Annotated in this window: 118 protein-coding genes (2 of these 118 only partly in view); 27 read left to right on the forward strand and 91 right to left on the reverse strand. The window is 41.4% G+C overall.

Going from position 1 to position 115,343, the window contains the following annotated elements; translation table 11 throughout:
- A protein-coding gene (locus BMW59_RS04140) for a 4-hydroxy-3-methylbut-2-enyl diphosphate reductase (RefSeq protein ID WP_093047808.1) crosses the window boundary here: on the forward strand, positions 1-29 show its 3' end. 937 nt of this gene lie to the left of the window's left edge; 29 of the gene's 966 nt are visible here — the last part of the coding sequence; its start codon lies off the left edge, out of view; its stop codon occupies positions 27-29.
- A gap of 415 nt (positions 30-444) precedes the next feature.
- On the opposite strand, the gene BMW59_RS04145 is transcribed toward BMW59_RS04140, so the two are convergent.
- The 30 genes from BMW59_RS04145 to rpsU form a co-directional block, all read right to left on the reverse strand.
- The gene (locus BMW59_RS04145) at positions 445-1,563 is read right to left on the reverse strand and encodes a Nif3-like dinuclear metal center hexameric protein (RefSeq protein ID WP_093047810.1); all 1,119 of its coding nucleotides are present in this window, start codon (positions 1,561-1,563) and stop codon (positions 445-447) included.
- Positions 1,563-2,270 (reverse strand): tRNA (adenine(22)-N(1))-methyltransferase, encoded by a 708-nt coding sequence (locus BMW59_RS04150; protein ID WP_093047813.1) that lies wholly within the window; start codon positions 2,268-2,270, stop codon positions 1,563-1,565. The genes BMW59_RS04145 and BMW59_RS04150 overlap by 1 nt, the downstream gene beginning before the upstream one ends.
- A gap of 70 nt (positions 2,271-2,340) precedes the next feature.
- On the reverse strand, positions 2,341-2,709 hold the full coding sequence (locus BMW59_RS04155) for a c-type cytochrome (RefSeq protein WP_093047815.1): 369 nt from the start codon (positions 2,707-2,709) through the stop codon (positions 2,341-2,343).
- A 125-nt stretch (positions 2,710-2,834) separates the two neighbouring features.
- Positions 2,835-3,557, reverse strand: coding sequence for a glycerophosphodiester phosphodiesterase (locus BMW59_RS04160; RefSeq protein WP_093047817.1), 723 nt, complete (start codon positions 3,555-3,557; stop codon positions 2,835-2,837).
- Between the two features lie 159 nt (positions 3,558-3,716).
- Complete coding sequence (locus tag BMW59_RS04165; protein WP_093047819.1) at positions 3,717-4,940, reverse strand: anaerobic glycerol-3-phosphate dehydrogenase subunit C; 1,224 nt, start codon at positions 4,938-4,940, stop codon at positions 3,717-3,719.
- Positions 4,915-6,069: an FAD-binding protein gene (locus tag BMW59_RS04170; protein ID WP_093047821.1), complete on the reverse strand. Its 1,155-nt coding sequence runs from the start codon at positions 6,067-6,069 to the stop codon at positions 4,915-4,917. Before BMW59_RS04170 ends, BMW59_RS04165 begins: the two co-directional genes overlap by 26 nt.
- The gene (gene glpA, locus BMW59_RS04175) at positions 6,062-7,675 is read right to left on the reverse strand and encodes an anaerobic glycerol-3-phosphate dehydrogenase subunit GlpA (RefSeq protein WP_093047823.1); all 1,614 of its coding nucleotides are present in this window, start codon (positions 7,673-7,675) and stop codon (positions 6,062-6,064) included. Before glpA ends, BMW59_RS04170 begins: the two co-directional genes overlap by 8 nt.
- A gap of 221 nt (positions 7,676-7,896) precedes the next feature.
- Positions 7,897-9,012: an RNA polymerase sigma factor RpoD gene (gene rpoD, locus BMW59_RS04180; protein ID WP_093047825.1), complete on the reverse strand. Its 1,116-nt coding sequence runs from the start codon at positions 9,010-9,012 to the stop codon at positions 7,897-7,899.
- A 45-nt stretch (positions 9,013-9,057) separates the two neighbouring features.
- Positions 9,058-10,869 (reverse strand): DNA primase, encoded by a 1,812-nt coding sequence (gene dnaG / locus BMW59_RS04185; protein ID WP_093048495.1) that lies wholly within the window; start codon positions 10,867-10,869, stop codon positions 9,058-9,060.
- Positions 10,870-10,931: 62 nt separating this feature from the next.
- Positions 10,932-11,399 carry a DUF188 domain-containing protein gene (locus BMW59_RS04190; RefSeq protein WP_093047826.1) on the reverse strand — a complete coding sequence of 156 codons (468 nt, stop codon included), beginning with the start codon at positions 11,397-11,399 and terminating at the stop codon, positions 10,932-10,934.
- A gap of 423 nt (positions 11,400-11,822) precedes the next feature.
- Entirely contained in the window at positions 11,823-12,647 is an 825-nt protein-coding gene (locus BMW59_RS04195; RefSeq protein WP_425441252.1) for a pyruvate, water dikinase regulatory protein, read from the reverse strand.
- Between the two features lie 16 nt (positions 12,648-12,663).
- The gene (gene ccpN / locus BMW59_RS04200) at positions 12,664-13,308 is read right to left on the reverse strand and encodes a transcriptional regulator CcpN (RefSeq protein ID WP_281244211.1); all 645 of its coding nucleotides are present in this window, start codon (positions 13,306-13,308) and stop codon (positions 12,664-12,666) included.
- 89 nt (positions 13,309-13,397) lie between these two features.
- Positions 13,398-15,491 carry a glycine--tRNA ligase subunit beta gene (gene glyS, locus BMW59_RS04205; protein WP_093047829.1) on the reverse strand — a complete coding sequence of 698 codons (2,094 nt, stop codon included), beginning with the start codon at positions 15,489-15,491 and terminating at the stop codon, positions 13,398-13,400.
- Positions 15,484-16,374: a glycine--tRNA ligase subunit alpha gene (gene glyQ / locus BMW59_RS04210; protein ID WP_093047830.1), complete on the reverse strand. Its 891-nt coding sequence runs from the start codon at positions 16,372-16,374 to the stop codon at positions 15,484-15,486. Before glyQ ends, glyS begins: the two co-directional genes overlap by 8 nt.
- 319 nt (positions 16,375-16,693) lie before the next feature.
- Complete coding sequence (gene recO / locus BMW59_RS04215; protein WP_093047832.1) at positions 16,694-17,455, reverse strand: DNA repair protein RecO; 762 nt, start codon at positions 17,453-17,455, stop codon at positions 16,694-16,696.
- 36 nt (positions 17,456-17,491) lie between these two features.
- Positions 17,492-17,638 carry a YqzL family protein gene (locus BMW59_RS04220; RefSeq protein WP_093047834.1) on the reverse strand — a complete coding sequence of 49 codons (147 nt, stop codon included), beginning with the start codon at positions 17,636-17,638 and terminating at the stop codon, positions 17,492-17,494.
- A 134-nt stretch (positions 17,639-17,772) separates the two neighbouring features.
- Positions 17,773-18,687, reverse strand: a complete 915-nt coding sequence (gene era, locus BMW59_RS04225) for a GTPase Era (RefSeq protein ID WP_093047836.1) — start codon at positions 18,685-18,687, stop codon at positions 17,773-17,775.
- Entirely contained in the window at positions 18,680-19,078 is a 399-nt protein-coding gene (locus tag BMW59_RS04230; RefSeq protein ID WP_093047840.1) for a cytidine deaminase, read from the reverse strand. The genes era and BMW59_RS04230 overlap by 8 nt, the downstream gene beginning before the upstream one ends.
- A 28-nt stretch (positions 19,079-19,106) precedes the next feature.
- Entirely contained in the window at positions 19,107-19,499 is a 393-nt protein-coding gene (locus BMW59_RS04235) for a diacylglycerol kinase (RefSeq protein ID WP_093047841.1), read from the reverse strand.
- A complete protein-coding gene (ybeY, locus tag BMW59_RS04240; RefSeq protein ID WP_093047842.1) occupies positions 19,483-19,947 on the reverse strand; it encodes an rRNA maturation RNase YbeY in 465 nt (154 codons plus the stop codon). Before ybeY ends, BMW59_RS04235 begins: the two co-directional genes overlap by 17 nt.
- Complete coding sequence (locus BMW59_RS04245; RefSeq protein WP_093048497.1) at positions 19,944-22,139, reverse strand: HD family phosphohydrolase; 2,196 nt, start codon at positions 22,137-22,139, stop codon at positions 19,944-19,946. The genes ybeY and BMW59_RS04245 overlap by 4 nt, the downstream gene beginning before the upstream one ends.
- Positions 22,140-22,447: 308 nt before the next feature.
- Entirely contained in the window at positions 22,448-23,413 is a 966-nt protein-coding gene (locus BMW59_RS04250; RefSeq protein ID WP_093047843.1) for a PhoH family protein, read from the reverse strand.
- A 5-nt stretch (positions 23,414-23,418) separates the two neighbouring features.
- Positions 23,419-24,606 carry a sporulation protein YqfD gene (yqfD, locus tag BMW59_RS04255; RefSeq protein ID WP_093047844.1) on the reverse strand — a complete coding sequence of 396 codons (1,188 nt, stop codon included), beginning with the start codon at positions 24,604-24,606 and terminating at the stop codon, positions 23,419-23,421.
- Between the two features lie 22 nt (positions 24,607-24,628).
- Positions 24,629-24,916 (reverse strand): sporulation protein YqfC, encoded by a 288-nt coding sequence (gene yqfC / locus BMW59_RS04260; RefSeq protein WP_093047846.1) that lies wholly within the window; start codon positions 24,914-24,916, stop codon positions 24,629-24,631.
- Positions 24,917-25,297: 381 nt separating this feature from the next.
- A complete protein-coding gene (locus BMW59_RS04265) occupies positions 25,298-25,840 on the reverse strand; it encodes a hypothetical protein (RefSeq protein ID WP_093047848.1) in 543 nt (180 codons plus the stop codon).
- A 49-nt stretch (positions 25,841-25,889) separates the two neighbouring features.
- Positions 25,890-26,903, reverse strand: coding sequence for a flotillin-like protein FloA (floA, locus tag BMW59_RS04270; protein ID WP_093047850.1), 1,014 nt, complete (start codon positions 26,901-26,903; stop codon positions 25,890-25,892).
- Entirely contained in the window at positions 26,900-28,267 is a 1,368-nt protein-coding gene (locus tag BMW59_RS04275; RefSeq protein ID WP_093047852.1) for an NfeD family protein, read from the reverse strand. The genes floA and BMW59_RS04275 overlap by 4 nt, the downstream gene beginning before the upstream one ends.
- Before the next feature lie 336 nt (positions 28,268-28,603).
- The gene (locus BMW59_RS04280; protein ID WP_093047853.1) at positions 28,604-28,924 is read right to left on the reverse strand and encodes a hypothetical protein; all 321 of its coding nucleotides are present in this window, start codon (positions 28,922-28,924) and stop codon (positions 28,604-28,606) included.
- A gap of 196 nt (positions 28,925-29,120) precedes the next feature.
- Entirely contained in the window at positions 29,121-29,564 is a 444-nt protein-coding gene (locus tag BMW59_RS04285; RefSeq protein WP_093047855.1) for a GatB/YqeY domain-containing protein, read from the reverse strand.
- 18 nt (positions 29,565-29,582) lie between these two features.
- A complete protein-coding gene (rpsU, locus tag BMW59_RS04290) occupies positions 29,583-29,756 on the reverse strand; it encodes a 30S ribosomal protein S21 (protein ID WP_093047857.1) in 174 nt (57 codons plus the stop codon).
- A gap of 195 nt (positions 29,757-29,951) precedes the next feature.
- Between rpsU and BMW59_RS04295 the strand changes: the two genes are divergently transcribed.
- Positions 29,952-30,881: a Na/Pi symporter gene (locus tag BMW59_RS04295; protein ID WP_093047858.1), complete on the forward strand. Its 930-nt coding sequence runs from the start codon at positions 29,952-29,954 to the stop codon at positions 30,879-30,881.
- Between the two features lie 183 nt (positions 30,882-31,064).
- On the opposite strand, the gene mtaB is transcribed toward BMW59_RS04295, so the two are convergent.
- The 12 genes from mtaB to gpr all read right to left on the reverse strand — a co-directional run bounded on the left by mtaB (position 31,065) and on the right by gpr (position 45,042).
- Positions 31,065-32,402, reverse strand: a complete 1,338-nt coding sequence (gene mtaB / locus BMW59_RS04300; RefSeq protein WP_093047860.1) for a tRNA (N(6)-L-threonylcarbamoyladenosine(37)-C(2))-methylthiotransferase MtaB — start codon at positions 32,400-32,402, stop codon at positions 31,065-31,067.
- A gap of 5 nt (positions 32,403-32,407) precedes the next feature.
- Positions 32,408-33,160, reverse strand: a complete 753-nt coding sequence (locus tag BMW59_RS04305) for a 16S rRNA (uracil(1498)-N(3))-methyltransferase (RefSeq protein WP_093047862.1) — start codon at positions 33,158-33,160, stop codon at positions 32,408-32,410.
- A 5-nt stretch (positions 33,161-33,165) separates the two neighbouring features.
- Positions 33,166-34,107, reverse strand: coding sequence for a 50S ribosomal protein L11 methyltransferase (gene prmA / locus BMW59_RS04310; protein WP_093047864.1), 942 nt, complete (start codon positions 34,105-34,107; stop codon positions 33,166-33,168).
- 25 nt (positions 34,108-34,132) lie between these two features.
- On the reverse strand, positions 34,133-35,251 hold the full coding sequence (dnaJ, locus tag BMW59_RS04315; protein ID WP_093047865.1) for a molecular chaperone DnaJ: 1,119 nt from the start codon (positions 35,249-35,251) through the stop codon (positions 34,133-34,135).
- Between the two features lie 156 nt (positions 35,252-35,407).
- Entirely contained in the window at positions 35,408-37,246 is a 1,839-nt protein-coding gene (dnaK, locus tag BMW59_RS04320; RefSeq protein WP_093047868.1) for a molecular chaperone DnaK, read from the reverse strand.
- 31 nt (positions 37,247-37,277) lie between these two features.
- Complete coding sequence (gene grpE / locus BMW59_RS04325; protein WP_093047869.1) at positions 37,278-37,889, reverse strand: nucleotide exchange factor GrpE; 612 nt, start codon at positions 37,887-37,889, stop codon at positions 37,278-37,280.
- 76 nt (positions 37,890-37,965) lie between these two features.
- Entirely contained in the window at positions 37,966-39,000 is a 1,035-nt protein-coding gene (gene hrcA, locus BMW59_RS04330) for a heat-inducible transcriptional repressor HrcA (RefSeq protein WP_093047870.1), read from the reverse strand.
- A 114-nt stretch (positions 39,001-39,114) separates the two neighbouring features.
- Positions 39,115-40,254: a radical SAM family heme chaperone HemW gene (gene hemW / locus BMW59_RS04335; protein ID WP_093047871.1), complete on the reverse strand. Its 1,140-nt coding sequence runs from the start codon at positions 40,252-40,254 to the stop codon at positions 39,115-39,117.
- Between the two features lie 62 nt (positions 40,255-40,316).
- A complete protein-coding gene (lepA, locus tag BMW59_RS04340; protein ID WP_093047872.1) occupies positions 40,317-42,143 on the reverse strand; it encodes a translation elongation factor 4 in 1,827 nt (608 codons plus the stop codon).
- Between the two features lie 114 nt (positions 42,144-42,257).
- Positions 42,258-42,671 (reverse strand): hypothetical protein, encoded by a 414-nt coding sequence (locus BMW59_RS04345; RefSeq protein WP_093047873.1) that lies wholly within the window; start codon positions 42,669-42,671, stop codon positions 42,258-42,260.
- An 18-nt stretch (positions 42,672-42,689) separates the two neighbouring features.
- Positions 42,690-43,865 (reverse strand): stage II sporulation protein P, encoded by a 1,176-nt coding sequence (gene spoIIP, locus BMW59_RS04350; protein ID WP_093047874.1) that lies wholly within the window; start codon positions 43,863-43,865, stop codon positions 42,690-42,692.
- 70 nt (positions 43,866-43,935) lie between these two features.
- The gene (gpr, locus tag BMW59_RS04355; RefSeq protein ID WP_093047875.1) at positions 43,936-45,042 is read right to left on the reverse strand and encodes a GPR endopeptidase; all 1,107 of its coding nucleotides are present in this window, start codon (positions 45,040-45,042) and stop codon (positions 43,936-43,938) included.
- A gap of 145 nt (positions 45,043-45,187) precedes the next feature.
- On the opposite strand from gpr, the gene rpsT reads away from it, so the two are divergent.
- A complete protein-coding gene (rpsT, locus tag BMW59_RS04360) occupies positions 45,188-45,454 on the forward strand; it encodes a 30S ribosomal protein S20 (protein WP_093047877.1) in 267 nt (88 codons plus the stop codon).
- Positions 45,455-45,734: 280 nt separating this feature from the next.
- Here the strand turns inward: rpsT and holA are convergent, their stop codons facing one another.
- Complete coding sequence (holA, locus tag BMW59_RS04365; protein WP_245732945.1) at positions 45,735-46,757, reverse strand: DNA polymerase III subunit delta; 1,023 nt, start codon at positions 46,755-46,757, stop codon at positions 45,735-45,737.
- A gap of 338 nt (positions 46,758-47,095) precedes the next feature.
- On the opposite strand from holA, the gene BMW59_RS04370 reads away from it, so the two are divergent.
- Positions 47,096-47,227: a YqzM family protein gene (locus BMW59_RS04370; RefSeq protein ID WP_093047881.1), complete on the forward strand. Its 132-nt coding sequence runs from the start codon at positions 47,096-47,098 to the stop codon at positions 47,225-47,227.
- Positions 47,228-47,344: 117 nt separating this feature from the next.
- On the opposite strand, the gene BMW59_RS04375 is transcribed toward BMW59_RS04370, so the two are convergent.
- From BMW59_RS04375 to BMW59_RS04385, 3 genes are all read right to left on the reverse strand, one after another.
- Entirely contained in the window at positions 47,345-49,654 is a 2,310-nt protein-coding gene (locus BMW59_RS04375) for a DNA internalization-related competence protein ComEC/Rec2 (RefSeq protein ID WP_093047882.1), read from the reverse strand.
- Between the two features lie 64 nt (positions 49,655-49,718).
- On the reverse strand, positions 49,719-50,288 hold the full coding sequence (locus BMW59_RS04380) for a ComE operon protein 2 (protein ID WP_093047884.1): 570 nt from the start codon (positions 50,286-50,288) through the stop codon (positions 49,719-49,721).
- A 100-nt stretch (positions 50,289-50,388) separates the two neighbouring features.
- Entirely contained in the window at positions 50,389-51,027 is a 639-nt protein-coding gene (locus BMW59_RS04385) for a helix-hairpin-helix domain-containing protein (RefSeq protein ID WP_093047886.1), read from the reverse strand.
- 74 nt (positions 51,028-51,101) lie between these two features.
- Here BMW59_RS04385 and comER point away from each other — a divergent pair, with 74 nt between their 5' ends.
- A complete protein-coding gene (gene comER, locus BMW59_RS04390) occupies positions 51,102-51,932 on the forward strand; it encodes a late competence protein ComER (protein WP_093047888.1) in 831 nt (276 codons plus the stop codon).
- Between the two features lie 57 nt (positions 51,933-51,989).
- On the opposite strand, the gene BMW59_RS04395 is transcribed toward comER, so the two are convergent.
- The 8 genes from BMW59_RS04395 to BMW59_RS04430 are packed head-to-tail and all read right to left on the reverse strand — an operon-like array spanning position 51,990 to position 57,086.
- Positions 51,990-52,721 carry a class I SAM-dependent DNA methyltransferase gene (locus BMW59_RS04395; protein WP_093047890.1) on the reverse strand — a complete coding sequence of 244 codons (732 nt, stop codon included), beginning with the start codon at positions 52,719-52,721 and terminating at the stop codon, positions 51,990-51,992.
- 34 nt (positions 52,722-52,755) lie between these two features.
- Positions 52,756-53,112, reverse strand: coding sequence for a ribosome silencing factor (gene rsfS, locus BMW59_RS04400; RefSeq protein WP_093047892.1), 357 nt, complete (start codon positions 53,110-53,112; stop codon positions 52,756-52,758).
- Between the two features lie 6 nt (positions 53,113-53,118).
- Complete coding sequence (yqeK, locus tag BMW59_RS04405) at positions 53,119-53,697, reverse strand: bis(5'-nucleosyl)-tetraphosphatase (symmetrical) YqeK (protein WP_093047894.1); 579 nt, start codon at positions 53,695-53,697, stop codon at positions 53,119-53,121.
- On the reverse strand, positions 53,690-54,265 hold the full coding sequence (locus BMW59_RS04410; RefSeq protein WP_093047896.1) for a nicotinate-nucleotide adenylyltransferase: 576 nt from the start codon (positions 54,263-54,265) through the stop codon (positions 53,690-53,692). Before BMW59_RS04410 ends, yqeK begins: the two co-directional genes overlap by 8 nt.
- A 13-nt stretch (positions 54,266-54,278) precedes the next feature.
- Positions 54,279-54,572 (reverse strand): ribosome assembly RNA-binding protein YhbY, encoded by a 294-nt coding sequence (gene yhbY / locus BMW59_RS04415; protein ID WP_093047898.1) that lies wholly within the window; start codon positions 54,570-54,572, stop codon positions 54,279-54,281.
- Positions 54,572-55,408, reverse strand: a complete 837-nt coding sequence (aroE, locus tag BMW59_RS04420) for a shikimate dehydrogenase (RefSeq protein WP_093047900.1) — start codon at positions 55,406-55,408, stop codon at positions 54,572-54,574. Before aroE ends, yhbY begins: the two co-directional genes overlap by 1 nt.
- Before the next feature lie 56 nt (positions 55,409-55,464).
- On the reverse strand, positions 55,465-56,583 hold the full coding sequence (gene yqeH / locus BMW59_RS04425; RefSeq protein WP_177174179.1) for a ribosome biogenesis GTPase YqeH: 1,119 nt from the start codon (positions 56,581-56,583) through the stop codon (positions 55,465-55,467).
- Positions 56,556-57,086 (reverse strand): YqeG family HAD IIIA-type phosphatase, encoded by a 531-nt coding sequence (locus tag BMW59_RS04430; protein ID WP_093047902.1) that lies wholly within the window; start codon positions 57,084-57,086, stop codon positions 56,556-56,558. Before BMW59_RS04430 ends, yqeH begins: the two co-directional genes overlap by 28 nt.
- A 427-nt stretch (positions 57,087-57,513) precedes the next feature.
- Between BMW59_RS04430 and sda the strand changes: the two genes are divergently transcribed.
- The gene (sda, locus tag BMW59_RS04435) at positions 57,514-57,669 is read left to right on the forward strand and encodes a sporulation histidine kinase inhibitor Sda (protein ID WP_093047904.1); all 156 of its coding nucleotides are present in this window, start codon (positions 57,514-57,516) and stop codon (positions 57,667-57,669) included.
- Positions 57,670-57,695: 26 nt separating this feature from the next.
- On the opposite strand, the gene BMW59_RS04440 is transcribed toward sda, so the two are convergent.
- Positions 57,696-57,920, reverse strand: coding sequence for a hypothetical protein (locus tag BMW59_RS04440; RefSeq protein ID WP_093047906.1), 225 nt, complete (start codon positions 57,918-57,920; stop codon positions 57,696-57,698).
- Between the two features lie 336 nt (positions 57,921-58,256).
- Here BMW59_RS04440 and BMW59_RS04445 point away from each other — a divergent pair, with 336 nt between their 5' ends.
- The 7 genes from BMW59_RS04445 to mnhG are packed head-to-tail and all read left to right on the forward strand — an operon-like array spanning position 58,257 to position 64,014.
- Positions 58,257-60,680: a Na+/H+ antiporter subunit A gene (locus BMW59_RS04445; RefSeq protein WP_093047908.1), complete on the forward strand. Its 2,424-nt coding sequence runs from the start codon at positions 58,257-58,259 to the stop codon at positions 60,678-60,680.
- Entirely contained in the window at positions 60,677-61,102 is a 426-nt protein-coding gene (locus BMW59_RS04450; protein WP_093047910.1) for a Na(+)/H(+) antiporter subunit B, read from the forward strand. The genes BMW59_RS04445 and BMW59_RS04450 overlap by 4 nt, the downstream gene beginning before the upstream one ends.
- Positions 61,102-61,440, forward strand: a complete 339-nt coding sequence (locus tag BMW59_RS04455) for a Na(+)/H(+) antiporter subunit C (RefSeq protein WP_093047912.1) — start codon at positions 61,102-61,104, stop codon at positions 61,438-61,440. Before BMW59_RS04450 ends, BMW59_RS04455 begins: the two co-directional genes overlap by 1 nt.
- Positions 61,433-62,917, forward strand: a complete 1,485-nt coding sequence (locus BMW59_RS04460; protein WP_093047914.1) for a Na+/H+ antiporter subunit D — start codon at positions 61,433-61,435, stop codon at positions 62,915-62,917. Before BMW59_RS04455 ends, BMW59_RS04460 begins: the two co-directional genes overlap by 8 nt.
- A 5-nt stretch (positions 62,918-62,922) precedes the next feature.
- Positions 62,923-63,399, forward strand: a complete 477-nt coding sequence (locus BMW59_RS04465) for a Na+/H+ antiporter subunit E (RefSeq protein WP_093047916.1) — start codon at positions 62,923-62,925, stop codon at positions 63,397-63,399.
- Positions 63,399-63,680 carry a Na(+)/H(+) antiporter subunit F1 gene (locus tag BMW59_RS04470; protein ID WP_093047919.1) on the forward strand — a complete coding sequence of 94 codons (282 nt, stop codon included), beginning with the start codon at positions 63,399-63,401 and terminating at the stop codon, positions 63,678-63,680. Before BMW59_RS04465 ends, BMW59_RS04470 begins: the two co-directional genes overlap by 1 nt.
- Entirely contained in the window at positions 63,661-64,014 is a 354-nt protein-coding gene (gene mnhG, locus BMW59_RS04475; RefSeq protein WP_093047922.1) for a monovalent cation/H(+) antiporter subunit G, read from the forward strand. The genes BMW59_RS04470 and mnhG overlap by 20 nt, the downstream gene beginning before the upstream one ends.
- A gap of 86 nt (positions 64,015-64,100) precedes the next feature.
- Here mnhG and BMW59_RS04480 read toward each other — a convergent pair whose 3' ends face one another.
- The 4 genes from BMW59_RS04480 to BMW59_RS04495 form a co-directional block, all read right to left on the reverse strand.
- On the reverse strand, positions 64,101-65,447 hold the full coding sequence (locus BMW59_RS04480) for a (Fe-S)-binding protein (RefSeq protein ID WP_093047924.1): 1,347 nt from the start codon (positions 65,445-65,447) through the stop codon (positions 64,101-64,103).
- Entirely contained in the window at positions 65,444-66,856 is a 1,413-nt protein-coding gene (glcD, locus tag BMW59_RS04485) for a glycolate oxidase subunit GlcD (RefSeq protein ID WP_093047926.1), read from the reverse strand. Before glcD ends, BMW59_RS04480 begins: the two co-directional genes overlap by 4 nt.
- Before the next feature lie 109 nt (positions 66,857-66,965).
- On the reverse strand, positions 66,966-68,099 hold the full coding sequence (locus tag BMW59_RS04490; protein WP_093047928.1) for a CdaR family transcriptional regulator: 1,134 nt from the start codon (positions 68,097-68,099) through the stop codon (positions 66,966-66,968).
- 6 nt (positions 68,100-68,105) lie between these two features.
- A complete protein-coding gene (locus BMW59_RS04495; protein ID WP_093047930.1) occupies positions 68,106-68,894 on the reverse strand; it encodes a phosphatidylserine decarboxylase in 789 nt (262 codons plus the stop codon).
- Positions 68,895-69,012: 118 nt separating this feature from the next.
- Between BMW59_RS04495 and pssA the strand changes: the two genes are divergently transcribed.
- From pssA to deoD, 5 genes are all read left to right on the forward strand, one after another.
- A complete protein-coding gene (gene pssA / locus BMW59_RS04500) occupies positions 69,013-69,552 on the forward strand; it encodes a CDP-diacylglycerol--serine O-phosphatidyltransferase (protein WP_093047932.1) in 540 nt (179 codons plus the stop codon).
- Positions 69,553-69,629: 77 nt separating this feature from the next.
- A complete protein-coding gene (locus tag BMW59_RS04505) occupies positions 69,630-72,224 on the forward strand; it encodes a CBS domain-containing protein (RefSeq protein ID WP_177174180.1) in 2,595 nt (864 codons plus the stop codon).
- Between the two features lie 189 nt (positions 72,225-72,413).
- Positions 72,414-72,959 (forward strand): peroxiredoxin, encoded by a 546-nt coding sequence (locus tag BMW59_RS04510; protein ID WP_093047936.1) that lies wholly within the window; start codon positions 72,414-72,416, stop codon positions 72,957-72,959.
- 113 nt (positions 72,960-73,072) lie between these two features.
- Positions 73,073-73,522 carry a TlpA disulfide reductase family protein gene (locus tag BMW59_RS04515; protein ID WP_093047938.1) on the forward strand — a complete coding sequence of 150 codons (450 nt, stop codon included), beginning with the start codon at positions 73,073-73,075 and terminating at the stop codon, positions 73,520-73,522.
- A gap of 356 nt (positions 73,523-73,878) precedes the next feature.
- On the forward strand, positions 73,879-74,589 hold the full coding sequence (gene deoD, locus BMW59_RS04520; RefSeq protein WP_093047940.1) for a purine-nucleoside phosphorylase: 711 nt from the start codon (positions 73,879-73,881) through the stop codon (positions 74,587-74,589).
- A gap of 50 nt (positions 74,590-74,639) precedes the next feature.
- On the opposite strand, the gene lplA is transcribed toward deoD, so the two are convergent.
- A complete protein-coding gene (lplA, locus tag BMW59_RS04525) occupies positions 74,640-75,626 on the reverse strand; it encodes a lipoate--protein ligase (RefSeq protein ID WP_093047942.1) in 987 nt (328 codons plus the stop codon).
- A 150-nt stretch (positions 75,627-75,776) separates the two neighbouring features.
- On the opposite strand from lplA, the gene BMW59_RS04530 reads away from it, so the two are divergent.
- Genes BMW59_RS04530 through BMW59_RS04540 form a run of 3 tightly spaced genes read left to right on the forward strand, consistent with a single transcriptional unit; the run spans position 75,777 to position 79,522 of the window.
- Positions 75,777-77,291, forward strand: a complete 1,515-nt coding sequence (locus BMW59_RS04530; RefSeq protein WP_093047944.1) for a spore germination protein — start codon at positions 75,777-75,779, stop codon at positions 77,289-77,291.
- A gap of 15 nt (positions 77,292-77,306) precedes the next feature.
- The gene (locus BMW59_RS04535) at positions 77,307-78,413 is read left to right on the forward strand and encodes a GerAB/ArcD/ProY family transporter (protein ID WP_093047946.1); all 1,107 of its coding nucleotides are present in this window, start codon (positions 77,307-77,309) and stop codon (positions 78,411-78,413) included.
- Positions 78,410-79,522, forward strand: coding sequence for a Ger(x)C family spore germination protein (locus tag BMW59_RS04540; RefSeq protein ID WP_093047949.1), 1,113 nt, complete (start codon positions 78,410-78,412; stop codon positions 79,520-79,522). Before BMW59_RS04535 ends, BMW59_RS04540 begins: the two co-directional genes overlap by 4 nt.
- A gap of 51 nt (positions 79,523-79,573) precedes the next feature.
- Here the strand turns inward: BMW59_RS04540 and sigK are convergent, their stop codons facing one another.
- The gene (gene sigK, locus BMW59_RS04545; RefSeq protein WP_093047951.1) at positions 79,574-80,296 is read right to left on the reverse strand and encodes an RNA polymerase sporulation sigma factor SigK; all 723 of its coding nucleotides are present in this window, start codon (positions 80,294-80,296) and stop codon (positions 79,574-79,576) included.
- A 149-nt stretch (positions 80,297-80,445) separates the two neighbouring features.
- Between sigK and BMW59_RS04550 the strand changes: the two genes are divergently transcribed.
- On the forward strand, positions 80,446-81,270 hold the full coding sequence (locus BMW59_RS04550; RefSeq protein ID WP_093047954.1) for an aldo/keto reductase: 825 nt from the start codon (positions 80,446-80,448) through the stop codon (positions 81,268-81,270).
- A 491-nt stretch (positions 81,271-81,761) separates the two neighbouring features.
- On the opposite strand, the gene BMW59_RS04555 is transcribed toward BMW59_RS04550, so the two are convergent.
- A complete protein-coding gene (locus BMW59_RS04555) occupies positions 81,762-82,598 on the reverse strand; it encodes an STAS domain-containing protein (protein WP_093047956.1) in 837 nt (278 codons plus the stop codon).
- A 122-nt stretch (positions 82,599-82,720) separates the two neighbouring features.
- Here BMW59_RS04555 and BMW59_RS04560 point away from each other — a divergent pair, with 122 nt between their 5' ends.
- A complete protein-coding gene (locus BMW59_RS04560; protein WP_093047958.1) occupies positions 82,721-83,095 on the forward strand; it encodes a winged helix-turn-helix transcriptional regulator in 375 nt (124 codons plus the stop codon).
- Between the two features lie 131 nt (positions 83,096-83,226).
- On the opposite strand, the gene dapF is transcribed toward BMW59_RS04560, so the two are convergent.
- The 6 genes from dapF to BMW59_RS04585 form a co-directional block, all read right to left on the reverse strand.
- Positions 83,227-84,195 (reverse strand): diaminopimelate epimerase, encoded by a 969-nt coding sequence (gene dapF / locus BMW59_RS04565; protein ID WP_093047960.1) that lies wholly within the window; start codon positions 84,193-84,195, stop codon positions 83,227-83,229.
- 311 nt (positions 84,196-84,506) lie between these two features.
- Positions 84,507-84,677 carry a hypothetical protein gene (locus BMW59_RS21525; protein WP_177174181.1) on the reverse strand — a complete coding sequence of 57 codons (171 nt, stop codon included), beginning with the start codon at positions 84,675-84,677 and terminating at the stop codon, positions 84,507-84,509.
- Positions 84,678-84,862: 185 nt separating this feature from the next.
- Positions 84,863-85,849, reverse strand: a complete 987-nt coding sequence (locus BMW59_RS04570) for a metal ABC transporter substrate-binding protein (RefSeq protein ID WP_093047962.1) — start codon at positions 85,847-85,849, stop codon at positions 84,863-84,865.
- A 270-nt stretch (positions 85,850-86,119) separates the two neighbouring features.
- Entirely contained in the window at positions 86,120-86,887 is a 768-nt protein-coding gene (locus BMW59_RS04575) for a PRC-barrel domain-containing protein (RefSeq protein WP_093047964.1), read from the reverse strand.
- Positions 86,888-86,977: 90 nt separating this feature from the next.
- Positions 86,978-88,666 (reverse strand): glycoside hydrolase family 13 protein, encoded by a 1,689-nt coding sequence (locus BMW59_RS04580; protein ID WP_093047966.1) that lies wholly within the window; start codon positions 88,664-88,666, stop codon positions 86,978-86,980.
- Positions 88,667-88,679: 13 nt separating this feature from the next.
- The gene (locus BMW59_RS04585; protein ID WP_093047968.1) at positions 88,680-89,708 is read right to left on the reverse strand and encodes a substrate-binding domain-containing protein; all 1,029 of its coding nucleotides are present in this window, start codon (positions 89,706-89,708) and stop codon (positions 88,680-88,682) included.
- Positions 89,709-89,848: 140 nt separating this feature from the next.
- Between BMW59_RS04585 and BMW59_RS04590 the strand changes: the two genes are divergently transcribed.
- Positions 89,849-91,840 carry a S9 family peptidase gene (locus tag BMW59_RS04590; RefSeq protein WP_093047971.1) on the forward strand — a complete coding sequence of 664 codons (1,992 nt, stop codon included), beginning with the start codon at positions 89,849-89,851 and terminating at the stop codon, positions 91,838-91,840.
- A gap of 91 nt (positions 91,841-91,931) precedes the next feature.
- Here BMW59_RS04590 and BMW59_RS04595 read toward each other — a convergent pair whose 3' ends face one another.
- Positions 91,932-92,174, reverse strand: coding sequence for an HPr family phosphocarrier protein (locus BMW59_RS04595; RefSeq protein WP_093047973.1), 243 nt, complete (start codon positions 92,172-92,174; stop codon positions 91,932-91,934).
- A gap of 160 nt (positions 92,175-92,334) precedes the next feature.
- Here BMW59_RS04595 and BMW59_RS04600 point away from each other — a divergent pair, with 160 nt between their 5' ends.
- Positions 92,335-92,973 (forward strand): NUDIX hydrolase, encoded by a 639-nt coding sequence (locus BMW59_RS04600; protein WP_093048502.1) that lies wholly within the window; start codon positions 92,335-92,337, stop codon positions 92,971-92,973.
- Positions 92,974-93,031: 58 nt separating this feature from the next.
- Here the strand turns inward: BMW59_RS04600 and BMW59_RS04605 are convergent, their stop codons facing one another.
- Positions 93,032-93,265, reverse strand: coding sequence for a YrhC family protein (locus tag BMW59_RS04605; RefSeq protein ID WP_093047975.1), 234 nt, complete (start codon positions 93,263-93,265; stop codon positions 93,032-93,034).
- A 98-nt stretch (positions 93,266-93,363) separates the two neighbouring features.
- Positions 93,364-94,065, reverse strand: coding sequence for a 5'-methylthioadenosine/S-adenosylhomocysteine nucleosidase (gene mtnN / locus BMW59_RS04610; protein WP_093047977.1), 702 nt, complete (start codon positions 94,063-94,065; stop codon positions 93,364-93,366).
- 162 nt (positions 94,066-94,227) lie between these two features.
- On the opposite strand from mtnN, the gene BMW59_RS04615 reads away from it, so the two are divergent.
- Positions 94,228-94,437: a DUF2536 family protein gene (locus BMW59_RS04615; protein ID WP_093047979.1), complete on the forward strand. Its 210-nt coding sequence runs from the start codon at positions 94,228-94,230 to the stop codon at positions 94,435-94,437.
- Positions 94,438-94,887: 450 nt separating this feature from the next.
- Here BMW59_RS04615 and BMW59_RS04620 read toward each other — a convergent pair whose 3' ends face one another.
- From BMW59_RS04620 to BMW59_RS04715, 20 genes are all read right to left on the reverse strand, one after another.
- Positions 94,888-95,673, reverse strand: coding sequence for a YrrS family protein (locus BMW59_RS04620; RefSeq protein ID WP_177174182.1), 786 nt, complete (start codon positions 95,671-95,673; stop codon positions 94,888-94,890).
- 223 nt (positions 95,674-95,896) lie between these two features.
- Positions 95,897-96,367: a transcription elongation factor GreA gene (greA, locus tag BMW59_RS04625; RefSeq protein ID WP_093047984.1), complete on the reverse strand. Its 471-nt coding sequence runs from the start codon at positions 96,365-96,367 to the stop codon at positions 95,897-95,899.
- Between the two features lie 419 nt (positions 96,368-96,786).
- Complete coding sequence (udk, locus tag BMW59_RS04630; RefSeq protein WP_093047987.1) at positions 96,787-97,422, reverse strand: uridine kinase; 636 nt, start codon at positions 97,420-97,422, stop codon at positions 96,787-96,789.
- Positions 97,419-98,702, reverse strand: a complete 1,284-nt coding sequence (locus BMW59_RS04635; RefSeq protein ID WP_093047990.1) for a peptidase U32 family protein — start codon at positions 98,700-98,702, stop codon at positions 97,419-97,421. The genes udk and BMW59_RS04635 overlap by 4 nt, the downstream gene beginning before the upstream one ends.
- A gap of 115 nt (positions 98,703-98,817) precedes the next feature.
- A complete protein-coding gene (locus BMW59_RS04640; RefSeq protein ID WP_093047993.1) occupies positions 98,818-99,747 on the reverse strand; it encodes a peptidase U32 family protein in 930 nt (309 codons plus the stop codon).
- Positions 99,744-100,424, reverse strand: a complete 681-nt coding sequence (locus BMW59_RS04645) for an O-methyltransferase (RefSeq protein ID WP_093048505.1) — start codon at positions 100,422-100,424, stop codon at positions 99,744-99,746. The genes BMW59_RS04640 and BMW59_RS04645 overlap by 4 nt, the downstream gene beginning before the upstream one ends.
- Before the next feature lie 128 nt (positions 100,425-100,552).
- Positions 100,553-101,692 (reverse strand): endolytic transglycosylase MltG, encoded by a 1,140-nt coding sequence (gene mltG, locus BMW59_RS04650; RefSeq protein WP_245732946.1) that lies wholly within the window; start codon positions 101,690-101,692, stop codon positions 100,553-100,555.
- A 464-nt stretch (positions 101,693-102,156) separates the two neighbouring features.
- Positions 102,157-102,468 (reverse strand): DUF1292 domain-containing protein, encoded by a 312-nt coding sequence (locus tag BMW59_RS04655; protein WP_093047996.1) that lies wholly within the window; start codon positions 102,466-102,468, stop codon positions 102,157-102,159.
- Positions 102,469-102,480: 12 nt separating this feature from the next.
- A complete protein-coding gene (gene ruvX, locus BMW59_RS04660; RefSeq protein ID WP_093047999.1) occupies positions 102,481-102,897 on the reverse strand; it encodes a Holliday junction resolvase RuvX in 417 nt (138 codons plus the stop codon).
- Positions 102,894-103,166, reverse strand: coding sequence for an IreB family regulatory phosphoprotein (locus BMW59_RS04665; RefSeq protein WP_093048002.1), 273 nt, complete (start codon positions 103,164-103,166; stop codon positions 102,894-102,896). The genes ruvX and BMW59_RS04665 overlap by 4 nt, the downstream gene beginning before the upstream one ends.
- Positions 103,167-103,264: 98 nt before the next feature.
- Complete coding sequence (gene alaS / locus BMW59_RS04670) at positions 103,265-105,901, reverse strand: alanine--tRNA ligase (protein WP_093048004.1); 2,637 nt, start codon at positions 105,899-105,901, stop codon at positions 103,265-103,267.
- A gap of 339 nt (positions 105,902-106,240) precedes the next feature.
- Complete coding sequence (locus BMW59_RS04675) at positions 106,241-107,323, reverse strand: AI-2E family transporter (protein WP_093048005.1); 1,083 nt, start codon at positions 107,321-107,323, stop codon at positions 106,241-106,243.
- Positions 107,324-107,626: 303 nt separating this feature from the next.
- On the reverse strand, positions 107,627-107,815 hold the full coding sequence (locus tag BMW59_RS04680; RefSeq protein ID WP_093048006.1) for a hypothetical protein: 189 nt from the start codon (positions 107,813-107,815) through the stop codon (positions 107,627-107,629).
- A gap of 20 nt (positions 107,816-107,835) precedes the next feature.
- Positions 107,836-108,306: a PRC-barrel domain-containing protein gene (locus tag BMW59_RS04685; RefSeq protein ID WP_093048007.1), complete on the reverse strand. Its 471-nt coding sequence runs from the start codon at positions 108,304-108,306 to the stop codon at positions 107,836-107,838.
- Between the two features lie 24 nt (positions 108,307-108,330).
- On the reverse strand, positions 108,331-110,643 hold the full coding sequence (recD2, locus tag BMW59_RS04690; RefSeq protein ID WP_093048008.1) for an SF1B family DNA helicase RecD2: 2,313 nt from the start codon (positions 110,641-110,643) through the stop codon (positions 108,331-108,333).
- A gap of 15 nt (positions 110,644-110,658) precedes the next feature.
- Positions 110,659-111,324 (reverse strand): tetratricopeptide repeat protein, encoded by a 666-nt coding sequence (locus BMW59_RS04695; RefSeq protein WP_093048009.1) that lies wholly within the window; start codon positions 111,322-111,324, stop codon positions 110,659-110,661.
- A gap of 72 nt (positions 111,325-111,396) precedes the next feature.
- On the reverse strand, positions 111,397-112,503 hold the full coding sequence (gene mnmA / locus BMW59_RS04700) for a tRNA 2-thiouridine(34) synthase MnmA (RefSeq protein ID WP_245732947.1): 1,107 nt from the start codon (positions 112,501-112,503) through the stop codon (positions 111,397-111,399).
- Between the two features lie 23 nt (positions 112,504-112,526).
- Positions 112,527-113,669 carry a cysteine desulfurase family protein gene (locus BMW59_RS04705; RefSeq protein ID WP_093048010.1) on the reverse strand — a complete coding sequence of 381 codons (1,143 nt, stop codon included), beginning with the start codon at positions 113,667-113,669 and terminating at the stop codon, positions 112,527-112,529.
- A gap of 24 nt (positions 113,670-113,693) precedes the next feature.
- Positions 113,694-114,113 (reverse strand): cysteine metabolism transcriptional regulator CymR, encoded by a 420-nt coding sequence (cymR, locus tag BMW59_RS04710; protein ID WP_093048011.1) that lies wholly within the window; start codon positions 114,111-114,113, stop codon positions 113,694-113,696.
- Positions 114,097-114,750 (reverse strand): YczE/YyaS/YitT family protein, encoded by a 654-nt coding sequence (locus BMW59_RS04715; RefSeq protein WP_093048018.1) that lies wholly within the window; start codon positions 114,748-114,750, stop codon positions 114,097-114,099. The genes cymR and BMW59_RS04715 overlap by 17 nt, the downstream gene beginning before the upstream one ends.
- A 203-nt stretch (positions 114,751-114,953) precedes the next feature.
- Here BMW59_RS04715 and BMW59_RS04720 point away from each other — a divergent pair, with 203 nt between their 5' ends.
- On the forward strand, positions 114,954-115,343 hold the start of the coding sequence (locus tag BMW59_RS04720) for an AAA family ATPase (RefSeq protein WP_177174183.1). It continues 939 nt past the right edge of the window; the window shows 390 of its 1,329 coding nt (coding positions 1-390); its start codon is at positions 114,954-114,956; its stop codon lies off the right edge, out of view.

Below are 115,343 nucleotides of genomic sequence, written 5' to 3' on the forward strand. Positions count from 1 at the left end.
AAAAAACGGAGAGTAAGAGCTTCAGCTAATCGGGCTGTTCCCAATTAGCTTACAAAAAAGAATGAGGCTGGGACAAAACCCAGTGAATAAGAATGGCCCTCACTTATGTGAGAGCCATTTTTTTATATCTCATATTATTAATGGAGGTTGTATGTCAAAAAATACACTCGCTTGCCGCGGGCAAGGCTTCAGCTAATCGGGGAAGAACACCCCGATGGATCTTCAGCCCTTGCTTTTCCCGCAGGCGTCTCGTAATTTTTGACAACCAACGGGTTTGAAACAAAACTCATTTAAAAGAATGTACACAAAAAGGATACCTTCTGATAAAGTTAGAGTCACCACAACCAAACAGAATCGGAAGTATCCTTATGTTTAAAGATTATAACATGTTATATTTTAATTTACAAAATTAAAAATGTTAATTTCTTTGAAAGGCCAGCTTCTTTACATAAACCGGAACGGGTCAGTATGAACAGTTGAAACAAGAACCTCTGTACTGTAATTGTTTTTATCAACAAACTCTTTAATTTTTCTTCGGACGCCTTCTTTCATTATTTTTTCAACGTTATGGCCTGGGTCAACCATTGCCAATCCTTCCATCATAGCGTCATGAGCCACATGATAATATAAGTCGCCCGTCACATATACATCTGCTCCTTTAAAGAGCGCAGCAGATGTATATTTATTACCGTCTCCTCCAAGAACCGCTACCTTTTTTACCTGGCGGTCTCTTTCTCCAACTACGCGCACACCTTTAACATCAAAGGCTTTTTTTATTCTTTGTACAAAGTCATCAAGTGACAGAGCTTGTTCCAGGTAACCAACTCTTCCTAAACCATGTACTTTACCTGGAGAGGCCATTTCATAAAGATCATACGCGACTTCTTCATAAGGATGAGCTTTTTTCATAGCGTTCAGGACTTTCTTTTCAATACTTTCATGAAAAACACTCTCAATTTTCACTTCATCTACGTATTCCATTTCACCTTGCTCCCCAATAAATGGATCCGCTCCATCTCCAGGCTTAAAAGCGCCCATTCCTTTTGAATTGAAACTGCAATGACTGTAATTTCCAATATGACCCGCCCCTGCTTCTCCTATAGCTTCACGCACATCCGCGGCCTGGGCCTCAGGAACAAAGACAACGAGCTTTTTTAAAGGGTCATTCACCGTCTCCACCAGTACATCAACATCCTGCAAACCGATAGCTTCTGCCATCATGTCATTTACCCCTCCCGGAGCGACATCAAGATTCGTATGGGCTGCATAAACGGTTATGTCATGCTTAATCAGCTTTTCAATCGTACGGCCGTATGTGGAGTCTGTTCTTAGTGCCTTTATAGGCTTAAAAATAATAGGATGGTGAGCGATAATTAAATCAACCTCTTTTTCTATCGCCTCATCAACGACCGGCTCCAGCACATCCAGAGCTACCATCACTTTACTTACTTTTTTATTTAAAGTTCCTATCTGTAAGCCGATTTTATCTCCCTCGACAGCATAAGACTTAGGGGAAAATTGTTCAAAAGACTGTATAATCGTTTGACCGTTTGCTGGTTTCATTAAGCTAATTCCTCCTTCAGCCAGGTTATTTTCATTTTGATATCCTGCTTTTTCTCTCTTAACCCCGGGCGGGTTACTGCTGTTTCCAATTGTTTATCAATTTTCTCTAGTTGAGCTAATTCCCTTTTCCACTTCTTTTCAAAAGCAGAGTTTTTATTCTTTAAAAGGCAAGGACCCATCCACAGTTCCTTTTCCAGCATCGAGCTGTAATTTTTGCGAGCGTTTCCTTTCTCGGCAACTGCAATTTCATAAACATGGTCGTCCTCTTCAAGAATCGCTTCGTCAACCAGGTTCCATCCGTTGTCAAAGAGCCATTTTCGTACATGATCAGAAGCGACATTCGGCTGCAAAACCAGCCTGTTTACTCCTTTGAGCAGCTCTTTGTCTTTATCAAGGATTGAAGCTATTAAAGGTCCGCCCATCCCTGCGATTACTACTGTGTCAACGCTCTCTCCTTCCAGGACAGCTAACCCGCTCCCCAGTTTTGCCTTTATTTTATCATTTAAATTGTGTTTTATGATTTGTTCCCGGGCTGATGAGAGCGGCCCCTCATTGACATCACCTGCTATTACAAAAGGGCTCTTTCCTGTGTCTGTTAAATATACAGGCAAATAACCATGGTCAGATCCTATATCGGCCACCACGGCTCCTTCTTTTATAAATTGACTCACTTTTTCTAATCGTTTTGATAATTTATCTTTTTTCATCGTTTTCACCTGTATTTCTATTTCAATATATTAGAAAGAGAAGGATACACGATCCTTCTCTTCGTAAGTATTATTGATTTTCTGATAAGATATACTCTGCAACTGCTTCGGCATCTTCGCCTGTAACCAGATCTGCTGGCATACTTCCAGGTCCTTCTGAGATAGCCGACAGAATATCCTCTTCTGAATGTCCTCCGCTATCTAAAGCAGGTCCTGATGCACCTTCAAGGTCACCGCCGTGACAAGATGCACAGTTTTGCTGATAGACGCTTTCACCTAATTCAATAGGATCGTCAAACTCCTGCTCTTCCTCATTCTCTTCCCCATTCTCTGTAGCGGTGTCTGGACCAATATTAACACCGACAAAGGATAAAATGATAATTAAGCCAATCCCCAAGATGGCTGTTAGAGCAAAAGGGTAAAGGGGTTTTCCTCTCATCTTTATGTACCTCCCTTATCATTTCTCTAGATGGTATCCCCAACGTATTTTAAAGCTCTATTACATTGTATATGAAAATCAATTAATAGAAAAGGAAAATATATGCGGTTTCAACTGATCTTTTTTTACTTATTTTTTAAAAGCTCAGTCATTAACCTGGGATCATTTGTAATGATTCCATCCGCATTTAAGCGGGCACACCTTTTCGCATCTCTTTCCCTGTGTACGTTATAAGCACGGACAGGCAGTCCTTTTTTAGTCCATTTACGGTAATACCTCGAGGCCTGAAAATTATGCCGGATATGGATTGCATCCGCCTTAACTTTTTTAGCGTAGGACACTGCCCTGAAAACAGGGACTTTTGTAAGAAAAGCTGTTTGAATATCAGGATTCTGCCTTTTGACCTCACTTAAGTAAGAATGGTGAAAAGAAGAAATGATAGTCCTGTGAGCGACTTTGTATTTTTTAATTTCATTTAAACAGCTTTTAACAAAGTGTTCCGGTAATGCAGTCTGCTGTTTCAGCTCAACGTGTAAATCAAAAGTAAAATTAGCGGCCCACTCAAGCACTTCAGTAAAAGAAGGGATTTTCTCTCCGCGGAACTGTTCTTGAAAAAAGCTTCCTGCATCAAATTGTTTTAATTCTTTTAAAGTAAATTCCCTCACCGGTCCGCGTCCATTTGTTGTACGGTCAATTGTTGGATCATGAATAACCACAGGGATCTTGTCTTTTGTCCATTGCAAATCAAATTCAATACCATCTATAGGGTAAGTCGATGCTGAAATAAAAGATGCCATAGTATTTTCCGGGGTATAACGTTTGTTTCCCCGGTGGGCGATAATTTTCATACTTATTCTCCTCGTCTTCCCGCTTTATATACCGGGTTGTATCAGAGCGGTTAATAAAGAGCCCTTGTTCTGCCGACTGTATATAAATAATGGTAACGGAAACGCCAACCGCTGACAATCCATATCACAATATAGATGTACAGTAAAAAAAAGACCAGCTTATAAGCGGTCTTTTTCCAAAACTGATTCATATGATTTTTTTATAATTTCAATTGGGTGTTTTACTTTTTCAACAGCCAGCTGATTAAGCTGGTTCTTACACATTCCGCATTCTGTTACAATATAATCTTTTGTGCTTTCTGCAATAGTCTGCCTCATTCCGTTTCCTATTCTCATAGACAGCGGGTACTTTTCTTTCTTAAAACCAAATGTTCCGCACTGGCCGCAGCACCCGGCATCCATATCTTCAACCTTGTAATCCGGAATAAGCTCAAGTACATCTATAGCAGGGGTCCCTACTCCCTGGCCTTTCATATGGCAAGGAGAAAAATAACCGGCTTTCTCATCAAGAGAAGCTAGTGACATGTTCAGTTCCCCTTCTTCATAAAGCTTTCTCAGATACTCTTCAGAACCGTAAATATTTTTAGAAACTTTGACTGCTTCTTCTGTTTGAAGGAACGCAGGGTAATCTTTTTTTAATGAGCTGGCACAGCTTGAGCATGTTGTGACGATATCATAACCTTCGTTAACGTATAATAGTAAAGAATTTGTATTGCTGGAGGCGTTTTTCAGCCCCTGCTTCATCTGGCCGTTTGCAAACATAGGAACACCGCAGCATTTCTGTTCAGGCAAAGCAACCTCTATACCGTTGTACTCCATCACTTTTATAAAAGCTTCTCCAACGTGGGGAGCATTATATGTGGTGTAACAACCTGAAAAAAAAGCCACTTTTCTCTCCGTGGTTGCTTCTTTCTTTTTATATTTCTTTTTAAAATGATTATATTTGTATTCAGGAAATTGTCTTTCAGCAGGAATGTGCATCGTCCACTCCATCAGCTTTCTCGCAGGTTTTATTTTCATCACTTTATTGGTTACAGGGGCAAAAGCTGAAGCAAGCTTTCCTACAAGCTCGGCCCTGCTCAGGGTTAAATCGCGTAAAGTTGTACCTGACTTTTCAGCGTGTACCGCCTTACCGTATGCCGTTAACAAAGAGACATGGACTCCCTCCGGACACGATCTGTCACACGTTCCGCACAAAGTACACAGTTCAATTGACGGTTCGTTTACGGTTATTTGATTATCTGTTAACCGTTTATATTCTGGTCCGAGGTGCTTCGGTCCCCCAAAGTCCAATGAAACGCCGGAAACCGGACAAATTACCGTACAGGCATTGCATTTGAGACACTTATCAAAAGAATTATCTATTACACTCCACTCCGGCATGCTTTTTCCCTCCTGGCGTCTTTTTTGAAAAAGGAACAGAATAGCTTGTACAAATCGTATAGATTCCTCCAGCTATCCAAGTATCTGTCCAAGGAACCTTTTTCGTTCCTCCTGCATAATAAACATTTCTTAACTTATGTTTATTTGTTCCATCTTTATTTACCGGCTGATTTATAGTTGTGTCTCTGAGCCCGTCAGTTGTCAGTTCCAGCCCCCCGCCAATAATCCCTCCTGTAGCTATAACAAGTTTTTTCAGCTTGATCCCTTCGTTTGTACCTTCTGTAAACAGATCTGTCACTTTGTCATTTTTCACTTCGACTGAATAGGTGGTCTTATTTTCTATAAATCGTATTCCCTGGTTTACTGCATATTTTTTTAAAGCGGAATATAATCGGACAGCCGCTGCATTAGGAGGAAGCCCGGGCGCCTCTGTTACACTGCAGCTAAATGCCTCCTTCAGCTCCTGCATGACCAGCTGGGAATTTTTAATTCCAAGACACGATGGAAGAACCATCATATCGCATGACTTAACATTCTTTTTTTTCATTTCTTTCTTAAGGGCAGATATTAAGGCCGCTCTTCCTGAAGCTTCGTCAAGCTGTCTGGCCACATCTGCCTGGGAAAGTACTCTCCCGGCTTTTAGGCCTAAATCTGCACTAAGAGCTGAAACTGACAAACCAGGATACTCTGTGAGCAGATTCTCTTTAACGTAGCGAGGCTGAAAATCGATGATCTCTTTGATCCCTGCTATAATTATGTCTCCTTCTTCAGGTATTTTGCTGACTGTATGCGGATAGAGGGCAGTTTGTTTTATAAATCCCGCCCCTGTTAATACAGGTGTAAGTTTTTCAATAGAACCTCTATAAGGAAGGCCTAATTTGCCAGTCAGCGCTTTGAACCAGTCAGCCGCTTCTGACAGTAGCGAATCAGAAATCTGTTCATTAACGAAAAATGCGCGGGCATCTGTGAGGTTTTCAGATCTGCCCGGGAGCAAATCCATAAATGCGGTAGACTGAATTATTTTGCCGATCCCTTTGGAGACTACTGCTACATGATTATTGTTTTCTTTAGCGCGTATTGCTGTAAGCAGCCCTGCCAGCCCTTGACCTATGACGACGATATCATACATGAGCTTTCCCGCCTTTCTTAATGCCAAGCGACACAGCAGTTACACCTTCCATCATTTTTAACTGCCTGTCTGTCGCCCCGTGCGCAACCACATTCATTCCCTTTTTTCTTTTATCCATTCCATCTGTTAAAGCTTCTGCAGCTTCCTCTCCCGAGACGCCTTCTTTTTCCACTGCGAGAGCCGCTGTCCTGTGGTAGCAGTAGCTCCCTTGGCATGGCCCCATTCCCAGTCTCGTTCTGCGCCGAAGGTCTTCCAGGTTAAAATGGTTACTTTGATTAATATATAGCTGTATTTCGGCCCAAGTGACTTGCTCGCATTCACAGACTACTCTGTTATCCTCTTCTAAGTTAGAGTGAATCTGACTGTTGTTAATCCCTGCCCATGAACAGAGTTTCTTTTTAGCAAGAGCCGGTAAACTCGGATGCTTCAGAAATTCTTTGGATTGACGTGGGGGGACGGCAATTTCTTGAGTAAGACAGCCCTGGTGCAGTCCAAGTTTTTCACAAATTAAATCTGCCGTTTTTTCAGCCATATAACGAAAAGTGGTTAATTTCCCCCCGGTAATTGTAATAAATCCTTTTAGACCTTCACGCTTCTCATGATCAAGCAAAGCCATTCCCCTGGTCACGTTACGTCCGCTTAAGTCCTTCTCTCCTTCTTCCTCGAACAGCGGCCTGCTCCCGCTGAATGCTCTGATCGACCGTATGTTAGAAAGATTTGGAATCAATGCCTTTCCATCTTCCACCATCTGTTTAAATTCTTCTCTTTCCAATGAGGTGTCATCCGGTTTCTCAACATTGCGGCCTGTTGTTCCAAAAATGGTGACGTCATGGGCAGGCACAAAAATATCAGCATCCCCCGGCATACGGAGCCTGTTTATGACTTGCTTATTAATCCGATGATTTAAAACAGTAAGCATTCCTTTATTGTTAATCACTTTTAAAGGAATCTGGGCAAGCTTTGCTATATACGCCCCCCATGGGCCTGAGGCATTTACAATAACAGGCGCATGGATTTCTTTCTCCACGCCTGTATAACGGTCTCTGGCCACAACATAAGATACCTCTGCATTCTTAGTTTCAATTCGGCTGACGGTATGATAAGTGAGTAAACCTGCTCCCCTATTTAAAGCATCAGCGGCTACATCTGTCAGCATAGTAAAAGGGTCTACAGAAGCGTCAGGCACTCTGTAGACAGCTTCTGCCCTTTTATTTAAATAAGGTTCCTGCATGAAAGCCTCTTCTAAAGAGATCTTTTCAACAGGTATACCTGTTTCATTACACATATTCACCCATTTATGGACATAATCATCGGGATCTTCAGGGATTTTTACAAATAGCCCTCCAGTGTGTTCAATAGACCCCGGCACTGTCTTTTTAAGAATAATATTTTCCCGGTAGCATTCTATTGCTGCCTCTTTGTCTTTAACAGCATATCTTCCCCCTGAATGCAAAAGCCCATGATTTCTTGTAGAAGTCCCATGGCCCAAATCAAATTGCTCAACAAGTATAGTTTTAATTCCCCTTAATGCCAGATCACGCAGGAGCCCGGTACCAGTCATGCCGCCTCCTATAATTACCACTTCTGTTTCAAATTTTTCCCTCACTCTGATCCCCCCTGAAAGCTAATAGAAAAACAGTTTGTGAATAAATGAACATAATAAATAAAATAAAAGCCATAAAAGCTTAAGAGGCAGGTACCCCCACTAAGCTTTTATGGCTTTCTCCTTTTCTCCAAGCCACACTATTATATTATCTGACTTGAGCATAGCACAAATAATAAGTTAACAGCCGCCTGTCCGATGACGATATTGTGGCATTTAAGCGTTTATTCAAGAAAGTCTTTTAAACGTTTGCTTCTGCTCGGGTGGCGCAGCTTTCTTAACGCCTTAGCTTCAATCTGGCGAATCCGTTCCCTCGTTACTCCGAATACTTTTCCTACTTCTTCAAGGGTGCGGGTTCTGCCATCATCTAATCCGAAGCGGAGACGCAAAACGTTTTCTTCCCGGTCTGTAAGTGTGTCAAGTACATCCTCAAGCTGCTCTTTCAGCAATTCGTATGCCGCTGCATCTGAAGGGGCAAGAGCTTCCTGATCTTCGATAAAATCCCCTAAGTGAGAGTCGTCTTCTTCACCAATTGGTGTCTCCAAAGAAACTGGCTCCTGGGCTATTTTCAAGATTTCCCTTACTTTATCAGGGGTCAATTCCATTTCTTTAGATACTTCTTCAGGTGTCGGCTCCCTTCCCAGGTCCTGTAAGAGCTGCCGCTGGACTCTGATTAATTTATTAATCGTTTCCACCATATGAACAGGAATCCGAATCGTTCTCGCCTGGTCGGCAATCGCACGTGTGATCGCCTGACGGATCCACCAGGTTGCATAGGTACTGAATTTGTATCCTTTATTATAATCGAATTTTTCCACCGCTTTAATCAGTCCCATGTTCCCTTCCTGAATTAAATCAAGGAAGAGCATTCCACGGCCAACGTAGCGTTTAGCAATACTAACAACAAGACGTAAGTTTGCCTCTGCTAAGCGTCGTTTAGCTTCTTCGTCCCCATCTTCAATCCTCTTCGCCAGATCAATCTCTTCAGAAGCAGAAAGCAAAGGGACACGCCCTATTTCTTTAAGGTACATACGCACCGGATCATTAATTTTTATGCCTGGAGGCACGCTTAAATCATTTAAATCAAAAGCTTCTTCCTTTTCGACCTGCTGGAGACTTGGCACCGTCTCATTATCATTCAATATTTCTACACCTTGCTCTCCAAGGTATTCGAAGAACTCATCCATTTGATCTGAATCCTGATCAAATGCACCTAACCTCTCGGTGATTTCTGCGTAGGTTAAGGTCCCCCTCTTTTTCCCTGATTCTACTAACTGGTCCTTAACTTGATCGATGGTTAAATCACCTTCCGCCATCGGGCGAATTGGTTTCTCAGCCATACGACCCCTCCTTCCTAAAGTTCACAACAATGTCCGAAATGTCTATTACTGTTCCTTCAACTCTTTATTGATTTTGACTATTTCCATTGCAATTAAAGCTGCTTCCTTATATTCTGCGACTTCTTCAGCTTTTTTTTGCTTTATTTTTAACTGCTCAATTTCTTTTCTTTTCGGAAATTGACGGAGTTGTTTTAAGTAATCGTTCAGCTCTTGCTCAGAAAGGTCAATATTGACCTTCTTCATTGCAAGTTCAGTGGTTATTTTCCGTAAATGTTTATCCTCTATACGTTCTATAAAATGAGAGGGATCAGGTTCATAGCCTTCTCCATAATAACTATAGATAAGTGCAGCAATAGCCTGATAAGCATCGTAATGAAATTCGCCGCCCACTTCCTTCTGTACCTGTTCCGCAATTGAACGGGACTGAAGCATAAGGGCGATAAGTTCCCTTTCAGCATTCTCATGGGCGGAAAGCATTTTTTTGGCAACGTTAAGGCTTTTCGTCTGAACGGCCTGGTAAACCTGACGCTTTTGCTTTTTTTGCTGTGATTTAATAACTTCAGTCTGCTCCTGCTTTAGCGCTTCAAGAGATAGAGAAAACTCATCTGCAAGCTGCCTTAAATAATAATCTCTTTCAACAGCACGCGGGAGCTGACTTACAGCATTAACCATTTGTTCTATATAATTCAGACGGTCCCCTTCATATTGAAGGTTTTTACCCCGCCGGTAATACCTGAATTTGAATGCGGTAAAAGTCATGTAATTTGAAATGACATCCTGTAAAAATCTTTTTGGCCCATGTTTCTGAATGTAGTCATCCGGGTCATATCCTTCAGGAAGACTGGCTATGACCACTTCTGCTCCGGTATTTTGTAAAATCCGTGCATTTTTATAAGTCGCATTCATCCCTGCCTCATCAGAATCGTAACAGAGAATCACTTTGTCAGCATTCCTGCGGATCATTTTGGCCTGGTTCTCTGTCAAAGCAGTCCCCAAACCTCCTATCCCGTTGTCTATACCCGCTCGCCAGGAGGATATAACATCGACGTACCCTTCGAAAAGCACTGCTTCATTTTTCTTTCTGATCGAAGGTCTGGCCTGATGAAAAAAATATAAATTCTCACTCTTATTAAAAACTTCCGATTCGGGACTGTTTAAATACTTAGGGTGGCCTTCGTTTAACACCCTTCCGCCAAAAGCGATCATATTACCACGGCGGTCCCAGATCGGAAACATAATTCTGTCTCTGAACCGGTCGTATGGCTGACCATCCGACTCACGCAAACCGACGAGGCCGCATTCAGCCATTTCATCCATTTTAAAAGACCGTTTTTTTAAGAATTGAGAAAGAAAATCCCATGAATTCGGAGCATAACCAATCTGGAAATGATCAATCATTTCCTTGGTAAACCCTCTCTTCCTTAAATATTCACGTGCTTCTCTCCCTTCATCTGACACCGTAAGGATATGGTGATAGAGTTTAGCGGCAAATTTGTGGCCTTCATACCAGTGCTTCATTTTGTCTGAAAGTTCCGGCTTGCGCCTGGCTTCCGTCTCAAGTTCAGGCAAGGACACATTTGTCTGTGATGCTAACTTTTCTACCGCTTCTATAAAGCTGATCCCCTCTGTTTCCATAATGAAAGAGAATGCATTGCCCCCGGCTCCGCAGCCGAAACAGTGGTATAACTGTTTATCAGGTGATACAGAAAAAGATGGCGTTTTTTCACCATGAAAAGGGCACAGACCTACAAAGTTTCTCCCCTGCTTTTTCAATTGAACATATTCGCTGACGACGTCTACTATATCTAATGCCTGGCGAATTTCTTCGATTTTTTCTTCGGGAATACGTTGAGCCACATTTCTCACCAACTTTCTTCCCTTTTATTTAAAGGATGGCGTATACCCTTTCGCCTCCCCAATCAAATTTCCTGCCGGTCAGATAAGATTTTTTCGAGTTCCACCTGAAAAAATTCCCTATCTTCCTTCAGCATCTTTTTAGGGCCTTTCGTTTTTTTGCCCGCCCTTCTTCTTTTTGCATCGGCATGTCTTCTATCCAGTAAAAAGTCAATCTCAAGGTCAGACACCCTTGTCCCTCTCGGAGTAAGGACAGTTACCTGTTTAGCGAGAAGCAGCCCAGCTAAGCCCAGATCCTGAGTGACCACTATATCGCCCGGAGCCACTTGATTAGATATAACCATATCTACTGCTTCTCTGTCAGGATCCGTCACTACTTCTTTTACATTTGGCGGGAAAGCCTTCTTTCTTGAATGGGCGTAAGAAGAAACAAATACTACGTTAATGTCGTACGCCGTTGCACTGGATAAAATTTCTGACGTTACAGGACATCCGTCTCCATCGACAAAAATCTTGTTATTTTTTATGTGCATCAATTGATAATTCTACACCCTTTTCAATAATCCTTCTTTTCTTCCTACTTTTTATATAACTTCTTGTTTCCTAATACCTGCCCTTACTATCTTTACCAAAAAAATCAAAAAAAGTCTTGACTTTTACAATTTATTCGTTCTCATGGTGTTTATGTTAGTATTTTTATAAAATTATCAAGTCACAATACTTCATTATAAAGGAAAATCACTTTTTACGCTATAAGTTTAATTAAAATTATTTTGCAAGGCGAAATTTTAAAATACTGGAAAAAAAACGGGGCTACTAAAGGGATTTTTCTTGTATATGGCGGTTCACTTAAATAGGATGAAATTAAAACTTATATAAAAGAACATCCGGCCAACATTTAAAATATTGGTCGGATGCCTTTAAGGTTACTTCTTTATCCTGGCTTTTCCCAAGAACTAATTACTATTATTTTTGTGGACCAGCTGATAAATAAGGTTAGCCGTTTCTTCCACCGCTTTCGCAGAAACATCAATCACCTGACAGCCTATATCCTCCATAATTTTCTCAGAGTATCTCAATTCTTCTTCAATTCTGCTTATGGCAGCATAATTAGCCTTCTCTTTTAATCCCAGTGCTTTAAGCCTTTCTGTCCGGATCCCATTTAATTTCTCGGGACTGATTTTCAGGCCGATAACTTTTTCAGCAGGTATTGAAAATAATTCCTCCGGTGGTTCCACTTCCGGTACAAGCGGAACATTCGCCACTTTAAGCCTTTTATGGGCTAAATATTGGGATAAAGGTGTTTTAGATGTTCTGGAAACTCCTATAAGCACCACATCCGCTCTTAAGATACCGCGTGGATCCCTTCCATCATCATATTTAACAGCAAATTCGATCGCTTCCACTTTGCGGAAATAATCCTCATCTAACGTATGCATCAATCCGGATTCATTTTTTGGGGCATCATTCAGCCGCTCCTGCATGATATTAATAAGCGGAGATAAAATATCATAGACAGGTATATTATTTTTGTCTGCTTGTTTAATTAAATGATTCTTCACTTCAGGCAAAACAACTGTAAAGGCGATGACTCCTTTATTGTCTTTCGCCTGGGCAATGACGTCATCCACTGTACTCAGGTCCTCTACATAAGGAATGCGGCGAATGACAGTCTTATCTTCATCAAATTGGCTCAGAGCCGCTTTAACTACCAGTTCAGCAGTTTCCCCAACTGAATCTGAAATAACATACACGATAGAATGGTTTAGTGAATTCATCATCCAGCCTCCTGGTTCTTTAAGTATGGATATCGTCGTTCGCAATATAAACGAAAGCTTTTGTGACATTCGTTTTAGTTAATCTCCCTATGACTTCGTGATTAACTGTGCCGTTATCTTCTACTTCGCGGACCACAGGAAGTCCGTCAATCTGTTTGTTTATCAGTTTATTAGCCACTTCCAGCATAGAATCAGACGGTTTACAAGTCGTCACGTTCGGCATCCTGGTCATAATAATACTGATCGGCACGGATTCCAGATCCTGCTTACCCATACTCGCTCTCAACAAATCTTTTCGGGAGAGAATCCCAACAAGGTGCGCTTGTTTGTTAACAACAAATAAAGTACCCACGTCTTCAAGAAACATCGTACATATTGCATCATAGACAGAAGCTGATTCATTCACTACTACTGGAATAGACTGAAATTCTTTCACCGTCAGTTTTTTCATACGCTCATTAAAAAGCTGACCACCTGTTTTCCCTGTATAATAGTAGCCTACACGCGGCCTCGCATCCAGGAACCCTGACATCGTTAAGATGGCAAGGTCAGGTCTGAGTGTAGCCCGGGTGAGGGAGAGCTTTTCTGCAATCTGCTCTCCTGTAATCGGCCCGCTTTCTTTTACAATTTCTAAAATCTGTTCCTGTCTTTCATTCAATTCCAATGCCTTCACCGTCCTCTACATTAAGGCAAACTTATTAATAACCTGGTATGTTTTATTATACCTTAACCGGTAACATTTCGAAAACGGTTCTAACTTTCCGAGTGAAATACGATCGCATTGAAGTCGGCAAATGATGTAATGATGTCAGAAACCATTGCCATTTGGGCTAAACGATTTTGTTTTAGTTCTTCATTGCTGGTCATTACCATTATATTGTCAAAATAATCATGAATGACCGGGGCAAATTCCTGTAATTCTTCATATGCTTCTTCTACTTTGCCTTCCTCTAACAAACCTCTTATAGATTCTTTTTTACTTTCAGCAAGATCATAAAGCGTTTTTTCCTGACTCTCTGTTAAAAGTGAAGATTCTACAGCTGTTTTTTGGCCAGCTGCTTTTTTGGATATGTTTGTTACTCTGCTGAAAGCTTCCACATCTTTTTTAAACGTCTCCGAAGCCAAGGTTTCCATTAAAAACTGTCCCTTTTGAACGATTGTATCTACTCTTCCTACATTACTTTTTAAGACGGCGTCTACTACGTCATATCGTATGCCTTTATCATGTAAAAGATTTTTGTATCTCAATTTCACGAATTCAAGCAGATCCTTCAGTACGTCATCTTTAGGACGTTTAATGATACCCAGCCCGGAAGCAAGATCTAAAGCTTCTTCCATAAATCCAAGTAAATCAGTTTCCCATTTCTGATCGAGAAACACCTGTAATACGGCTGCAGTCTGGCGTCTCAGACCATGAGGATCCTGTGACCCAGTTGGAATATTCCCTATACCAAAACTTGTTACAAGAGTATCCACTTTATCAGCTGCACTGACGTAAGCCCCTATTGCATGAGAAGGGGTTCTGTCTCCTGATTGTTTCGGCAGATAATGTTCACGAATAGCGGCTGCCACTTCTTCAGGTTCTTCTGATTTAAGAGCATATTCTTCACCCATTCTCCCTTCCAGTTCAGGGAACTCATTGACCATATGAGTCACTAAGTCAGCTTTCGATAAGTGGGCAGCACGCCTTGTATATTCGAGCTCCTCTTTATTTGCACCGGCTTTCTCTGCAATTTTTACTGCAAGAATTTCAATTCTTCTTACTTTATCAGCAACCGATCCTAACTCTTCGTGATAGACGATCGATTCAAGGCGCGGAAAATATGAATCCAACGGCTTTTTTAAATCTTCCTGGTAGAAAAATTCTGAGTCTGCTAGGCGGGCACGCAAAACTTTCTCATTTCCTTTTTGCACATTTTCCAAGTGACGGTGGTCCCCGTTTCTGACAGTTACAAAATAAGGAAGAAGATCTCCTGCATCATTTTTCACCGGGAAATAACGTTGATGCTCCCTCATTGAAGTGATCAGGACATCGTCAGGTACTTTTAAAAACCTTTCATCAAATGTACCGTATAGAGCAGTCGGGTATTCAACTAAATTATTAACTTCTTCAAGTAATTCTTCATCAATTGGAATGGTCCATCCTTCATCATCTGCAAGCCGTTCTATTTGAGTGCGGATCGCCTGTTTTCTTTCTTCGGGCAGAACGATAACATGTTCCTGCAATAATTGCCGCCTGTAGTCGGACGCTTCTTCCAGTTCCACTTTTGAACCCAGAAAACGATGCCCGTACGTCGTATTCCCTGTTTTAACATTCGTGATCTCAAAAGGAATTACTTCGTTTCCGTATAAAGCAACAAGCCATTTGATCGGGCGTACAAACCTAAGCTCATTAGTCCCCCACTTCATATTCTTCGGAAATGGAATGCTTAATATGACATCTTTTAATTCAGGAAGGAGATTTTGTACAGGTTCTCCTGCTGTAAACTTTTTAACGTGCACATACTCTTCACCTTTAACTTCTTTAAAATAAAGGTCCTCTACAGTGACTCCCTGGCCTCTTGCAAACCCATGGGCTGCTTTAGACCATTCTCCTGCTTCATCCAGTGCTATTTTCTTAGAAGGTCCTTTTGCCTCTTCTTCACTATCTTCCTGCTTTTCTACTAAAGCGTGGATAAGAACCGCTAATCTTCTCGGTGTAGCGAAGGTCTCAACTTTATCAAAACTCAAACGGGATTGGTTAAGCCACTGTTCTGTACGCTCCTGAAATTCGTTTAGCGCCTTTGTTACAAATCTGGCAGGCATTTCTTCAAGACCTATTTCCACGAGCATTGATCGGTTATTCATTCAAATCGGCCTCCTTTACTTTTAACATTGGAAATCCAAGATCTTCTCTTATGCTGTAATACTGTCTGGCGCAATTCCTGGCTAAATTTCTGACTCTGCCAATATAGCCCGTTCTTTCAGTTACTGAAATAGCACCTTGAGCATCAAGTAAGTTAAAGACATGGGAACACTTGAGTACATAATCGTAAGACGGAATAACCAGTTTGTCGTCTAATGCTCTTTGAGCTTCTTTTTCATACATGTTAAATAATTGGAACAGCATAGCTGCATCAGCTGTTTCAAAAGAATATTTAGATTGTTCATATTCATTCTGCAAAAAGACATCGCCGTAAGTGAATCCATTAACCCACTCGAGGTCATACACATTCTCTTTATCTTGAATATAAGAAGCGAGCCTTTCAAGCCCGTAAGTTATTTCAACAGAGACCGGATTCGCATCAAGGCCTCCAACCTGCTGGAAGTATGTAAATTGGGTAATCTCCATACCATCAAGCCAGACTTCCCAACCCAGTCCCCAGGCAGCCAGCGTCGGGGCTTCCCAGTTATCTTCTACAAAACGTATATCATGCTCTTCAGGTTTAATGCCCAATTGTTTTAAGCTTTCTAAATATAACTCCTGGATATTATCCGGTGAAGGTTTCATGATGACTTGAAACTGGTGATGCTGATATAACCTGTTTGGGTTTTCCCCGTATCTTCCATCAGTTGGTCTTCTGGACGGTTCCACATAGGCTACATTCCAAGGTTCAGGCCCAATACTCCGCAGGAAGGTCATAGGATTCATTGTCCCTGCTCCCTTTTCAACATCATAAGGCTGTAAAATTAAGCAATTTTGTTCTCCCCAAAACTTTTGTAATGTGAGAATCATTTCTTGTACATTCATTTGCTTCCCTCCATGTTATTAATCAGTTTATAAACTCCGTATTGCTATTTGCACACAGAAATAAAAAACTCCCGTCTCTATATCCTTAAAGGATATAGGGACGAGAGTTACCCGCGGTTCCACCCTAGTTGCACTGACAGATCTGTAAGTGCCGCTTTAAAGTACTATGCTCCGGAACGCCTTCCTTATCATCAATATGCTCAGCTTCCACCGTCCTAAGCTCGCTTAACCAGTTATATTGAGGGGATAAGTACTACTCTCCTTCAGCGCATAAATTATTATCTGATTTGCTTATTAACAAATCTTACTCAAAAACCGCTTAACTGTCAACGTCCGGCTGCGAAAATCGCGTCATTTGATCTAAAAAACGTTTAGATTTAAGTTTAATACCCACGTATTCCTGATAGTATAGCTCCAAAACTTCTTTAAGCTGTTTTTTTGTCTCCTCTTTAACAGAAATTTGCCCGATCCTTGCCGGATTTATTTGCTGAAACAGCCTTAATAGCTTCATAACAGCTGGTGACACTTTCAAATGATAGTCATCATTAGCAAGACATTGTGTGCACAAGGCTCCGCCAAACCTTAAAGAAAACATAAAAGGCAAATCTGTATTTCCGCAATTGGCACACTCATGAAGGGTTGGTGTAGAGCCTGAATAAGTGAGCATTTTTGTTTCTAAAATCCGAAGCAGAATTTCCCCGTCATCGCCTTCGTTCAGGTGATGTAACAGCTGATAAAGCAATTCGAAGAGATAAGGGTTTTTATCCTGATCTTCAGTAAGCCTGTCTATCAGTTCGACCATCACTGCCCCGTACGCTGTTACCATGAGGTCGCTTCGCACATCTCTGAATGAATCTATAATATCAGCCTGATTCAACGTGCCTATACCTTTTGACTTCTGGTATATAAAAGTGCCATAAACAAAAAGCTGCGAGACAGAAGCAAAGCGGCTTTTCGGCCGCTTTGCTCCTCTGGCCATTAATGCTGTCTTTCCGTTTTCCCTTGAATAGACAGTAAGAATTTTATTTGTCTCGCCGTAATCGTTCGTTCTAATTATTATTCCTTCTATTTTTTGTAACAAATCCGCCACCTGCCATTTCTAGGTGAGCAAAGGTCATTAATGAATGAGTGACTCATTCTCTTCAGAATAAATCTCATCTTCCGGTAATGCGCTTTCGTCCCCCTCTTGGGACAATTCTTTATATAACAGATAAGATTCCACGTTGCCTGTTTTGGAGAATACATGCCAGGATAACTGCCGCATAGGAATGCTCCACCTTTCTTTGTACAGACGTAATTGTTTACCTGTTATGATGACCTGCTGCGCTTTTTTAATGTCAAGGAAATATTGACAGTTTAAATTTCTGGTTCGAGGTATATTTTTGAAAGTAGCAGATATTAATATTCTTCTTCATCGTAGCCGAAATTTTTTAAATACTTCGGTTTGTTTCTCCAGTCTTTTTCTACCTTCACCCACAGTTCAAGAAATATTTTGGAACCGAGAATATTTTGAATATCTTCTCTCGCCAGCTTGCCTATTTCTTTCAGCATTTTACCTTGTTTGCCAATAATAATACCTTTCTGTGAAGATCTTTCCACTACAATAACAGCCCCGACATACACAGTTTCACTGTTTTCCCTTCTCTTTATCTGCTCAATTTCAACAGCAATAGAATGCGGGATTTCTTCATGAGTCAGATGAAGCACTTTCTCACGAATCATTTCAGACATAAGAAACCTTTCCGGATGATCTGTAACCTGATCCTCCGGGTAAAACTGCGGACCTTCTTCAAGATAAGCATATACCTGCTCCAGCAATGCTGGAACATTATTTCCTTGTAACGCAGAAACAGGAATTACTTCTTTAAATGGAAATAAGCTCATATATTCCTCAATTAACGGAAGAAGCTGGTCAGGGTGGATTTCATCAATTTTATTGATAATGAGAAAGACCGGGGTGTCAATATTTTTAAGGCGTTCGATAATATATTCGTCTCCGCGGCCTTTCCCTTCCTTGGCATCCACAAGGAATAAAACGACATCCACTTCCCTAAAGGTGTTTTGAGCTACACGTGTCATAAAGTCTCCTAAACGGTGTTTAGGTTTATGGATCCCGGGTGTATCAATGAATACTATTTGTCCTCTTTCCTCCGTATAAACCCCTTGAATTCTGTTTCTTGTTGTTTGGGGCTTATCGCTCATTATAGCAATCTTTTGTCCTAAAACCTGGTTTAACAAAGTTGATTTACCTACATTAGGCCGCCCGACTAACGCAGCAAATCCTGATTTTTGTGTCAGAGACTGATTAGTCATGCAGATCCTCCGGTGAAAAAGCCCCCGGCAGTAAATCCTCGACTGTCCATTCTGCCGTGTTTCCTTTTAAGTTAGTGAGAAAAACTTTTGTATGAGGCTGCAAGAGTTCGGACATCACCTGGCGGCACGCCCCGCACGGAGAGACAGGACCGTCTGTATCAGCTGCAACGGCAATAGCATCAAATTCGCGGACCCCTTCAGAAACAGCTTTAAAAATAGCTGTTCTTTCAGCACAGTTACACATACTGTATGCAGCATTTTCTATATTGCAGCCCCTGTACACCGTCCCGTCTTTTGAAAGCAGTGCTGCTCCTACCTGGAAACGTGAATATGGCACATACGCTTGTTTTCTTGATTCGATTGCTTCTGATAATAATTGTTCTTTATTCATACCTATCACCTCAATTAAATTTCACACGCTATAGAAACAGTTCAATGATGTGAGGGATAAAGATCATAACCCCAGCTGCCACAGCTGTTAAAGCAAAAATAAAAACGGCGCCGGCGGCTGCATCTTTAATAACTTTTGCCCGCTCATCATAAGTTTGTACAATCAGGTCCACTAAATGCTCTATAGCCGTGTTTATAAGCTCCAGGCCAATGACCGCCCCAATAACCACAGCTAAAACCGCCTGCTGCTCTATTGGTATTTGCAGTAATTGCGCTGATATAAAAACTGCGGCAGCCACCAGTACGTGGATACGAAAGTTTTGTTCATGCTTCCATGTATGCTGTATTCCTTTACATGCATAATAAAAGCTTTTTTTCAGCCGCTTCCAGGAGACAAAAGGCCTGTTATTTTTTAAGGCCATGTTTTTGAAGAATATCCTCTTGTTTAGTAAACATTTGTTTTTCCTGTTCTTCTGATTCATGCTCATATCCAATTAAATGCAAAAACCCGTGAACAGCCAAAAAACAAAGTTCTCTTTCGAATTGGTGCCCAAATTCCGCAGCCTGAGCTTTAGCACGTGGCAAAGAAATAATAATATCTCCCAGAAGATGCGGTGCCTCGGGATGGTCTAAAGTTTCATCTCCTTCATCGAGAGCAAACGACAGCACGTCCGTAGGACGGTCTTTATCCCGGTATTCTTTATTAAGCACCTGAATTCTTTCATCAGAGACGAAGGTAACTGAAATTTCTGTATTTCCGCCAACACTTTCATAATCAAGGGCGGTTTCCAATACGCTTTGAACCAAATTTTGTTCTTCCTCAGATAATAGCTCCGTTTCATCAATTATATCTATAACATATTCGTTCATGAGTCGGCCTCCTTTTCCTTCAACTCGTCTACCGGGTATTCAATTCGTGAATGAAAGGTCCCCTGCAATGTTTCACACATAGTAGTAGCAGCCATTTTCAGCTCTTTAAAGGTAATATCACACTCATCAAACTGTCCATCTTCCAGCCGGTCCAGCATAATTTTTTTAACCAGCCCTTCAATTTTTTCTTTTGTCGGATTCGGCATGGAACGGACTGCCGCTTCCACACAATCTGCCAGGCCTACAATAGCTGCTACTTTCGTTTGGGCTTTAGGCCCGGGATATCTGAATTCTTCTTCTTTAATCTTATCCTCAGACTCCTTGGCAGCTTTATGGTAAAAATATTTTAATAACGTCGTTCCGTGATGCTGTTCTGCAATGTCAATAATTTCTTTAGGAAGTTTATATTGTTTTAACATTTCCGAACCATCGTATGGATGAGAAATAATAATCGTCTTGCTGAGCTGCGGTGATATTTTATCATGAGGGTTATCAATTTTCATTTGGTTTTCTATAAAAAAGTGAGGGCGTCTTGTTTTTCCAATATCATGGTAATAGGCTCCCACTCTTGCGAGTAAACCATTCGCACCGACTGACTCACACGCGGCCTCGGCCAAGTTGGCAACTATGACGCTGTGATGATAAGTTCCAGGTGCTTTAAGCAGGATTTTTCTTAAAAGGGGATGGTTAGGGTTTGACAGTTCAATTAATTTAGTCGTAGATAAAATGCCGAAACCTGTTTCAAAAAAAGGCAGAAGACCAAGCGCCAGCACCACCGATAAAAAACCGGCTAAGGCAGCGAAGCCCAAGTTTGAGCTGATTTCCATCCAGCTGTATTGAGCATTTTTAAGCATTAAAATGGAAGTGACTACCAAAATATTAATAACAGCTACAAAGAAACCAGTCTGGAGCATTCTGATTATACGTTGGGACTTGCCTAAAAAGAAAACACCTGCGACCCCACTGAAGAAGATATATATGCCGTGAGTAAAATTTACCACCCCTGCCGCTTCCTGATTAAACATAATGCTGGCAATTATAGCAAAAATAATACTCGAGAATAACGCTACCCTGGACTGAAGGAGAGTAGTAATAAGCATCGTCCCCATCGCTACAGGCGCTATAAACGTCAATCCGTGGACATCCGTTCCATGCATAAGACTAATCACTTTTAAGATTACCAAGGTCAGCGCATAAATAGCTCCATACATCAGTAAATGAGTATTATTAGACTGGAGAGTCGTTTTAGCATCATTTAAATAAAAAGCAAGCATAGATATTAATAATACTATAATAATTCCCAATCCAATATATGGGTAAACCATCGGCACTTCTTCGGTTAATCCAACTAACGAGAGCTTTTGATAAATCTCTGCTGTAATGACCTGCCCTTCTTCCACCAGGAGCTCCCCTTCTCTGATCATCACCGGTTCAACCACTTCTGCCGCTGTATGCCTTGCGTCCTCTGTCGCTTCCTCATCCAGCATATAATTGGCTGTAATACCAAACCGGGCAATTTCTGCCATGGCTCTTAAAAGCTGGGGATCAACTGCAGAGATATCTACTTTTCTTTCTGCTCTGTCTCTAGCTTCATCGACTTCATCCATTTTCACTTCATCAGTCATAACATCATACACAGCACTCGCAGTCGTTTCCTGAGCAATCTGCAGATCTTCAGGTGAAGCATTTAACAGCGATAGCAGGGCAGTATCAGAAAGATTGTCCACTGTTTCTCCAGGGAGCATTTCCTTTAATATATCCAGCTGTTCTTCCAGTGGTATGTCTTCAGTTCCAGAGTCCAGCTCATTCTCATTTATCGTTTGCTCCTGAAGCTCGTCCTCACTGCCGGCGGCTTGAAGCTGAACTTGTTCTACTGAGCTGAAAATATCCTGTATACGCTCTATTTGATTCTGAGCATACCTTGTTTTAGTTGAATAAACAGGGTCTACAGCCTCATACGCTTCCTGTTGCAACCGTTCTGTTTCCTGTTTATTTTCAATCGTAAGAGGAGAACGTATATCCTGCTCTGAAATCGACCCTTGCTCCACCTCCAGAGTCTCCGGAATGACATTAGTCACTAACAATCCATATGTAAGCACACCTAATAAAGCAAACAAAAAAATCCGAATATACCGGTGTTTTTTTAAATTCCTCCACCAGCCTTGATGATCAATGGAAAACCTTTTAGCCATCATTCCCACCCACTTTTCTCCTAGCCCCTGTATAAACGTTTTGAGTATGCCGCCAAGCCTTGCCTGTTTTTCCTTTACAAAGGCTGACCGGCTCCATCCTGTTCCTTAATTATACAATACCTTCCTGCTTTCAGACCAGCCTGCACGGATCGTCAAGACTGAGCTGATATCTTACAGTATTCGGTGCGATCCCCCAGCTTATCAACAGCCTTTTTGACATTCTCCTTTAACAGCCAATTGACTTAAAAAGCGCAAGGTGCCTGCTGAATAGCCAGAGACACCTGTAAAATATTTATTTATTCATATTTTCAGCCTTCATCCTCTTCTTCATAAGCATCTATAATTTTTTGAACGAGTGAATGACGGACCACATCAGACGATTCAAGATGAATAAACGAAAGACCATCCACGTTTTTAAGGATATTTAATGCCGTTTTCAATCCCGACATTTTACCTTTAGGCAGGTCAATTTGAGTCAAATCTCCCGTGATCACCATTTTTGAACCAAAGCCGAGTCGTGTTAAAAACATTTTAATTTGTTCTGAAGTAGTGTTTTGAGCCTCATCCAGTATAACAAATGAATCGTCAAGAGTTCTTCCTCTCATATAAGCTAACGGAGCAATTTCTATTGTTCCTCTTTCAATTAACCTCTCTGTATGCTCCGCTCCCAACAAATCATGCAGGGCGTCATACAAAGGGCGCAAATAAGGGTCTACTTTCTCTTTAAGATCTCCTGGAAGGAACCCTAAGCTTTCCCCTGCCTCTACTGCCGGACGTGTCAGTACGATACGTTTGACCTGCCCTTCTTTTAAAGCGTGGACAGCCAGGACAACAGCTAAATAGGTTTTTCCGGTTCCGGCAGGACCTATTCCGAAAACGACATCATTTTTACGAATAGCAGCGACATAATGCCTTTGCCCAAGCGTTTTTGCTAAAATAGGTTTCCCTTTTGCCGTAAGAGTTATTTTATCTTCATATAAATCAGCCATTTCATCCAGCATGCCCCTGTCTTCCAGCTGGGCAGCATAGGCTACATCGCGTTCTTTAACGGATATTCCGTTTCGGATTAGTTTTAACAACATTTTCAGGATATTTTTTACTTTTTCAATGGAATCATTCTCACCGTAAATGGTCACTTCTTCGCCACGTGTTAAAATAGAGACTGAAAAAGTTTCTTCCAGCCTTTTTAAGTGTTTGTCATTAGGTCCAAATAACGCTTGTACTTCATTCGCTTCTTGTAATGGTAATTCAATAGTTAAATTGTTATCTTTCAATCGTCTCAGTCTCCTTGAATAACCGGCTGTTTAACCGCAATATCATCTATTACCCGAAAGTGTAATAATACTTTTACTTTACCACCCTCAACGGTCTGGTGCAAAACTTTTTCATCTATGATTTCTGCTTCTTCAGAAAAACGCTGAAGTAGGGTTTTCACAGCTTCTTCTTTAGCAATAGCGGCTGCTTTTTCTTTTGCCCTCCGCTCCTCTACTTCCAGCAAATCGTACTGGTTACGGATCTCGTATGCAAGCGGAAGACGGAATCCAAAAGGCTCCCACTTTTTTACAAGAGTGTCCTCATATATATTATCCGATTTGAGTCCTTTAAAACCCCAAAATGGTATTCTCATATCCCACAGTTTTAATGCATGTTTCCTTTGTATTTCACCTGTTACAGTTTCCACTGCTAAGTTAAGCGGCACCTTAACATTTACTTTATACCATGACTCTCCCCTGACCCTTCCTTCTGCAGCCACCCGTTTGTAGTTGTCTTCTTTACCAATTAAGCCTGAGACAAGGATTTCCCCTTTTTTAACAAACTGATTAGGTTCTACCATCGGCTTTCCTTTTTCTACAAATAAATCATGAATAACAGCTTTACGTGCTGCTACAAGGTGCGCTGGTCCCGATCGCTGCTTTTCCTCTACAATTTCCCGCTCCACTACTTGAAAGTGAAGGGCAGACCCTTGTTTAGTGACTCCCACCCACGTCACTTTATCCAGTTCATTCATAATATTTTCCTGAATTTTTTCAGGGGGTGGAAGAAAATAGTGCAGTTTTCCTTTCTTAACACCCATATCACTTATAGCAGACCTTAATTCATATTCAAGATGCGGCTCTGCTCCGTCTATCGTTATACTCCACACCATATTTGAAAGCAGAATAAGAGCGAAAATAAAAGCAGCCAGACCTGCCAGCATCCCTTTTCGCTTTGTAATTCTTTTGAGTATAAAAGGGGCCCCTCTTTTTTCTATAAAATAAATTTTACAAGGGAAGTGCTTGGCCAATTTTTTGAGTTTGGAAAGATCTGCTAACATAACATTAGCAGTAAACATGCTGTCTGTCTCAAACTGAACTCCCCATATTATTACACCGCGTTCTGTACACTCATTAATAAATGATTCAGCTGTTGTCCCGGACACTCTGATTTTCATATAACCTGCAGCTCGGTGCACCCACTCGTTTCTCATAATTACCTCCGCTTCAGAAAATTCAATTAAGGTTATCTGAATAATGAATATGATTAATAATTCCTTCAAGCAAAATTTCTTCAGGTAAAATTGATTTAATAATAAATCCTTCACCTTGAATAATAATTTGCCCTTCAGTCATAGCCAGTCTCAGTTCTTTATCTGTAAACCGAATGACTCCCTGGTGATTTTCAATGTAAACATGAAGATGACCTACCATTGTCAGTCTCGGTAAATCCATTACTACATCGGCAGGCAGGTCCATTTGATCTACCATCCATTTTTTAATCCATGTTTGGAATTTTTTCATGCTGAACCTCCCCTTCACTCATATGTATGACTGTGTCTGGTAAGCTATCACCTAAAATATTGCGTAAAATAAGGGCACAAGCCTGACGGAAATAATACTGTGAAAATAAACGAGGCGCTGAAACAAAACTAAATTAAATCTAGGATAACCGAAGAATGAATTCACAATAGACCATAAAGTGAGATGATGTTCATAAACGCACTCGCTTGCCGCAGGCATCTCTTCAGCTCCTAGGCAAAAATCGCCTGCGGGATCTGCTGGTATATTCTATTGTTGATTTTTGCTCCAGGATGCTCCCTTTTCAGAGAAATCTTTAACAAAACCAAAATAAAAAAGAGACTTGCACTGATTAACCAGTACAAGTCCCTTACAATAAATTGTTTATTTTCTTCGGGCTTTAGGTTTCCCTAAAATTTCTGACCAAATAACACCTTTTACTGCTTCTTCACGTGAAACGTTACTGAAGTCGAGCCGGACTTTCTCTTTCCTCCGCGTTAAGTCACCTTCAAAAATTGGTGAATTGTCAATTTTACCAGCTTGCTCTGATGCACGTTTTTTTCGGCTTTGAATTTTCTCGTACCTTTCGTGCAGTTCGCGGTTAGACTTGCTTAGTTCTTGTTCAGCATCTCTCGGCAATGAGGAGACCCTTCTCTCAGCTTCTCTTTGATTTTCACCTCCGCGGGTGACGGTCGGCTGAGGCTGAGTAGGCCGCTCTTCCTGCCTGAAAATATCTTTCCAGTCTACTTCATTTTCTCTCCGAGCCGGTTCAGGTGGTGACTGGTCTCTTTGCTGCTGAGGCCGTCGAGGCCCCTTGTTTTCTTCTTCCGCACCTCTTCCGCGCCCTTGAATAAAGCTTAAAATAGCGGCGATGATGAAAAAGAGAAGGAGCGGTGATTCCAGCAGCAAATTAAATAATCCTTCCATTTATAACGCTCCTTTCCTAAAAGGACAAAAAGGGAAGTTACAACCTTGATTAACGGCGGCGGTCTACAGGGTTTGTCCCTTCTTCGTCCTCACCATCATCAGTCGCTTTACCGATTGAGTCTCTCATATCTGTATCGGCTTTAATATTATTAAAGTTCATGTAATCCATAACTCCTAGGTTGCCGGATCGCAACGCTTCAGACATCGCCATAGGTACTTCAGCTTCTGCTTCCACAACTTTGGCGCGCATTTCTTCTACTCTGGCTTTCATTTCCTGCTCTTGCGCTACAGCCATTGCCCGTCTCTCTTCAGCTTTAGCCTGGGCAATTTTCTTATCTGCTTCTGCCTGGTCTGTCTGAAGAACAGCTCCGATATTTTTACCAATATCAATATCGGCAATATCAATTGATAAGATTTCAAATGCGGTGCCTGCATCCAGGCCTTTTTTCAAGACAGTCTGTGAAATCATATCCGGGTTTTCAAGAACTTCTTTATGATTAGTAGCCGAACCAATTGTTGAAACAATCCCTTCCCCTACACGGGCAATAATTGTTTCTTCACCGGCACCCCCGACGAGACGGTCTATATTCGCACGGACCGTAATGCGTGCTTTAGCTTTCACTTCAATACCATCCATTGCCACACCAGCAATAAACGGTGTTTCAATTACTTTTGGGTTAACGCTCATTTGAACGGCCTCAAGGACATCCCGGCCTGCCAGGTCAATGGCAGCGCACCGTTCGAATGTTAAATCAATATTGGCTCTTTGGGCTGCAATTAATGCATTTACGACCCTGTCCACGTTTCCTCCGGCCAGGTAATGGCCTTCCAGTTTATTCGTACTAATATCAAGTCCGGCTTTAACCGCCTTGATTAATGGGTTGACAACTCTGTGCGGGATAACACGGCGGAGCCTCATCCCAACCAGCTGGAAAATACCAACTTTTACTCCTGCTGCCCAGGCTGAGATCCATAAAGCCACAGGTACAAAAGTAAATAGTACTGCAAAAGCAACAATGATAAGGGCGAGCCCTATCCAGATCCCTATTTCTTGTGTAATCATGTTTTTTCCTCCTTCTTCTCAATCGACTCATCAATTTTTTCGGAAATTTCCCGGACAACTATACGTGAGCCTGCCATAGAAATAACCTTAACTTTCCTTCCCTGTTCAATATATCCTCCCTCGGATACAACGTCAAGTCGTTCGTCATTTATAATCGCAGTTCCTGAAGGGCGAAGGACAGTTAAAGCTTCTCCTGTCTGCCCTAAAATTTCATCTCTGTTTTCGTTAGAGACATACCCGAGTTCAGTTTTCGTCTGATCACTTAAAATTACTCTTCTGAATGGCCCCTTGTAACTTGCATATTTAAAGAAAATAACTGAGGCTATCACTGTTATAATTAACGCGATCGTGACTGAAATCATTATATTTACAGTGGAATAGGAGCTTAGAACTAAACTTCCCACCACGCCTCCTATTCCAAGAACGCCAAAGATTCCGAAGCTCGGCGAGAATATTTCCACGAGTATCAGGATGACTCCGATCCCAAATAAAATGACGGCTTCCCAGCCGGCAAAACCTGCTACAAGATGACCAAAGAAAAATAGAAATAAAGCAGATGCCCCCATAATACCCGGGATGCCAAAACCGGGAGAATACAGCTCAAGCACAAGACCGAGGCTTCCAATAGAGAGCAGGATAGGTATGACCACAGGATGAGTGACAAATCGGGCAAGCTGCTCAGCAAAACTTACTTCCGTTTCTTTAATTTCTGCATTTTCCATGCCAAGGTATTCAAGAAGCTCTTCGCGGTTCTCTGCCGTTGCTTCTGCATAGCCTGCTTCGAGAGCCTGGCCTGGTGTCAACGTTAACAGTTCTCCTTCGCCCGCGCCGTACTCCGGGAGATCTATTCTGGAATCAGCCATAGCGAGCGCAAATTCAGGGTCTCTGTCATTTAATTCTGCCGCTTCTCTCATACTGGCCAGCCAAGCAGACTGCGCTTTTTCATCAGCCGCACTTCCTGTCCCATCAATAACAGCAGCTGCCCCCATCCGCGTTCCTGGAGCCATAACTATCTCATCGGCATTCAGAGATATATAAGCGCCTGCAGACAAAGCATCCCCCACTATAAAAGCGGTCGTCGGTGTTTCAGCATTCCTTACTAAAGATGCAATATTTCCGGCCGCATCTACAAAACCGCCCGGTGTATGAACTTCAAAAACTATATGATCTGCTCCTTCTTCCTCGGCAGTTTGGATCGAACGGTTTAAGAAAGCTTCCAGTCCCCTTTCCACTTCTTTCTCAACCGGAATAAAATAAACAAGCTCCCCTTCTCCTCCGCTTTCCGCACTTAATGGTCCACTGATAAACAAAGCAAAAGCTGAGATAATCATGGCCGCGTACACGAAGATTCGAACGTTCATCATTTGACTCCCCCCTTCTTAGAGATGTCCTTATTAAAGATATAATGATACATTTACGTACCAGTATTATTTAAAGTTTCATTTTTTAAGAAACAACTGTCTCTTTCTGTTATTTTACCTATTTTGTCTTTAAATTAAAAATATTATGATGTATTTTATAATTATTTCACCCTGTGCCGCCCCGCTCGTTTTCAGTGACAAACTGCCAATCATCAACAGGGCTTTAACATACTCTTAAAGCTTCAACTAACACACAAATAATCCAGTTGAATAATCAGAGGACGGTTCTGCAAGGCCTAAAAAAAGAAACTGACGCAGCGGTCAGTTTCTTTTTTAGAATTAATTGGCATCATCAAGATTTTTTAAATAGTCTCTCGTTTTTTCTGTCCCCAGCTCATAAATCAACTGGAATAACTCTCTTACCTCATCTTGAAATTCACTTTTATCCAAATCATCCTGATACTCATCGAACGGCCTTACAAAAATATGCTCCTGTATCACATCGTTCTTATTTACTTGAGCTATTAACTGTTCAAGTTGCTGTTTTTCCTGTTCATCTGCCTCAACTTCATACTGGACAGTTCTTGTATCCGTTTTTACCGGTTGAAGTCTGATATAGCTACCGCCATGCCATGCTACGTAAAATAACTCTTTAGCCATAGGAATCCTCCTTAATCATAAGTCATAAATGTAGATACCCTAAATTGCCAAAAAATATTCATCTTGCTTCACCGTTATTAACAGATGCTCCTATGCCACCTGAAAAAGTCATTTAAGATCTGGGGATTGCGAGGAACCATCTACTGCCGTTATCCAAAAATAAAAACGCCTTGTATGTTACAAGGCGTTTCGTACATTATGATAAAGACTGTTGGACAAGCTCTTTTACTTTTGAACCATCTGCGCGGCCTTTTACTTTAGGCATAATAGCGCCCATCACTTTTCCCATATCTGCTTTCGATTCAGCTCCAACTTCTTCAATAGTTTCATTAACCACTTGCTGGAGTTCCTCTTCAGTCAGCTGTGACGGCATATATTCAGTTAATATCTGAATTTCAGCATTGGTTTTATCAGCAAGATCCTGACGGTTTGCTTGTTCAAATTCATGGAGGGATTCTTTACGTTGTTTCATCTCACGATTAAGAACCGTTAAGATTTCATCGTCAGTAAGTTCTTTTCCCTTATTAATTGATTCATTCTGTATAGAAGATTTCACCGAACGAATAACCAAGAGGCGTTGCTTCTCTTTATTCCGCATCGCTTCTTTCATATCTTCGTTAAGCTGATCAAGAATAGTCAAAGAACTGACACCCTCTCATTAGAACTTACGTTTACGAGCTGCTTCAGACTTTTTCTTACGCTTAATGCTCGGTTTTTCATAATGCTTTCGCTTCTTAACTTCCGCCATCGTACCTTCCTTAGACATCGTTTTCTTAAAGCGACGAAGAGCAGCATCGATAGACTCATTTTTACGCACACGAGTTTCTGCCATTCTGTATCCCTCCCTCCGAACAACCAATCGAAACATGCGAAATTAGCATGTCTTTGTTGATTATATACGAATGGGAACTTATGGTCAACTTATGAGCACTAAATAGACGTTAAAAATTTTAATCTTATATTTAAATAAGTGATTAGTCATCCTTGTCCACCTTTCCCCATATAGTGGTTTTGAGGGGGAGAGAAAATGAATGAATGGATCACCTTATTTGCAATATATCTTGCTCTTTTTTTATTCGGTATGACAGTGCTCAGACACGGATTAATGGTCCGCTTCAGGTCTTCTCTGCCGGAAATTCTCACAAGGTTTGTAGACCGGCCGTGGAAAGGCTTAATTGCCGGGACGCTTGTTGCTACAGTGGTCCAGAGCAGTTCAGCAGTTATGGTCATAACTGTAGGGCTCGTAGCGGCGGGTATATTGTCTTTTAAGCATTCTGTTGGTATTATGCTTGGGGCTAATATAGGAACTGTAGCGACGCTTGAAATTCTCGCTTACGATCTGTCATCTTTTATAATGCCGTGTTTAGTTATTGGTGTTATTTTGCTATTTTCCAAGACAGAGAATAATTTTGCTCTCGGCTGTCTTTTTTTTGGTTTTGCCACAATGATCGTCGCTATGCAAGGATTTGAAAGTCTTGCTTATCCGCTGTCATCCATTCCTTCTGTTTATAACTGGTTCACTTCAACAAGTGACAATTCACATATCGGTATTTTAGCCGGCATCATTTTAAGCAGTGTTATTCAATCAAGCTCCGTCGTGACTGCTATGGCGATGAGTTTTATGAATGAACACATCTTAGGGCTTCCTGCTGCCATATCTATTATGCTCGGCGCTAATATCGGCACCTGCATCACCGCCTGGTTTGCAAGTTTTGGAGGATCAAAAGAAGCAAAGCTCACAGCATATGCACATATATGGGTAAATATTATTGGCGTCCTTCTCATTTTGCCGTTTATTGACTGGTTTTCGGCGATTGTCTCATTGACAAGCCCTTCTCCTGCTCAGCAGCTCGCACATGCTGCTTTCCTGTTTAATGCCGCCAGCTCCCTGCTTTTTCTTCCGTTTGCCGGACATCTGGCGTATATCGTGCAAAAAATACACGGACATATCCGTTAACCTATCAGTCCGTTTTTCTATTATGAAATGATATCAATCACTTCCTTAAATTGCAGATGTATATCAAAGAGCTGAACCGATACTCGTTCCTGACTCCTCACCAGACAGTCAAAACGGGCTGTTAATATAATTAAAAGAGCCATCCTCAAAAGTGATACTTTTGGGACAGCTCCTGCCTGACTATTAACTAGTCACGGTTTTTCGTAAATCTTTTTCTGCTTTAACAAAAGAACCTATGTTATAAGGGTAGCCTGCCTGATCGATTTTAACCTTTACAATTTCACCAATCATTGAGGTATCCAAAGGAACTTTTACTTTCATATAATTATCTGTATAACCTGTTAGATAAGCCGGGTTTTCTTTGTCCTTTTCTTCTGGAATCATTTCCAGAACCTGCCCCTCGTAATAAGAAGCGTATTCTTTTGCCTGCTGATTAGACAGCTCGATTAAGTAATGGACCCGCTTATTCTTTACCTGGTCATCTACTTGATCTTCCATTCGTGCAGCAGGCGTTCCTGTACGTTTTGAATAAGGAAAGACGTGAAGTTCCGAAAATCCGATTTTTCTGATGAAATCAGCTGTTTCGTTAAATTCCTTATCCGTTTCCCCAGGAAAACCGACGATGACATCAGATGTTACAGCTAGCCCCGGCAAAGCTTTCTTCAGTCTGTCAACTCGCTCTTTATAAAATTCCGCCGTGTATTTACGGCGCATACGTTTTAATACAGTATCCGACCCTGACTGAAGCGGGACGTGGAGATGGCGTACAATTTTGTTTGAGTCATTTATAACTTGTATAACATCATCAGTTATCTGACTGGCTTCAATTGAAGAAATACGGATCCTTTTTAAGCCCTCCACCTTCTCCAGGTCGGCTAATAAATCAGCAAGACTGTAATCTTTCATGTCTTCCCCGTAACCGCCGGTATGAATGCCGGTCAGTACAATTTCTTTGTATCCTGCATGCACAAGCTGCTCAGCCTGCTCAAGGACATCTTGAGGCTGTCTTGAGCGCATCAGGCCTCTCGCCCAAGGAATAATGCAGAAGGTACAAAAGTTATTGCACCCTTCCTGAATTTTCAAAGAAGCCCTGGTTCTGTCTGTAAATGAAGGCACGTCCAGTTCTTCGTACACTCTTGCCTTCATTATGTTGCCTACGCCATTAATCGGCTCCCTGCTGACACGGTACTCCTCAATATAATCAATGAGCTTATGACGGTCCTGCGTGCCGACAACAATATCAACACCGGGAATAGCCATTACTTCAGCCGGGGAGGTTTGTGCATAGCATCCTGTCACACATACTACCGCATCCGGGTTTTTGCGGATTGCCCGTCTAATAACCTGACGGCTTTTTTTATCTCCGGTATTGGTCACCGTACACGTATTAATCACGTATACGTCTGCAATTTGTTCGTATTCAGTTTTTTCATAACCTGCCTTATGAAACAGCTGCCAGATAGCCTCTGTTTCATAATGATTAACTTTACATCCTAATGTATGGAAAGCAACACTTGGCATTAAACTCACCCCGATAATTCTAAATGATAAGATATGGCTGATAAGCCGTAAAATGGAGCTGTCTCACTCCTCAGTATACGCGGGCCAAAAGCACAGCTGATTGCCCCTGCTTCTTTCATCACTTGTACTTCCCGATCAGAAAAACCTCCTTCAGGGCCGGTGACAAGCAATAGACGGTCCCCCGGCTTTACCAGTTCCAGCGTTTGACGGAATTGGCTTTTCTCATCAGTCTTCGCATCTTCTTCATAGGCGATTATGACATAAGAATATGAAGTAAAGCGGTTAAGAAGTTCCTTGAAAGAATGAACAGATTCAACCCGCGGCACAAGACTGCGGTGGGACTGTTCACTCGCTTCCTTAGCAATTTTATTCCATCGTTCCAGTTTCTTCTTCTCTTTTTTCTTATCCCATTTAACTACAGACCGTTCTGCTTCAAACGGAATAATTCCGCCTGCTCCCAGTTCGGTCCCTTTCTGAATAACAAGCTCCAGTTTGTCACCTTTAGGCAGACCATGAGCAAGACTAACGTGGACAGGAAGCTCTGCTGAGTATTCAATCCTTTTAACGAGAGATGCTCTTACCCTTTCGGGAGAGACTTCTTCAAGGCTGCAGACAAAACAGACACCTTCTCCGTTACAGCAAATAACTTGATCGCCTGCCCGCATTCTCATTACCCGGCTAATATGCCTGGCCTCATCGCCATCCATCATAACATAGTCATCATTAAAATGCTGATTACTTAAAAAATACCTCTGCATACTATCTACTCCGGTTTTTTGGCCGTAAAAGAAAGCCAGTCTTCCATTTCAATAATTTCTTCAATATAAAAACCTGAAGATTGCAGTGCCTCTCTCACCATTTCCCTTTTCGTCTGAATAATGCCGGAAGTAATAAGCTTCCCCCCTGGTTTTAACGAAGCGAAAGCTTCCCCGCTCATCCCTGTGATGACTTCTGCCAGGATATTGGCAACAATTAAATCAGGGGAATGGTCAGTGTTTTCAAGTAAATTGTTTTGTCTGACGCTTACTTTATCGTGCACTTTATTAAGTTTAGTATTAATTTTGGCTGATTTAACCGCTACTTCATCAAGGTCAAGGGCATCAACCTGGGAGGCTCCCAGTTTTGCTGCGGCAATACTGAGGACACCTGTACCGGTTCCTACATCCAGGACCATATCTCCTTGATTTAAGTGGCGTTCAAGCGCTTGTATGCAAAGAACTGTCGTCGGGTGAGTTCCTGTTCCAAAAGCCATTCCAGGATCAAGTTCTATAATAATTTCACTGTCCTGGACCGGCGAATAGTCCTCCCAAGTAGGAGTGATCGTAATATGATCAGAAACTTTAACAGGTTTATAATATTTTTTCCATGCTGTCGCCCATTCTTCCTCATTTACCTCACTTAAAGTCACTTTATTGTTGCCTAAATCAATATCGTAGACGAGGAGCTGGTTAATGGCCTCTTTAATTTCTTCCACAGCTTCACCTAAGAAGCTGTTCACAGGAAGATAAGCTTTGAGTAATACACCTTCTTCAGGGTAATCACCTGGCGACAGCTCATAAATTTCTCCATATGTTGTTTCCCAATCGCGGTAAAGGTCGTCCGGATCCTCAATGACCACTCCGCTTGCTCCAGCCTCATGGAGAATATGGCTCACAGGTTCCACCGCTTCCTGGGTTGTATGAATGCATATTTCAGACCATTTCATCAAACCAGCCCTCTCTGTCTATTAATTATCCGAAGCTTTTAAAAGCTCTTTTTACTTTCTCAAAAAAATTATGATTCTGTTCATCTGGTGCTTCATTGCCGCTTATGTCAGAAAACTCGCGAAGAAGCTCTTTCTGCCGTTCAGTAAGATTCTTAGGGGTGATAATTTTCATTTGGATATGCTGATCACCCTGCCCCATTCCTCTGACATTCGGCACGCCTTTGCCGCGCAGACGAAAATGTGTGCCTGTTTGGGTACCTGCAGGTACTTTTAACTTAACTTTCCCTTTCAAGGTAGGCACTTCAATCTCGTCGCCAAGTGCTGCCTGCACGAAAGTAATTGGCATTTCACAGAAAATGTCGTCGCCGTCCCGTTTGAAGAATTCGTGCGACTTAACATTAAAGACAACAAACAGGTCTCCAGGAGGACCTCCGTTTACTCCACCCTCGCCTTGTCCTGCTACACGTATTTGCTGGCCTGTGTCCACACCGGCAGGAATTTTGACATGGATTTTCTTTCGTTTTTTTACTTTCCCCTGACCGCCGCACGTACGGCATTTATGTTTAATAAATTGGCCTGTACCGCTGCAGTGGTGACATACACGGCGGTTAACGACACGGCCGAAAGGAGTGTTCTGTTCCACGTTCATCTGTCCGGATCCCCCGCAATGCTGACAGGTTTCCGGTGAGGTGCCTTCTTTTGCACCGGATCCATCACAGGTTTCGCATGTTTCTTCACGCGGAATCTCAATATCTGTTTCTTTGCCGAAAACTGCCTCTTTAAACTCCAGAGTCATAGTATACTGCATATCCGCTCCCTGGCGAGGCGCATTCGGGTCTCTTCTTCCTCCTCCGCCGAAGAACATATCGAATATATCACTAAATCCGCCGAAATCCCCTGCGCCTGCTCCACCGAATCCTTGGTTTGGATCAGTATGTCCAAATTGGTCGTAGTGGGCACGTTTTTGGGAATCGCTTAATGTATCATAAGCTTCTTTAACTTCCTTGAATTTCTCTTCCGCGTCTGCTTCTTTATTGACGTCCGGGTGGTATTTCCGAGCCAGCTTCCGGTACGCTTTCTTTATTTCTGCTTCGGATGCTCCTTGATCAACCCCAAGAACATCATAAAAATCTCGCTTGCTCATGCTTCTCACTCCCGAGTTTAATCCATAACGAATATCTTATCATTCACCACTCAAACAGGCAAGAGATCAGATAGACTTCTTCCTGCACTCCAGTCGTGAAAAAAGTCAAAGCCAAGGAACTCCTGACTTTGACTTTTCACTCTGCTTCGTTAGAAATTACTGTTTTTTGTCGTCTTCATTAACTTCTTCATAATCTGCATCGACTACGTTATCGTCTGCACTGTCTTCTTGTCCTTCTCCACCTTGCTGTTCCTGAGCCTGCTGCGCAGCCTGCTCGTAAAGTTTTGTGGAAAGCTGTGTAACGACTTCCTGAAGCTCGTCTTTTGCTGAACGGATCGCTTCAATATCTTCACCTTCAAGGGCTTCTTTCACTTTTTCTTTGGCAGCCTCGGCCTTCTCTTTATCTGCAGGATCTACGTTGTCTTCTCCAAGATCCTTTAATGTTTTTTCAGTAGTGAAGACAAGCTGGTCAGCCTCATTGCGAAGATCTACTTCTTCACGGCGTTTCTTATCCGCTTCAGCGTTTTCTTCAGCGTCTTTAACCATTTGTTCTACTTCTTCGTCTGACAGACCGGAAGAAGAGGTAATAGTAATAGACTGTTCTTTGTTAGTTCCAAGGTCTTTCGCCCGGACATTCACAATACCGTTCGCATCGATATCGAATGTCACTTCAATTTGAGGCACGCCTCGTGGTGCGGGCGGGATATCTGTTAATTGGAAACGGCCAAGAGTTTTATTATTTGCAGCCATTTCACGTTCACCCTGAAGCACATGGATATCTACAGATGGCTGGTTATCAGCTGCAGTTGAGAATGTTTGCGATTTACTTGTAGGGATGGTTGTATTTCTTTCAATTAGTTTTGTAAAGACGCCTCCCATAGTTTCAATTCCAAGAGATAGCGGAGTAACATCTAATAATACAACGTCTTTTACATCCCCTGTGAGAACACCTGCCTGAATAGCGGCACCTAGTGCGACAACTTCATCAGGGTTCACCCCTTTATGAGGGTCTTTGCCGGCTACTTTCTTAATTGCTTCCTGAACAGCAGGAATACGTGTAGAACCACCGACTAGAACCACTTTATCTACTTCTCCAGCAGATAGTCCGGCATCTTGTAAAGCACGGCGTGTTGGTCCCATTGTTCTTTCAACAAGTTGGGAAGAGAGTTCTTCAAACTTGGCGCGTGTCAAATTAAGTTCTAAGTGTTTAGGTCCGGATTGGTCCGCAGTAATAAATGGCAGACTGATTTGAGTCTGGGAAACACCGGATAAATCTTTTTTCGCTTTTTCAGCGGCATCTTTAAGACGCTGAAGAGCCATTTTGTCCTGTGAAAGGTCGATACCGTTGTCTTTTTTAAACTCTTCAACGAGGTGGTCAATAATGACCTGGTCAAAGTCGTCTCCGCCTAATTTGTTGTCTCCGGAGGTTGCTTTTACTTCGAAGAAGCCGTCCCCAAGTTCAAGAATTGAAACGTCAAACGTTCCACCGCCAAGGTCATACACAAGGATCGTCTGGTCTTCTTCTTTATCAAGGCCGTAAGCTAATGCTGCTGCTGTCGGCTCATTAACGATTCTCTCTACTTCCAGACCGGCGATTCTACCCGCGTCCTTCGTTGCCTGTCGCTGAGAATCATTGAAGTAAGCAGGAACTGTAATAACAGCTTTTGAAACAGTTTCCCCTAAGTAAGCTTCAGCATCACTTTTTAATTTTTGAAGAATAATTGCCGAAATCTCCTGTGGTGTATATTCTTTTCCTTCAGCCTCCACTTTATAATCGGAGCCCATATGGCGCTTAATAGATGTAATCGTGTTAGGGTTGGTAATCATTTGACGCTTAGCTACTTCCCCAACCTGACGCTCACCGTCTTTAAATGAAACGACAGACGGGGTCGTTCTCGCACCTTCTGCGTTAGCAATAACAGTAGATTCTCCACCTTCCATTACAGCCACACAAGAGTTAGTTGTTCCTAAATCAATTCCAATTACTTTACTCATTAAAAATTCCTCCTATTCATTGCATATGTAGTTATGCATTAACTTTTACCATAGCTGGTCGAATGACACGGTCTTTAAGCTGATAGCCTTTCTGCATTTCTTCTACGACAATATTTGAACCATAATCATCTGTTTCGACTTGCATCACCGCCTGATGGTAGTGAGGGTCAAATGGCTGACCAACAGCGTCAATTTCACTAATACCTTCTTCTTCTAAAGCATTCTTAATTTGACGGTAAACCATGTCCATTCCTTTTAATAAACTCTTCGTTTCTTCTTCCTGAGGAGTGATCGCCATTCCTCTTTCAAAGTTATCCAAAGCAGGAAGGAGTTTCTCCGCCAGACTTTGTGATTTATATTTAGCAGCCGATTCTTTCTCCTGTTTCGTACGGCGCCGGAAATTATCATAGTCTGCCTGAATACGTAACATTCTGTTTGTCGCTTCCTCAAGCTTCAGTTCAAGCTGTTTCACTTCAGAATCCTGAGATTCTTCAGCAGAATCCACTTCTTCCTGATGCTGTTCCTCCTGCTTAAGCTCTTCCTCTGAACCTTCTCCTTCAGAGGTTTTCTGAGACACCTCTTCATGTGTCTGTTTTTCTTCATATGTGACATCATCAAATTCACGGTTAGTTTCGTTACCCAAGGTTCTCACCTCCTTAATTAATCACTGTAAGAGCCCCTTCATCTTTATGAGGAAGGAGCCGCTCATTTCAAAGTAATTAGCTGTTTTTCTGATACCATGCTGTTAACAGCTTAGTCATATCTTTGGACAAATAATCCATAATACTTATTACTCGGGGGTATTCCATTCTGGTAGGCCCTAAAATACCAACGGTACCCATATGCTTACCGTCCAAGGAATAGGTTGCGGTAATAATCGTGCAGTCAGCAAACGGCTCAAAATGGTTTTCTTCTCCAATCTTAATTGTCAGTCCGTGGTCATCAGAACGGAAAAGCTTAGAGACGAGAGCATCTTCTTCAAAAATGTTAAGAATATTCCTTACTCGTTCTACGTCATGAAATTCAGGCTGGCTTAATATATTCGTTTTCCCGCCGTAGAAAACTTTTTCATTCTGGTGTGTCCGGAAGACTTCAAGAAGCATCTCAACCGTAGATTCGTACTGGTTGATGTACTGCTTTAAAATACTTGAAATTTCCTCTGTAAGCTTTTCTTTTAATTGTACCAGCGGGACGCCTCGCAGACGTTTATTTAATATATTAACTACTTTTTCGAGTTCAGCACTTTCAAGAGTACCCGGAAAATGGACAGTCTGGTTTTCCACGTGGCCTGTATCCGTCACAATGATAACGACAGCCTGATTATCGGAAATTGGAATGAGCTGAATCTGCCTTAAAGTAGACTCAAATACTTCAGGCCCCAACACGATAGACGTATAACTCGTTAAGTTGGACAGTACTTTTGCTGCCTGCTGAATAACCTGCTCAAATTCATTAAACCGGTTTGTTAACAACGTTTGAATATCTGACATATCTCTCTTACTCAGCTTGGACGGAGATAAAAGATGGTCAACATAATAACGGTATCCCTTTTGAGAAGGTATTCTCCCTGCAGAGCTGTGCGGTTTCTCCAAAAAACCAAGTTCTTCAAGATCAGACATCTCATTTCTGATGGTGGCGGGACTATAATTAATATCTTCCCGTTTTGAAACACTTCTTGAGCCTACAGGTTCCGCATTCGTAATATAGTCATTTACGATCGCTTTAAGGATCATCAACTGACGCTCTGTCAACATTTAAATCCCCCCTGTTAGCACTCTTAGATGCCGAGTGCTAAATCTATAATATAAGTTACCAAAGAAGGATTCCTGTTGTCAACGGAGAGAGTTCATTCTTAAGAAAAAAACAGCTCAGTCAGTTAGAAGAAACTGTTCAAACACCTCATTCCCAAGGAGAAGACCGTTTTTAGTCAGTTTTATTCTGTCCCCGCTTATTTCCAGCAGGCCGCGGTTAAGCAAATGTTGAACTGCACCTTCAAAAACGTCTGTAACCTGTCTGCCAAACCTGTTGTGAAACTCTTTTAATGAGACGCCTTCCAACTTTCGAAGTCCCATAAACATCTGTTCTTCCATTTGTTCCTTAATCGAGACGGGGTGCTCTTCAAGATAAGGAAGTCTGTTTTCAGATACTGCTTTCATATATTTAGGGAGAGGCCCATGATTGACCCGTCTGACACCGTCCGTGTAACTGTGTGCCCCAGCCCCTGCTCCGTAATATTCCTGATTGTTCCAGTACGTCAGATTATGGCGGCTCTCATAACCTTCCTTTGCAAAGTTACTGATCTCATAATGAACAAACTGGTGTTCTTGCAATTTTTCCTGCATATATTCATACATAGCGGCTTCTGACTCTTCTCCCGGCAACGGAAGTTTACCCTTTCTTAATAACTGATAAAACACCGTTTTTTCTTCCACCTTCAGCGAATAAGCACTTATATGCTGAATAGGAAGACGTGTGATCTCAAGCAGCGAATCTGTCCACTGCTCCATTGTCTGATTCGGAAGACCGAACATCATATCTACAGACAAATTGTGTATCCCTGCTTTATGGCTTAACTCTACCGTTGTTTCGATATCCCCAGGCTGGTGGTCGCGGTTAATTGTTTTCAACAAATCTTTATCAAATGTCTGTGCCCCTATACTCAGCCTGTTAACCCCTGTTTCCTGCAACATTGCCAGTTTTTCTTCCTCTGCACTCCCCGGATTCACTTCAACTGTCCATTCAGGGTCAGCTTCTAAAGGAAAAGTATTTTTTATTGATTCAAGGAGAAACTTCAGCTGCTCAGTGCTTAAAGAGGTAGGAGTTCCCCCGCCCACATAAATAGTAGATACAGGGCCGGAGGGAAATGTGCTGATTGTATGCTCCATCTCCTGTCTGCAAAGCTCAAGGTATTCATCAACAGGCTGATTTTTAAGGTAAAACTTATTAAAATCACAGTAGTGGCAAATCTGTTCACAGAAAGGCACATGAACATATAGAGACTTTGGCACTGTTATTCACCTCACTTTAAACAAAACGGACAGACCGCAGAGATTCTGCGGTCTGGGCGTGTCTACTTATTTTCATCCATACTCAGAACGGACATAAACGCTTCCTGAGGAACTTCCACGTTCCCGACATTCTTCATCCGCTTCTTTCCTTCTTTCTGCTTTTCAAGAAGCTTCCGTTTACGGGAAATGTCTCCCCCGTAACATTTAGCGAGAACATTTTTACGCATCGCTTTTATGGTAGAACGGGCGATGATTTTCTGTCCAATACTGGCCTGAACAGGCACTTCGAACTGCTGGCGAGGGATCAGTTCCTTCAATTTCTCAACGATATTTTTACCTCTATCATACGCCGTATCCCTATGGACAATCACCGACAGGGCATCAATTTTTTCCCCATTTAGCAGTATATCCATTTTCACAAGCCGGCTTTCTTTATAACCGATTAATTCATAATCGAAAGAAGCATATCCTTTTGTACTTGATTTTAATGTATCAAAAAAGTCATAAACAATTTCCGATAACGGAAGCTCATAAACGATATTTACACGGTTGGCATCAAGATATTTCATATCCACATAGTCCCCGCGTTTTTTCTGGCACAATTCCATTACCGGTCCGACGAAGTCATTAGGCACCATTACTTCCGCTTTAACATAAGGTTCCTGGACACTCTCTACTTTCTGGGCATCAGGCATTTCAGCAGGATTGTCTATTCTGACTGATTCGCCATCCGTTAATTGCACTTCATACACTACGCTTGGCGCGGTAGTTATAAGGTCAATATCAAATTCCCGTTCAATTCGCTCCTGAATAATTTCCATATGAAGCAAACCTAGAAATCCGCAGCGGAAGCCAAAGCCAAGCGCCTGGGAGGTTTCAGCCTCAAATTGCAAGGCGGCATCATTAAGTTCAAGCTTTTCCAAAGCTTCCCGTAACCCGTTATAGTCATTTGTATCAACAGGGTAAAGGCCGCAGAAAACCATTGGATTGAGTCTTCGGTAACCCGGCAGAGGCTCCGCTGTCGGCGTTTCAGCGTGAGTGACGGTATCCCCTACCCGGCTGTCGCTGACATTTTTTATGGAAGCTATCATAAAGCCAACATCACCAACAGTCAGTTCTTCTTTTGATACCGGCTTTGGTGTAAAGACGCCAATTTCCTGAACCTCAAACTCTTTTCCAGTGGCCATCATTTTAATTTTTTCTCCTGGTTTAACCGTTCCTTCTACAATACGCATGTAGACAATTACTCCCCGGTAAGGGTCATAAAGTGAATCAAAGATCATAGCCTTAAGAGGCGCTTCAGGGTCCCCGTCAGGTGCAGGAACGTGTTTAACAACAGATTCAAGAATATCATCAATACCTATTCCATTTTTAGCTGACGCGAGAAGGCAGTCATCCATAGGCAAACCGATAACATCCTCTACTTCCTGTTTTACCCGGTCCGGTTCCGCACTTGGTAAATCTATTTTATTAATCACCGGAAGAATTTCCAGATCGTTATCAAGCGCTAAATAAACATTGGCAAGTGTCTGCGCTTCAATTCCCTGGGCTGCGTCCACTATAAGGAGCGCGCCCTCACAAGCAGCTAAACTGCGGGAAACTTCATAAGCAAAATCTACGTGTCCCGGTGTATCTATTAGATGAAAAATGTATTCTTCGCCATCATTAGCTTTGTAAGTCAACTGGACAGCGTTTAATTTAATAGTAATTCCCCGCTCCCGCTCCAGGTCCATCGCATCAAGCATCTGATTTTTCATTTCACGCTGGGTAAGCGCACTTGTTTTTTCTAATATACGATCAGCTAACGTTGATTTGCCATGGTCAATGTGAGCAATAATCGAGAAGTTTCTAATTTTATCCCGTCTTTGTATTCTATCTTGAGGTTTCATTTCACTATCACTCCTACCATACTCCGATAAATGCACTATCTTTTATTATAGCAAGAATGACAGCAAACGTTCAACTTTACATATAATCAATCGAATAAATAGGGGAATGACCAATTAGTCAATCAGGGAAAACATTTTACTGAATGCCTGCTCGAACGCCTCAGCCGTTTTTATACCTAACTCTGAAAATAACGGGCTTGGCTCTCTCTTTAGATAATCGGTGTCTGATTTTTCGACATAAAGAGGCAGGGGCTCATCCAAAAGATCCTGAATCTCTTCGTGGCTGTTATTATGATAGACTACAAGACCTTCACTTTCTTCCATTTCGATAATATTAGAAGGAGTTTCCTTTACTTTGAATTTAAGCTTTTCTTCTCCCTCTTCCGGTTCTGGATTTTCTTCTGTTTTAATGACATTAAACCGGTCAGCTGTAAGATCTGTCTCCTGGTCAGAATAAATAACCCCAAGTATAAACCCGAACATCAGAACCGCTGATAATATAACCCCCCGTAAGAATATCTGGCTCATAGCACCACCCCCTGTCATTTATTCTTCAGTTTGCTGCTCCCAGTAGAATTCACTGAATACTTCAGCAAATAATTCCACTGATCTGTATACTTCTTCCAGTGAATTTTCAACTCCGCCAAACTCCACAAGAAGAGAGTTGGAGGAGAGATCCTGATTGTATACACCGTTACGGCCGCTTGCGCTTACAGGCGGGGCGAATATTCCTCTGCTTAATCCGTAATACTGGTTCTGTAATTTTTGATGCAGCTTAAGCGCTAACGCTTCATTTTTTTCATAGTTCGGGTTGTTTTCGCCTATTACAAATAATGTTTTTGCATATTTTTCCCCGTTCATTTCCACTGTTGTGACTTCTCTTGACTGAGAATCACGATGTAAGTCAAAAAAGAATTGGATATCTTCCTCTCCGCTCACCGCTTCTTCCACTATTTCACGGGAGACCTCATAGGATTGGCTGAAATGCCACTTCCGTTCATTCAGTTTGGCACCAATATCGGTCGTATCCACTTCCGCCCGAATGCCGTGCTTAGCCAGCTCAATGCCCAGTCTTTCGCCTACAAGTGTGATATTAACAGTCTCATGGAACGGGTCTGAAGCATCCTGTAATTCAGGGAGGTAAGACTCGCGGTTATGCGAATGAACAATATGAACAGTGACAGGGAGGTCCTCTACACTCTCCGTCTCAGCTACTGACTGTTTTAAATCAGCCAGTTCTTCTATTCTCTCCGTAGACGCCTCTCTTTCGGCCAGAAGGACTTCCATTGGAGGAGACGATTCAATTGGCATATTTGTGTAATCGACCCCTTCCCCGGCTGTAATGATTCGTCCGTCAAATAAAGAAAAACCCGGCAATTCCCTCCCAAGAAGACTCCTCGGATCATCAGGATTGAGGTTAGTCGCAAGTTCAAACAGCACAGGCGTCATGGAAGGCGGTTCATGCCCGTCCGGAAGCGCCTGCTGAAAGTACCGGTTTTCACTTCCTAAAACGTAGACGAGAGTTTCAAGAGGTATATGTTCGCTCATTTTGTTAACTGAGGCTGAAGTCAGCGTGTAGCCGGGTCCCAGAGCCGTTAATGTAGCTGTTGTAAAAAAAATAAAAATAACGCCTAACACAAGTGAGACGAATGTTTTTTGAAAGCTTGTCCTTTTCCAGTGTCTGTTGACGGGACGCCTTCCGTATGTATAAGGTTTTTTCAACGTTCCCACCCTCTCTTATAGCCTGTCCTTAATCTATACTATGCTTTAAGAGAGGATGAAGAACCTATTTTTAATGAGTGTAAGAGCCTGAATTTTGATTTGTAACATTCTTATGCAAAGCATCATTTAAACCTTGCGCCAGTAAATTGGCCATGTCTTCAATAAATTCATCTACCTCTTTTGGGGTAACCATTAAGTTGTGACCGAGCGGAGCTAACACTTCCTTAATCAGCTGCCTCTTTTCCTGGTCTTCCAGACCTCCTACTATTCCCATATAAAGCTCCCTTTCTTTTTCCCCCGGCAAATCTTCTTCAGTTAGCTTTCGCTTTTCACCAAATGTCATTCCAGCAGGTGTGAGGGCACGCTTCGGCTGGTTTCCTTCTCTTATCTCCCTGCCAAAATGTTTTAACAAAAAGTCAATAGTGTCGCTTGTTATAGAGACAGCATCAACAACTGTCGGGACACCTATGGCTATAACCGGGACACCCAAAACTTCTTTGGAAATCTCTTTTCTTTTATTGCCGACACCAGAGCCTGGATGTATACCAGAGTCTGAAATCTGAATGGTCGTGTTCACTCTTTCAATAGACCTTGCAGCTAATGCATCAAGCGCAATTATAAAATCCGGTTTGACTTTCCCGGCGACCCCCAAAATGATATCGCTTGTTTCCACGCCTGTCAGCCCCATCACTCCAGGTGAAATCGCGCTCACCGGCCTAAAACCTTCTTGAACGTTTTCCGGCTGCAGTTCAAACAGATGTTTTGTCACTAAAAGGTTTTCAGTCACAAGCGGACCGAGAGCATCCGGAGTCACATTCCAGTTTCCCAGTCCAACGATAAGACACGTGTGGTGAGGCTCTATACCCAACGAGGTTAAAAAATCTGCAAATTCCCGCGCAAAAACCTCCTGCGCTCTTCGTTGAAGTTCAGTGTCTTTCTGCCTGATCCCGTCAATCTGCAAAGTAATATACTTTCCTGCTTTTTTCCCTAATTGCTCAGAAGCTGTCTCTTCAATCGTTACATACGTAATATATACGCCATCCACATCTTTTTCCTGAATGTTTACTCCTGTCTGTTCAGCCGGTTCCTGTCTCTCTTTTTTTTCCTTTGCCAATGAATGAGCTTCTACAGCTAAATCTGTCCTGACCTGATATTGGGATAAATCCAATTCCGGCATTTGCTTCAACCCTTTCTTATTGAGAATACTGATGTCTTGTTAACATTGGAAAATGTTATTGCAAATTAAATTTCATTTTGGTACAATCCTTATTGTTGCACGCAAAACGAAACGTTATTACGGTTGCATCGAGGAGGTGAAACAGATGGCAAACATTAAATCTGCTATCAAACGTGGTCGAACTATTGAAAAGCAACGAGCTCAGAATGCTTCATTTAAATCCGACCTTCGTAGATCAATCAAAGTTTTTAACACAAAAGCTGATCAAAAAGATGTAGAGGGTGCTAAAGAAGCATTCCTTACAGCTACTAAGAAAATTGATAAAGCTGCAAACAGAGGTATTTTCCATAAAAACGCAGCAAACCGCCAGAAGTCACGTTTACAAAAGCGTTTAAACGAACTTTCTGCGTAACAGTAAAAGGCAGTCACTTATGTTAGTGATATGCCTTTTTATTTTGCTCAATAAATTAAAAAATCACCATAAAAAACTTGGCTCACCGCCAATTCCTGTTGCCTGTGTCAGAATTAATCTTCTATATGTTAACAGCAAAAATCCGAACAATACGGTAAGTGAACTGCCCTCTGTCAGAAGATAAGGAAAGTTCAAATACCGGCTACTTGTTCGGATTTCTTTGATGGTTATTATTTTTTGTCCCAGACTCTCTGTTTGCCATAGGGCGGGATTCCCATATCTAAATCGGCTGCTTTCTCCCTGATTGCCTTTTAAGCAGAAAAAGCTCAACTCCTAACTGATCATTAATCTGGCCTGTTTTTATACGGTAATCCAGATCCGCCAGCTGATTAATTAACTGCAGTAATTCATCCTCCCTGAAACGCTGAACCTGCCTTGCTGCCAGCTTGACTGCATAAGGGTGAAGTTTCAGCTGGGAGGCCATGACTTTCTCACTGTACCCTTGTTTACTAAGCTGTTTTACCTGGTAAAGAATACGAAACTGTCTGACCATTAAAGCCATTATTTTAAGAGGCGCTTCCTTCTGTTTAAGAAGGTCCTTATAAATTTTTAACGCTTGAGGAACCCGGGCTTTTACGACAGCATCTACAAGGCTGAATATATCCTGCTCAAGCGACCTGGCGACAAGGTCTTCTACATGCTTTTTTTGAATTGTCTCTCCCTCGCCAACGTAAATCGCAAGCTTGTTAATTTCAGAAGCCATTACCATTAAGTCTGCACCGGTTAAAATAAGAAGACTGTTCTGTGCCTCCTGGTCAAACTGCACGTCGTATTCTGCTGCCTTTTCAGTAATCCACTGCCGCAGCTCCCTTTCTTCCAACGGCCTTCCTTCCATAACCTTACCTTGTTTTTTAAGGGTTTTAACAAGTTTTTTTCTTTCATCAAGTTTTTCGTAAGGCGCGTGTACAATCATTGTTGTTTCCATAGCAGGTTCTTCTATGTAAGCGAGCAGTGCTTTTAGATTATGCTCCACTTTATCCGTTTGTTTTTGCGTGGAAAAAAAGTACGCATCCTTAAGTAAGACAACACGGCGCCCTCCCATGAAAGGAAACGTGTATGCTTCCTCAACAGCCAGATCCACGGGATGTTCATTCATATCAAAACGCGATAAATTAAATTCCTGTTCTTCAGGAGATAATGCTTTGGAAACGATCCTGTTTAAAATATCTTCAATTAAGTATGTTTCTGATCCGTATAATAAATACAAAGGAGATAATTCCCCTTTATTTAACTCTTTTAACATTTGGACATAAGACACGGCTGGCTCTCCTCCTCTTACTTTCTTCAATATATTTTACCATACCGGCAAGAGGAAAGGAAAAAGGGAAACGGTTATAAAACCGCTCCCCATTTATGATAAACGCCTCCGGTGAAACACCTAGGATAATCACCGGTGACGATAATCAACTTACATTCTTTTGTAATGATATCTTATCCTATGCCAGCTAATTATATAGGTGACAACTATTAGGAAATGTGAAACACATTTTCCTTGGTTAAATTAACATACTGACTTAATTTCATATCTGGATTTTTTTTTAGGAATCGACTATACTATTTAAGTGACAGGAGGGATAAAGAATGAACGAATTCGAAAAAGATGTCCAGACAAAAAGAAATGATTTTATTGACAGTGCGGTAGGATTCGTAGTTGTTTTCGGTTTCTTTGCAACGATTTTCATTATCGCCCAGGTAATTGATCTTTTAACATAAGTTTCCCGGCTACATAAAACCTATAAACAGCACACTCTATTTTAAGGGTGTGTTTTTTATTTTGTTTTCCAAACAGGATTTTTTACGTTAAGCTCTTAATAAAATTTAAAGTGCCTCTTACTGCTCTTCCAATAAAAAAGGAGTAATTGTATAATTGCCACCCTTTAATTTCACCGTCACCGCTCCGTGTTTATCGGTTCTGAAAGTAAGTATTTCTTTACTGTCCATCAAATTTGTAACCTCAGTATGGGGATGGCCGTAACGATTGTTCTCTCCTGCGGAAATCAAGCCGGCTTGCGGGCTCAGCTGTGCAAGAAACTCCTCCTGTGATGAAGATAAACTGCCGTGGTGAGCAACTTTTAAGATGTCTGCTTTTAAGTTTGGAAAATTCCTTAAAAGCCTGTTCTCTCCTTCTTCTTCCAGATCTCCTGTAAATAATAATGTGACGTTGTTAATGGATGCCAAAATGACAATTGACCGGTCATTTTCCTTATCCTCATCGCCTTCAGGATGAAGAATATAAAACCAGTCTTTTCCTTCTGTCCACCCCATTCCCTTTTCGGCAAATTTAAGAGGTATTCGTTCTTCCGCCAGGCATTCAAGGCTATTACCGGCTTCCTCAGGTATCGATTGCGCTTTCGGATAATAAGCCTCTCCTATCGTAAATTTATCAGTCAGATAACATGTTTCACCAATGTGGTCAAAATGCCCGTGTGTAAGAATAAGCTTGTCAATTCTTTTAATTCCTTTTGCCTTTAAAAAAGGTTCAATAACATACATCCCAGGCCCTGTCGATTCATTCCTGTTAAGCGTTTGCCCATTGTCCCAAGGCAGGATGCCTCCTGTATCGATCAGATAAACCCCCTTTCTATACGGCAACTCAATTACAAAAGCATCCCCCTGACCGACATCAAGCATAGTTACAGACCCTTCCTCTTTAAAGTATGGCATAAAAGCCTGCAGAAAGACGATCCCGGCTAACAGACTGCCTCCCATTACTCTTAAGCTTATCCGCTGACTTTCAAACAGCAGAAGGCTTATAACGACTGTTATTATCATTAACCAGAGCATAGAGTCAGAAGGCTGCCCTAAGACGGCAACAGTCCAGGATATTTCTGAAAAATACATAGTAAGCCTGTCAATCAAATGAAAACTTGCAGAACCCATAGACAGCAGCAAATCCGATATTCTCCCGGAAACTGGCTGAAAGAGCACCGTTAAAAATGAGAGGGGTAAAATCCAAAAAGATATAAACGGAATAAACAGCAAATTCATGGGCAGAAAAAGTACAGGAAACTCATAAAAATGATAAAGAGTCAGTGGAAAAGAAATCATTTGGGCGATAGTGGAAGTTTTAGCCAGGAGAATCACACGGGAACTGCCAGTAAACATAGATTTAGACAGCAGAAGAGAGAAAGTGGTGAGAAAGGAAAGCTGAAAGCCTAAGTGAAATAAATAAAGCGGATTATAAATTAATAACGCCAGGCACACAGCAGAAATAATATCGAGAACTGATATTTTCACTTTCATCTTGAACGAAAGTATAACTAACATACACATTAGGGAGGCACGAATAACAGAAGGTGCTCCTCCTGCAATCACACTATAAACAGGCAGCAGCAATAACACAATTGTACCTGCTGTTTCCCTTGTAAAACCTGCTCTGTATAACAGATAGTAAGCAGCAAAAGTAATAAGGCCTACATGAAGGCCTGAAACAGCGAGAAGGTGCAATATACCGAACCGGCGATAAAAATCAATTTTTTCCTTATCTATAAAGGATCTGTCTCCGAAAACGAGAGCTGTCATTAAAGCTGCAATTTCTTTCTCATCTTCTTGAGCCATACGGGCGATCTTACGGCTTCGCCAGCTGCCCAGGTTTTCTAACAGCTGCACTTTCGGCTCTTCACAATAAAAATGAGAGGACGGAACCTTCACAAGCCAATGAATTTTTTGCTCGTATATATATTTTTTGTAGTCAAATATGTAGGGATTTTTACGAGGGGACGGCTGCTCAAGCCTGCCTTTAAAGTAGCATGTCTCATAAAGGGAAGGTGCAAAAGAATCCATATCATCAGGCAGATAGACTTGAATATATTCTCCAGTATCCAATTTCACCTGAAATGACCAGTTTAATTCTGAGGAAGTCAGCCTGGGAACTGACTTAATAACTCCTTGAAACTTTGTTTCGAGTCCTGTCAGATTCGTATCGATTTTACTTGTATACATACACCCGTAAGTGAAAAATAAGAGGGCTGTAAGAAAATATATAGCCAGTGTCCAGCCTGTCTGTCTATGGGTAAGATACTTTAAGTGAGGGAGAAAACCGAAGATAATAAAAGTAATGGACCAGAAATTCAGGCCTAGGAGTGAGAATGCCAATCCGCTTACAGCAAAATAAACGATGCAATAGAACCTTGGTTTCATGACTGCCTCCTGAAAACAGTTTTAAGGGAAGGAGACAGGGAAAGCTTGCTGCCTTCCCCCTTTGTTATGTAGAAGATGTGTAAAGACGATTTGCCTCTTCCTTTAATTTGGCTATTTCTTCGTTCTCCGCTCCCCGTTCCTCCAGCTGTTTTAATAACCGGGCTGTAAAAGAGAGCTTTTCTCTGTTTTTTGTATCGAGAATCATTTCCTCCAGCTCCACTTGTTCCACGGCCACACCAGCCTGCTCAAAAAGTTCCACTGCAAAATCGTGATTTTTATAATCTTCAGCGTAATATACTTTCTTAATCCCTGCCTGAATGATAGATTTACAGCAATTTAAACATGGGAAATGGGTAACATAAATTTCTGCCCCTTCGGCAGGCACGCCGAATTTGGCACACTGAAGCAACGCATTTATTTCAGCGTGGATCGTCCGTACACAATGATTATCAATTAAAAAACACCCTTCATCAATACAGTGTTTACCACCCGAAATAGACCCATTATAACCCCCGGCGATGATCCGTTTATCTCTGACTATAGTGGCTCCTACCATTAACCTCGTACAGGTGCTCCTTAAAGCAAGCAGATGGCTCTGTGCCATAAAATACTGATGCCATGAAATTCTTTCCATTATGTTAAAACCTCCTGGATTATTAATTTTAAAGACACGCCTCAGGTCTTTAACAAGTGTAGACAAGTTGCAGTGCTGGCGTCAACGTCCCTTAACCATTTTATCTGATAATTATTTTATCAACGATATTTTCCAATGTTTTTTCGCCTATGCCCGGCACTTCCTTTAACTCCTCCCCACTCTTAAATGGTCCGTTTTCATCTCTGTAGTTTATAATGGCGTCAGCTTTAGCAGGACCGATTCCCGGCAGTGCAGTCAGTTCTTCAGCAGATGCTGAGTTAATTAAAATACCTTCCTGTTGAGAAGGGAGCCCCGTCTGTGCAGGACTTGAAGACAGGATATTTTCATATTCTTCATCCATAGACGGCACGTAAATAACCATCTCGTCATAACAGCGTTCTGCTAAATTAATTAGTTTATCATTTGCATTTCCTGTGAACCCGCCAGCTTTTAAGATCGCATCCTGCACCCTTTCACCTTCTTCCACGGTATATATTCCTGTGTTTACAACTTCCCCTTTTATGTCAACTATGAAGGTCTCCTGCTTAAAAGCAATCTGACTATCAGAAACCTCCTCTTCACCTGTTTCCTCTTCCCATGGAAACACCACATGCTCCGCCTCACTTTCTCCCTTTTCACCCGCCGGTAAAAAGAAAATTAGAAATAAGGTAACTGAGACTGCACCTCCGATAATCATGAATATCCCTTTTTGAGGAAGCCGGTCTTTAAGAACATTCATCTTTTTCCCCCTTTCTTATCATTAAATATCTTTTAATTCATATCTTTTAAAGATGGACTATAAGGAGTGATAGTGTGAAAAAATTAGGATTTATTGGTACAGGAAGCATGGGGAGCCTGTTAATTGAAGCATTTATAAAAGCAGGGGCACCAGAAGATTATTTCCATGTGACAAACCGCAGTCTTCATAAAGCAAAGGCGCTCCAGGAGAAATACAGGGGTATACACATTCATCAGGATGCTTTGTCAATTGTTAAAGAGGCCGAATGGCTGTTTATATGCACTAAACCATTGGAAATGGTGACCGTGCTGGATGAGTTATCGGCTCACATCAAGCCAGGCCAGGTTATTATTACTATTACCAGTCCTTTACAAGTAGAAGAAACAGAACTACTTGTTAATAATTCAGAAATTCCGGTCGCCAGATTCATTCCAAGTATTGTAAATCTGTCTCTTTCCGGACCTTCTTTGCTCACATTCAGTGAAAGATGCACAGAAGGTATGCGTAATGATTTGACACACTTATTCTCAACCATATCAACACCTGTGTTAATAGATCCTTCTGTTACACGGGTGGCTTCCGATATAGCCAGCTGCGGTCCTGCGTTTATAAGTTTTCTTGTGGAGCGGATGATTAAAGGGGCTGTCGAAGAGAGAAACATCGATGAGAAAACTGCCACCGCTATTGCGGAATCAATGCTTATTGGATACGGAGAACTGATGAAGCAAAAATATTTTGATTTGTCTTCTTTACAAAAAAGAGTTACCGTACCAGGAGGTGTAACCGGAGTAGGTTTAAAAGTATTAAACAAAGAAACAGGGGATATGTTTCACAAGCTGTTCAGGGAAACAGAAAAGAAGTATCAGGAAGACCGTAAAGGCATTCAGAAGAAAATGCGAAAATAAAAGAAGCTGGTCTGAGCCAGCTTCTTTTATTATACCTCACCTTATTAAAATTGCTAACTACTTTTTTACAGCTTTAAAGAATACTCTGTCGTCGTCATCTTTAAGTTCTTCTTCGCCGAATCTGCCGGTTATTTCTATATAATCAAAACCTGCTTCTTTCAGCCAGAATAAATATTCCCTGGGAAGGAACGTTCGCTGGTAATGTTCTTCATCGAGGCGTTCATAAGTGCCTTCTTTATTTTTCATAAAAAAAGTAAGCGAATGGCGGACACTCAAAGGTTCATCTTCCGGTTCACAAAACCACATGTATGATAATGATTCTTCATTTTCCCCATAAAGCTGATTGTCAAAAATATGTTCCATTTTATAAGGAGAGTGGGCATCAAACAGAAAAACCCCTCCCGGCTTTAAAGCGAGGGCAATTTTTCGGAAGGTTCTCTTTACATCTTCTTCCTTATTAAGATAATTGATGCCGTCACAGAATAAAGTAACGCCGTCCAATTCAGTAAAACCGCTCAACTCACGCATATCCTGTAAATATAAAGGGACAGTCTGCGAACTTTGGCGGACTTTATCTTCAGCCACTGTCAGCATATCCTGGGATAGATCCGCTCCTGCCATATTAAAACCATGCTCTGCCAGCATGAGTGTAAACGTTCCTGTCCCGCAGGCTACATCCACTACGTCTCCGCCTTCTTTTAAATGCCTGCTGGCATAGGTTATCCAGGATTCATAAGGCGCATCTTCCATAAGAGCATCATACAGGGACGCAAAGTGCTCAAGGGTCATTTCATCACTCTCTTTCTTAATTCAGCATCACGCCTTACGGCTGGATAATCTTTTCAAGCTCCATCACAGGAGCGTCTCCCCAAAGTTTTTCCAGGTTATAATACGGTCTCTCATCTTTATGAAAAACGTGCACAATGACATCATTCAGGTCAATCAGAACCCATCTGGCATCTTCCAGACCTTCAAGTCTTTTTACATCAAGTCCTGCAATATTAGCACGGTCTTTTACTTCTCTTGCAATTGCTTCCACCTGGGTCTCTGAATTACCATGACAGATCACAAAGTAATCAGCCATCAGGGAAACTTCCTTCATGTTCAGTGCAGTGATTTGATGGGCATTTTTATCATCAGCTGCTCTTACAGCAAGGTCCAGTTTATCTTTCGGTTCCATAAAATATTACCCTCCATATGCTCTCAAATTTATTGCAAACTCATTATAAGCTTCAAACGTGTCCGGATACACAGGCAATGACTTTTTTGAAAGAAAAACAATCGTATTTCTCAAAGCTTCAAGACAGCCTTTATCCAAATCGGCTTCAGCTGTTTCTCTTACTTGACCCGCTTCAGGAAAGGTTCTTCCAGGTTCAATATAATCAGCAAGAAAAACGATCTTTTCTTCTAAGGTCATGCCTGCTCTTCCAGTCGTATGATACCGGATTGCAGATAATATAATATCGTCATCAACTTTCAATTCTTCCTGAACATACACGGCACCAACAAAAGAATGAAGCAGTTCATTACCGTATTCAAGAAGTCTGTTCGGCAGATGCCTGTTATTTAACACAGTCGATCTCATTTCATCATAAGAACGGTATTTCGCATAATCATGCAGGATAGCTGCAAGCCTTATTTTCTCCAAGTTTCCGCCAAATCTTTCAGCTAACTTGGAAGCTTCTGATACCACACGTTCTGTATGCTCGAACCTCCGCGGCTTTAAAGCCTTACGGACGATTTCAAATGCCTGCGCTTCATTCATATAAATGATTCTCCTTTATATACTCGTAAACTCCTTCCGGTAACACAAACCGGTTAACGGACCCTTCTTTTAAAGTCTTTCTGATATAAGTTGAGGATAACTCTACACTGACATCATCCAGAACAGTCATGCGGGAAGGTGTTTCTGCATCAGATATTAAAAAGCCCGGCCGTGAGATAACAATAAAAGGGATCATTTCTTTTAATTGGTCATATTTATACCACTTGTGGAAATTATTTAAACTGTCTCCACCCATAATAAAATGAAATTGTAAATTAGCGTATTCCTTTTGAAGAAGCCTGACGGTGTCAACCGTATAAGAGGGACCTGACCTGTCCATTTCTAATGTGCAAAGCCTGTATGCCGGATGCAGTTCTGTCACCTTGTCAACAAGCTTTATCCGGTCTTGATCAGAAATGCCGGACGCCAGCTTTTTATGTGGAGGAATATGATTCGGCAACCACCAGATTTCATCAAGCTTTTTATTTAATCTGGCTTCCTCAGCCATAATCAAATGTCCAAGATGCGGAGGGTCAAAAGTGCCCCCCAGCAGACCAACTTTCTTCATAATAACCCCCAGATTAATCAGGAAGCTCTATCTTTTTATTTTCTTCCGATTCTTTATATAAAATAATAGTATTGCCAATGACTTGTACCACATCAGCTTTTGCCCCTGAGGCAATTTCATGGGCGGCGTCATCTTTATCTTCCGCACAGTTTTGAAGAATACTCACTTTAATCAACTCTCTTGCTTCAAGAGCATCATTGACTTGTTTAATAAGATTCGGATTGACTCCGGCTTTTCCAACTTGAAAAATCGGTTTTAAATGATGTGCTTCACTTCTTAAAAAGCGTTTTTGTTTTCCAGTAAGCATTATTTACCTCCCAGTTTTCCTATAACTTTCTTTTTCATGATTTCCCTCGGCGCTTCCTGGCCCGTCCATTTTTCAAATGCCAGTGCGCCCTGGTTTATAAACATATCCAGGCCGTTTTGAATAATTGCTCCCCGGGCTTCAGCATCCTGAAGCCACCTCGTTTTGGCCGGCGTATAAATTAAATCACTGACTACGGTCCCTTCAGAAAGGGTTTCAAGAGATAGCGGCATTTTTCCTGTATCCGGGCTCATTCCTATGGAGGTTGTATTAATAATTAAATCAAATTCAGTTAGCCTCGCCTGAGCTCTGCCTAAATTAATAGCAGACGAGTCCGTCCAGCCTTCACATGCCTTTGCCAGCTCATGAGCTTTTTCCACAGTCCTGTTAGCAATGACAAGTCCATGAATATTGTATTTAGCCAGAGTAACGGCAACTGCTTTAGCAGCACCTCCTGCGCCAATTATTAAAGCCCGTATATTCTTTAATTCTTTCGGCAGGATCGGCATTAAACCATGCACGTATCCCTCACCATCAGTATTATATCCGGTAAGCTTTCCATTTTCATTAACAATGGTATTAACAGCGCCAATTTCTTCAGCTAACGGATGGATTTCATCTAAAAAATTCATAACCTCTACTTTATGAGGAAGCGTCACGTTTACGCCTCTTATCCCGAGCCCTCTTATTCCGTCAACCGCTTGCTGCAAACGGTTATCAGGAACTAAGAAAGCATGGTAAGAAGCATTTATATTTAATTCCCGAAATGCTTCTTCATGCATATCCGGCGAAAGACTGTGACCAACAGGGTTTCCTATGACTCCGTATATTTGCTTCACTGTTATCCCTTCCTAATTAAACTGTATTTTAGTTTCCCGTTTAAGTGTTCCGTTTTTTAAAATATGGACGGTCTTATATTTACGTTAACACCTTTAGGAGCAAATGTCCGAATCACACTTCCTGACCCGCTGATTGTCACCCATCCAAGCCCGGAAAAAATAAGATCATATTTACCCGGTTCAACCTTCCATTCTTTTTTCACAAGTTCAGGAAAGCTCTCTTTGTTTTTTTCAAAAGGCGGGGACAGCATATCTCCAAGATGCTGTTCGTACAGCTCAGCTGCTTTTTCCGTTTTGGTACGGTGGATAGTCAGATCATTTGACATATACACTATAAATGACTGAGGTTCGCCGCTTTTAAAGTCAACACGCCCTAGACCGCCAAAAAATAATGTTTGAGCCTCATTAAGCTGAAAAACTTTTGGTTTCACCTCTTTTTTAGGGGAAATCACTTTTAATTCGTTTTTATCCAGTAAATGGGCTATTTGGTGGTGATTAATTATTCCTGGAGTGTCGTAAAGAAAAGATCCGTCATCAAGCGGTACATCGATCATATCCAAAGTTGTGCCAGGGATGTTGGATGTCGTAATTAACATATCTTCCTCAGCACCGAATTCCTTTAATAAACGGTTGATAAAGCTTGATTTTCCGGTATTCGTACTCCCAACTACATACACATCCCGTCCATCTCTGTGCTCTTCAATAAGGTTGGCGACCTCCATAATGGAATCTCCTGTTTTAGCACTCATTAAATGAACATCTGCTGGTTTTAAACCATAATCTTTAGCTGCTTTTTTCATCCATTGAATCACTTTGGAGCTTTTCACTGATTTCGGCAAGAGGTCCGCTTTATTTCCAACAAGAAGTACCGGGTTTTTCCCTGCGAAACGATGTAAACCCGGCAGCCAGCTGCCTTCAAAATCAAATATATCAACTATTTTTACGATCAATGCCTCTTTTTTCCCTAATTCAGTTAATATTTTCAGAAAATCATCATCTGTTAATGAGACGTCCTGCACTTCATTATAATGTTTCAATCTGTAGCATCTCTGGCAGATAATTACTTCTCTGCTTAAGGAAGAAGGAGGCGCATAGCCCAATTCCCCTTTGTTCTCTGTTTGAATCTTTACTCCGCAACCTGAGCAGATCAGCTGCTCCCGTCCGATTTCTCCCATTCAATTAACCCCTTTCTCTTCATTGCCTGAAACACCCGGCGTTCTATCCTTCGGTTAAATTTAGTAAAAAACCCATCATTCTCGGCTACGGGAACGACCAGGATCGTTTGAAAACCTCCACGGTTCCCCCCAAGAATATCTGTCAGCAGCTGGTCTCCCACCACTACCGTTTCTTCTCTTTTTAAATTCATTAAGTTACAGGCTGTTTTAAAAGCCCGGCTCGACGGCTTCCTTGCCCTGTAAATAAAAGTGATGTTATGAGGGGAAGCGAACTTTTTAACCCTTGCCTCATTATTATTCGATACAATCACAATTTGAAAATCATGATCCCTCAGTTTCTTAAACCATGCAGTCAGCTCTTTTGTAGCTTCAGCTCTATCCCATTCCACAAGGGTATTATCAAGGTCGGTTATAATCCCCTTAACTCCTTTCTCTTTCAATTCTTCAATAGAGATATCATAAACTGATTGAACATATTGATCAGGAATAAATTGTTTTAACACACATGTCCCTCATTTCTTTAAAGCAGTTAGCTTAGATTCCTACCTTATAATACCTGTATTTTATCAATGATTTCAAACAGTACAAGAAAATCGGCAAATAAATTTCGACAGAAACTTACACTCCTTCAAAATGTGGATAAGTTTATTCACATTTTCCCTTCTTACCTGCCATTAAAAAACATCATATATAAACAGTATATCCACAGAATACCCACCACAAATGTGGATAAAACAGAATTTGAGATGGTTTACAGATCATGGTAATATCTATTCAACTATTAAAGTCATCCTATTAAATATAAATACATACTGCGAATCTATAAAAGCATGACTTGCCGGTAAACGAGTGTATCATAAAAAACTCTCACCTTTAACAGACCCTGGTTATAAAAAACGAAGTCGCGTTTATTAAGAGGAGGTAATATTAATGAAAAGGTACGGAGCATTAAGTGATTTGTCGGATGATTTGCTGGTAGAAACATATGAAAAGGCAAAAACTTTAAATTTAGCAAGTGATTTCCTTCTTTTAATAGAGATGGAAATAGACCGCCGCTCCATATATAACAAAAAGATCGATTTATAGAGCAGGATGATTGCAGGTTATAGATTTCAATCACTCTGCTCTCTTCCTTTTTCAGATATAACCTTAATATACTGGCGCGGTTGGAACCTGCGGCCTTCTGTAAAGGTTTGAGCCCCCGCTCCTCTGAAATCTTCCTTAATGGTCTGCCTTTCAACGATCTCCTTTGTCACAATAACATGGCCGGCAGCGCCTCCTGCAAATATAACAAGAAAGATACTTGATAGAATTACGTACTTTGTTTTATTTTTCATCCGCCCAGCCTCCTTTCTTACTAACAGGTTGGTACGGATGCTTTTTTTTTATACCTTTTATAAAACACGTAATAAGCTTTAGAAGAGAGTGGTCACCCGTTTACAGGCAGACGTTATACAGATTAAAAAAAATTTTTTACGCATTTTGTTTAGTTCCTTCATATTTAAGTATTCAAAATAAAACCAGGACGCGTTTCGCCTAAAGGATGCAAGGGTAGCTATTTTATATTATAATTTTATTTGGTTTCATACACGGGACTGGATGAATATTTGTGCATGTGAAAAAAATCAGCAAACGCCCTGTTTCATAACCAGATATAAAAGGAGGTTAATCACTTGTCAACGCTTCACTTAGTAGCTTTAGCTCCATTTATAATGGCGATCTTTATCCCTTTCTTTTATTTTAAATTTCGTCATATTCATACAGGATGGTTTATTTTACCATTGCCGCTTATCCTGTTTATTTATCTCATTCAGTATTTACCTCTTGGAGGAGGCCCAATGGAAACAGTGGAAAGATCTGTTCCATGGGTGCCATCATTAGATATTCACTTTACAGTCTTTCTGGATGGTTTAAGTTTACTATTTGCTCTTTTAATCACCGGTATCGGAACATTGGTGGTGCTATATTCCATTTATTATATAGCTAATAAGAAAGAAGAGCCTTTAAACAATTTCTACGTATATTTGATGATGTTTATGGGTGCGATGTTAGGCGTCGTCCTATCCGATAACCTCATTGTCATCTATGTTTTCTGGGAATTAACAAGCCTGGCTTCATCCTTGTTAATCGCATACTGGTTCCATAAAGAAAAATCCCGCTACGGAGCTCAGAAATCCATGCTGATTACGGTTACAGGCGGTTTTGCTATGCTTGCTGGTTTTTCTTTGCTTTATATGATGACAGGCACATTCAGTATCCGTGAGATTATTACTTATGGCGATGCGATAGTTACCAGTCCGCTATTTTTGCCTGCTATGATTTTAATCTTACTGGGAGCCTTTACTAAATCCGCTCAATTCCCATTCCATATCTGGCTGCCGGATGCGATGGAAGCTCCTACACCTGTAAGTGCTTATTTACACTCTGCCACGATGGTAAAAGCAGGGATTTATTTAGTAGCCCGGTTCACCCCGGTCTTCGGCGGTGCGCCTGAATGGTTTTGGATCATAACGGGTTTTGGTCTTTTCACATTACTGTGGGGGTCAGTCTCTGCTGTAAGACAAAAAGACTTAAAAGGAATACTTGCTTTTTCTACCGTGAGTCAACTTGGTTTAATCATGAGCCTGCTCGGTTTAGGTTCCGCTGCTGTTCACTTCGATGTGGTGGATGGACAGTCCCTTTACACTGTCGCAGTGCTGGCAGCCGTGCTGCATCTTATTAACCATGCTACCTTTAAAGGAAGTTTGTTTATGGTAGTCGGAATCATTGACCATGAAACAGGAACAAGGGACATCCGCAAACTTGGCGGCCTCATGACTATTATGCCGGTTACTTTCACTATTTCTTTAATTGGTATAGCGTCAATGGCCGGTTTACCGCCATTTAACGGTTTCTTAAGTAAAGAGATGTTCTTCACAGGAACACTTAACAGCACAACGTTAGATATTTTTAATGTCCAGACTCTCGGTGTTATCTTTCCTGCTGTCGCCTGGATAGCAAGTATCTTTACGTTTGTTTACTGCATGATTATGCTCTTTAAGACATTTACCGGGAAGCATCATCCTGAAAGGCTTGAAAAAGAAGCTCACGAAGCGCCTGCAGGAATGCTTATTTCCCCTGTTATTCTCGCTTCGTTAGTAATTATATTCGGCTTTTTCCCGAATTTATTAGCGTATACTATTATAGACCCTGCCATGCAATCTATATTACCTGGACTGCTCGAGCCAGGTGAACAATTCTATGTAAACATTTATCATTGGCACGGCCTCAATACAGAATTGTTTATGACTATGGGAGTGGTGTTCTTTGGGTCTATGATTTTCCTGAATCTGCGAAAATGGCAGGAAACAACCTTTTATCTCAAAGAAAGAGATCCGCTCAACTGGTTCTATGACAGTGGGCTTGTAGGTTTAATAAAAGGTTCTACTGTAGTTAATGATGTACAGATGACCGGACGGTTAAGAGACTATTTCACTTATATGTTCACCTTTCTCGTTCTTGGAATGGGATATATGCTCTGGAATACAGGCGCTTTAGCTGTCGATATGGCTAATACAGCGGACATTTCCATTTACATGTACATTATTACATTGTCACTTGTACTTGCCACAGTGGTCATTCCTTTTGTCTCAAGCCGTATTTCTGCTATTGTACTAATGGGTGTTATAGGTTTTCTCGTTGCTTTGCTTTTCGTAGTTTTCAGAGCGCCTGACCTTGCTTTGACGCAGCTGCTAGTGGAAACAGTCATGGTTGTTCTGTTCCTGCTTGTTTTCTATCATCTGCCTGAATTAAAGAAAGAAACGTTTAAACCTGCTTTCAGGCTTACAAATCTTGTGATTTCAATTGGTGTAGGGCTTGTAGTGACATTAACTGCACTGAGTGCGCATGCATTGAGCTATGAAAACCCAATTAGTCCAATATCAGATTATTTCGTTGAGAATGCTTATGCGCTGGCCGGCGGGAATAACATCGTAAACGTTATTCTAGTTGACTTCCGTGGACTCGATACCTTACTGGAAGTACTTGTTCTCGGGATTGTCGGTCTCGCCGTTGTTGTCTTAATTAAATTTAAAGCCAAGAAAGGGGAAGACGTATGAAGAATACACCGGTTCAACTGCATGTCATAACCCGAATCGTTGCGTTTATCATTCTGGCTTTCTCTGTCTTCCTTTTCTTTGCAGGCCATAATAATCCAGGGGGAGGATTTATCGGAGGGCTGATGACTGCTGCCGCCCTCGTCCTGCTCTATTTAAGTTTTGATTTAAAAACTATTAAACGCGTGATTCCGTTTAATTATTCGAAAATAATCGGGGCCGGTCTGCTCATTGCGATTCTTACCGGGATTGTAGGGATGCTTTTCGGCTTTCCGTTTCTCACACAGTTTGATGAGTATTATCATATCCCTCTTTTGGGAGAAACACACGCTGCATCGGCCCTTCCCTTCGACCTCGGGATTTATCTGGTCGTAGTTGGATTTACACTGCTCGTAATTCTTACAGTTGCGGAGGATGATAGCTGATGGAAATTTTAATGATCTTAACAGTCGGCGTCCTCTTTACTGTGGCAACGTATATGATACTTTCTAAAAGTATGCTCAGAGTTATCATTGGGGTTGTTATTTTGTCACACGGAGCTCACTTACTCTTTCTGACTTTGTCAGGTCTTAAACAGGGAGCTCCTCCTTTATTGGGAGAAGAGGCGTCTGCCTATACCGATCCGCTGCCGCAGGCACTGATTCTGACAGCAATTGTTATTGGATTCGGTATCACTGCTTTTATGCTCGTTCTGGCCTATCGGACATACAAAGCACACAAAACAGATAACTTAGATGAATTAAGGGGAACTGAAGATGAATAATTTAGTCATTCTGCCAATACTCATACCATTACTCATGGGTGTCATACTAATCTTCTTCAAGGACTCTAAAAGTGTTCAACGTACAGTGAGTGTCATCAGTGTCGGACTGATGATTGCTGTATCTGCATACCTGACGTATATGGTTTATACAGAAGGTATTCAGACTACCGAATTAGGGGACTGGCCTGCCCCGTTCGGAATTGTCCTTGTAGCGGATTTGCTGTCAAGTTCACTGGTGGCCCTGTCGAGTCTTCTCGCACTTGTCTGCTTGTTTTTCGCATACCAGACTTTTTCGGCTGAGAGGGAAAGAAACTATTTCCATCCGTTTTTCCTGTTCCTGATGGTCGGGGTCAACGGTTCCTTTTTAACAGGGGATTTATTTAACCTGTTCGTCTTTTTTGAAGTAATGCTTATTTCTTCCTTTATTCTGATTTCTATGGGAAGCAAGCAGTATCAGCTTCGTGAATCCTTAAAATACGTTATAATTAATACTGTCTCATCCATGTTTTTTGTCGCTGCCATTGCCTATATATACGGAGTGACAGGCACGTTAAATATGGCTGACCTGGCCGTTAAAATCGGCGAACTGGAACAGACAGGTGTAATCTCTGTCATCGCTGTATTATTCCTGTTTGTATTCGGAACTAAAAGTGCTATTTTCCCGCTTTATTACTGGCTTCCCCATTCCTATTTTGCTCCGCCGGCGGCTATCGCTGCGTTATTCGGGGGGTTATTGACTAAAGTAGGGGTATACACAATTATGCGGACGTATACACTTATCTTCCCGCATGATCAGACTGTCTTTCAAATTTTGTTAATTTTCGGCGGGCTGACAATGTTTATTGGAGTACTTGGAGCAGTATCCCAGTTTGATTTCAAACGGATTCTAGCTGTTCATATTGTCAGTCAGGTCGGCTATATGATTATGGGTGTAGGAATCTTCACTCCTTTGGCTATTGCAGGGACATTCTACTTTCTTGCCCATAACATTATCGTTAAATCAGCCCTGTTCCTGTTTGCAGGCGTAGCGGAAAAAATTACCGGCACCTCCCATCTGAAACAGATGAGCGGTTTGCTTAAAACACACCCTTACGTGGGTTGGCTTTTCCTGATTACTGCCCTGTCATTAGCGGGAATTCCGCCATTAAGCGGATTTTTTGGTAAATTTGCTTTAATTATAGCTGGTTTTGATGCCGGAAATTATTTCGTCATTGCTGTCAGTTTAGCTACTGGCGTGTTAACCCTGTTTTCAATGATGAAAATATTTATGACCTCGTTCTGGGGAGAAGTAAAAATGCCTGACCCTCAGGCGAAGGATAAAAAGGTTGGGTCATTACTGATCCCTATCCTTCCGCTCGTCGCTTTAACTATTCTGTTAGGGGTGGCTGCGGAACCATTTATGCAGTTTTCTTTAGAACTTGCTGAGCAGCTCATGGATCCATCCGAATATATTAATTCTGTGCTTAATAAGGAGTAGTTGCCATGGCCTTTCAAATTTTATTAAACATCGGATTAGCTCTGATCTGGATGCTGTTAAGAGCTGAATACACCATCTTAGAGTTTATAATTGGTTACATCGTAGGGCTCGGCCTTTTGTTTGTATTAAGGCGTTTTCTTCATTTTGATTTTTATTTCCGCCGAATTGCGGCTTTTATCAAACTGATTTTGCTGTTTTTCTACAAACTTATTTTATCGAACATCGATATGATAAAAATTGTTCTTAGTCCTAAAATGGATATCCAGCCGGGAATCATTGCGGTTCCTACAAAATTACGGACTGACTGGGAAGTAACTTTACTTGCCAACCTGATTTCCCTCACACCTGGAACTTTGACTATGAATTTTTCTGAAGATGGCAGAACATTGTACGTGCATTCCATTCACGTCCCTGATAAGGAAAAGGCAATAAAAGAAATTCACGAATCTTTTGAGAAAGCAATTATGGAGGTGACTCATTAATGTTAACTACAGTGGCTCTTATCGTCTTAATATTAATGGCTCTCTCCATACTGGTCTGTACCGTGCGTGCCATTCTCGGTCCCAGTATGTCAGACCGCCTGGTCGCATTGGATACAATCGGAATTAACTTAATTGGCTTTACCGCTATATTGCTGCTGGTCCAGGATACAGTCGCTTATACGGAAGTTGTACTGGTCCTTGGAATTCTTGCATTTATAGGATCGGTAGCTATTGCGAAGTTCATTGAAGGGGGTGTGGTTCTTGACAGAGATCGTCATTAGCATTTTGCTTTTAATGGGAGGCGGTTTAAGCGTACTTGGCTCTATTGGGATAGTCCGTTTGCCTGACGTCTACGGCCGGCTTCACGCTGCCACTAAAAGTGCCACACTGGGAGTTATTACGATTATACTCGGAGTTTTTCTCTACTTTCTCTTTTATCACGGTCTATTTGTCGGAAAACTTCTGTTAACCATCGTTTTTGTATTTCTGACTGCTCCTGTTGCCGCATTTATGATTGCGCGCTCGGCGTATAACGTAAAGGTCAAAATGTGGGATAAAAGCATACAGGACGACCTGGCGGAGGCTGAAAAAAAACTAAAGTCACGTTCTAAATAAAATGCCGGGACTAAACCTGGTTAAAAAGAAAGGCTCTCACCGATTTGGTGAGAGCCTTTTTCTTTTTTTTGTGAGGTCGTTTCCTGTTAAGCTTTTTGTAAAGACTTTTCTCCGTATTTTACCGCTTCAGCAAGCAAGTCCACGATATGAACCGCCCTCATGCTGTCACGTTTCCCCTCTCTTTCAACTCCTGCTTTCATTTGGAGCAGGCAGCCTGGATTGGCTGTTACTATAGTTGCCGCTTCTGTCTTCTCTACATTAGCCATCTTATGGTCTAAAATCTGCATCGACATTTCCTGTTCAATAATATTATAGGTACCTGCTGATCCGCAGCACTGGTCAGCTTCTTTCATTTCCATATAGGTGACACCTTTAATCGATTGCAGAAGCTTTCTCGGTGCAGCTGCCGTCCTCATCACATTCCTTAAATGACACGAATCCTGATAAGTCACTACCTGCGGGTCAAGCTCCATTTCAGGGAGTCCGGCATCATACAGTATTTCAGTAATATCCATTACTTTATCCGAAAAGGCTTTTGCTCTATCTTTCCAAACAGGTTCTTCTTTTAGTAAATAGTCATATTCCACGAGAAGGGCTCCACAGCCTCCAGCATTAGAAATGATATAATCAAAATCCCCTTCTTCAAACGCTTCGATGTTTTTCTTAGCGAGTTCTTTTGCAGTATCTTTCTCTCCACTGTGGGCATGCAACGCCCCGCAGCAGTTCTGTGTTTGCGGAATAACTACTTCGCAATTAGCTTTCTTTAATAAATAAAGAGTGGCATCGTTGGTCTCCATAAACACCGTATCCATTAGACAGCCGGAAAAGAAAGCCACTTTCTTTTTCACTGCGCCTTCCGCTTCTATATGCTCCGGCCGGTTCTTCATTTTTAAAGGAGATGGAATAGCGGGCAGCACTTTTTCCATTGTACTCATGTTTTTCCCTGCTATTCTCGTCATATTTGTCGCTCTCGCCAGCTTTTGTACGCCGCTCTTCTGGTAGAACCACATCAGGCTGTTGAGGGTCCTCATTCTGTTCTGATGAGGGAAAACCTGATCAAAAAAGAACCTTCTTACAAATTTCACAGGTAGAGAATGCTTCTTCTTTGCTTGAAGAATATCACGTGCTTCTTCAAGGAGGTGGCCGTATTTAACACCTGATGGACAGGCCGGCTCACAGGCCCTGCACCCTAAACAGAGGCTTAATTGATCTTCAAAATCTTTATCAGGCTCCATTTTGCCGTCCACTACAGCTTTCATAAGAGCGATTCTTCCCCTTGGGGAGGCCGCCTCATCCCCTCCTGTTTCAATATACGTCGGACATGAAGGCAGGCAAAAGCCGCACCTCATACAATTTAACAGCTCATCATAATCCATTTTTGACTGGAAGTCCTGAACAATTTGGGTCTTCCGCTTACTATCTTCTACACTCATCTCTGTACCACCACCCGTTTACGTGCATCCTTTGCAAACACTTTGCCAGGGTTCATGATGTTGTTTGGGTCAAAGGCCTGTTTTATGGCGCGCATCGCTTCTACCCCAGCTTCTCCTACTTTCCAGGAAAGATATGGGGATTTCATGACACCAACTCCATGCTCCCCGGTAATTGTGCCACCCATATCAATTGCTTTTGCGAAAATATCTTCAAAGGCCTGTTCCACACGCTGCATTTCATCTCGGTTTCTCGCATCAGTCATACATGTCGGATGAAGGTTTCCATCCCCGGCATGCCCAAATGTGCAAATTTTAACGTTATATTTATCCGCTATCTCTTCAATGGCTTTAACCATTTCTGCAATTTTTGACCGCGGTACTGTCGCATCTTCTAAAATAGTAGTAGGTTTTAACCTTGCCAGAGCCGACAAGGCAGATCTTCTGGCAGAAGTCAGAGCCTCGCCTTCTTCCGGAGATTGAGCTATTTGTACAGAAAGCGCATTTGTTTCTTCACAAATTTCCGCCATCCTCTGAATGTCCCTTTCTACTACTTCCTCTGGTCCGTCTTGTTCAATGAGCAGGATAGCACCTGCTTCAGTCGGCAGACCTATATTGGCAAAATCCTCGACCACCTGAATTGTAGGCTGGTCCAAAAATTCAAGAGTGGCTGGGATGATTCTGTTTGAAATAATTTTTGAAACGGTGTTTCCGGCTGCTTCCAAACTGTCATATAAAGCAAGCATCGTCTTTTTAGTTTCAGGGACCGGGATAAGTTTCAAAGTCGCTTCAGTGATAATTCCCAGCGTCCCTTCTGAACCTACCATCAATCGGGTTAAATCATAGCCGGCCACGTCTTTGGCCAGCTTACCACCGGTTTTTACGATACTTCCATCTGGCATCACGAATTCGATCCCAATCACATAATCACGGGTGACACCATATTTCAGCCCCCTTAGACCGCCTGAACATTCATTAATATTTCCGCCGATAGTTGAAATCTTCATAGAAGAAGGATCCGGCGGATAAAACAGACCTTTTTCTTCGACCGCTTTTATCATATCCAGTGTAATGACTCCGGGCTGGACAGTCACTGTAAGGTTTTCTTCATCAATTTCAATAATATCTTTCATATAATTAAAGAGCATCACAAGACCGCCTTCAAGAGGAGTCGTGCCGGCACACAAATTCGTTGCCGATCCTCTTGGAACAACAGGCACTTTATATTCGTTGCACACTTTCACGATTTCCGCTACATCCTCTTTATGCCGAGGCTTGATCACCGCATCAGGAAGAGCCTGATAATCGGGTGTCGCATCGTATGAATAGACAATTAAATCCTGCTGCGAATCCAACAGGTTTTCCCGTCCCACAATTTTCTCAAGTTTACCCCTGACTTCCTTATTTAACATCACATTCTCCCCTTATTGTTGTAATAACTTTATTATAAAAAAATAAAACGCTTACAGATATGTAGATTTGTACAAATCTTTTCGCTGTAAACGTTTCTAATTTGTATGATCATTTAATTTCCTGATAAAAAGATAAAGCCATATACATAGCAACAAGTGAATCGGCCTCTTTTACCGATTTTCCGGTTAATTGGTAAATTCTTTTAAGCCTGTAATGAAGGGTATTGATATGAATATGCTGGGCTTCTGCTGTTTCTTTTATGCTCATATTATGGGAAAGATAATACATTAACGTTTCCATCAGCTCTTTATCATGAATAATTGGCCCTAATACTTCTTCAATCAACTCTTTTCTCGTATCATCTGTTATTTCAGCAAGCGCCATATCCAAGGGCATTTCATCATAAAAAGTAACTCTTCGCTGTTTTTTGGAAACTCTGAGAGCCTTTTTCGCCCCTTGATATGATTTATACAGCCGGGCAGGGTCTTTGCTCATTTTTCCTGCTCCTATGTAAATGTTTGCTTTCCTTTCGCGCAGCAATCGGCGCTGGAATTCCAAAAGTTCTGTTTTAAAAGTGTTTAATGAAAATCCCGGCTCGGTGTGTTTTAATAAGGCAAATCTGCCATTTCCCCATCGGACGATTATATTATCCCTGCCTTTAGAAAACTGGCCCTTTATCTCATCCATCATTTCACTTTCAAGCATTTGAATTTGACGCTTATCTGTTTGTATATGATCCAATTCAAATAATACACAGAATCTCTCATCAAAGATGGAGATCCCGAGAATTTCTCCCCGCTCCATAAAGTCACTGTCAAGATGTTCAGAGTGCACCCATTCGTAAACAAACGTTTCAAGGCCGCGTGATTCAGATTCCAGCCTTTCACTCGAATAAGCTTCCTGAATAATCAGCTCAGTCATTCGTTGGATAACCTGCCCCATTCTGACCACTTTTTCAGGCTCTCCCGTTATACCTATCACTCCAATGGCATGTTTGTCTATAATTATTGGAAGGTTTAACCCGGCTTTAACACCTTCAAGCCTTATGACATCTTTTTTAGTAATAATAAACTGTTCTTGATTAAATACGGCAATCTGTGCCCCTTCATGAAACTTTCCAATTCTTTGTACATCACTGGCAGCAATAATGATTCCCTTATCATCTGTTACAATCACTTCTTCGTTGACAATGTCAGTCACCTCTTGGACAATTCTTTGTGCGAGTGAGGACAGTAATTTCATCGTTCGTCAGCCCCTCCACACACCAATTGTTTCTCCCTGTTTTACCGGTGTGACTTTACCTTTTAATTCTTCCTTTATTGCCACAGTACCCGGTTCGAAAAGGAGCACCACACTTGAACCAAAAGAAAAGTAGGCCATCTCTCTGCCTTTTTCAACAACTGCTTTGTCTACGTGAACCGGATGAATGCTGTTGACGTTTAAAGCCCCTACTTTTACGACAGCCATTCGTCCCCCATCGTGCTTCATTTCGGTAACCAGTCTGTAATTTGTTGCTAAAGGTTCTTTTCCAAAGTTAAATCCTAAGGCGTTTACAGGTTCAGAATACTTACCGAGAGCCCAGCGCCTTACAACAGTTCCATAATAAGGGGCGTGAATTCTGTGATAATCTTTCGGCGACAAATAAAAAACGCAATACTCTCCGCCTGCATAACGGTTAACTGCCTCCTCCAAACCAAGCATCGTTTTCAATGAATGCTTCTTCCCTTTAACAGGAAAAGACATATCTTCAGTGACAGTGCCTGCTTCCGAGATTACTCCATCAACAGGACTCACCACATCATTTTCCATTTCGGACAGCTGCCGGGCGCCCTCTTTTAATTCCCGGCTGAAGAAATCACTTAGCGATTTATAATCGGAATATGGCCGTGCCAGTTCTTCTTCATTAATTCCAAAAGTTTTAGAAAAAGACGGGATCAGAATCTTGCTCACTCTCTTATTAGTAAACTCTTTAATGATTGAATTATAAAAAGAATTATTAGTTAATCCAAGCATAAGCCGGTAAAATTCTTTTTTCATATTGTCCATCCTTCCTTTCATATGCGTTGTCCCGTATAGTTTCATACCACAAAATATGGTATAATTTATCTCTATTGAAGTATTTTGGCCTTTTTAAAAGAACATAGGGAGTGATCTCATGATCCTTTTTCAGCACCTTGTTGATAATACAGTTAAGCGCTTTCGTACCCAGGCTGCAAATGTGTTAACAATTACCAACCTCGGTTTCGGAGGTTTTGCCATTCTCTTTGTTCTGGAAGGCCAGCTCGGTTTAACTGTAGCATTTATTTGTCTCGCCGCCATTTTAGACTTTCTCGACGGAAAAGTTGCCAGAAAAATGAACATCGAATCGGATGTTGGCAAACAGCTGGATTCGTTATGTGACATGATTTCTTTCGGTGTAGCCCCTGTCCTCCTGGTCTATCATTCCACCCTCCAGGATTTCGGGATGCCCGGCTCAATGGCTGTTATTATATTTATTGCCTGCGGCGCCATCAGACTTGCCCGCTTTAATGTCAGTGAGCAAAGCGGTTTCTTTATCGGACTGCCCATCACAGCCGCCGGCTGTCTTTTGACATTAAGCTATTTATTTAAAGTAACGGCCCCTCCTGTCATGATGTTTATTATTTTAACATTATCTCTGCTTATGATCAGTCATTTCAAGGTAAAAAAGGTGTAAAATCATTCGTCTTCCTCCCAAGGGAGACGAATTTTAACATTAACCGGTATAACTTATAATGATGGAGGATGAACACTATGCAAGTGATCGTATCTCATACTAATTTAGACTTTGACGGGCTCGCTTCCATGATCGCTGCTAAAAAACTGTATCCGGAAGCCGAAATTATTATGCCTTCCAAAGTCTCTTCCGAAGTCAATCACTTCCTTGCTATCTATAAAGACACCTTTCCCTTTAAACGTCTCAAAGATACAGACTGGGAACGTGTAGAGGAAGTCATCATGGTAGATACAAATTCGCCCAACAGGCTTGGGGATATCCGCCAGCACCTTCCCCATAGGGTGAAATACGCCGTCTATGACCATCACCCCGAAACAGAAGAAACCGTACAGTTTCACGAAGGAACAATTGAAAAAACAGGCGCTGCCGTCACTATTCTTTCTGAACTGATTAAAGAAAAAAACTTGCCGGTTTCGCCTTTTGAAGCCACTGTTTTTTCTTTAGGGGTATATTCTGACACCGGCGCCTTTACATATGACCACACGACCTCACGGGATTTATCAGCTGCTGCTTTCTTTCTTGAGCAGGGAGCCAACTTAAAAGTAATTGACCAATTCCGTGAATCTTCTTTAACAGAAGTCCAGCAGCAGCTCTTTCAAAAACTGCTCGATAACAGTGAAATCACTTCTGTAGATGGAGTAGATATACTAATAGCCTCTCATCGGCAACCTGATTATACCGGCCACTTAGCACAGGTAACCCGGAAACTTCTCCAGGTTACTGGAGCGGATGCCGCTTTCTCCGTAGCAGAAATGGGTAAAAAGACGTTTGTAACTGCCAGAGTGGTGAGTGAACGAATTAATGCACTGCCGGTTATTCACATGTTCCATGGCGGCGGACATGAAAAGGCAGCTTCAGCTACGATCAATAACCAATCCTCCAGTGAAACTGTGCAAACCATTAAAGAAAACCTCTCTCTTATCGTCCGGCCATCGCTTACAGCGAAAGACATGATGTCAAGTCCGGTTAGGGTCGTGGCCCCTGATACGAGCATTGAAACAGTTTCTAAGATGCTTTACCGGTACGGACATACAGGGTTTCCTGTTGTAGAAGATGAGAAGCTGAGAGGCATTATTTCACGCCGGGACGTAGACAAGGCGCTTCACCACAAACTCGGCCACGCGCCTGTTAAAGGATATATGAGCCATAACCCTATTGCTATTGGACTTTATGAGAAGATTGAAACAATTCGTGAGTTAATGATTGAAGACCATGTTGGCAGGCTCCCTGTGATAGACAATGGAGAGCTGGTAGGAATAGTGTCCCGTACAGACGTTATTCAAGCTATGCACGGCAAGACCGGAGTCAATCTTTCCTATTCTTCCCGTTCCGCTCTGCCTCTGAAGCGGCAGATGACTGAAACGATGAAAAAATACCTTTCGCCGACTATCTTTCAGCTTTTAGAATTAATAGGTGAAGAAGCCGGGTATCTGTCTATGAGAGCATACCTTATTGGGGGAATGGTTCGCGACCTGATGCTTGAAAGAGATAATGAGGATATGGATATTGTAGTGGAAGGGGACGGTATTTCACTTGCCCTTCATTTACAGAAACTTTACGGAGGGAAAGTACGTAAACACGATGAATTCCGCACTGCCACCTGGAAACATCCATCGGGATTTAAAGTCGATTTAACAAGTGCCCGTACAGAATACTATGATTTCCCGGCCGCTCTGCCAAAAGTAGAACTCTCTACGATTAAAGAAGATCTTTACAGAAGGGATTTTACAATTAACGCAATGGGGATATGCCTTAATCAGGAGGAATTCGGAGAATTACTTGATTATTTCCATGGATATGAAGACCTTAACAAAGAAAAGCTGAGAGTTCTTTATAACTTAAGTTTTGTAGAGGATCCCACGAGAATCTTAAGGGCCGTCAGGTTTGAAAGCCGGTTTAATTTCTCCATGGATGAACAAACTGAAAGACTGGCTGTTCAGTCTGCCAATAATCTTCTGTCAGTTTCTAAACCGAGATTATCAAGTGAGTTGATCAGACTTTTCACTGAAGAAAATGCCTCTGAGGGCGTAAAGAGGATGCGGGAACTTACCCTCAATAAGTACCTGCTTACAAGGCCGGGTGATGACGAACCTGTACAAAAGCGTATTGATTGCATCTACTACTGGCATTCAGTTTTTAAAGAGGAGGGCATTGCTGTAAACCGTTCTATCTGGATGGCCTACATGTTTTCTTTAACGACAGGAAGGGTAAACGACGAAGTAGACCTCGAAGGGTTTTGCCTGACTAAAGAAGATGTCAAAACGCTAAACGATCTTTATAATTTGCTGGTCAGCCATCAGTCCCGTTCCATTGATCCTTCTTTACCAATCAGGGATATCCATGTAAACCTTGCAACGATGAAACCTGAACCTTTATTTGGCTACTTTGCAATAGAATTTCCAGATCATAATGAAAAGTTGTTTAACTATTTGCTCACTCGAGAAAAGCTAACAAGAAAAGTTGACGGCAATGATCTGAAAAAACTGGGCCTCAAGCCGAGCCCGTATTTCAAAGAAATTCTACTTGAGGTAGATATAAAACAATTGGAAAACCCTGAAACCAGTAAAGAAAAACTTATTGAGTGGGTTAGTCATAAGTTTTTAAACAAGTGAGAATTCTAGGCTTTTATTGAGAATAAATATGACTAAGCATTTCACTTGCCCTCTGATTACCTCTTTATTTATAATAGTTTCTGAATGAAATTTAAAGTGAATAATTTCACTTGACATGAACTTTCATTCATGTAAAATATAATTTGTATAAAGTAATAATAATTATTAAAAACAAGGAGAGATTTTATTATGTCAGACAAGCGTATGGTTGCTAAACAGGCTCCAAGGTTTGAAATGGACGCTGTAATGCCAGATAAAGAGTTCAAAAAAGTTTCTTTAGAACAAAACATGAAGAATGACAAGTGGACAGTGCTCTACTTTTACCCAATGGATTTCACATTTGTATGCCCAACGGAAATTACGTCTATCAGTGACAGATTTGATGAATTTGAAGACTTAGATACAGAAGTAATCGGTGTATCTACTGATACTGTGCATACTCACCTTGCATGGATCAATACAGACCGTGATGACAACGGACTGGGTGATTTAAATTACCCTCTTGCAGCAGATACAAATCACGCGGTAGCCCGCGATTACGGTGTCCTTATTGAAGAAGAAGGCGTAGCTCTCAGAGGATTGTTTATTATCAGTCCGGAAGGCGAGCTTATGTACTCTGTCGTGAACCACAATAATATTGGACGCGACGTTGACGAGACTCTCCGTGTTCTCCAGGCTCTTCAGACAGGCGGCCTTTGCCCGGCAAACTGGAAGCCTGGACAAGCCGTACTTTAAGACACGACTAAATTAAAAGACAAGAGAATAAAATCGTCCTGGTTGGGCGATTTTATTCTGTATGATACAGCATATCCAGAATAAACATTAAAACAGAAAAAGGAGTGTCCTGTATGAAACTTCGTGAACAAATGCCTGAATTGTCCGGTGCCACAAAATGGTTAAACGATGAAGTGACAAAAGAGGATTTAATCGGTGATAAGCCAACACTTATTCACTTCTGGTCAGTAAGCTGCGGCTTATGTAAAGAAGCAATGCCTGATGTAAATGAGTTTCGTGATGAATATGAAGATGAATTAAACGTTATTGCTGTTCACATGCCGCGATCTGAGAAAGATTTGGATATGAGCGTCATTGAAGCTACCGCTCAGGGACATGATATTACTCAGCCAATTTTTGTAGACAGCGAACACAAGCTTACCGATGCGTTTGAAAATCAATATGTACCAGCCTATTATGTTTTTGATAAAGATGGCCAGCTTCGGCACTTTCAGGCCGGAGGCGGGGGCATGAAAATGCTTCGAAAACGGGTTAACCGCGTACTTGGAGTTGAAGCAAAATAACTAATAGCACTTCCCGGACGATTGACTCGTTCCGGGTTTTTTTATACCAGCTGGGCTGTCAGCAAAAAATAGTAAAGTCGCTATTTCCCGTTACAATATACTTTGCATTTTTTGTTTACTATATGGTACGTTTAATTTAAACAAGGCTCTGTTAAAGTCTGTTAAAAAATATTCTCTGTATCACAGCGCAAAAAATCCGCCAAATTTCTGAAGGAAAGATTATCAGGGAAAATTCAATAAACATTCTTTTGAGGGTTAGCACCCTACTCTGCAGGAGAAAAAGAAAAAGTAATACGGAGAATATGACCAGCTTAACATTACCTTGTAGAGACATGTTTGCAGAAAGGATGATCATAATGAGTGTACATATTGGAGCAAAAGAGGGAGAAATTGCAGAATCTATTTTACTGCCCGGAGATCCGTTACGTGCAAAGTATATTGCTGAAAACTTCCTTGAAGACGTGAGCTGCTATAACGAAGTAAGAGGAATGCTCGGCTTTACAGGGACTTACAAGGGTGAAAGGATTTCTGTTCAAGGCACAGGTATGGGTGTGCCATCTATTTCTATTTATGTTCATGAATTAATTAACAGTTATAATGTTAAAAATCTTATTCGCGTTGGAACATGCGGAGCAATACAGAAAAATGTTAAAGTCCGCGACGTTATTCTGGCAATGAGCGCTACATCGAATTCAGGTGTGAACAGACACCACTTTAATGGAATCGATTTTGCTCCAACTGCCAACTTTGATTTGTTAAAAAGAGCTTATGACGGTGCTACTGAGCACGACTTGAATGTAAAAGTAGGAAGTGTATTTACAAGTGATGTCTTTTATAATGAAGATAAAAATCTTATTCCACAGCTGGCTGAACATCAGGTTCTTGCAGTGGAAATGGAAACTTCCGCTTTATATACAATCGCTGCCCGTTTTGGTGTCAAAGCTTTATCTGTATTGACAGTAAGTGACCACATTATTACAGGCGAAGAGACAAGCTCTCAGGAACGTCAGGAAACGTTCAATGAGATGGTTGATGTTGCTCTCACAGCTGCCGTTTCAGAGAAATAAACTGCTAAACCGCCGCCTTTTCTGACCAGAAGAGGCGGCGGTTATTTTTATCAGTAAATAAGTTCAATAAACCCTTCTCTCGGAATTCTTCCGAAATAATACGTCATATCAAGATTGGCTAAAGCTTCATGAAGAGCATTCTTCTCATATTTTACTTCTGTAAGCATTTCCTCTACTTCGCTTACATCTCCTACTCCGAAAAAATCTCCATAAATTTTACATTCCTTAATATATCCCTTAGACACATTTAAGCGAATATCGATAGTGCCGGCCTCAAACCTTTTTGACCTCTGCAGATCAAATTTTGGGGACTTTCCGTAGTTCCAGTCCCAGTTCCTGTACCGTTCTTCAGAAATTTTTTCTATACCTTCCCAGTCCTCATCGGTCAAGTGATAAGTGTTCACTTCCCCGCTTGCAAAAATGTCTTTAAGTAAGATTTCTTTCAGTTCATTAACAGTCAGTTTTGTTTCCAGAAACTCATTAATATTGGCAACACGGCTCCGAATGGATTTAATGCCTTTCGAACGGATTTTTTCCTCATTTACGTTCAGCGCATCCACTACTTTTTCAATTTCCGAATCTAATAGCAGCGTACCATGACTGAACATACGGCCTTTAGTGGTATATTGGGCGTTTCCGGAGATTTTACGCTCTCCGACATGAATGTCATTCCTGCCGCTCAGCTTAGCCTCTACCCCCATTTTCTCGAGCGCACGTATAACCGGCTCGGTAAACTTCTTAAAGTTTGAAAAACTGTCCCCGTCATCTCTTGTAAGAAAACTGAAATTCAAATTACCTAAATCATGATAAACTGCTCCTCCCCCTGACAGGCGGCGAACAACGTGGATACCATTTTTATCCACGTATTCTTTATTAATTTCTTCTATTGTATTTTGGTTTTTTCCGATAATAATCGAAGGCTCATTGACATAAAAAAGCAGATAGGTGTCGTCAATTGGAAGATTTCTCAGCGCATATTCTTCGATAGCGAGATTAATTCTCGGATCAGTAATGTTTTCGTTGTCAATAAATTTCATAAGTTTGCCTCCTCATCCTTGGTCATTCGTCATTATCTTACCACACATCTCATTTAAAAATTAAATGGTTTACCTGAATGACACTGAATGTATAAGTTTTTCCAGTTACACACACATTACTAAATAGTTTCTGTTTAAAGGGGGAAGACGATGAAACTTTTAAAGTGGTTTAAGAGAGATAAAAGTAAAACGGATAATGACAGGACGAATCCTGTCATCACTGATTATGAACTTCCTCCATATCCAGCAAAGGAAGATATGGCTGAGAATAAAGTCTACCTTAAAGAGACACTCAACTACACAGAAGATTTAATTGAAAAACCTTTTACAATAGACGCACATACGTGTTCAGTCATGTTTCTCGAGTCTTTGACTGATGAAGAGAAAATGGAAAAAAACCTCTACAGCAAGTTAAATCACGTCCATTCTATTGAGGCCCTTGAAGATACATTAAAGAATATGGATGCTTCGAAGCTCCTGCACGTATCTGAAGCCGTGCCGCATATACTGGCTGGAAAATGTCTGTTGTTTATTGACGGGCTCGATTACTGCTATACGTTAAATACAAACAAAATTATCCTGAGAGACATCGGACAGCCTGAAAATGAACAGATTATCCGCGGCGCCCATCAGGGCTTTGTCGAATCATTGATGGTTAATATCTACCTGCTCCGGCAGATGGTTCAGCATCCACAGTTAACGATTCGTTTTAAAAAAGTCGGAGAGAAAAAGAATACAAAAGTCTGTATTGTCCATGTAGAAGGAATAGCTGATAAAAAAGTACTGAATGAAATTGACAGGCGGCTTTCGAAAATAGACTCTGACAAACTAATAAGTTCAGGCGTGATTGAAGAATATCTGGAGGATTTTCCTTATTCCCCGTTTCCCCAGTTTATGAGTACCGAACGGCCGGACCGCTGTGCACTTAACTTACTGGATGGAAAAATCGTTCTTTTTGTAGAGGGAGAAGGAACGGCTTTGCTCCTCCCAATGAGCTTCCTGTCTTTTTACCAGTCAAACGATGATTATAACAGCCGCTGGTATGCGGGTACTTTCTTCCGGCTTCTTCGCATGTTCAGCTTTGTTACGTCAGTGACCTTGCCGGGCATCTACATTGCTATCATCAGTTTCCATTTCGAAATTATTCCGTACGGGATGACATTTGTCATAAAAGACGCCGTGGAAGAAATTCCTTATCCACCTATAGTAGAAGCCTTTTTCATGGAACTGACATTAGAACTGATAAGGGAAGCAGGGGTCCGTCTCCCAAGCCCGATCGGTCAGACCATTGGAATTGTAGGAGGTCTTGTCATTGGGGATGCCGTCGTAAATGCCGGGTTCGTTTCCAGTGTCATGATTATTGTAGTAGCTTTAACAGCTATTTCTTCATTTGCTGTACCGGCAAATGAAATGAGCATGTCTGTCCGGCTTCTCCGCTTTCCTATTATGATTATGGCGTCTCTGTTAGGCTTTCTTGGCATCGTATTTTGTTTAAATATTTACCTTATACACTTATGTAAACTTACAAGTCTTGGAAAGCCTTACTTTTATCCGTTTGCTCCTTTTCATTTTAAAGGGATTCTAAAAGACGTTTTACGTTTCCCGCATACAAAAACAACCTGGCTGAATCTGGATAATGAGCAAAATAATAATAATCAAAAATGAAAGTTGAGGAATGATATGGAACCGTTATTAAATAACCGTATTTCAGCCAATCAAATTTTCTTTCTTATTGTCCAGACACAGATCGGAATAGCCGTGCTTACTCTTCCTGCCCGCGTCTTCGCTGAAGCAGAGTGGGAAGGATGGATTTCTATTCTCATCACGGGAGGAATCATTCAAAGCCTTTTAATACTCTATATTTCTCTTATTCATCGTTTTAAAGACCACACGTTTTTTACAATGACGAGAATTCTTATAGGAAAACCGCTGTCAATCCTGGTGAATTTTTTATACTTTTTATATTTTCTGACAGTGACGATTCTTATCCTTACTCTCTATTACCGGACGATTGCTTCATGGCTTTTTCCGGAAACACCTAAGTGGATCATTATGGCGCTTATCGTCAGTGCGGCTGTGTTTCTTGTAAGAGAAGATATACATATCATCGCAAGGTTTTATACGCTTGTTTCCGGTTTACTGATCCTCATTATCGGCGTCCAGTTCACAGGGTACACGGCCGCACACCCGTTATATTTGCTTCCGCTCGGCCATATTAGCTTAGCTGATTACTTAAAAGGTGCAGACGCTTCCCTCCAGTCGATGCTTGGCTTTGAACTTATTCTGTTTATTTACCCATTTATTCAGGCTGCTAAAAAAGACATTACGAAGGTCTCTTCTTATGCGATCTGGTTTACGACTTTCGTTTACGTCTTTACCTCTATCACGGCTTATTTGTTTTTCAGTCCTGATGAAATTGTACTCGTCCCAAATCCTGTACTCTACATGCTTAAAGCATTTTCTTCCCCGGTCATTGACAGGCTTGACCTTATATTTATATCTGTTTGGATTATTTCAGTAACCACTTCGTTAATGACTTATTTATTTTTAGCTTCACAATACACCCAGGTGATTTTCAGTTTAAAAAAACGGAAAAGCACCGTATTTTATTTAGGGGTGCTGATTTTAAGTATTGCTCTCTTCTTCGAATCAAACGAAGCGATAGATACTTTATCCGAATTTGTAGGAAGTGTCAGTTACACCTTTATTGTTTTTATTCCTGTGATATTGCTGATAACTGCCCTGATCAGAAAAAAACCGGCGCGCGGAAAGGAGAAGGCCTCATGAAAGTGGTTTTAACTGCCTTGGTTATTTTTATTGTTGTATTAAATACCGGATGTTGGGATTCCAGACAGCTTAGAGACATTACAGTTGTCAAATCAGCGGGATATGATACTGATGACGAAGAGCAGCAAATTGAGGTAACCTTTTCTTCACCTATTCCGGAAAAGTACAGGACAACAGAAAGAGCCCAGATCGTTTCTGCTTTAGGGCACACCCCCCGCAATGCTCGAGATAACCTGGAAGCAGAAGTTTCCGAAACTCTTGACTTAAGTAAACTGAGGGTGCTGATGATTGGAGAAGAGCTGGCAAGTAATGATCTTTATCCCCCGCTGGATGTCCTGTACCGGGACCCCCGGTCCGCTTTAGCCGCCAAACTTGTGATCGTAGAAGATAAAGCTAAAGACCTTGTGGATTTACGACTGGAAGACCGGCCGAGAACAAGTGAATTGATTGCAGAACTCATAAAGGCTGCTGAAGAAAAAACAATGCTTCCTATTACCAACATTCAATTGATCTGCCCTCCCTTGTTCGACCGCGGGCAGGATGCCATGATCCCTTATTTGACAGTCGAAGAAGGGAGCCCTCATCTTGCAGGTGTTGCCCTGTTTAATGACAAACAAATGACGGGAACTTTGTCTGAAAGAGAAACAACAATGCTTCTCTTAATGATGGACCAGCTGCAGCAAACAGCTTCACTTACCGAAAAAGTCCACAGCGACAGAGAGAATGAATTAGAAAATTATGTGACCATTGATGTAGAAGAAGTTAACAGAAATTTAGACGTCACTGTAAATCAGGCAACCGGTCAGATCGAAGTGCCGCTTAAATTAGGATTATTCGTCAATGTTATCGAATATCCGTTAGACGACTTGGACAATGAGGAGAAGTTAAATGAATTAAGCGCTCTGCTGGCTGATAATTTCACGGAAAAGTTTCAAGAACTGACAGAAAAGCTTAAGGAGAGCAATTCAGATATCATAGGCATAGGACGCAGGATCCATGCTTTTCATTATCCTTTCTGGAAAGAAATTGAATGGAAAGAAGTCTATCCCGAGGTGGACTTTCAAGTGGAGGTAACTGTTGAGATCGTCAGGCACGGTATTATATCTTAACACCAATAAAAGAAGAAAGCCGTGGCTCTCTCCTTTTATTTCCGGTGCCGCTTATCCATCCTCTTTTCTCAACACTGCTTTTTGATGTCTGTAAAATTCATGGAAGAGCTTCATCAACGCTCTTTTCTCAATTCTCGATACGTAACTTCTGGAGATTCCAAGCTGTTTAGCAATTTCCCTTTGCGTTTTTTCTTTTTTCAGGTCCAGTCCGAAACGCCCGATAACTACCTCTTTCTCCCGGTCATCAAGCACATGAATGTATTGATAAATCTGCTTTTTTTCCATTTTTAACTGAATCTGCTCAGCCAGATCTTCAGTATTCGCCTGCAGGACATCAATCAGGCTGATCTCATTCCCTTCCTTATCCTGGCCGATAGGGTCATGGAGCGAGACATCTTTACGCACTTTTTTAAGCGCACGCAGGTGCATGAGGATTTCATTCTCAATACACCGTGCGGCATAGGTTGCCAGTTTTGTGCCTTTTCCTGATGAATAGCTTTCGATTGCCTTTATAAGGCCGATCGTACCGATGGAAATGAGGTCTTCCGTGTCTTCTCTCGTGTTTTCAAACTTCTTGACGATGTGGGCCACCAAACGCAAGTTATGTTCAATTAGCAGATTACGGGCGTGTTCGTCTCCTTCTTTCATCAGTTCAATGTATTTCTTTTCTTCTTTTTGGCTCAGCGGCTGCGGAAACGCATTGTTTTTAACAAACGAGACAAATACAAGCAATTCTTTGATAAAGTGCGTGACGGCTGCCAGAATAGTTGACATGCTTTCACACCCCCTCCTTTGCTTCGTTTTCTATGTATATGCCCATCACAGCATGAGAGTGTCTGTCTTATCAAAATAGGATTGTAAGGCGCTTACATACAAGGTTATGATATACTTGTGAATGAGATACTATTTGGAGGAGTGATTAGATGAAGGTGATAACTCTTAATAACGGGGTGACCATGCCTCAGCTTGGATTCGGAGTATGGCAAGTCGAAGACGACAAAGCAACACCAGCAGTTATCAAAGCATTGGAAACCGGTTACCGTTCGATTGACACAGCTATGATCTATAAAAATGAACGTGGTGTAGGGAAAGCGATCAGACAAAGCAGCGTGCCAAGAGAAGACCTCTTCATTACCACAAAAGTGTGGAATGCCGACCAAGGATACGACACTACATTAAAAGCTTTTGATGAGAGTCTAGAACGCCTCGGTCTGGAATACGTCGATCTTTATCTCATTCACTGGCCAACTCCTGAATTTGATGATTACGTAGATACATACAAAGCGATGGAGAAGCTGTATAAAGACGGGCGTGTCAAAGCGATTGGCGTCTGTAATTTTGAAATTCACCATCTTCAGCGCCTGTTAGATGAGTGCGAGGTTAAACCAGTATTGAATCAGGTGGAATGCCATCCATTTTTAGCCCAGAATGAATTAAAAACCTTTTGCAAAAAACATGATATTTACGTAGAAGCCTGGAGTCCGCTTATGCAGGGCGGCGAAGTTCTGAACCACCCTGTCGTTCAGGGGATTGCCCGGGACCATAACAAAACAGGCGCCCAGATAATCATACGCTGGCACCTGCAAAACGATTCAATTGTTATTCCAAAATCAGTGACTCCTTCACGAATTGAAGAGAACTTCGATGTGTTTGATTTTGAATTGACGGATGATGAAATGGAACTAATTAATAATTTAGACCGTGGCATAAGAAAAGGACCGAAACCTGATGAAATGAATGTGAGGTAGCCCTCAATAAGGGTTAAGTGAAAATACAAATAAAATACAAATAAAATAGCGGGATAAACCTCATTAATTAAAGAGGCTGGGACAAAAGAATAGTAATTATAAAGAAAGCCGAACAAATCTTATGATTTTTGTTCGGTTTTTCACTTTTGTCCTTAATAAAAAATCAACTCTGATAAATAGTAATTGCAGTGATTTCAGTCCGCCAGGCGGACGCTTGCCCAAGGGCTTGTCTTCAGCTAAATTCAACTCAGTCTGGAGCTTCGTTGAATTGGATCTTCAGACTGCGCTTAATCCCTGTGGCGTCGCCGCCTTCTGTCCTTCAATCAAAGCAGAGGATAAAATTATTGTTCGTCCTTTACAAACTTGTCTTTAGTTTTGTCTCAGCCTCAATTCTCTGGGCTTTCATGCGGGGAATTATTTAAATATTGTTTTTACTTGACTCGGGAAAAGAGACAGCTTTTTGATGAACCACGCCTTGATTTATAAGGCGATTAATTATTGTCTTTGATTATTTCCATACTTGTTAATGCCTGTTTAACAGTCGCTTTAATACTCACTTTTTCAAAGGTTATATCCTGCTGAATGACTGTCATGGCAATGTTTGACCGGACACCAGTGAGGGTAATATACACACCAATAAGATCTAAAGATTTAATAACCAAGTTTAAATGTGAGGCTACTATATCATCTATTTTGGGCACTCCCGACAGATCAAAAATCAGTCTGTTAATTTTACGGTCTTTACATTGCTGAAGCGTCTCATGCAGTAAATACCGGCCTCTTGATTCATCAATCGCCCCGATAAGCGGACAAATGGCTGTGTTTCCGGTCACATTAATGATAGGAACAGACAATTCATTCAGCTTTTCATTAAACTTTTCTTCTTTCTGATTTGATAAGGAGACATGGAAATTCAATACTTCTTTAACAGCATACTTAATCTCTTTATTCAGTAAATCATGGATATATAAAAGTTCATCGGCTGTAAGATTAAAAATATCCTGAGCTTCTTTTTTGAACATTGTCCAAATAGTTTTTGACATGTCGTAAAGACCGTCAATCACAGTTGTAACAGCAACACTGTTTCCCATCAGTTGCTGCTCTTTAATATTTCCAATAAGAGGCGTTAACGGGCGTTTACGTGAAGAGGAGGCTAATAAGTTTTCCTGAAAGCGATGAAGAAATTGAAAGAAGATGTCTCTAAGAGGGGCTGTATCATGGAGGCTTGACATGTCTTCATGGCTGAGGACTTTACTAATAAGCTCATTTTCATTTTCTACTAGATAATTAACAATGGATTGGGATATATCTCTTCTCTCTCGAGTCATAGTCTTCCAAAAACTCCTTTATTTAAGACCTTTAAATGGATTAAAGTGATGTGATTACTAGTGTGGCACAGATTTTTCTCTTATGTAAGAAGTATATTTTTATATACCAGGGAGGAACGGTTATGGAAACAAAAGAAATTAAGGCTATAAAAGCGACATTGGATATTGTCTGCGGCAAATGGAAAGCAGCTATATTACTGCTGCTGATGGGAAGAACGCTGAGGTTCAGTAAAATTAAATCAAGCCTGCCTTTAATTAACCATCAGACCCTCATTAAACAATTAAAGGAACTTGAAAAGGACGGTTTAATTGAGAGAAAATCCTATAAGGAGGTCCCACCCAGGGTTGAATATTCCGTGACGGAATATGGAGCTGAATTAGAAGGGATGCTGAAAGAAATGATGGATTGGGGAAAAAAACATTTGGAACTAAATTCCAGAATCCCTAAAGAAGATGAAATTATTATTCCGGTAGAAAGAGATAAAACGCATCAGTAAAAAAAGACGAGGCTGGGATAAACCCGGTGAAAAGAATAGCAGCCTTAAGACATTCAAACAAAATCTTAATGAACTGCCCCCTGTCTACTTGACAGGGGGCAGTACACTGGGGTCAGCCCCCACAAAATTTTTTATGCCATGTTTTCAGCTGCTTCTGCGAGTTTGGCATAGTTTAAAATTTCTTCTTCATAGGCTGTTTTTTCAAGGATTTCTGCATTTTCAGGATTTGAGAAGTCAATTTTTACACTAGCATTGAATTCATAAGTCGCATTTCCACGCAGGCGGATAAAATAATCTCCCTGGCCGTCTTTGTGGACGAGGCATTGAACCATTCCTCCCGGATTAAGAACAGTTATTTTTTCATCAAATTGATTCAGCCCCAATAAGCATGAGACGAGGCTTGAAGCTGACATCGCCGTGCCGCAGGCATTCGTCAATCCCACCCCGCGCTCGAAAGTCTGAACGAAGACTCGTCCATCTGCAACTTTCTTTAAGAAACTGACATTCACGCCATTTGGCAGCACCTCTTTTAACATATTCGCCTTCTCTCCGATTTGCCTTACGTCAGTCTCATTAACTTCGTCTACCACAGTCACAATATGGGGATTAGGGACACTTAAAGCTGTAAAAGTTAAAGACGGGTGCAATTCTTTAATCGGCTTATCAATATGTTCCGGCTCATCTGACTTTAAAGGGATGATGTCAGGGCTTAAAGAAACGGGTTCAATAGCTACTTCGTATGTCGGAATGTTTTCAAAGATCTCTTCCACACGAGCCACTTCCAAATCCGCTTTCATTGTTTCAATTATGACCGTATCCCGGCCCATTTTCTCTGTTACATACCTTGCGACGCATCTTAAGCCATTTCCGCACATTTCCGCTTCTGAGCCGTCTGTATTAAACATGCGCATTCTCGCATCAGCCTGTTCACTGTGTTGTATAAATAATGTGCCGTCCGAACCGATTAATTTATTTCTCGCAGCAAGCTGCTTTGTAAGCTTCACACGCTCTTCATCTGTAAACGAATATTTTTCATCCATCTCATCAATTATAATAAAGTCATTTCCTGATCCATGGCATTTCAAAATGTCAATCTTCATACTTTTCTCTCCTATCCAATTCTTATCTCTTTCTAATGATAGTAGTTTTCTGTTCTCATGACAATTCATTTTAGGGAGGCATTTAACCCCTCATGTTTTTTATACAGGATCTCTTTTTAAAAATGCCGTCATACAATGAACGGCCCCCCCACCCGTTGATATGGAAAAATCGACGCACCTCTTCCTGAAAAATAATTTTTACCCGCTCATTAATTTTAACAGTTCTATTATACTTTACAGAATTTCCTTATACAGCTGAAAAAAAACCTGCCATTTTCAATGACAGGTTTCTATCTTGCAAACTATTTTATTTAACAGCAGTCACTTTCGTTTCCTTTCAGGACTAAACCGCCGCCCTGAGGTGTTTCCTGGTACTCCAGTGCCATGCCGCCTGTCTGGCCGTGAATGTGCTTATCAAAGGCAACTTTGATACCGTTAACTTCTTCCACTACATCATCTTCTGTTGGCTCATCCAGAGCCAATCCCAGCTGGGGACCGCCTCAACCCATGCCGGCAATAAAAATCTTGATGTTTGATGCGTTGTGTTCATTCAGGATCCCCTGAATGTATCCTTTTGCTTTGTCAGAAATATTCATCATTTCACCTCAATTAAAAATACATTTAAAGGTATTTTAACAAGATCTATGATGAAATTCAAAAGGTCTGCTTAATTTCCGCTTAAACCGTCAGTAAAGACTTCGGCATTATGTCTGATCATTTCCAAATAAGTCTCAGCCCCCGAACCTTCCTGTCCTACCGCGTCCGTATACACCTCTCCGGCTATCTCTACGCCTGCGTTTTCAGCTACAGTTTCCATATAACGCTGATCAACAGTCGTTTCAACGAATACAGCCGGAATTTCTTTATCCTGAATGACATCAATTAATCGATTGATCTGTCCGGATGTCCCTTCTTCATGGGAGTTAATTTCCCAGATTCCTTCAGTTTCAAAACCGTAATCTTCCCCGAAGTATTTAAATGCGTTTTCGCTTACTACAATTGTACGGTGTTCTTCAGGAACAGCCTCCACTTTTTCTTCAATCCAGGCATCCAGCTCATTTATCTCTTCTAAATAGGCATCTGCGTTTTCACGGTAAATATCTTCACCGGCCGGATCCCTTTCACTTAAATCATCTACAATATTTTCAATATAGTATGAAGCATTTTTAGGGCTCAGCCATGCGTGCGGGTCAGGTGCACTTTCTCCCTCAAGGGGAATTTCCGTCACTCCGTCGGATAACGTAAGAAGAGGCGTATCTGAAGCATTATCCACTATTCTTTCCAGCCATTCTTCCAGGCCTAACCCGTTAACATAAAAGACGTCGGAATCACTGACATTTCTGAAATCACTTGGTACCGGTTCATATTCATGCGGCTCTTCCCCTATCGGTACAATGTAATCTACTGTTCCTCTGTCCCCCAATACTTGTTCAGTCATATCTGCAATAATTGAAAAGCTGGCAGTTATATACAGTCCATCTTCCTGATTGTTAGTATTATTCTCAGTTTCATTAGTATTTGAATTATTATTCCCTGCAGCATCGTTTCCGCCGTTTTCATTTTCGTTAGCCGCATTATTTTCTCCGCACGCTGATAAAAGCAAAGCAAAAGAGACTAACGCTGCGGCCACCCCTTTAATTCTAAAACGATTCATTCTCTACCCTCTCCCTTTAAAAATAATATAGACTCACGTCTCAAATATACTATATGCCCTAAGTAAATGATGTTTCCTAAAATTCAATGTTTTAACCTGAACTATAAAAGTTGTGCGAAGGAAACTTTTAAATTACAAAGCAAATTATACCCAATATATTTATAGCTGTAAAGAATATTTTAAAAATTGTATTTGTAAAAAAATGGGGGGACTGACCCCCTTCACTTAAGAAAACACCTTCAACAGATGTGTTGAAGGTGTGTAAGATGATTATTTTTTATAATGGAGCCACAAGTCAGCTTCTCTTCTGTCACTTAAATCCATTTCCGGGCGGTATTCCGGTGCATCCTCAATTTGCTGGCGCGTGACATCTATTCTGATTTGTGCAGTATCCCAGAAGATTTCATCAATCCATTGCGGGGAGATGATAACTTTTTTACCACCTGGGAACCACTTACGGCTATCCACAATGAAGTATTTAATTTGAAAAGTAGATCCGTCAATCAACAGATCATCTATTTTACCAAATGTTTCATCTTTAACAGAAAGCGTATATCCGGTCACATTTTTCGCCTGGTGTACGTATGTCCTGTCATCACCTTGTTCCGGTTGAAGCAGCTGTGCTTCTTCATTCATCATATCATGCGGTGCTGCTGTGGTTCCCCATACACCGTTGCCAACCCAATAAGGATTCAGCCGGTAATGCAGTGTAAAATCTTTTTCAAACTTTCTCGTGACAGGTTCCTCTCCAGGGTCGGGTGATTTCTGCACCTCGTCGTTTGAAATTCCTGCGCGGATAACTTCATTCTGGTGATCGATTTTTTCGACAGAAGCAGGAGATATAAACGCCTGATCAGACAAGAAGGTTTTACCTGTATTAACTACTAAATAACGGATCGTCCATTTAATTTCATCAAAATACACGTCTTTTACTTTACCAATTTCTCCATCGTTACCGTAAACTGTATAAGAAGTAAGCCAACTATAATGAAGGAGCATATCAACCAGCCTTTCTGAAAAATAGAGTTCAGTTTCCATTTTCCCTTAACTTTCTCAGGAGAAACATCCTCTAAAACTAATCAGAGTGCTAATGGGTATATAAAAAAACGTTTCACACAGTACTCATTTTTACTTTCTAATTCGATAAACCCTTGCTTCGTATGGTTTCAATGTAAACTTATTACTTTCTGTATCTTCGAGTTCATAATTCGAAATAAACAGTTCTTTATTTGCCTGTTGGTATTCAGCAGGGATTTCTACTTGGGGGCTGTCCTCATAGAAATTACAGTAGACGAGCAATGTTTCCCCGTTAAGTTCCCGTTTATAAGCAAATACTTCTTCATTGTCATTAAGCATAATATCAAAACTTCCGTACACTACTGTCTCATTCTGATGACGAAGCTCTATCAGTTTTTGATAATAGGAAAAAATAGAGTTTTCATCATTGACAGCTGCTGCGGCATTAATTTCTTTGTAATTTGGATTCACTTGAATCCAAGGTTTCCCGGTTGTAAAACCTGCATTCTTACTGTCATCCCACTGGACAGGTGTTCTGGCGTTATCCCGCCCTTTCACATAAATTCTTTTCATAAGTTCCTCGTGGGATACACCTTCATCGCGTTTTTCCCGGTACATATTCAGTGTTTCTATATCTTTATAATCATTAATATCTTCAAACTGCACGTTTGTCATTCCAAACTCTTCTCCCTGGTAAATATAAGGCGTGCCCTTCATCATGTGGAGCAGTGTAGCAAGCATTTTAGCAGACTCTTTATGAAATTTGCCGTCATTACCAAACCGTGAAACCATTCGGGGCTGATCATGATTATTCATATACAGGCTGTTCCATCCATCTTGTTCGAGCGCTTTTTGCCATTTCACCAGATTATCTCTCAAGTCTTTTAAGCTAAGCGGACGAAGGTCCCATTTTCCTCCTGGTCCTGAGTCCAGGTCGACATGTTCAAACTGAAAAACCATATTCAGCTCTTCACTTTCTTCCTTTGTATAGTTAACTGCTTCATCAGGGCCTACGCCCGGCATTTCCCCTACAGTCATTACATCATAATCTTTTAACGCTTCTTCATGCATTTCATGGAGAAATTCATGAATGCGGGGGCCATTCATAAAGTATTGGCTGCCAGATACATACTTTTTACCCTCAGGGTTAGGAGCATCCGGCAATCCTGGCACTTTAGAGATAAAATTAATGACGTCCATGCGGAAACCGTCAATTCCTTTATCAAGCCACCAGCGCATCATATCATAAACTTCCTGCCGTACAGTGGGATTTTCCCAGTTCAAGTCCGGCTGTTTCTTAGAAAACAAATGTAAATAATACTCACCAGTCGTTTCATCATACTCCCAGGCCGATCCGCTGAAGGCTGAGTCCCAGTTATTCGGTTCGGAGCCGTCTTCTTTTCCAGGCCGCCATATGTAATAATCCCGATAGGGGTTGTCTTTGGACTTTCTGGATTCAGCAAACCAGGCGTGTTCATCTGAAGAATGATTGACCACAAGGTCCATAATAATTTTCAACCCTCTGTTGTGAGCTGCTTCTAATAATTCCTCCCAGTCTTCCATTGTTCCAAATTCATCCATAATGTCTTTATAATCACTAATATCATATCCATTGTCATCGTTTGGAGACTTGTAGACCGGTGACAGCCAGATGACGTCAATTCCGAGCTGTTTTAAATAATCAAGCTTTTCAGTAATGCCCTTCAAATCTCCAATCCCGTCCCCGTTGCTGTCATTGAAACTGCGGGGATAAATTTGATAAATGACACTTTCTTTCCACCATTGTTTTGTCTGACTCATTTTATCTGCCTCCTTATAAAAATAAACCTTTTGTTTTCGATCGTTCAAGAACAGATTTCCGTTCTATAAGTCTGTGTTTAACGATTTCATTTTTATTAATATTCTCCTTATTTTCCCTGAGCGATAAAATGAGCTCTACCGCTTTCTGCCCCATCTCCTCCAGAGGCTGTGCCATTGTTGTTAGAGGGGGAATAGCCATTTCTGCTGCCATTGTATTATCGTATCCAAGTACCGATATATCGTCTGGCACAGAAATGCCTTGTTCATAAGCTGCTGATAAAACACCCGCCGCCATTTCATCACTCACCGCAAACACGGCTGTAAATGGCTTTTCGGCTTTCAGGATGTTTTTAAAGCTCTCTTTTCCAGATTGGAAACGGAAATCACCATACGCTGTCAGAGATTCCTCTACTTTAAGATGATGGTCTTTCATTGTTCTTCGAAACCCTTCATCTCTCGGTTTACCAGCGATAGGGTCTTCCAGGCTCCCTCCTATAAAAGCAATCTGCTTATGTCCTTTTTCTATGAGATAACGTGTCCCGGTACAGGCCGCCTGATAATCATCTACTTTCACATAAGGAAAAGGGTGCGTTAATGATTGTGTTGACACAAAAACTGCAGGACATACCATACTATTAAGCATCTGGCCCTGGGATTCCGACAATTGGTCACTCGCATAAATAATGCCATCCACCTGTTTCTCTTTTAACACTTGCAGATCCTGAATCGCCCGGTCTTCTTTAGAGTCAGTATGACAGACAAAAAGGCTGTAACCCTCATTTCTTGCCGTTTCCTCCATTCCTTCCAGAAGCTTAGAAGCAAAGAGACCGGAAAGCTTAGGAAGCAGGACACCGATGGATTTTGTTTCACGTCCGACGAGACCTCTGGCAATCGCATTTGGAGTATAACCGAGTTCCTCGATTGTTTTTAACACGCGTTCTTTTGTTTTTTCACCATAACCTTTTTGACCATTAACGATCCGTGAAACTGTTGCAATAGATACCCCTGCCTGCCTGGCAACATCTTTAATTGTTATACTCACTTTATTTTTCTCCTTTTACGTAAACGTTTACTCTTTTTAATTTATCACAGTATGTAAACGGGTTCAACAAGATATTTATTTCGGTTTACGAATTTTTTTGATAAAATTTAAGATAAATCTGTTGGAAAAGGAGAGAACTAATGGAAACTAAAAGAACACTTACTATTGACGACTTAAAAAATATTAATGTTTTAACCGAGCCCCAGCCATCACCTGATGGAAAAGAATTTGCTTTTGTAAGACAGTTTATAACCGAAGAGGATAATTATAACTCCCACTTATTTGTCCAGCGTTTTAATGAGGACACACCAAGACAGTGGACTTACGGCCCGGGAAAAGTTCTCTCCCCACGCTATTCACCGGATGGCAGGTGGATCGTTTTTGTTTCAGCAAAAGAAGAAAAAGCAAAGCCCCAGCTGTATCTCCTGCCCTTAGATGGCGGTGAGGCTAAACAAGTGACTAAGCTTCCTAATGGAGCTTCCCAGCCGTATTGGTCGCCCGATTCTTCTAAAATCCTTTTCACGACTTCCTTTGAAAAAGGATCACAGCCGGACAATCAATTAAACGGTAAAGGTGACACTGAAGAAAAAAAAGCACCGCTGATTGTTGAGCGGTTAAAATATAAATCTGATGCAGCCGGTTTTCTGGATGAAACGAACAAGCAGCTTGCTTTGTATAATTTAAATAAGGATGCAATAGAGTTTATAACTGATGATGAATTTGATGACGAACCTTCCGGATGGTCACCTGACGGAAAAATGATTGCTTATCATTCAAACAAACAAGGCGACGAACATATTGGATCAGATATTTATATGATGGATATAAACACTAAAGAGCATTATCAATTAACAGACGGCAAAGGAATATTCTCTCACGGGGTATTCTCGCCTGATGGTAAAAAAATTGCCTGTTACGGACATACCAAACAATTCGCAGGAGCTACCCACTCAAAATTATGGATAATTGATGTAGCTGCACACGACGAAAAAAAATGTTTAACTGATCACTGGGACGTTCATATGGGCGATTCATGTATAGGAGATATCTTATCAGGACAATCGAACCCAGGTCCCCTGTGGACAAAAGACGGGAAGTCTTTGCTGGTGCAGGCAAGCGTTAAAGGCAGCACAAACCTCTATAATGTGTCACTTAACGGCGACATTGAACAAGTCACATCAGGGGATCATCATGTATACAGCTTATGCCTGCATCAGCAATCAGGAAAGATCATTGCAGGCATAAGCACCCCCGTAAACCCTGGAGAAATCTATTCCTCCTCATTAGAAGACAGGTCACTAAACGAACTGACTTCTATGAACAAACCTTTTACAGATAAAGTGAACCTGCAGACACCTGAAGAAATTATAAGTATGTCGAAAGACGGTAAGTCTGTACAGGGATGGCTTCTTAAACCGGCAGGATTCACTGAAGGAGAAACTTATCCTGGAATTCTTGAAATTCACGGCGGCCCCCATGCGATGTATGGAAATACTTTTTTCCACGAGCTCCAGCTGCTGGCTGCTAAAGGATATGCTGTTTTCTATGCCAATCCCCGGGGAAGCCACGGGTACGGCCAGGAATTCGTTAATGCCTGCAGGGGAGACTATGGAGGAATGGATTACGAAGATGTGATGGTGTTTACAGATACTGTAACAGACCATTATCCATGGATAGACAAGCAGCGTTTAGGAGTAACAGGAGGCAGTTACGGCGGGTTTATGACAAATTGGATTGTTGGACATACTAACCGCTTTAAAGCAGCAGCGACTCTGCGTTGTATATCCAACTGGATCAGTTTTTACGGTGTCAGTGATATTGGCTATTTCTTCACTGAGTGGGAAATAGGGACTGATCTATTAAAGGACCCTGATCAACTGTGGAAGCATTCCCCTTTAAAATACGTGAATAAAATAGAGACACCTTTGCTAATCATGCACGGGGAAAAAGATTTCCGCTGTCCTATAGAACAAGCTGAACAGTTATTTACCGCTTTAAAACAATCAGGAAAAGACACCCGATTTGTAAGGTTTCCTGATGCCAACCATGAGTTATCACGAAGCGGACCTCCGCATTTGAGGAAAGCAAGACTGCAAGAATTAACCCAATGGTTCGAAAAATATTTAAAATAAACAGAGTATAAGAAAATCCGTCCGGAAAGCAGCATATAAATGTCTTAAGTGCCGGCTTCCGGACGGATCGTGTTATGTTTTATTTTTTTGCTCACTTTTCAAACAGGCCAGCCTGCTCTAAGTCCTGAATAAATTGCTCATCAGGTTCTCCTTCAAACTCCAGCTCAATTTCCTGACCCGGCTGTAATGAGAGAGCCAAAATACCCAGCAGACTCTTTGCATCAATCACCCAATGCTCCTTTTTAATTAAAACGGTTCCGGAGATCTGGCTTGCACGGTTGACAAAATAACTGGCAGACTCAGCAAAAATAGGTTTTTTAACTGTTAACTTCATTTCCACAACACCTCCGACATTAGTATTCCCCCATTATATCCAACTTTCCCCTTAACGCCAAGGATAACCTTCAACTATTTTGAGGCAAGCAGTTTTCCCAATGGTAAACGAAAGATCTGGTATGATAAAAAGGAATGAAAGAAAGGAAGGTTGGTCTGGAATGAAGCAATTATCAGATTCTGTTCTTAAACATTTAAGAAATAAGAAAGCGACTGTCCTGGATAGTGAAACCTATACAAAGTTTGCTATTTTTGTACCTCTTATAGAACTAAATCATGAGTTACATTTTATTTTCCAGGTAAGATCCCGTCTTGTCCGCCAGCCTGGTGAAGTATGCTTCCCGGGAGGTAAAGTGGATAAGACCGATCCTACTGTTAAATACGCTGCCATACGGGAATTGAGCGAAGAACTTGGTGTTCCTCCTGCTGATGCAGAAATCTTAGGGGAACTCGATTACCTGGTGACCCCTTTTAGATTAATGCTCTTTCCGTTTATAGGGATTCTTCCACCCGACACGGCCTTTAATATTAATAAAGATGAAGTGGAAGATATCTTCTATGTTCCTGTTTCACAGTTATTAAACATGGAGCCGAAAGAACATTATATTAAACTTGAAGCAGTGCCGGAGGATAACTTCCCTTACCACCTTATACCAAACGGAGAAAACTATAATTGGCGAACAGGGGTTATAAACGAACAGTTTTACGAACACCAAAACTATGTCATCTGGGGACTGACAGCGAGAATTCTCACACATGCGTTAAAAGAACTTCACCCCACGGACAACCAGACAAAATGAAAGTAAAAAAGAGGGCATCCCTTTTGGGACCCCTCCATATAAAAACTTTTATATAAATCTATTCGTCTTCTACTATCAGTTTTTCTGTTTTAAGAGAAACACCATGTAATAGAACAGCACCTGCCAGTAAGATAGAAACAAAAACAATTAACCACTCCTGGGCGATCTGCACAGATTCACTCGGTATAACTGTGCCAATCATTAGAAAACCTGCCAGCGCAATTAAAATAAAGGCAAAACGCCGGTAATCTTCTACCTTGTGCTGTAATTTAGTAACTTTCTCTTCCGACATAATAAGCACCTCATTTAATACGTGTTAATCAAACTATTACAAGTATAACATGGCAGGCAACCGAGTGATGTAGTAATGTATTCCTTATGTACCAGCAGTTACTTCTGCTTGCGAAGTTCTTCCAGCATAAGTAAAACCATATTAGCGGAATTTACCGAAGCTGTCTCAAGGAACTGGTCATAAGAGACTTTGGCATCTTTCCCTGCTACATCAGATAAGGACCTTATAATGACAAACGGCTTTTGGAACTGATGACACACCTGGGCAATAGCTCCCGCTTCCATTTCTGCGCAATAAGGATCTTCAAATTTTGTGCGGATTTCCTCCACACGCGCATGATCGCTCATAAAGGAGTCCCCTGAAATAATTAAGCCTTTAATAGAATTGACTCCCACCTCATCAGCACATTCTTCTGCAAGACCTACCAGTCCGTGGTCAGCCTCATAAAAGGCAGGCATCCTCGGCACCTGGCCGAATTCGTAACCAAACACCGTCGCATCTACATCATTGTAGCGGACTTGTGTAGAAATAACTATATCACCTACCGCCAGGTTCTGATGGAATCCGCCTGCAGAACCTGTATTTATAATAAGGTCAGGATAAAACAGCTGGTTCATCAGCGTCGTGCTGATCGCTGCATTTACTTTTCCGATTCCAGATTTAGCTAAAATAACATCAACCCCATTTAATCGGCCAATAAAAAACTCTGAACCGGCTATGACATTTTCTTCTTCAAGCACCATTTCGGATTTCAAAAGTTCAACTTCTTCTTCCATGGCTCCGATAATTCCGACACGCATAATACCACCCTTTTTCGCAAAGTTTCACTTTTTCTATCATAGCCTATGACAGGCTGGGGAACAAGAACCATTTCTTATCCTGTAATATTGCCGTCTCTCTATCTTTTATTTAAAATAAGAAGCGGGCTTTCTGTTAAGACAACACTAAAAGGAGTGGACAAGATGATTTTTCAACCCGATACTTTAAAAGACAAAGTAGAATTTTTCGAAGCTGCGACGCTTCAGCTTCTGGAGAAACAAATTTCAAAAAAAATAGATGACAACCAGTCGATCATGCTTGAAGTTCATAATGTTTCCCATCAGCTGACCATAGACCCTAAAACAGGCAAAAAAATATACACAGCAGCTGTGCATTTTAAACAAAAACAGTAAACCGTTATATGATGATCCTTAATCTCTAGCTGAAAGAGGACCGGCAGACTCAAATCAATACTTTTATTAAAGGATGAGACTGGGCCAAAACTAAAGACAGGTTTGTAAAAGAAGAACAATTCCATCAGACCTTTTATCAGGCGTCTCACTTTTAATTACCAGTTATTGAATAGCCTCAGCTTTTTTTGATTGAAGGACAGAAGGCGGCGACGCCACAGGGAGTAAGCGCAGCCTGAAGATCCAATTCAACGAAGCTCCAGGCTGAGTTGAATTTAGCTGAAGACAAGCCCCTGGGCAAGCGTCCGCCGCCTGTGAGGGCTGAAATCACTCCTTTTCTAAAAAAGAACAACCGAACAAAATTCGAAAATTTTGTTCGGCTTTCTTTATGAAGACTATTCTTTTGTCCCAGCCTCGTCATTAAATCTAATTCTTAACTTTCAGCTTTAAAACTTAGTGGCTTACATACGGATTAGAGTTTTGCTCCTCTACAGAGACAGGCATCCAGCCTTCATTTTCAACCCAGTTAAGTTCAACTTTGTAAGGTTCAAAACGGTTATCATAAGTACTTACTGTTCCAATTGCCGTGTGCTGGTCCCCGCCGTTTCTTATTTGCCATACTTCCATTTCATCTTGGCTGAGCCCTGTAGCGTACGATAAAGCTCTGGTCATCTCTTCCCAATTAACATGGTCTGTCTGGTATACAGGTGTAAACGGCTCTTCCTGAACCGTTCCAACAGGTCCCCATTCACCGTCAGATTCAGTTGTGTTTTCGTTGTTGGTTTCTGTTTCTTCATTTCCTTCCTCAGCTGCATTGCCTTCATTGTCTTCATTGTTTTCATTGCCTTCATTGTTTTCATCATCTTCATTATTTAAATTACCTTCGTTATTTCCATTATTAGCTGGATCTTCTTCCTCATTATTATTGTCATTATTGTTATTACCATCATTCACTTCATCATTATCGTTGTTATCATTTAGAGGGTTATTTTCATTATTGTTTTCTTCATCGCCGGGCTGATCGATCGATATATCCCCGCTATTAGTGTTTTCTTCCTCGTTGTTAAGATCGTTGTTATTCGTAACAGCCACCTCATTGTCATCGCCGCCTCCAAAAATTAAAGTAGCGGAGACAAAAATAATTAATAAAGCTACAAGTCCTATTGAAACATTAAGAATAGTATTCAGGCGTCTTTTCTTTTTGTTATCCGAACGCATAGGCGTATAATTATTGCTCATAAAACACTTTCCTCCCTTTTCCAGTCCAAATCTACATATATTATAATTCATTTATGGATAAATTTCGACCAGCAGTCCCCATCTTTGACCGTATTTTAGGTTTCAACTAATACTGCGGTCAAAGTATAAGCACCTTTTCGCTTTTCTATATGAGACATACTATGTAAAAAATCACCCGTTAGTCTTTTTCAGACCAGGGTGATTTCAAACTATTTGGTGTTATTTATGACACTTCTGTAATTTCAACAGTCATGTCTCCGCCTGGAGTAGAGACTACAACCTGCTCGCCGATACCCTTGCCGATTAAACTTTGCGCCATTGGAGAATCATTAGAAATTTTTCCTTCGATAGGGTCTGCTTCCGCACGTCCTACAATGGTGTATTCCTCTTCATCCCCATCAGGAAGCTCTTTAAAAGTAACTTTTTTTCCAAGAGAAACAACTGAGCTGTCAGAATCCTCTTCAATAATTTCAGCATTGCGAATCATACCTTCAATCTGCTGGATTCTGCCTTCAACAAATGCCTGTTCTTCTTTTGCCGAATCATACTCCGAGTTCTCTGATAGATCTCCGAAGCTTCGCGCTACTTTTATTCTTTCTACGACTTCTTTTCGCCGTTCAGTCTTTAAATACTCCAGTTCTTTCTCGAGTTTTTCTTTACCTTCCATAGTCATATAGTGTTTTTCTTCTGTCATTGTTTTCCACTCCTTAAAATTAATACATCCAAGTGAACGCTTTCATGTTTCCTTACCTTATAAAAAATATACGGGAAATGCAGAAACGGGGTTGATTTACCATATGAACTGCTTACAGAAAAATGACCACCTTTTTAAATATATATGATGGTAGTATAATGAAAACCAGTTCATTTAACAAGTTTTCCTTATAAAATCCTGTAAAAATTAATATTCCCTAAAATTCATAGGCGTCAATAAACCTTAAGCGCCCAACCTGTTCAAGCATGGCTGAACAGATCAGGGCGCCGTAGGTCTTACATTTATTTCAAAAAAAACCGTTTCTAGAAATGATTTCCTGCGTTCCTCTTAGCTATTATATACAAAACTCAGCTTTTAGCCAAGTAGTTCATATATTCTTCAAAATGTTAAATGAAGGCCTAAATCATTGCCTTCTCTTCAAGTACCGTTTTAATCTTTGCAACCATTAAATCAATAGCCACATGATTATGCCCGCCTTCAGGAACGATAATATCCGCATACCGCTTAGTAGGCTCAATAAATTGAAGATGCATCGGCCGCACTACTGACGTATACTGGTCAATGACTGAATCGATTGTCCGCCCGCGATCCTGTATATCCCTCATCATTCGCCGTATAATCCTTAAATCGGAGTCGGTGTCTACAAAAAGCTTTATATCCATCACATCTCTCAGGCGCTCATCTTCAAGAATAAGTATCCCCTCTAATATAATGACATCCCTCGGTTCCACATTAACTACTTCATCTGAGCGTGTATGATTAGCATAGTCATATACTGGCTTTTCAACGGGTTGCCGGTTGACTAACCGCTTTAAATGATCAAGCAGCAAATCATTATCAAAGGCTAAAGGATGGTCATAATTTGTTTTTAATCTTTCTTCCATCGGCAAATGTGTCTGATCCTTATAATAAGCATCTTGTTCTATCATAAGGATGGACTGCTCAGGAAATTTACAGTAAATTTCATTCGCCACTGTCGTTTTACCAGAACCCGATCCTCCGGCTACACCAATGATGACAGGTTTTTTACTCATGTTAACTGTTCCTTTCGCATCATATTATTAGGTTTTACTGGTTTATCAACTTTAAATTTGACTATTTGAAGAGGATGCCTTGCCGCATCCAGCTCTTCACCGTCTTCATCCCAAATCTTTTCTACCTTTTGAGTGAAATTTGTAATTTCAGGCCCAAAAAACTCTATTTGATCTCCAGGACGGAAATGGTTTCGTTGCTGAAGTGTGACAATCTCTGTTTCTTCATCATAATCTAACACAAGCCCTGCAAAATCAAAAGTTGTTTTCTGGCTGTGATTACGGAACATCTGCTCTTCGTGGCCAGGTGTATTTTCAAAAAATGCTGGAGCTGTAGGCCTGTTTGCGCATTTTGCTAATTCCTTAAGCCATTCATTATCGATCTTAAAGTTATCAGGATCCTCACAGTACGCATCGATTACTTTTCTATAGACACTTACTACGGTGGCAACATAATGAATAGATTTCATTCGCCCTTCAACTTTAAGACTGTCAATTCCTGCCTCTACCAGCTTAGGAATGGCTTCAATTAAATTAAGGTCTTTCGGTGACATGGCAAAAGGAGCATCATCGGTATCAAACAGAGCTTTTTCACCAGTCTTCTGTTCATTTGCGCCATCTTCTTCATAAAGAAAATAGTCCCACCGGCAAGATTGACAACATCCGCCTCTGTTGGAATCTCTCGCTGTCATATGATTGCTTAATACGCAGCGGCCTGAATAAGAAATACACATCGCCCCGTGTATAAATGTTTCAATTTCAATATCCACATTCGCTTTCATTTCCAGCATTTCTCCTAAACCAACTTCACGTGCCAGAACTACTCTATCCAACCCTTCCTCTTTCCAAAATTTAACTGCTTGCCAGTTTGAGAGGGACTGCTGCGTAGAGAGATGGACTTCCAGTTTAGGCGCTACACGTTTACAAGTTTCAATAATTAGTGGATCAGCTACAATAATCCCTGTAACTCCCACCTTCTCCAAATCCTTCAGATAATCTTCAAGACCATCCATATTTTCGTTATGGGCAAAAATATTAGTGGTGACATAAATATGCGCACCATACTTATCAGCAAACTGGACGCCTTCAGCCATTTCTTCTATAGAGAAGTTGTCTGCATTGGACCTCAATCCAAAGTCACGCCCGCCAATAAATACAGCGTCAGCGCCGTAATGGACAGCTATTTTCAACTTTTCAAGGTTTCCTGCCGGCGCTAAAAGTTCGGGCTTTTTCGTGATCACACGTCTGCCCTCTGAAGGTCGTTTTACTGTTTGTTGTTCCACTAGTGATCACTCCTTTTCCTACCTGATTTAATATGAGAAAAACTTGGCAAACCGCCAAGCCCTTACGAAAGCCTCAGGTTTTCTTATACTTTTTCTCAAAATACAGCAACAAAGGTTAGTAAACTGTTTCTTTAAAGAAAAATCCTGTATCAAGATCCCGGTTGGCTGGCTGTACTGATTTAACTTCATCAAGCAGCTCGTCTTTTTTTCTGTTATACACTTCCGGGTCTTCCGTATACAGGTCTATCGCTTGTCTGTAAAGTGCGGTCATCTTTTTAATATAGTCAAAATCTTTTAGTATCCCGTCTATCTTAAATGAATCAATCCCTGCATCAAGCATCTCGTCTAATTCATCAATGATGCACATGTCTTTCGGACTCATAATATGTGTTCCGTTCTCATCTTCCCAGATCGGATATTTCGCATCCCTTTCCGGATCATGCAGAATTAAGCTTCGATCTTTACTTCTACCCTGTACTTCCAGGTCCTTTCCTTGAAAGGCCATATAATTTCCGACCAGCATCCGTTTTGACTGGAACATACAAGTCATTCCGTGAACCTGTACTTCAATTTCCACTTCAGCTTCTTCTTTTATTTCAATAATAGAATCCATATTTAATTCACGGGCAAGCACCGCGCGGGCTGCCCCTTTTCTTCCCCAGTAATTAGCTGTGTACCAGTTTGTGGCCGTCGTTTCTGTGTTCCAATGAAGCTTCATTTTAGGAGCATGCTCCCTTACATTCATTAAAACGGCTGGATCTCCGAATACTATGGCGTCCACCCCGGTACGGTCTAAAAATTGAATATAGTCCGGTAATAGAGGAAGTGTCTCATTGTGAAAAAGGGCGTTCATAGCCACATATACTTTCGCTCCCTTTTCATGGGCAATGGTCGTTGCTTCTTCTACCTCTTTCCTGCTGAAATCCCCAGCAAGCCTCAAGGCATATTTTTCTTCTCCAATTATAACGGCGGTGGCGCCGACATCAATAAGAGGAGCGATGTCTTCCACACTCGTAGGCGTGACTAACAACTCTGGTTTTTTCATGCTTTTTCACCTTCCTGTATTTCTTTCCCCATGTTTCGTTTTACATTTACCATCAAACCGTCTCCTACAGGCAGTAAAACTGAGTCAAAACGCGGATCTTTCATTAATTTATCGTTAAACTTCCTTAGTTTATTTACCATTGAAGAGAGGCGGCGGCTTTCCGGCTCTTTTTCTCCTGAAACAAACCCTTTGAAAAGGACATTATCTGAAAATATAAGGCCGCCTTCCTTAACCATTGGCTCATATATTGAGAAGAAATTTTCATACTGCCCTTTAGCCGCATCAATAAACAAAACGTCATAAGGCGCTTTTTCAGCAATTTCTTCTTTCACTTCGAGGGCATCCCCCTGGACCAGGTTAAAACGCTTGTGCACTCCAACTGAGCGCGCATTTTTTAATGCTTCCTGGATCCGTTCTTCATCTCTTTCCACTGTATAAATGAAAGCATCGGGAGCAGCTTGAAGCATACGGATCGCAGAATATCCGATTGCCGTACCAATTTCCAGAATGCGTACGGGATTATGGATTCTAAGAAATTGCAGCATGGTTTCCAACCCGTCAGCTTCCATAATAGGGACGTGATGCTTATGTGCATAATTTTCTATTTCTTTTATATCTGCAGGTCGTTCTTTTATAAGTGATGAAAGATATGAGGCTGTTTTATCGCCTTTTCCCATAAAAAAAGCGCCTCCTTCAGGTGCTTTTAAATCCAAATAGCCATATGTTTGTCTTTGACCGATACATTTTAACATAAAAACAAGGAGAATGCTAACTTTATCAGCAGTTTCTCCTTGTTTTCACCATATCATTCGTTTGAATTCTGATAGTGTTCGACAACTTCCCTGTGGTCGGAATAATTGACGTTAAAGTGGACTTCTCCATCCGGTGAATGATAGAAGTAAATATACTCATGCGATTCAGGTTCAAGAGCTGCAGCAATTGAAGCTTCCCCCGGATTGTTAATGGGTCCCGGCGGAAGGCCGGCAATTTCATAAGTGTTATAAGGAGACTCAATTTCAAGGTGTTTATTTAAAGTTCGTGATAAGTGTTCTTCGTGTGCGTAAGCAATCGTAGGATCCATCTGTAAAGGCATGGACGCGCTTAACCGGTTTTCGATTACCCCTGAAATCGTCGCTCGTTCCTCGTCTGTTCTTGCTTCTCCCTCAATAATTGAAGCTTTCGTCATCAAAGCGTGGTAAGAATCATCTGAAGCAGATGCCTGGCGGCTTTCAAGTATGGAATTAGTTCTATCAAGCATTGCCTCAATAACCTGCTCAGCAGTGACTTCTTCTTCTACAAAGTCGTACCGCGCCGGGAATAAATACCCTTCCAGCGGTTCCCGAATATCTTCATCAAATATATCCTCATCCAGGAACGTATACCTCTCAATTAGTTCTTCCAGGTATTCTTCATCCCTTGCGACTTCTGCAATCTCTTCAGCCTCGAGATTCGTTTCATCCGCCACTCTTACAAAAATATCTTCAGCCCAGCGACCTTCAGGCACCGTAAAGGAAGTCGCGTACTCTTCATATACTCTTCCTTCTTTTAGATGGTCAATAATTTCATCCATGCTCATGGCTCTGGTCAGGCGGTAGTCGCCTGCCTGAAACCCTGACTCATTTTGAAAACGAATATAATAGCGAAACATGGATGCACTGGAGATCACGCCTTCTTCTTCAAGAATTTCGCCGATAGAAGAAGGAGTAGAACCGATTGGAATTGAAACCTCAACGACTTCATCATCTTCTTCATCAACCGGTCCAATAGCGTCTTTTACATAAAAGTATGCTCCTAAACCCCCGGCAACGACTGCTACTATGATCGTTATAACAAATATAAGGACTATTTTCCTAACCAGGCCTGCTTCCCTTTTTGTTTCTTCAAGTTTCATTTTATGCTTTTCGTTTAAATTTTTGCTGGAATCGTTTGTTGTGTCTTCTGCCACTGACTGCCACTCCTTTCACCTTCCCTATTATACTATATCTTTAAAAAAATTCGATATTCTGCTTAAATTCGACAGTATAATTTTTCTATAAACACTGAGGAGTTGTCAACTTGGAGGACGAAATCCATCTTCTATCTTAAAGAGACTATGGTCATATCACTTAGATAGATGAATGCAAGGCGGCGACTCCCAGTGGGATTAGCGCACTCTGAAAATCCTTTTTGACTCAGCTGTGCTGAGTTAAAAATAGTTAAAGACAAGCCCCACGCTTGTCCCCATTAGGGGGGAAGCGTCCGCCTGCATTTATGAAATAAGCAAAAATCTATACTTTCTTATCTTTGCAAAAAAAACCGAACAACATCGTAAGATATTGTTCGGAGTTCATTAGTATGAATATATAATCCCACCCTTAACCTGTATTAGAGGCGGCAGGAGATTTCATTTATTAAAGCAGGTCTAAAAGATTAATTCTCTTCTTCTAAATCCTCTTCAGCGAATGTATTTAATAATTCTTCAACCATATTCCATTCTTCATCCGTTTCAATAGGATAAAGAGAGAGGTCGCCGCCTTCCGGCTCTTCGTATCTGAAAGCATGGACTTCAATTTCTTCATCTTCACTTTCATTTGAGCCTTCCGGTGCTAACACCATATAGGAGTTCCCCGTACTGTCTACATCAAATGTAAATAACACTTGAAATAAGTGTTCATCTCCATTCTCATCTGGAATTACGATGCGGTCGTCATCGCCTGGCTGGTTAATTTGAAATTCTGACATATTATCGCCTCCTTATTTTTGTCGATCAAGATATCCTTGTAAAATCATAACGGCTGCCATCTTATCTATAACTTTTTTTCTTTTCTTACGGCTCACATCAGCGGTGACCAGCATGCGTTCCGCTGCCACTGTCGTTAATCTTTCATCCCACAGATCAACAGGGAGCCCTGTCCGGCCTGCCAGTTCTTCAGCAAATGCCTGGCAAAGTTCACCGCTTGGTCCGATCGTACCGTTCATATTTTTCGGCAGCCCGACTACGATTTTAGTAACATCATGTTCATCAATAACCTTTTTAATACGTTCGTAATCCTCTTCTTCATTTTCAGGATTACGCTTTATTGTTTCGACACCTTGAGCTGTCCAGCCCAAAGCGTCGCTGACAGCGACGCCTATCGTTTTGCTGCCTACGTCCAGACCTATTACTTTCATGACTTCTCCTTTTGATGATGAGCTAAATACGAGCGCACAAGCTCCTCAATTAACTCATCCCGTTCAATTTTCCGAATAAGAGTCCGTGCATCGTTATGGCGGGGAATATAAGCCGGATCGCCTGATAACAGATAACCTACAATTTGATTAATAGGATTATATCCCTTCTCTTCAAGCGAGGAATATACTGTCATTAAAACCTCTTTTACATCCTCGTCCATTGAATCGTCATTAAAATTAAATTTCATTGTTCTGTCCATTGAACTCAAAACAACCACACCTCTCTTCTTCTTGGCAAGAAAAGGTCTCATAAACCGTTCCGTATTTTAATTGGATTTGTCTACTATTGTACACGATTCTGCTTCATTTAGACATTTCTTTTTACTAAATCAGGAACCATTTCTAAAGCCTCGTCTATTTGAGAAGGGTCTTTCCCTCCTGCTTGAGCCATGTCAGGGCGTCCGCCTCCGCCTCCGCCGCATTTTACAGCCACTTCTTTGACCAGGTTTCCTGCATGGTGGCCTTCCTTAACTAAATCTTTGGAAACACTGGCCACAATACTTACTTTTTCCTGTGTGACTGCAGCTAAAACTAAAATTCCAGATTCCATTTTTTCTTTCAGTGAATCCGTCATTTTTCTTAATGCGTTCATGTCTGCTGCATTGACTTTCTTAGCCAGTATTTTCACTCCGGCTACTTCCTGCACGTCATCCAGTAAACTCCCTGCCTGTGCCTGAGCCATTTTAGCTGACAGTGATTCGTTTTCTTTCTCTTTTTCTTTTAATTGGGTTTGAAGCTGAGTGATCCTGTAAGGGACATCCGTCAGTTTTGTTTTCAGCAAACTGGCAGCTTCCCGCAGCTGATCGACTTGACTGTTCATGTATTCATACGCTTTTTTCCCTGTTACTGCTTCTATTCGACGAATACCTGCGCCTATTCCTGCTTCAGAGACGACTTTAAATAAGCCGATTTCCGCTGTGTTGTTTACATGGCAACCCCCGCATAATTCTAAACTGTAATCATCCACTTGAACGACACGGACTTCCTCGCCGTACTTCTCGCCAAAAAGAGCCATGGCCCCCATTTCTTTAGCTTCGGTTAATGTTTTATTCATTGTGGAAACTTGAATGCCTTCCCATACTTTTTCGTTCACAATACTTTCAATCTGGTCAATTTCATCTTCTGTAAGTTGGCCGAAATGGGAGAAATCGAACCGCAGGCGGTCTTGGCTGACCAGTGACCCTGCCTGGTTAACGTGATCGCCAAGGACATCTTTTAAAGCCTGATGAAGCAAGTGTGTTGCTGTATGATTTTTTACAATTCCTGTCCGGGAAGAGCTGTTCACTTCTGTATTGAGAACTTCTCCGATTTTTATAGAGCCTTCTTTCACACTAACTGTATGAAGATTTTGTCCGTTAGGAGCTTTCTGCACGTCTTTAACTTCCAGTGTTACTGAATCATTGGACATTATTCCTTTATCAGCAACCTGCCCGCCGCTTTCCGCATAAAATGGTGTTTTATCAAGAATAACTTGAATGTCGTCTCCTTCATTTGCCATCTCCACCAGCGAGCCCTCTTTGACAATCGCTTTGACTGATGAATGTGTTTCAAGTTCAGAATACCCGACAAATTCACTTCGCTCCTGGATACTACCTAACACTTCGTCCTGAAGCTGCATAGAACCGGATTCCTGCCTGGCAGCCCGGGCTCTCTCCCTCTGTTTGCCCATCTCCTGATCAAACCCTGAACGGTCAAGCTTAAGGCCCGCCTCTTCGAGATATTCCTCGGTTAAATCAACTGGAAATCCGTATGTGTCATACAGTTTGAAACCCTCTACTCCGGAAATGGTTTCAACTCTATCAGCTTTTGCTTTTTCAATAAGTTTATTCAGCATAACAAGTCCATCAGTCAAAGTTTCGTGGAAACGCTCTTCTTCTGTGCGCACCACTTTTTGAATGAATTCCTGCTTTTCTTTCACTTCAGGATAGAAATCAGCCATTATCTTTCCAACTGTCGGCACAAGCTTATACATGAAGGGTTCATGAATATTTAACTGTTTAGCATAACGGACTGCTCTTCTTAAAAGGCGGCGCAGCACATACCCCCTGCCTTCATTGGATGGAAGAGCCCCGTCGGATACAGCAAAAGTAACTGTTCTGATGTGGTCTGCAACTACTTTAAAAGCCGTATCATTTACACCAGCCTTACCATAACTTTTTCCAGAAATTTCTTCTGTTAAACGAATTATCGGTAAAAACAGGTCAGTGTCAAAATTTGTTCTTGCGTCCTGAATGACTGAAACCATTCTTTCAAGCCCCATACCGGTATCAATGTTTTTCTTCGGCAGCGGTGTATAGCTTCCATCAGGATTATGGTTAAACTGGGAAAATACAAGATTCCATACTTCTAAATGTCTTTCGTTTTCGCCGCCTGGATACATTTCGGGATCATCAGGGTCATTTCCGTATTCTTCCCCGCGGTCATAAAATATTTCTGTATTCGGGCCACACGGTCCTTCCCCGATATCCCAGAAATTTTCCTGTAAACGGATAATCCGCTCTTCAGGCAGACCCACTTCCTTATGCCAGATTTCAAAAGCTTCGTCATCATCCGGGTAAATAGTTACCGCTAGTTTCTCAGGCTCAAACCCGATCCAACGTTTATCAGTTAAAAATTCCCAAGCCCAATGAATAGCGTCTTTCTTAAAATAGTCGCCAATGGAAAAATTCCCAAGCATTTCAAAAAACGTATGGTGACGGGCTGTTTTTCCTACATTTTCAATGTCGTTTGTCCGAATGGATTTTTGTGCATTTGCAATCCGCGGATTATCAGGAATAACCCTTCCATCAAAGTATTTCTTTAAGGTAGCCACGCCACTGTTGATCCATAAAAGAGACGGATCCTCATGCGGGACTAAAGAAGCACTCGGCTCCACATCGTGTCCTTTTTCTTTAAAAAAATCAAGAAACATTTGTCTCACTTCAGCTGACGTTAAATGTTTCATCTTTCCTTCCTCCTTTTTAACCTAAATATTTATGTTTTTGGACATAAAAAAACTCCTCCCTGCAAAAGGGACGAGAATATTCACGCGGTACCACCCTAGTTACAGACAAAACTTCTCCTGCCTGTCACCTCATCACAATTAACGGCTGTGCACCGGCAGGTTTTAGCCCGCTCTCAGGAGTAGCTTATTACCAGTCTTCATCCGGAATTCTTTCAGCCTAAGGAATTCCTCTCTGCTTTCCGCGTGTGCGGCTGGAATGGGTACTGGAAATATATCTCCGTCATCAAGTTCTTATGTAGAGCTTTATATGAGTAATTATAAAAATGTGTTATACATTTGTCAATCATAGATGCCACGGCGTTCTCTGACAATTTTCCTTGAATGAAGAAGCAGAACTTTAAGGACAGCTAATACAGGCACTGCCAGTATAAGTCCTATGATGCCTCCCATCTCGTTCCCTATGACCAGGGCGAAAATTATCAGCAGCGGATGGGTGTGAATACTTTTGCCAACAATCACTGGAGCCAGTATGTTTCCTTCAACAATCTGAATAATAAAAACCGCTGCAATGCCTAAAAGAACAAGCTGGAAAGATTCTGTCAGAGCGAGCAGTATGACGGGTACAGCACCGAGGATCGGACCGAAATACGGAATAATATTAGTTACCCCAATAAAAATAGCCAGAAGAGTGCCATACGGCATATCAATAACCCAAAAGGCCCCCCAGGCCAGAAGACCGACGACAATACAAACGATCAGCTGGCCTCTGATATACGAGCCAAGCGTGTGATCAACCTCCATGATCAGCTGTTTCCCGTTTCTCCTCATTTTTTTTGGTGTTAAATACCAGCTTGTATTCTTTAATAGTGGAAAGTCTTTTAACCCGTAAAAAACTATAAACGGAATAACAATAAGCAGCAGCGCCCAGTCTAATAAACTAACCATCACTGCTCCAAGTTCTTCCAATGCGCCTGCAATCCAGCCTTCACCGCGGGAAATCCAGTTATCCATCCGCTGTTGAAAGGTGTCCGGCAAGAATGCCGCCTGGTTTGTAAACTCAACGGTGAATTCTCTGTAGGTTCCTGCTAATTCAGGCAGTTGTGTCAGTAATTCTCTTCCTTCTTCAATAATATATGGTGAGGCTTTCAACAGGCCAGCGACGGTGAGAACAAGAAATAACGAAAAAATAATAAATATGGATAATGATCTTGGTATATTACCTTTCTCCAGTTTTTCTACTACCGGATGAAGCAGATAGATGATAAAACCGGCGAAAAGAAAAGGAGTAAGCACTTTGAAAAAAAGCCTGAAAAAGGGACCTGTATATTGAAGAAATAAGAGTGTTCCCGCAAGTATTAATCCAATTAATAAGACAATGATAAGACGGTAAATCCATCGTTTCATTTCCTCGTTATCTTTCACCGGGAATCCTCCTTAAAGATAGTAGCGTAAAAGGCAGACGCTAATTACGTCTGCCTTCTGTCATTTGATCTGAATGTAACAGGTCTTAAGAAAAGGCTCTGGTCATTTGTCTCCGCATACGCCTTAGAGTTCTTCTTCTCGGTATTAAGTCTCCAATAAAGGAAAAGTTGACCTGATTCATGCGTCTTTTCCATCTTTTCCTACTTTTTCTGTCCATGGAAGCAGAATAGGCATAAGCACCTGCTCCAAGCATAACAATTGAGGCCAGGGTTCTCACAATGATCACCCCCCGTCTTTCACAATTTACAGATCGATCTGCCGTTCATTTTCTGTGAAAAGATCGTCAAGGGAGCTTAACGACCCGTCTGCTTCCACCTGGTGGAGGTGTAATTGGCCATTGGATATCGTCAGCTCGATAAAACAGTTCCAGCAATAATATTGATTTGATCCTATCTTTCCAATATCTTTGCTTCTGCAATTAGGGCACTTCATCGGAACCCCTCCTAAGGTAATTAATGAATCAGGAGAGACGTACCTTTAAAGGAAATGCCGCTATCTCCTGTTTTTTTGACCATAATGCCCCGCGTAAAATCCTCAAACAGGCCTTCGGTCAATTCGTACCCTAAAATTCTTCCCGAGTTTGGCAGAAAATATACATCTTCGACAATTCCTACCATGTCCCCATCCTGTTTAACGACCGGTTTTCCTATCATCCGGTCCTTTCCATGGAAGAAACGCCTCTCATTATTATCCACAGGAGTAAGGAATTGGTTATGGTGAACAAAAAACCCTTTTTTTGTCCTTTGATATTTACCCTTAATTGGAAGAACATGTTTTCTCGACCACCATTGGTGGTTTTGAATCCAATAGCCGGTTATCCTTCCCTCCTTACTGCAGTAAGTCAAGTCAGAAATAACGCCGAGCAGACAGTTTGTTTTCCCGCAAAAAACGGGTGCTCCTTTGACTTTATCGAAAGTTCTCAAGGGCTTCACTCCCTCCGAACATTCTTAGTCTTTCGCAGCACCCGCTGATTCATTCGTATTTTCCTTTTCCAGTCCATTAATTAATTTCTCCTTCAGAGTCGTTTGACGGATCTCTTCACGATTGGATTCGACCGCTATCTCCAACGCTTTCCAGTCACCGCAAAGAAGCAGAAAGTTTTTAGCACGGGTCACACCCGTGTAAATCAGTTTTTTTCTTAACATCCGGTAGTAGCTTTTAACGACCGGCATAATGACAATCGGAAATTCACTTCCCTGTGACTTATGAATGGAACAGCAATAAGCATGGGTAATTTGCGTGAGATCAGGCTTCGTATAGGTGACTTCCAGCCCGTCAAAGGAAATGATAATTTCCAGCTGTTTTTCAGATGTTTCTCTTTCTGTTTTTATTGAGACAATTTCCCCTCTGTCGCCGTTAAACACATTATCTTCCGGATTATTTACGAGTTGAAGCACCATATCGCCGGTTCTGTAAACGACGTTTCCAAACGGAACTTCTCTTCTTTGGTCTGATTTAGGATTAAACAATGTCTGGAGTATGTCATTCAGGTTCTCTACACCCGCCACTCCCCGGTACATAGGCGCCAGAACTTGAATATCTCTCGCTGTAAACCCTTTAGTCATTGCACGCTCACAAATTTGTTTTACTGCTTCAGGCACTTTGTCAGGCCCGCACGGAAAAAAGCGTAAGTCTCTGCTTTGCTGGTCGACTGATGCCGGAAGCTCCCCATCCTTAATCTGGTGCGAGAATTCAATGATTTTAGATCCTTCAGACTGACGGTAAATATCTGTAAGACGAACAGCAGGAACTGCACCCGATTCAAGCAAATCAGAGAAAACTTGACCTGGACCAACAGACGGAAGCTGATCTTCATCCCCTACAAAGATGACCTGCATATTATCCGGGACCGCTTTAAATAATTGGTTGGCCAGCCATGTATCGACCATAGACATTTCATCAATAATAAGCACATCCCCGTCTATCTGTTCATCTTCATCTTTTTCAAAATAACCGTTTCCTTCACCTTTATAACCCAGCATTCTGTGAATAGTGGAAGAAGGGAGGCCAGTAGATTCGCTCATTCGTTTAGCCGCTCTCCCAGTTGGAGCAGCCATCACGATAGGAAAGGGCTTTTTCTTGTTTTTATAATCATCTGGACTGACGGAAACGCCTTTAAGTATGGCGAATACTTCAATAAGACCTTTAATAACAGTCGTCTTACCAGTTCCCGGACCTCCTGTTAAAATCATTAAAGGAGAATGGAGAGCCTCCTGAATTCCTTCTTTCTGGGATGGCGCATAACTGATTCCCAGTTCTTCTTCCACTTCGCCCAGCGCTTTTAGGAATTCCGATTCAGGGTATTCATCTAACTCATTTTTAGAGGCCATCAGCCTGTTTAAATTAGTGGCAATCCCTTGTTCAGCAAAATACAAGGAAGGTAAATACATTTTCTCTTTTTCTACAATTATCTTACCTTCTTCGCCGAGTGCAATGACCTGGTCTGCAATGTCTAACGGGGAAATCTCATCTCCTGAATCTTTCTCAAGTAACATTTTTGCCTCTGATACAACAGTTTCATTAAGAGCAAAGACATGGCCTTCACTAAGCGATTGTTCCTGAAGAACGAACAGGACCGCCGCTTTCAAACGGTCAGGATGATTACCTGTCAGACCTTGTTTTTTTCCTATTAAGTCGGCTTTAGCAAATCCTATCCCCTCTATATCTTCGACCATTTTGTACGGGTTGGAACTGATAATCTCCAAGGCTTCGACCTGATAAGCTTTATACACTTTCATGGCGAGCTGAATCCCGAATCCGTATTTATACAGCTTTAACAGAACTTGTTCAATTCCCTGGTCTTCCAAAAGGGTTTTATAAACATGTGAAGCTTTTTCCTGTTTAAGCTTAGGCACACTTTCCAGTACTGACGGATTTTCTAATATGACAGAAATACAGTTGATCCCAAGTTCATTAACAATCATTTCTGCAGTTTTTTTTCCAATCCCCGGAAACCGGTCGCTGGACAAATAAAGTATAATCCCCTGCTCTGTTTCTGGAATTACTTTCTGAAACTGGTCGAATTTATATTGCCTGCCGAACCTGGGATGATCTGAAAACTGCCCGGTAAACATATAAGTAACGTCCTTTTCAGGTTCCGTCATCATCCCTACGACGGTCACTTCTTTATCCTCAAGTTTCTCAGAAGACTGGTTAACCCGTATTTTCGCTACGGTGTACAGAGACTCCTCGTTATGAAAAATCAAATGAAGAAGTTCTCCCTTGATATAATCTTTACTTTCTTCATTTGGCTGAGTCATATCGTCACCTTCTTTTTAATCTTCCTGCCCAAGAATCTCTTCCATTTGTTTTTTTCCATTTGCAGCGAGTGCATGTTCAGGCTGGATCTTTAATGCTTTGTTAAACATGCTTAAAGCTTTATGGGCATCATCTTTAAATGCGTAAGCGACCCCAAGGTTAAAATAACTGTCAGCATGATTCTCATCCTGCTCAAGGACTTTTTCAAACTGCTCTACCGCTTCATCTATTTGTTCCGTTTGAGCCAGGCACATACCATAATGGAAGCGGGCATCTTTATCGTCCGGATTCAGCTCAATTGCACGGCTTAAACTCGGCAGCGAGCGCAGGAAATCACCGAGCTGGTAATAGCTCATACCGGTCATATAATACACATCACCTTCGTGCAGCCCTCGGACAATAGCTTCCTGATAAAGGTCAACTGCTTCTTTAAAGCTATCCTTATTAAAGAACACATTCCCTTTTCCATAATAGGCTGTTGCAAGGCTTTCATCTAATTCTATAGCTTTATCATAAAAGACGATCGCTCTGTCTTCCTCGCCGACAGCAGACAGCAGATTGCCGAAATTTGTAAAAGCCACGGCATCTTTAGGATTTTCTTCGATTGCTTCATTTAGTAATTTCGCTGCTTCTTCAATATTTCCTTCCTGCATTTCTTTTACTGCTTTTTGATTACGGTCCATATTCCCTCTCTCCTTATTAAAATTTTTATCGTTGTGTTTTGCTAAAAAAAGAAAAGGACTGACTTTACTGCCTCAGTCCTTAATTACTTCCTCAATTGTCGCACCGCCCAGACAGACTTCACCATCATAAAAGACGACAGATTGTCCTGGTGTGACCGCTCGTTCCGGTTCATCGAAGCGGACTTTCACTTTTCCATTTTCTAACGGCTCAACTTCTACCCCGTGGTCTTCCTGACGGTAACGGAACTTAGCTGTACATTTAAACGGCCTTTCAGGCTGATCTCCTGAAATCCAGTTCACGCCTTCAGCTATCAGCCCATCAGAATATAACTCCGGATGATGAAACCCTTGTCCTACGAGCAGCACATTTTTCTCAAGGTTCTTCCCAACAACAAACCAAGGTTCACCTGCTCCGCCAATTCCAAGGCCCTGTCGTTGTCCGAGAGTGTAATACATTAACCCGTCGTGCGTTCCCTTAACCTCTCCGTCAAGTGTCTGCATTTCCCCAGGTTGAGCAGGCAAATATTCACTTAAAAATTCTTTAAAGTTTCTTTCCCCTATAAAACAGATGCCTGTACTGTCTTTTTTAGAGGCTGTAGCCAAGCCTGCTTCCCGGGCAATTTCTCTGACACGCGGTTTTTCAATTTCACCGAGAGGGAACATAACGTTTTGAAGCTGCTCCTGGCTCAACGCATTCAGGAAATAAGTCTGATCTTTATTTTTGTCAATTCCTCTCAGCAGCTCCACTTTACCGTTAACATTCCTGACTCGGGCATAATGCCCGGTGGCCACGTAATCGGCTCCGAGCGACATGGCATGATCAAGAAACGCTTTAAATTTAATCTCTTTGTTGCACATCACATCCGGGTTAGGTGTTCTTCCTGCTTTATATTCCTCTAAAAAGTATGTGAAGACTTTATCCCAGTACTGTTTTTCAAAATTAACCGCGAAATACGGAATATCCAACTGGTTGCAGACACGTATCACATCGTTATAATCTTCGGTGGCAGTACACATTCCGCTTTCATCCGTATCATCCCAGTTTTTCATAAAGATCCCTATTACCTGATAGCCTTCTTCTTTTAAGAGATGAGCTGTGACAGAGGAGTCTACGCCTCCTGACATACCGACAACTACCCGGATATCTTCTTTTCGTTTATCGCTCATGTGAGTATTCATCCCACTCACCTCCTTTATTTTTCTTATCTGCCAGACAGCCTTCTGACAATTTTAACAGCGATTTCAGCAGCCTTTTCGACCTGGCTGGCTGTATTGCCGTATCCAAAGCTGAACCTGATTGCAGAGTGGCTGCGGCGTTCATCCTCAAACATAGCAGTAAGGACATGGGAAGGGTCAATGGAACCTGCTGTACAGGCGGAACCGCTTGAAGCAGCAACCCCTTCCAAATCTAAATTCATTAACATAGCTTCCACATTTACATCAGGAAAGCTCACATTTAATATATGGGCAAGTCCGCCGCTCTCAGGCCCGTTCACTTGATAATCAATGCCTGCTTTATTAAAAACTCCAAGCATCAGCTCCCGAAATTTTCTGTATTCCTCATTTCGGGAGGCCCGTTCACTAATGATTAATTCTAATGCTTTTTTCATTCCTGCAATAGCAGGTACATTTTCTGTCCCTGCCCGTCGTTTTCTTTCCTGTTCTCCTCCATAAAGCATCGGAGAAAACGTCAGGCCTTTCCGGGCATATAAAAAACCGGTTCCGTTCGGGCCATTGATTTTGTGGCCGGAAGCTGCCAAAAAGTCCACTCCCAGTTCATTTACATCAAGCGCTTCCATGCCAAGAGCCTGTACAGCATCAGTATGGAAAACTGCCTTGTGATCTTTTAAAACATTGCCTATATCTTTGACAGGCTGGATGGCACCAGTCTCATTATTACCGAACATTACTGACACAAGAATGGTATTATCTGTTAACGATCTTGCTACATCTTCCGATGATATCAGGCCTGTCTCATCAGCCTCTAAATACGTCACCTTAAAACCTTGTTTTTCAAGGTACTCGAAAGCATGCAGCACACCATGGTGTTCGATTTTTGTAGTGACAAGGTGATTTCCTTCATCCTTATGGGCTGTCGCATAACCTATAATGGCCAGATTATCAGCCTCAGTCCCCCCACTCGTAAAAATAATCTCTTCAAAGGAGGCGCCGATCGTCCCTGCAATATAATCTCTTGCTTCATCCAGCCCTCTCCGTGCTTCTCTTCCAAACTGATGGATGCTGGAAGGATTGCCGAAAAAAGCTTCATAATAAGGTTTCATCTCCTCAAAAACATCAGGATGAACAGGAGAGGTAGCAGCATGATCCAAATATATTCTTTCCATTATTAGTTCACACCTTTATAGTCCTTAGATATAAAACATATAGTATTCCTGGTCGCCTTTGTCTTTATAGTTAGCTAAATATTCCAATGTGGTGGAATCAAGGACGTCTTTTACGGCATCGCGGATTTTAATCCATAAATCCCGTTTAGCCGGTTCTTCATCATCGATAATCTCTACAGGCGTAATAGGCCCCTCAAGGACACGAATAATATCACCAGCTGTAATTTCTTCCGGATCTTTTCCAAGCATATAGCCGCCGTATGCCCCGCGTACACTTTTTACAAGTTGGGCATTTCTAAGAGGCGCGATCAGCTGCTCTAAATAATGCTCGGATAAATTATGGTCCTTTGCAATAGATTTAAGGGAAGTTGGACCCTCCCCATGTTTTTTAGCTAAAGCTATCATAATTGTTAATCCATATCGGCCTTTAGTTGATATTTTCAACGTTCATCCCTCTTTCCATTCTTCTATCTATCCATTGCTGACACACTGTTAATGAAAAACCTGTCACATGGCCTATCAACAGACTGAAAAGTATTGTCCCTACGAATATCGGACCTCCCAGCAGCCAGCCCGCAACTAATACAAGTATTTCCATATATACTCTTACTCTAGCCACTGAGGCGCCTGTTTTTTGAGAAAGAGCCAGCATTACACTGTCTCTCGGACCTGCTCCGCAACGAGGGGATATATATACACCGATACCAAATCCCATAATCAGTATGCCTGTAAACAGCATGATGCTCTTTGCTGCTAATGAAGGGGGTGTCTGCATTATAAATAAGAACAGATCAACAAAGATCCCTACGAAAACCATATTTAAATAGGCGCCGAGTTTAGGCCATTCTTTTGTCAGCAGCACAGATAAGGCTAAAAGCAAAAAACCCATAATGATTGTCCAGCTGCCCACTGTCAAACCAAAGTGGTTAACCAGCCCGATATGCAGCACATCCCAGGGAGCGCTCCCTAAATCTGCAGTTATCATTAAAGAAATCCCAAAGCTCATAATCATTAGTCCAATGAGAAAAACGCCCCACCGAAACCAAGGCGTTTCTGTTCCAATCCCCTTTATCAGATCCATCCCCTTCTCAGTCCTTCCGCCGCTGTCTTACATCCTGTCTTGTAGTTATCACAGATACATTATAGCATAGAAAATGGTCATCTGTTCCATATCTATCAAGGATTAAGCACAAATCAATTTAAACCATTAGCATTTTATCGAGCTTTGTTGTAAATTGCAAATATATTAACTAAATTGAAACAGCGTGTAAAGGTGGTATGTATGTGGATTTATTTAATTACTCTAATAAAGATCAGCCAAAAGGACCTCTTGCTGCAAGGATGCGGCCGAGGACAATAGACGAGGTAATCGGCCAGGAAGAGATTATTGGAAAAGGCACTTTACTGAGAAGAGCAATAGAAGCAGACAGACTGACACCGATGATCTTCCATGGTCCTCCCGGCACAGGCAAAACGACGTTAGCAAAAGTGATCGCCAATTCCACTTCAGCAAGGTTCGAACAGCTCAACGCCGTAACAGCTGGCATAAAAGATGTGAGAGAAATAGTGAGCAAGGCAAAAGACCGTTTAAAATTCGAGCAGGAAAAAACCGTATTATTTATTGACGAAATTCACCGGTTTAATAAAGGCCAGCAGGATGCCCTGCTTCCTTAT

Source organism: Salipaludibacillus aurantiacus, from assembly GCF_900111295.1.
Taxonomy (GTDB): domain Bacteria; phylum Bacillota; class Bacilli; order Bacillales; family Salisediminibacteriaceae; genus Salipaludibacillus; species Salipaludibacillus aurantiacus.

Coding starts and splice junctions, on each gene's coding strand:
- BMW59_RS04145 (WP_093047810.1), bottom strand. CDS start 1,563: ATGAAACCAGCAAACGGTCAAACGATTATACAGTCTTTTGAACAATTT.
- BMW59_RS04150 (WP_093047813.1), bottom strand. CDS start 2,270: ATGAAAAAAGATAAATTATCAAAACGATTAGAAAAAGTGAGTCAATTT.
- BMW59_RS04155 (WP_093047815.1), bottom strand. CDS start 2,709: ATGAGAGGAAAACCCCTTTACCCTTTTGCTCTAACAGCCATCTTGGGG.
- BMW59_RS04160 (WP_093047817.1), bottom strand. CDS start 3,557: ATGAAAATTATCGCCCACCGGGGAAACAAACGTTATACCCCGGAAAAT.
- BMW59_RS04165 (WP_093047819.1), bottom strand. CDS start 4,940: ATGCCGGAGTGGAGTGTAATAGATAATTCTTTTGATAAGTGTCTCAAA.
- BMW59_RS04170 (WP_093047821.1), bottom strand. CDS start 6,069: ATGTATGATATCGTCGTCATAGGTCAAGGGCTGGCAGGGCTGCTTACA.
- rpoD (WP_093047825.1), bottom strand. CDS start 9,012: ATGGCTGAGAAACCAATTCGCCCGATGGCGGAAGGTGATTTAACCATC.
- BMW59_RS04190 (WP_093047826.1), bottom strand. CDS start 11,399: ATGCACATAAAAAATAACAAGATTTTTGTCGATGGAGACGGATGTCCT.
- BMW59_RS04195 (WP_425441252.1), bottom strand. CDS start 12,647: ATGATGAATTCACTAAACCATTCTATCGTGTATGTTATTTCAGATTCA.
- glyS (WP_093047829.1), bottom strand. CDS start 15,491: ATGAATAACCGATCAATGCTCGTGGAAATAGGTCTTGAAGAAATGCCT.
- glyQ (WP_093047830.1), bottom strand. CDS start 16,374: ATGAATGTACAAGAAATGATTCTCACATTACAAAAGTTTTGGGGAGAA.
- BMW59_RS04220 (WP_093047834.1), bottom strand. CDS start 17,638: ATGCGGCAGTTATCCTGGCATGTATTCTCCAAAACAGGCAACGTGGAA.
- era (WP_093047836.1), bottom strand. CDS start 18,687: ATGACTAATCAGTCTCTGACACAAAAATCAGGATTTGCTGCGTTAGTC.
- BMW59_RS04230 (WP_093047840.1), bottom strand. CDS start 19,078: ATGAATAAAGAACAATTATTATCAGAAGCAATCGAATCAAGAAAACAA.
- BMW59_RS04235 (WP_093047841.1), bottom strand. CDS start 19,499: ATGGCCTTAAAAAATAACAGGCCTTTTGTCTCCTGGAAGCGGCTGAAA.
- ybeY (WP_093047842.1), bottom strand. CDS start 19,947: ATGAACGAATATGTTATAGATATAATTGATGAAACGGAGCTATTATCT.
- BMW59_RS04245 (WP_093048497.1), bottom strand. CDS start 22,139: ATGGCTAAAAGGTTTTCCATTGATCATCAAGGCTGGTGGAGGAATTTA.
- yqfD (WP_093047844.1), bottom strand. CDS start 24,606: ATGAGAAACGAGTGGGTGCACCGAGCTGCAGGTTATATGAAAATCAGA.
- yqfC (WP_093047846.1), bottom strand. CDS start 24,916: ATGAAAAAATTCCAAACATGGATTAAAAAATGGATGGTAGATCAAATG.
- BMW59_RS04265 (WP_093047848.1), bottom strand. CDS start 25,840: ATGGAAGGATTATTTAATTTGCTGCTGGAATCACCGCTCCTTCTCTTT.
- floA (WP_093047850.1), bottom strand. CDS start 26,903: ATGATTACACAAGAAATAGGGATCTGGATAGGGCTCGCCCTTATCATT.
- BMW59_RS04275 (WP_093047852.1), bottom strand. CDS start 28,267: ATGATGAACGTTCGAATCTTCGTGTACGCGGCCATGATTATCTCAGCT.
- BMW59_RS04280 (WP_093047853.1), bottom strand. CDS start 28,924: ATGGCTAAAGAGTTATTTTACGTAGCATGGCATGGCGGTAGCTATATC.
- rpsU (WP_093047857.1), bottom strand. CDS start 29,756: ATGGCAGAAACTCGTGTGCGTAAAAATGAGTCTATCGATGCTGCTCTT.
- BMW59_RS04295 (WP_093047858.1), top strand. CDS start 29,952: ATGAATGAATGGATCACCTTATTTGCAATATATCTTGCTCTTTTTTTA.
- mtaB (WP_093047860.1), bottom strand. CDS start 32,402: ATGCCAAGTGTTGCTTTCCATACATTAGGATGTAAAGTTAATCATTAT.
- BMW59_RS04305 (WP_093047862.1), bottom strand. CDS start 33,160: ATGCAGAGGTATTTTTTAAGTAATCAGCATTTTAATGATGACTATGTT.
- prmA (WP_093047864.1), bottom strand. CDS start 34,107: ATGAAATGGTCTGAAATATGCATTCATACAACCCAGGAAGCGGTGGAA.
- dnaJ (WP_093047865.1), bottom strand. CDS start 35,251: ATGAGCAAGCGAGATTTTTATGATGTTCTTGGGGTTGATCAAGGAGCA.
- dnaK (WP_093047868.1), bottom strand. CDS start 37,246: ATGAGTAAAGTAATTGGAATTGATTTAGGAACAACTAACTCTTGTGTG.
- hrcA (WP_093047870.1), bottom strand. CDS start 39,000: ATGTTGACAGAGCGTCAGTTGATGATCCTTAAAGCGATCGTAAATGAC.
- lepA (WP_093047872.1), bottom strand. CDS start 42,143: ATGAAACCTCAAGATAGAATACAAAGACGGGATAAAATTAGAAACTTC.
- BMW59_RS04345 (WP_093047873.1), bottom strand. CDS start 42,671: ATGAGCCAGATATTCTTACGGGGGGTTATATTATCAGCGGTTCTGATG.
- gpr (WP_093047875.1), bottom strand. CDS start 45,042: ATGCCGGAATTGGATTTATCCCAATATCAGGTCAGGACAGATTTAGCT.
- rpsT (WP_093047877.1), top strand. CDS start 45,188: ATGGCAAACATTAAATCTGCTATCAAACGTGGTCGAACTATTGAAAAG.
- holA (WP_245732945.1), bottom strand. CDS start 46,757: ATGTTAAAAGAGTTAAATAAAGGGGAATTATCTCCTTTGTATTTATTA.
- BMW59_RS04370 (WP_093047881.1), top strand. CDS start 47,096: ATGAACGAATTCGAAAAAGATGTCCAGACAAAAAGAAATGATTTTATT.
- BMW59_RS04375 (WP_093047882.1), bottom strand. CDS start 49,654: ATGAAACCAAGGTTCTATTGCATCGTTTATTTTGCTGTAAGCGGATTG.
- BMW59_RS04380 (WP_093047884.1), bottom strand. CDS start 50,288: ATGGAAAGAATTTCATGGCATCAGTATTTTATGGCACAGAGCCATCTG.
- BMW59_RS04385 (WP_093047886.1), bottom strand. CDS start 51,027: ATGAATGTTCTTAAAGACCGGCTTCCTCAAAAAGGGATATTCATGATT.
- BMW59_RS04395 (WP_093047890.1), bottom strand. CDS start 52,721: ATGACCCTTGAGCACTTTGCGTCCCTGTATGATGCTCTTATGGAAGAT.
- rsfS (WP_093047892.1), bottom strand. CDS start 53,112: ATGGAACCGAAAGATAAACTGGACCTTGCTGTAAGAGCAGCTGATGAT.
- yqeK (WP_093047894.1), bottom strand. CDS start 53,697: ATGAATGAAGCGCAGGCATTTGAAATCGTCCGTAAGGCTTTAAAGCCG.
- BMW59_RS04410 (WP_093047896.1), bottom strand. CDS start 54,265: ATGAAGAAAGTTGGTCTGCTGGGGGGCACTTTTGACCCTCCGCATCTT.
- yhbY (WP_093047898.1), bottom strand. CDS start 54,572: ATGCTTACTGGAAAACAAAAACGCTTTTTAAGAAGTGAAGCACATCAT.
- yqeH (WP_177174179.1), bottom strand. CDS start 56,583: ATGGGAGAAATCGGACGGGAGCAGCTGATCTGCTCAGGTTGCGGAGTA.
- sda (WP_093047904.1), top strand. CDS start 57,514: ATGAAAAGGTACGGAGCATTAAGTGATTTGTCGGATGATTTGCTGGTA.
- BMW59_RS04440 (WP_093047906.1), bottom strand. CDS start 57,920: ATGAAAAATAAAACAAAGTACGTAATTCTATCAAGTATCTTTCTTGTT.
- BMW59_RS04450 (WP_093047910.1), top strand. CDS start 60,677: ATGAAGAATACACCGGTTCAACTGCATGTCATAACCCGAATCGTTGCG.
- BMW59_RS04455 (WP_093047912.1), top strand. CDS start 61,102: ATGGAAATTTTAATGATCTTAACAGTCGGCGTCCTCTTTACTGTGGCA.
- BMW59_RS04460 (WP_093047914.1), top strand. CDS start 61,433: ATGAATAATTTAGTCATTCTGCCAATACTCATACCATTACTCATGGGT.
- BMW59_RS04465 (WP_093047916.1), top strand. CDS start 62,923: ATGGCCTTTCAAATTTTATTAAACATCGGATTAGCTCTGATCTGGATG.
- BMW59_RS04470 (WP_093047919.1), top strand. CDS start 63,399: ATGTTAACTACAGTGGCTCTTATCGTCTTAATATTAATGGCTCTCTCC.
- BMW59_RS04480 (WP_093047924.1), bottom strand. CDS start 65,447: ATGAGTGTAGAAGATAGTAAGCGGAAGACCCAAATTGTTCAGGACTTC.
- glcD (WP_093047926.1), bottom strand. CDS start 66,856: ATGTTAAATAAGGAAGTCAGGGGTAAACTTGAGAAAATTGTGGGACGG.
- BMW59_RS04490 (WP_093047928.1), bottom strand. CDS start 68,099: ATGAAATTACTGTCCTCACTCGCACAAAGAATTGTCCAAGAGGTGACT.
- BMW59_RS04495 (WP_093047930.1), bottom strand. CDS start 68,894: ATGAAAAAAGAATTTTACCGGCTTATGCTTGGATTAACTAATAATTCT.
- pssA (WP_093047932.1), top strand. CDS start 69,013: ATGATCCTTTTTCAGCACCTTGTTGATAATACAGTTAAGCGCTTTCGT.
- BMW59_RS04505 (WP_177174180.1), top strand. CDS start 69,630: ATGCAAGTGATCGTATCTCATACTAATTTAGACTTTGACGGGCTCGCT.
- BMW59_RS04510 (WP_093047936.1), top strand. CDS start 72,414: ATGTCAGACAAGCGTATGGTTGCTAAACAGGCTCCAAGGTTTGAAATG.
- BMW59_RS04515 (WP_093047938.1), top strand. CDS start 73,073: ATGAAACTTCGTGAACAAATGCCTGAATTGTCCGGTGCCACAAAATGG.
- deoD (WP_093047940.1), top strand. CDS start 73,879: ATGAGTGTACATATTGGAGCAAAAGAGGGAGAAATTGCAGAATCTATT.
- lplA (WP_093047942.1), bottom strand. CDS start 75,626: ATGAAATTTATTGACAACGAAAACATTACTGATCCGAGAATTAATCTC.
- BMW59_RS04530 (WP_093047944.1), top strand. CDS start 75,777: ATGAAACTTTTAAAGTGGTTTAAGAGAGATAAAAGTAAAACGGATAAT.
- BMW59_RS04535 (WP_093047946.1), top strand. CDS start 77,307: ATGGAACCGTTATTAAATAACCGTATTTCAGCCAATCAAATTTTCTTT.
- BMW59_RS04540 (WP_093047949.1), top strand. CDS start 78,410: ATGAAAGTGGTTTTAACTGCCTTGGTTATTTTTATTGTTGTATTAAAT.
- sigK (WP_093047951.1), bottom strand. CDS start 80,296: ATGTCAACTATTCTGGCAGCCGTCACGCACTTTATCAAAGAATTGCTT.
- BMW59_RS04550 (WP_093047954.1), top strand. CDS start 80,446: ATGAAGGTGATAACTCTTAATAACGGGGTGACCATGCCTCAGCTTGGA.
- BMW59_RS04555 (WP_093047956.1), bottom strand. CDS start 82,598: ATGACTCGAGAGAGAAGAGATATATCCCAATCCATTGTTAATTATCTA.
- BMW59_RS04560 (WP_093047958.1), top strand. CDS start 82,721: ATGGAAACAAAAGAAATTAAGGCTATAAAAGCGACATTGGATATTGTC.
- dapF (WP_093047960.1), bottom strand. CDS start 84,195: ATGAAGATTGACATTTTGAAATGCCATGGATCAGGAAATGACTTTATT.
- BMW59_RS04570 (WP_093047962.1), bottom strand. CDS start 85,849: ATGAATCGTTTTAGAATTAAAGGGGTGGCCGCAGCGTTAGTCTCTTTT.
- BMW59_RS04575 (WP_093047964.1), bottom strand. CDS start 86,887: ATGGAAACTGAACTCTATTTTTCAGAAAGGCTGGTTGATATGCTCCTT.
- BMW59_RS04580 (WP_093047966.1), bottom strand. CDS start 88,666: ATGAGTCAGACAAAACAATGGTGGAAAGAAAGTGTCATTTATCAAATT.
- BMW59_RS04590 (WP_093047971.1), top strand. CDS start 89,849: ATGGAAACTAAAAGAACACTTACTATTGACGACTTAAAAAATATTAAT.
- BMW59_RS04595 (WP_093047973.1), bottom strand. CDS start 92,174: ATGAAGTTAACAGTTAAAAAACCTATTTTTGCTGAGTCTGCCAGTTAT.
- BMW59_RS04600 (WP_093048502.1), top strand. CDS start 92,335: ATGAAGCAATTATCAGATTCTGTTCTTAAACATTTAAGAAATAAGAAA.
- BMW59_RS04605 (WP_093047975.1), bottom strand. CDS start 93,265: ATGTCGGAAGAGAAAGTTACTAAATTACAGCACAAGGTAGAAGATTAC.
- mtnN (WP_093047977.1), bottom strand. CDS start 94,065: ATGCGTGTCGGAATTATCGGAGCCATGGAAGAAGAAGTTGAACTTTTG.
- BMW59_RS04615 (WP_093047979.1), top strand. CDS start 94,228: ATGATTTTTCAACCCGATACTTTAAAAGACAAAGTAGAATTTTTCGAA.
- BMW59_RS04620 (WP_177174182.1), bottom strand. CDS start 95,673: ATGAGCAATAATTATACGCCTATGCGTTCGGATAACAAAAAGAAAAGA.
- greA (WP_093047984.1), bottom strand. CDS start 96,367: ATGACAGAAGAAAAACACTATATGACTATGGAAGGTAAAGAAAAACTC.
- udk (WP_093047987.1), bottom strand. CDS start 97,422: ATGAGTAAAAAACCTGTCATCATTGGTGTAGCCGGAGGATCGGGTTCT.
- BMW59_RS04640 (WP_093047993.1), bottom strand. CDS start 99,747: ATGAAAAAACCAGAGTTGTTAGTCACGCCTACGAGTGTGGAAGACATC.
- BMW59_RS04645 (WP_093048505.1), bottom strand. CDS start 100,424: ATGGGAAAAGGCGATAAAACAGCCTCATATCTTTCATCACTTATAAAA.
- BMW59_RS04655 (WP_093047996.1), bottom strand. CDS start 102,468: ATGTCAGAATTTCAAATTAACCAGCCAGGCGATGACGACCGCATCGTA.
- ruvX (WP_093047999.1), bottom strand. CDS start 102,897: ATGAAAGTAATAGGTCTGGACGTAGGCAGCAAAACGATAGGCGTCGCT.
- alaS (WP_093048004.1), bottom strand. CDS start 105,901: ATGAAACATTTAACGTCAGCTGAAGTGAGACAAATGTTTCTTGATTTT.
- BMW59_RS04680 (WP_093048006.1), bottom strand. CDS start 107,815: ATGAAGTGCCCTAATTGCAGAAGCAAAGATATTGGAAAGATAGGATCA.
- recD2 (WP_093048008.1), bottom strand. CDS start 110,643: ATGACTCAGCCAAATGAAGAAAGTAAAGATTATATCAAGGGAGAACTT.
- BMW59_RS04695 (WP_093048009.1), bottom strand. CDS start 111,324: ATGGACCGTAATCAAAAAGCAGTAAAAGAAATGCAGGAAGGAAATATT.
- mnmA (WP_245732947.1), bottom strand. CDS start 112,503: ATGAATACTCACATGAGCGATAAACGAAAAGAAGATATCCGGGTAGTT.
- BMW59_RS04705 (WP_093048010.1), bottom strand. CDS start 113,669: ATGGAAAGAATATATTTGGATCATGCTGCTACCTCTCCTGTTCATCCT.
- BMW59_RS04715 (WP_093048018.1), bottom strand. CDS start 114,750: ATGGATCTGATAAAGGGGATTGGAACAGAAACGCCTTGGTTTCGGTGG.